At 41.0% G+C, this 83359-nt stretch carries 67 protein-coding genes and 5 pseudogenes (1 of these 72 running past the window's edge); 34 read left to right on the forward strand and 38 right to left on the reverse strand.

Annotated elements, in window-relative coordinates; all coding sequences use genetic code 11:
• Nucleotides 1-1318: the 3' portion of a right-handed parallel beta-helix repeat-containing protein gene (locus H6G26_RS12070; protein WP_242053682.1), read on the forward strand. The gene continues 56 nt to the left of window position 1, outside the view; the window shows 1318 of its 1374 coding nt (coding positions 57-1374); its start codon lies beyond the left edge, outside the window; its stop codon occupies nt 1316-1318.
• A 329-nt stretch (nt 1319-1647) separates the two neighbouring features.
• Here H6G26_RS12070 and H6G26_RS12075 read toward each other — a convergent pair whose 3' ends face one another.
• From H6G26_RS12075 to H6G26_RS12095, 5 genes are all read right to left on the reverse strand, one after another.
• Nucleotides 1648-3861 carry a polysaccharide biosynthesis tyrosine autokinase gene (locus H6G26_RS12075; RefSeq protein ID WP_190729487.1) on the reverse strand — a complete coding sequence of 738 codons (2214 nt, stop codon included), beginning with the start codon at nt 3859-3861 and terminating at the stop codon, nt 1648-1650.
• 736 nt (nt 3862-4597) lie between these two features.
• Nucleotides 4598-5824: an O-antigen ligase gene (locus H6G26_RS12080; RefSeq protein ID WP_190729488.1), complete on the reverse strand. Its 1227-nt coding sequence runs from the start codon at nt 5822-5824 to the stop codon at nt 4598-4600.
• 336 nt (nt 5825-6160) lie between these two features.
• Nucleotides 6161-7159, reverse strand: coding sequence for a glycosyltransferase family 2 protein (locus tag H6G26_RS12085; RefSeq protein WP_242053683.1), 999 nt, complete (start codon nt 7157-7159; stop codon nt 6161-6163).
• A gap of 63 nt (nt 7160-7222) precedes the next feature.
• Nucleotides 7223-8665 carry an oligosaccharide flippase family protein gene (locus H6G26_RS12090; RefSeq protein ID WP_190729489.1) on the reverse strand — a complete coding sequence of 481 codons (1443 nt, stop codon included), beginning with the start codon at nt 8663-8665 and terminating at the stop codon, nt 7223-7225.
• 67 nt (nt 8666-8732) lie between these two features.
• On the reverse strand, nt 8733-10175 hold the full coding sequence (locus tag H6G26_RS12095) for a sugar transferase (RefSeq protein ID WP_190729490.1): 1443 nt from the start codon (nt 10173-10175) through the stop codon (nt 8733-8735).
• 1247 nt (nt 10176-11422) lie between these two features.
• Between H6G26_RS12095 and H6G26_RS12100 the strand changes: the two genes are divergently transcribed.
• Together H6G26_RS12100 and H6G26_RS12105 are read left to right on the forward strand one after the other, a co-directional pair.
• A complete protein-coding gene (locus H6G26_RS12100; protein WP_190729491.1) occupies nt 11423-17368 on the forward strand; it encodes a non-ribosomal peptide synthetase in 5946 nt (1981 codons plus the stop codon).
• Nucleotides 17369-17649: 281 nt separating this feature from the next.
• Nucleotides 17650-18831, forward strand: a complete 1182-nt coding sequence (locus H6G26_RS12105; protein WP_190729492.1) for an aldo/keto reductase — start codon at nt 17650-17652, stop codon at nt 18829-18831.
• A 95-nt stretch (nt 18832-18926) separates the two neighbouring features.
• Here H6G26_RS12105 and H6G26_RS12110 read toward each other — a convergent pair whose 3' ends face one another.
• Nucleotides 18927-20255: a hemolysin family protein gene (locus tag H6G26_RS12110; RefSeq protein ID WP_190729493.1), complete on the reverse strand. Its 1329-nt coding sequence runs from the start codon at nt 20253-20255 to the stop codon at nt 18927-18929.
• A 222-nt stretch (nt 20256-20477) separates the two neighbouring features.
• Here H6G26_RS12110 and mfd point away from each other — a divergent pair, with 222 nt between their 5' ends.
• Nucleotides 20478-24110: a transcription-repair coupling factor gene (gene mfd / locus H6G26_RS12115; RefSeq protein ID WP_190729494.1), complete on the forward strand. Its 3633-nt coding sequence runs from the start codon at nt 20478-20480 to the stop codon at nt 24108-24110.
• Nucleotides 24111-24206: 96 nt separating this feature from the next.
• On the opposite strand, the gene H6G26_RS12120 is transcribed toward mfd, so the two are convergent.
• From H6G26_RS12120 to H6G26_RS12135, 4 genes are all read right to left on the reverse strand, one after another.
• The gene (locus H6G26_RS12120; protein WP_190729495.1) at nt 24207-26015 is read right to left on the reverse strand and encodes a right-handed parallel beta-helix repeat-containing protein; all 1809 of its coding nucleotides are present in this window, start codon (nt 26013-26015) and stop codon (nt 24207-24209) included.
• A gap of 1175 nt (nt 26016-27190) precedes the next feature.
• Nucleotides 27191-27622: an NUDIX hydrolase gene (locus tag H6G26_RS12125; protein WP_190729496.1), complete on the reverse strand. Its 432-nt coding sequence runs from the start codon at nt 27620-27622 to the stop codon at nt 27191-27193.
• 8 nt (nt 27623-27630) lie between these two features.
• Nucleotides 27631-28083: a DUF3531 family protein gene (locus H6G26_RS12130; protein ID WP_190729497.1), complete on the reverse strand. Its 453-nt coding sequence runs from the start codon at nt 28081-28083 to the stop codon at nt 27631-27633.
• Between the two features lie 74 nt (nt 28084-28157).
• Nucleotides 28158-29114 (reverse strand): Sll0314/Alr1548 family TPR repeat-containing protein, encoded by a 957-nt coding sequence (locus H6G26_RS12135; protein ID WP_190729498.1) that lies wholly within the window; start codon nt 29112-29114, stop codon nt 28158-28160.
• A 387-nt stretch (nt 29115-29501) separates the two neighbouring features.
• Here H6G26_RS12135 and H6G26_RS12140 point away from each other — a divergent pair, with 387 nt between their 5' ends.
• Together H6G26_RS12140 and rsmG are read left to right on the forward strand one after the other, a co-directional pair.
• Nucleotides 29502-30176 carry an energy-coupling factor ABC transporter ATP-binding protein gene (locus H6G26_RS12140; RefSeq protein WP_190729499.1) on the forward strand — a complete coding sequence of 225 codons (675 nt, stop codon included), beginning with the start codon at nt 29502-29504 and terminating at the stop codon, nt 30174-30176.
• Between the two features lie 73 nt (nt 30177-30249).
• On the forward strand, nt 30250-30984 hold the full coding sequence (gene rsmG / locus H6G26_RS12145) for a 16S rRNA (guanine(527)-N(7))-methyltransferase RsmG (protein ID WP_190729500.1): 735 nt from the start codon (nt 30250-30252) through the stop codon (nt 30982-30984).
• A 124-nt stretch (nt 30985-31108) separates the two neighbouring features.
• Here the strand turns inward: rsmG and H6G26_RS12150 are convergent, their stop codons facing one another.
• The 5 genes from H6G26_RS12150 to H6G26_RS12170 all read right to left on the reverse strand — a co-directional run bounded on the left by H6G26_RS12150 (nt 31109) and on the right by H6G26_RS12170 (nt 34493).
• Nucleotides 31109-31888 (reverse strand): superoxide dismutase, encoded by a 780-nt coding sequence (locus tag H6G26_RS12150; protein WP_199326808.1) that lies wholly within the window; start codon nt 31886-31888, stop codon nt 31109-31111.
• Between the two features lie 122 nt (nt 31889-32010).
• Nucleotides 32011-33177, reverse strand: coding sequence for an ABC transporter ATP-binding protein (locus H6G26_RS12155; protein WP_190729501.1), 1167 nt, complete (start codon nt 33175-33177; stop codon nt 32011-32013).
• 51 nt (nt 33178-33228) lie between these two features.
• Nucleotides 33229-33474 (reverse strand): hypothetical protein, encoded by a 246-nt coding sequence (locus tag H6G26_RS12160; RefSeq protein ID WP_190729502.1) that lies wholly within the window; start codon nt 33472-33474, stop codon nt 33229-33231.
• 7 nt (nt 33475-33481) lie between these two features.
• Complete coding sequence (locus tag H6G26_RS12165) at nt 33482-33754, reverse strand: BrnT family toxin (RefSeq protein WP_190729546.1); 273 nt, start codon at nt 33752-33754, stop codon at nt 33482-33484.
• 10 nt (nt 33755-33764) lie between these two features.
• Complete coding sequence (locus tag H6G26_RS12170; RefSeq protein WP_190729503.1) at nt 33765-34493, reverse strand: GUN4 domain-containing protein; 729 nt, start codon at nt 34491-34493, stop codon at nt 33765-33767.
• A gap of 273 nt (nt 34494-34766) precedes the next feature.
• On the opposite strand from H6G26_RS12170, the gene H6G26_RS12175 reads away from it, so the two are divergent.
• The gene (locus H6G26_RS12175; protein WP_190729504.1) at nt 34767-36188 is read left to right on the forward strand and encodes an NADP-dependent isocitrate dehydrogenase; all 1422 of its coding nucleotides are present in this window, start codon (nt 34767-34769) and stop codon (nt 36186-36188) included.
• 105 nt (nt 36189-36293) lie between these two features.
• Here H6G26_RS12175 and H6G26_RS12180 read toward each other — a convergent pair whose 3' ends face one another.
• From H6G26_RS12180 to H6G26_RS12190, 3 genes are all read right to left on the reverse strand, one after another.
• A complete protein-coding gene (locus tag H6G26_RS12180; RefSeq protein WP_242053686.1) occupies nt 36294-36776 on the reverse strand; it encodes a GNAT family N-acetyltransferase in 483 nt (160 codons plus the stop codon).
• Nucleotides 36777-36900: 124 nt separating this feature from the next.
• Nucleotides 36901-37962: an S-methyl-5-thioribose-1-phosphate isomerase gene (gene mtnA / locus H6G26_RS12185; protein ID WP_190729505.1), complete on the reverse strand. Its 1062-nt coding sequence runs from the start codon at nt 37960-37962 to the stop codon at nt 36901-36903.
• A 115-nt stretch (nt 37963-38077) separates the two neighbouring features.
• The gene (locus tag H6G26_RS12190) at nt 38078-40123 is read right to left on the reverse strand and encodes a cation:proton antiporter (protein ID WP_242053687.1); all 2046 of its coding nucleotides are present in this window, start codon (nt 40121-40123) and stop codon (nt 38078-38080) included.
• A 1400-nt stretch (nt 40124-41523) separates the two neighbouring features.
• Here H6G26_RS12190 and H6G26_RS12195 point away from each other — a divergent pair.
• The 3 genes from H6G26_RS12195 (at nt 41524) to H6G26_RS12205 (ending at nt 45840) form a co-directional block, all read left to right on the forward strand.
• The gene (locus H6G26_RS12195; RefSeq protein ID WP_190729507.1) at nt 41524-42327 is read left to right on the forward strand and encodes a hypothetical protein; all 804 of its coding nucleotides are present in this window, start codon (nt 41524-41526) and stop codon (nt 42325-42327) included.
• 398 nt (nt 42328-42725) lie between these two features.
• Complete coding sequence (locus H6G26_RS12200) at nt 42726-44141, forward strand: folate/biopterin family MFS transporter (protein ID WP_190729508.1); 1416 nt, start codon at nt 42726-42728, stop codon at nt 44139-44141.
• 199 nt (nt 44142-44340) lie between these two features.
• Nucleotides 44341-45840: a carotenoid oxygenase family protein gene (locus H6G26_RS12205; RefSeq protein WP_190729509.1), complete on the forward strand. Its 1500-nt coding sequence runs from the start codon at nt 44341-44343 to the stop codon at nt 45838-45840.
• Between the two features lie 114 nt (nt 45841-45954).
• Here H6G26_RS12205 and kdpC read toward each other — a convergent pair whose 3' ends face one another.
• The 5 genes from kdpC to H6G26_RS12230 all read right to left on the reverse strand — a co-directional run bounded on the left by kdpC (nt 45955) and on the right by H6G26_RS12230 (nt 52030).
• A complete protein-coding gene (gene kdpC / locus H6G26_RS12210; protein ID WP_190729510.1) occupies nt 45955-46557 on the reverse strand; it encodes a K(+)-transporting ATPase subunit C in 603 nt (200 codons plus the stop codon).
• Nucleotides 46558-46605: 48 nt separating this feature from the next.
• Complete coding sequence (locus H6G26_RS12215) at nt 46606-46800, reverse strand: hypothetical protein (RefSeq protein ID WP_190729511.1); 195 nt, start codon at nt 46798-46800, stop codon at nt 46606-46608.
• Between the two features lie 98 nt (nt 46801-46898).
• Nucleotides 46899-49001, reverse strand: coding sequence for a potassium-transporting ATPase subunit KdpB (gene kdpB, locus H6G26_RS12220; protein ID WP_190729512.1), 2103 nt, complete (start codon nt 48999-49001; stop codon nt 46899-46901).
• Nucleotides 49002-49366: 365 nt separating this feature from the next.
• Nucleotides 49367-51052: a potassium-transporting ATPase subunit KdpA gene (gene kdpA / locus H6G26_RS12225; RefSeq protein WP_190729513.1), complete on the reverse strand. Its 1686-nt coding sequence runs from the start codon at nt 51050-51052 to the stop codon at nt 49367-49369.
• 184 nt (nt 51053-51236) lie between these two features.
• Nucleotides 51237-52030 (reverse strand): IS5 family transposase gene (locus H6G26_RS12230; RefSeq protein WP_190729514.1). Its coding sequence is split into 2 segments (ribosomal slippage): nt 51237-51697 and nt 51697-52030, totalling 795 coding nucleotides; the frame shifts between segments, so codons are not numbered across the junction.
• A 197-nt stretch (nt 52031-52227) separates the two neighbouring features.
• On the opposite strand from H6G26_RS12230, the gene H6G26_RS12235 reads away from it, so the two are divergent.
• Nucleotides 52228-52428 (forward strand): hypothetical protein, encoded by a 201-nt coding sequence (locus H6G26_RS12235; RefSeq protein WP_190729515.1) that lies wholly within the window; start codon nt 52228-52230, stop codon nt 52426-52428.
• Nucleotides 52429-52445: 17 nt separating this feature from the next.
• Here the strand turns inward: H6G26_RS12235 and H6G26_RS12240 are convergent.
• A pseudogene (locus H6G26_RS12240) lies at nt 52446-52546 on the reverse strand (HU family DNA-binding protein); the annotation flags it as partial.
• A gap of 20 nt (nt 52547-52566) precedes the next feature.
• Here H6G26_RS12240 and H6G26_RS12245 point away from each other — a divergent pair.
• Nucleotides 52567-52755: a hypothetical protein gene (locus H6G26_RS12245; protein WP_190729516.1), complete on the forward strand. Its 189-nt coding sequence runs from the start codon at nt 52567-52569 to the stop codon at nt 52753-52755.
• 7 nt (nt 52756-52762) lie between these two features.
• Here the strand turns inward: H6G26_RS12245 and H6G26_RS12250 are convergent, their stop codons facing one another.
• Both H6G26_RS12250 and H6G26_RS12255 read right to left on the reverse strand, forming a co-directional pair.
• Nucleotides 52763-53221, reverse strand: a complete 459-nt coding sequence (locus H6G26_RS12250) for an HNH endonuclease (protein ID WP_190729517.1) — start codon at nt 53219-53221, stop codon at nt 52763-52765.
• Entirely contained in the window at nt 53218-53457 is a 240-nt protein-coding gene (locus tag H6G26_RS12255; RefSeq protein WP_190729518.1) for a hypothetical protein, read from the reverse strand. The genes H6G26_RS12250 and H6G26_RS12255 overlap by 4 nt, the downstream gene beginning before the upstream one ends.
• Before the next feature lie 232 nt (nt 53458-53689).
• Here H6G26_RS12255 and H6G26_RS12260 point away from each other — a divergent pair, with 232 nt between their 5' ends.
• Complete coding sequence (locus tag H6G26_RS12260; RefSeq protein ID WP_190729519.1) at nt 53690-54709, forward strand: aldo/keto reductase; 1020 nt, start codon at nt 53690-53692, stop codon at nt 54707-54709.
• A gap of 168 nt (nt 54710-54877) precedes the next feature.
• Here the strand turns inward: H6G26_RS12260 and H6G26_RS12265 are convergent.
• Nucleotides 54878-55134, reverse strand: a pseudogene (locus H6G26_RS12265) (HU family DNA-binding protein).
• Nucleotides 55058-55321, reverse strand: coding sequence for an SDR family NAD(P)-dependent oxidoreductase (locus tag H6G26_RS12270; RefSeq protein ID WP_229563140.1), 264 nt, complete (start codon nt 55319-55321; stop codon nt 55058-55060). Before H6G26_RS12270 ends, H6G26_RS12265 begins: the two are co-directional and overlap by 77 nt.
• Between H6G26_RS12270 and H6G26_RS12275 the strand changes: the two genes are divergently transcribed.
• A complete protein-coding gene (locus tag H6G26_RS12275; RefSeq protein ID WP_190729520.1) occupies nt 55250-55432 on the forward strand; it encodes a hypothetical protein in 183 nt (60 codons plus the stop codon). The two genes, H6G26_RS12270 and H6G26_RS12275, sit on opposite strands and share 72 nt — an antisense overlap.
• Nucleotides 55433-55501: 69 nt before the next feature.
• On the opposite strand, the gene H6G26_RS12280 is transcribed toward H6G26_RS12275, so the two are convergent.
• Both H6G26_RS12280 and H6G26_RS12285 read right to left on the reverse strand, forming a co-directional pair.
• Nucleotides 55502-56131 (reverse strand): pyridoxamine 5'-phosphate oxidase family protein, encoded by a 630-nt coding sequence (locus H6G26_RS12280; protein WP_190729521.1) that lies wholly within the window; start codon nt 56129-56131, stop codon nt 55502-55504.
• Between the two features lie 9 nt (nt 56132-56140).
• On the reverse strand, nt 56141-56758 hold the full coding sequence (locus tag H6G26_RS12285) for a glutathione S-transferase (protein WP_190729522.1): 618 nt from the start codon (nt 56756-56758) through the stop codon (nt 56141-56143).
• A gap of 153 nt (nt 56759-56911) precedes the next feature.
• Between H6G26_RS12285 and H6G26_RS12290 the strand changes: the two genes are divergently transcribed.
• The gene (locus H6G26_RS12290) at nt 56912-57481 is read left to right on the forward strand and encodes a TetR/AcrR family transcriptional regulator (protein ID WP_190729523.1); all 570 of its coding nucleotides are present in this window, start codon (nt 56912-56914) and stop codon (nt 57479-57481) included.
• Nucleotides 57482-57944: 463 nt separating this feature from the next.
• Nucleotides 57945-58133, forward strand: coding sequence for a hypothetical protein (locus tag H6G26_RS12295; protein WP_190729524.1), 189 nt, complete (start codon nt 57945-57947; stop codon nt 58131-58133).
• Nucleotides 58134-58157: 24 nt separating this feature from the next.
• On the opposite strand, the gene H6G26_RS12300 is transcribed toward H6G26_RS12295, so the two are convergent.
• Nucleotides 58158-58664, reverse strand: coding sequence for a hypothetical protein (locus H6G26_RS12300; RefSeq protein ID WP_190729525.1), 507 nt, complete (start codon nt 58662-58664; stop codon nt 58158-58160).
• Nucleotides 58665-59007: 343 nt separating this feature from the next.
• Between H6G26_RS12300 and H6G26_RS12305 the strand changes: the two genes are divergently transcribed.
• Entirely contained in the window at nt 59008-59385 is a 378-nt protein-coding gene (locus H6G26_RS12305; RefSeq protein WP_190729526.1) for a VOC family protein, read from the forward strand.
• A gap of 144 nt (nt 59386-59529) precedes the next feature.
• Here H6G26_RS12305 and H6G26_RS12310 read toward each other — a convergent pair whose 3' ends face one another.
• Nucleotides 59530-60432, reverse strand: coding sequence for a 1-acyl-sn-glycerol-3-phosphate acyltransferase (locus tag H6G26_RS12310; RefSeq protein WP_199326816.1), 903 nt, complete (start codon nt 60430-60432; stop codon nt 59530-59532).
• Between the two features lie 138 nt (nt 60433-60570).
• Nucleotides 60571-60879 (reverse strand): HNH endonuclease, encoded by a 309-nt coding sequence (locus H6G26_RS12315; protein ID WP_190729527.1) that lies wholly within the window; start codon nt 60877-60879, stop codon nt 60571-60573.
• Nucleotides 60880-61005: 126 nt separating this feature from the next.
• Here H6G26_RS12315 and H6G26_RS12320 point away from each other — a divergent pair, with 126 nt between their 5' ends.
• The gene (locus H6G26_RS12320; RefSeq protein WP_190729528.1) at nt 61006-62724 is read left to right on the forward strand and encodes an ankyrin repeat domain-containing protein; all 1719 of its coding nucleotides are present in this window, start codon (nt 61006-61008) and stop codon (nt 62722-62724) included.
• 154 nt (nt 62725-62878) lie between these two features.
• Here the strand turns inward: H6G26_RS12320 and H6G26_RS12325 are convergent.
• The 3 genes and pseudogenes from H6G26_RS12325 to H6G26_RS44250 all read right to left on the reverse strand — a co-directional run.
• Nucleotides 62879-63136, reverse strand: a pseudogene (locus H6G26_RS12325) (transposase); the annotation flags it as partial.
• Between the two features lie 150 nt (nt 63137-63286).
• Complete coding sequence (locus tag H6G26_RS44245; protein WP_347242457.1) at nt 63287-63538, reverse strand: transposase; 252 nt, start codon at nt 63536-63538, stop codon at nt 63287-63289.
• 91 nt (nt 63539-63629) lie between these two features.
• Nucleotides 63630-63878 carry a transposase gene (locus H6G26_RS44250; protein WP_347242458.1) on the reverse strand — a complete coding sequence of 83 codons (249 nt, stop codon included), beginning with the start codon at nt 63876-63878 and terminating at the stop codon, nt 63630-63632.
• A gap of 1679 nt (nt 63879-65557) precedes the next feature.
• Between H6G26_RS44250 and H6G26_RS12335 the strand changes: the two genes are divergently transcribed.
• The 10 genes and pseudogenes from H6G26_RS12335 to cobA all read left to right on the forward strand — a co-directional run bounded on the left by H6G26_RS12335 (nt 65558) and on the right by cobA (nt 75207).
• Complete coding sequence (locus tag H6G26_RS12335) at nt 65558-66022, forward strand: universal stress protein (protein ID WP_190729529.1); 465 nt, start codon at nt 65558-65560, stop codon at nt 66020-66022.
• A gap of 348 nt (nt 66023-66370) precedes the next feature.
• Entirely contained in the window at nt 66371-67543 is a 1173-nt protein-coding gene (gene sat, locus H6G26_RS12340) for a sulfate adenylyltransferase (RefSeq protein ID WP_347242459.1), read from the forward strand.
• A 176-nt stretch (nt 67544-67719) separates the two neighbouring features.
• On the forward strand, nt 67720-69501 hold the full coding sequence (gene sir / locus H6G26_RS12345) for a sulfite reductase, ferredoxin dependent (RefSeq protein ID WP_190729530.1): 1782 nt from the start codon (nt 67720-67722) through the stop codon (nt 69499-69501).
• Between the two features lie 524 nt (nt 69502-70025).
• Nucleotides 70026-70784 (forward strand): phosphoadenylyl-sulfate reductase, encoded by a 759-nt coding sequence (locus H6G26_RS12350; protein ID WP_190729531.1) that lies wholly within the window; start codon nt 70026-70028, stop codon nt 70782-70784.
• A 20-nt stretch (nt 70785-70804) separates the two neighbouring features.
• Nucleotides 70805-71140, forward strand: coding sequence for a hypothetical protein (locus tag H6G26_RS12355; RefSeq protein ID WP_190729532.1), 336 nt, complete (start codon nt 70805-70807; stop codon nt 71138-71140).
• 12 nt (nt 71141-71152) lie between these two features.
• Nucleotides 71153-71355: pseudogene (locus H6G26_RS42525) on the forward strand (hypothetical protein); the annotation flags it as partial.
• A 57-nt stretch (nt 71356-71412) separates the two neighbouring features.
• Nucleotides 71413-72354, forward strand: a complete 942-nt coding sequence (gene pstC, locus H6G26_RS12360) for a phosphate ABC transporter permease subunit PstC (RefSeq protein ID WP_190729533.1) — start codon at nt 71413-71415, stop codon at nt 72352-72354.
• Between the two features lie 5 nt (nt 72355-72359).
• Nucleotides 72360-73259: a phosphate ABC transporter permease PstA gene (pstA, locus tag H6G26_RS12365; protein ID WP_190729534.1), complete on the forward strand. Its 900-nt coding sequence runs from the start codon at nt 72360-72362 to the stop codon at nt 73257-73259.
• Nucleotides 73260-73311: 52 nt separating this feature from the next.
• Nucleotides 73312-74139 (forward strand): phosphate ABC transporter ATP-binding protein PstB, encoded by an 828-nt coding sequence (pstB, locus tag H6G26_RS12370; RefSeq protein WP_190729535.1) that lies wholly within the window; start codon nt 73312-73314, stop codon nt 74137-74139.
• Between the two features lie 222 nt (nt 74140-74361).
• A complete protein-coding gene (gene cobA, locus H6G26_RS12375) occupies nt 74362-75207 on the forward strand; it encodes a uroporphyrinogen-III C-methyltransferase (RefSeq protein ID WP_190729536.1) in 846 nt (281 codons plus the stop codon).
• 65 nt (nt 75208-75272) lie between these two features.
• Here the strand turns inward: cobA and H6G26_RS12380 are convergent, their stop codons facing one another.
• Nucleotides 75273-75662 carry a metalloregulator ArsR/SmtB family transcription factor gene (locus H6G26_RS12380; RefSeq protein ID WP_190729537.1) on the reverse strand — a complete coding sequence of 130 codons (390 nt, stop codon included), beginning with the start codon at nt 75660-75662 and terminating at the stop codon, nt 75273-75275.
• Between the two features lie 206 nt (nt 75663-75868).
• Between H6G26_RS12380 and H6G26_RS12385 the strand changes: the two genes are divergently transcribed.
• From H6G26_RS12385 to H6G26_RS12405, 5 genes are all read left to right on the forward strand, one after another.
• Entirely contained in the window at nt 75869-77194 is a 1326-nt protein-coding gene (locus H6G26_RS12385; protein WP_190729538.1) for an FAD/NAD(P)-binding oxidoreductase, read from the forward strand.
• Nucleotides 77195-77236: 42 nt separating this feature from the next.
• A complete protein-coding gene (locus H6G26_RS12390) occupies nt 77237-77632 on the forward strand; it encodes an SCP-2 sterol transfer family protein (RefSeq protein ID WP_190729539.1) in 396 nt (131 codons plus the stop codon).
• Between the two features lie 40 nt (nt 77633-77672).
• Nucleotides 77673-78014 carry a rhodanese-like domain-containing protein gene (locus H6G26_RS12395; protein WP_190729540.1) on the forward strand — a complete coding sequence of 114 codons (342 nt, stop codon included), beginning with the start codon at nt 77673-77675 and terminating at the stop codon, nt 78012-78014.
• Nucleotides 78015-78029: 15 nt separating this feature from the next.
• Nucleotides 78030-78926, forward strand: a complete 897-nt coding sequence (locus H6G26_RS12400; RefSeq protein ID WP_242053688.1) for a DsbA family protein — start codon at nt 78030-78032, stop codon at nt 78924-78926.
• A 234-nt stretch (nt 78927-79160) separates the two neighbouring features.
• A complete protein-coding gene (locus tag H6G26_RS12405; protein WP_190729541.1) occupies nt 79161-81293 on the forward strand; it encodes a pentapeptide repeat-containing protein in 2133 nt (710 codons plus the stop codon).
• A gap of 39 nt (nt 81294-81332) precedes the next feature.
• Here H6G26_RS12405 and H6G26_RS12410 read toward each other — a convergent pair whose 3' ends face one another.
• Nucleotides 81333-81635 (reverse strand): hypothetical protein, encoded by a 303-nt coding sequence (locus H6G26_RS12410; RefSeq protein ID WP_206757539.1) that lies wholly within the window; start codon nt 81633-81635, stop codon nt 81333-81335.
• Nucleotides 81636-81922: 287 nt separating this feature from the next.
• On the opposite strand from H6G26_RS12410, the pseudogene H6G26_RS12415 reads away from it, so the two are divergent.
• Nucleotides 81923-83260: pseudogene (locus tag H6G26_RS12415) on the forward strand (IS66 family transposase); the annotation flags it as partial.
• Between the last annotated feature and the right edge of the window lie 99 nt (nt 83261-83359).

Genomic DNA, 83359 nt, shown 5'->3' on the forward strand with positions numbered 1-83359 from the left:
AATAACAGAGTCTTTAGTTCAAGATGTACGTCAGTCATCCACTGAACAGCAAATCCCATTACCTAGCCGCAAGCTGATCAGTGCTGTTTCAACTGGGACAACGTACTATGTTAGTGGTACCGGAAGCGATAAAAAAAGCGGACTCACTACCTCATCCGCTTTTAGGACAATTCAAAGGGCGGCAGACCTAACTAACCCTGGGGACACGGTACTCATCATGGACGGGGTATACAAGAATGCACACCCAACTGGAACGGTAGTTGATATTAGACGCTCTGGAAAGTCAAATGCATGGATTAAATATAAAGCATATCCTGGGCATAAGCCGAAACTTAAGCACAATGGATGGCATGGAATTTGGATTCACAATGGAGCATCATATATTGAAGTGAACGGGCTGGAGGTAGTAGGGAACAATGGCAATATTACCCGTAGTTATGCGTTGAGTCAGAAGTATAACAGATCAAACCCGAAAACCAGTGGAAATTGCATCACCATAGAAGGAGGACAAAATCGTCGCTCCCACCATATACGTGTTCTCAACAATAAAGTACATAATTGTGGAGGTGCAGGCATTGTAGGTATTGAATCAGATTATCTAACAATAGATAATAACGAGGTGTTCAATAATGCCTGGTACTCAGTTTACGGCTGTAGTGGTATTTCACTGCTCAACAATTGGAATTCTGACAACAAGCAAAACTACAAGATGTTTGTGACCAGAAACAGGGTCTACAACAATCGAATGTTCATTCCCTGGATTACTACTGGCAAGATCCAAGACGGTAATGGCATTATTGTTGATCGTGGAATGAATAAGCAAAAGGGATCAAAACTGAGTGCGTATCGAGGACGCACTTTGATTGCCAACAACGTCACATATAAAAATGGTGGTGGCGGTATTCACACATTTCAAAGTGAGAATATCGATATTGTCCACAACACTAGTTATATGAATAGCCAGAGTCCAGGAATTTCATACGGACAAATCTCGGTTAATGCTTCAAATGATATCAACGTTCTAAATAACATCCTTTATTCTGAGCGTGGGAAACCGATAAACGTAAGATACGGTGGTAACAATGTTAATTTTGACTACAACCTCAACGCCAATGGTGCCTCGATAGATGGTTCCGGTTCTAATGATATGACTGCAAATCCCCAGTTTATGAATGCCTCAGATGCTGATTTTAGACTGAAATCGACAAGTCCGGCAATTAATAGTGGTATGAAATTCAATAGTGTGAAAACCGATTTTACAGGCGACTCTCGCGTGAAGGGTTCACGACCCGATCGAGGGGCACACGAAATTCGGTAGTAGAGTTATTTACTGAATCCCCCGAATTAAATTCGGGGGATTCAGTAAATAATCAAGATTTCAGCGTTTGCGAAGATAGTTAATAGCTACATTAGGCTACGCTAATGCATAGGTATTTTCGTCCTAAACTTAGCTGTTGCTTAGACGGCAATGCATTTTGTCAATTCAATCCCTAATCAAAACTAGATTCCTGATTTTTCCTAACGCTAATAAAAATTAAGATGGGCGAACTGTAATTTTTAACCTACATTCCCCATCTCAAAGTCTCACATGAATCAGAATATTGGTTCATTAGTATGTATTGGATTAGCCCCTAACCTTTGAAGGTTTTATTTTTTTGCAAGCCTCTGAAACTCTTTTGTCAATTTTGTTGGTTTAAAGTATTCATGATCGTGATATAAATAACTACTGGATTCATTTTTATCAATGAGTCCATTCACGACCAAGCCTAGTACGTTGTAATTGGATCTTTCTAACATCTCTTGAGCAGCGTTAGCACTGTTAGAATCGATTACTCCAGGTCGAGCTACTAACAAAATCCCATCAGTCATTTGGCTTAAAGTCAAAGCATCAGCTGCCAAAAGCAGGGGAGGAGCATCAATAATTACAAAATCATAGTTATCTTGAGATGCAAAATTTTCAATTAATGATGCCATCCGTTTTGAGTCAAGCAAAGCAAGCGGGTTCGGAGGTCTAACCCCAGCAGTTAAGACATCAAGATTATCCATTACCTTAGATACAGTAACGTCAAATTCAGCCTGACCTACAAGAACCTCACTCAAACCAACTGCATTGGTTAGCTGCCAAAGATGATGCTGAGAAGGAACTCGCATATCTGCATCAATTAATAAAACTTTACGCCCTAGTTGAGCGATCGCTGCTGCCAAATTAGCTGAAACTGTAGACTTGCCTTCTTTAGGAACTGCGCTAGTTACCACGATAGTTTTGAGCACTTTATCTGAACTTAGGAATTTCAGATTCGCTTGAATCATTCGGTACATTTCGCTAGTTAAAGAGTAAGGCGTATCTCTGACAGCAACCTTTGGATTTATCGATTCTACATTTGAATAACGGGAGCGAACCTTTTTAACAGACAAAGGAACAATTCCCAGCAACGTATATCTAAATACATCTCTGACTTCCTTAAGTGTTTTCAAAGATCTATCCCTCATGCTTAGGAGGAGAACACTTGTAGCAGCCAAAAATAAACCGAACATCACTCCTAGCAATAAAATGATAAATTTTTTGCCTGCTACTGGCTTATTTGGCACTGAAGCCAAAGCAATAATTCGTGAACTAGCTGTATTTGTATTCTCAACTAACTGTAATTCTTGAACCTTTTTCAAAAGAGTTTGATATGTGGATTCTGCAACTTCAACTTTCCGTTCTAACTCCCGCTGATTTTGTGCTAACTGGGGTATGATTTTGACTCGCTGCTCGTAGGTAGAACGGGAGTTATATAGAGAGGAGAGTCTTTTAGCTAAACCAAACCGCTGTACTTCTGATTGTAGAAAATTTTGGATCAGGTTTTGTCTGAGTTCTCCAATCTGCAATAAGCTTTGCGGAATTTGTGTTTGATTACCAACAGTCTGACCAACTTGCTGTTGCAGGAGGGACTTTAAGCTAGCTTTCTTTGCTTCTAAGTTAATAATTACAGGATTATCATCTAAGAAACGGCTACGCTCAATTGCTAGCTGTCGATCGGTTTCTTGAAGTTGTGTAAGAACTCCTTGTACTGCTGGTGACTGACTGAGGGCACTCACAGCGATCGCTTCTTGAGAATTTAGCTCTACTTTCTGACGCAGTTGATTGGTTTGGGCGTTTACCTCATCAAGTTGAGCCTTAACAGTATTCATCTCATTGTCTAGATTTCCAATAGTTGCAACGGCTGATCTTGTCTCCTCTGATAGGTCTGCTATCTGATTTTTCTGTTTAAATATACGTAGCGCTACTTCTGCATTATTAACAGCCTCTTGAGTTTTAGGAAGCTGCTTGGCAATAAATTGACGAGTTGCTGCTGCCTCAGAGCGATTTGTCAAAATATCATTTTCTAAATAAAGACTCATAATTGTGTTGACCACTGCCGCTGATAGTTCGGGGTCACGGCTGGTATAGCTAATTCGCAATACATCTGTGCCGCCAACAATTTTCAGTACTAAAGAACTTCGTAATTTCTCTACTTCTAAAGCTTTACCTTCTTCATCTTGAAGCCCTAGTTTCTCTATTGTTTTCTGCAATATACTAGGTGAGGAAATAACTTCTATTTGAGTGTTTATAGGGTTTTGAGTTGCTATCAGGGATTTTAAATCTCCTGTACCTCCTCCTTCGGCGTTAGTTGGTAAAAGATTGGAGCCTACTACTTTAAAAGAAGGAACTCTAAATAATAATTTTCCTTCGGCTTCATAGGATGACTTCATAAATTGTGTAGCTATGGCACTGACCATAACTGTAGCTGCAAATATTGCAGTTGCAGGTAGCCACCATCGCTTTAATATCAATAAGTAACGACTAAGGTCTAAATCGATAGATTCTCTAGATTCCATAGATTTTTCTGACATAAATCTTTAAAAGTACAGGTTTTAAGCAGGAAACTAAAAATTGACTTAGAGAATGCACAAACCACTGCGATTGACAAGACTGATGCGATTTGACAATATGACAATAGTATAGACTATCTAAGTTACAAATTTAATTTCCATCTTAAATTTAAAGTAGTTACCAGCTTTGCAAAATTTTATCATAAGCCTCTAACAGTTTCGGAACTTGATATTAACACCTAAGGATCTTCTCCATTCTTCGTCGCCCCTTGGCTTCTAGATTCAGAAAGTAATCAATTCTCTGTAGTTCACCCATGACACTCATTTACCCTATCAAGTAGTTCTTCACTCTACGGTAATTTGGATTTTAGGAGCATTCGGCAAAACCGGGAAGTCTGGTGCATTACGAACTAAACTGGTGCATTACGAAACTAAAGAGGAAAAACACTTATTCTCACCTTACTTAAATCCTAGAGAAAGGTTCAAAGCCTCATTTTCAATTAAAGACTTCAAAACAAAGCTTCTCTTAACCGTAAATACCATCCTGTCGTGGTCTAGCTATAACTTAATAGTATGATAATCTTAAAACTATTTAGTTAGACACATTAACTGTAAATTTTCAATACTTGCTCTATTTTTGATTAATGTATCAATTAAATAATTACTAGTTCCAGTTTGATTACTTTTTGCCGATTCAACAAGCTACCTAATATTCTCCTGATATTGAGTAAACCTCTTGATTTTATTTTGGCAAATTTGCGCGTGTAGAAAGCTTGCTTGATAATATTGCTGATACATAAAGTATCCATTCAAGACTATTTTGCTCTAACAATGTAGTTTCAGTTAGATTTGAAAGAATCATATAAGTAAAATAAACTAAAAGCCATAAATGTTCAGATGTTTGATTCCATCGGATTAAATATATAGCTCTTAATAAATTAATAACGAACCCAATTAGAAAAACCAAAACTCCTACTAAACCCAATGCTAGCCAGAGATCCAAAAAACCATTGTGAGCATTAGGAGCGTCCCATTGTACCATTTGTATAACAATAGAAGACTCACTATTATCCCAGAATGCTCCATAGCCATATCCTAGCCACGGTTTTTTTGCAATCATCTCAAGCACAGCAGGCCATAATTCTGAACGTCCAGTAAGTGTTGTGTCCTTACCTACTGATCCCAGAATTGTATCAGCTTGTGAGACAAACCAAGTATAAAAAATTATGCTAACTGTTGACACCAAGGTTACAACAGGTATCATTACTTTATACTTTAAATTTAAAATTCGATTATATACAATAAAAGCAGCTGTAATGAATATAAAATTACCTAGAGATGTTGTTGATTTTGATAATAATACAATTATTCCAGAAGCACCATAACCAAGCCATGAAACCCAGCGATTCTCTCGATTAGTCATGGCAAGGAAGAAAAATATTGCTCCACTAAGTACAAATCTCTTGCCAAGAACATTCTTTTGTGGATATATTCCTCGCCAAGCTGTTGGGTCCCCAGCGCTTCCAACCCCGTACTGTGGAATTAGTACAGCAAATAAGATACACATAAATCCTGAGATCGCAAGCATATATGCACATAACTTCAGTTGTTCTTTTAAGGTGTAGCGTGAAGCTAAATAAAGCGCAAAGAGCATTGTTCCTGTCAGACCTATAGCACGACGTATAGTAATATCTGAATCTAAAGACCAAAAACTCGAAAATGCACAAACTCCGAGCAATACCCAAATAAATTTATCTCTACTAAAGACGTAAGTAACCTTCTTCCAACGTAGAGTAATTAAGGAAATACTAACTATATAAGTCAAAGTGAAAAGCAATCGAGCTATGAATCTATCACTCTCTTTGATGGTAAAACCATTGGTCATCAAAGGATCTAATGGAGTTCCTGAATAGATCATTAAAAAAGCGATTGTAACTAATTGTTCAGCAAAAATTAGAAATTTTCTCATTTTTTATCATGTGTAAATATTATTTTATATATTAAGCAAATCACAAAGTTGTGATTACTAGTTTCCATGATTTAGAAAAATGCTTTACTATCTCTATTCACTCAGTTTTGATTTTGATGAGATGGCGGTATTTTTGGGATTGACATTTTTTATTAAACCTAAAGACAGAAGTAACCTAGGTTTAAAAGTATATTAAGCATATTGTTTAACCACAAACGTTTTATATCTTGTGCTATGGTTATGATCAAAACTCCCTTCTTTATTGGTCTTTAAATTCACGCTTCAAAGTTTTTGTCATTATTTGCTTCTTTGTGTCTTTTTTTTGAGAAGAACATTTTATCTTTTAAACTTCTTGGCCAAAATAGAGCTAACTTGCTGTCTGAACTGCTGAGGGAACAGCCACATAATTAAGTACAAGCATATATCAATCGGGCGGGGCTTTCCCCAGCGTATGGCTTCCCACAACAAAGGAAAGAAGGCTTTCCAATCACCTACTGAGGACGCAGAAGGAGCGGTCATTGTTGCAATAAAACCCGAATAAGCCTTTGGTGTTACTAAATTGCGGGTGGAACGAATCCAATCCAAGGAATATTGCCAGTCATTGACGTTACTTAAGCGCTTAATTCCCACTTCTGAATGCCAGATTGCCATAGGCTCAGGTACAAACTCTACTCCTACACCCTCCATAGCACTAACTCGCAGCAACCACTCCCAATCCTCATGTCTGTAAAATTTTTCTTCCAAAGGCATTTTTTGTACTAACTCTTTTTTCACGAAAATAGTTGAGGTTTGTATGAACCCCTCTTCTTTAAATAAGGAGTTACGTGCAAAAAGATATTCGCTTAGAGGTTCAGAGAGGTTAGGTAGCCTTTTGGGAAGAATAGACTCACCTTTTTGAGTCTGGGAAATGAAACGACTGGCGACAACTGGAAAATTATAATGGGAATTATTTGCTACTTCAAGCTGACGCTCCAATTTCTGTGGAAGCCATTCATCATCATCATCTAAAAAGGCTATCCAAATACCTTTTGCTTCCCTTACACCAGTATTTCTTGCCCCTGATGGCCCAACATTTTTTGATAGTTCTATCACTCTCAATCTTGGATCGGCTATCTGAGATAGTACATTGACTGTTTCCTGATCGGGACCGTCTATTATAACAATCACTTCAATTGATTGCAGCGTTTGAGTTAACGCAGTTCTGACACCCCTCGTAACAATTTGTGGTCTATTGCGTGTAGGAATGACAACGGTGACTATTATTTCGTTACTTTCATTTACCATTGCTAATTTTTGGTTTGTTGCTTTTTCTGCTTGGAGAGATTCAATATTCATGGCTTTGGTTATCTGATAATTATGCAAAGTTTATATTTACTGTTTTATAAGCAAACTCGACCATTAAAACTTCATTTTTATTTTTACTATTTTTTCCTTTACAATATGAATTCCGCCTAAAGTATGAATAGTCAGAAAAATCACAAATAAAATATAGAATGAAGTCGCAATAATTAGAGTAAATAAAAAGTCTAAAGTTATTTTTTTTAAAATTAAGAATACAAGCACCATCAAAGTGCTGATTATAATAGGACGGCGAATAACTCGCCATAAATTTAATGGAAATAATAGAGTATAAGTGAAGTAAACATACTGACTAAAGGCAAGAATAGTCATTAGCAATGCCATTATAGCCGCACCTACTAACTCATGTTGTGAAACTAATGCTACACCCCCCAAGCTTCCTAATATAGTTGTAATAACCACTTCACGTAGGTTCACTATCTCAAAATGATTGGCTACAAGTAGAGAGCACAGTGTGCGTGTAAAGGGCAATAAAATTAGTGATATAGCGCTGATACTAAGAGCTAAACTTCCTTGAGCAAAGCTAGAACCATAAATAAAAGTCAGCAAATCTTTGCCAAAAAATAATAATCCAAGGAATAAGGGTAATCCCATAGTTAGTAGAACTTCAATAAAGCTTTCAGTCATCTGCTGCTGCTTTTCCCGTCCTTGATCTACTAATTTTGATAGTCTCGGAAACATTGCTATAGTTATGCTATTAGCAATAATAGAGAATGGTTGTAGCAATTGTATTATTGCACCAAACAGACCTACTAAAAACTCATTTCCTAACAATGAAAGAATCAATATTTCAATTCTGTTACTGACTACAGCTATTGCTTCAATAGCAAAAAATGTCCGTGCAGCTTTAATTGTATTCCATACAAAATCTTTATCAATCTGCCATTCTATTTTGACGAACTGCCTGATCAAAATCCATTCGATTACTAGAATCAATGTTTCTGAACAAAATAGTATTACTCCCAGATATTCAATTCCGTACTTCAGTTGCATCGCCCAGATCATTATTATTAGGCGTAGTACATACACTGGGACTGTAGCAATGGCAATCAAATGCATCTTTTCCTTTGCTTGGAAAATTGCCTCTGTTACGTTAGAAAGGGCGAAGGGAATGATCGTTAGGCCCATTATGTAGCAAAGAGTCGAGGTTTTGGAACTATAGGGAAGTAAAAATACTACAATTACCAATCCTCCATAACTGACCAAACTAAATATTAACTGTAGCCAGGTACCACTCATCAAATAAACTGATGTTTTTTGTGGTTCACGTGCTAGTTCTCTTGTAAACAATATCTTTAGTCCCTGTGAAGCAATGCCCACAAATATAAAGTAGTAGCTATAGGCTAGTAGATACTGACCTATAGCTTCAGCTCCTAAATTACGAGCAATAGCAGCGGTTAATACAAAAGTTGCAATACTTTGCACTAACCGATTGACTATCATTGAGAGAGAATTACTTATGAATTTATACTTTTCTACCATTCTTACAATTATTAATTCACCTCAATTCGCTCACTATGAATCGCCAGTTACTGCTGTCCTTCTGAATTTAGTAGGCACCTTCTTTTTTCAAAACTACCATAACTGTCTTGAGGAGAATTTCAAAATCTAACCTAAGTGACCAATTTTCGATGTAGTTAAGATCAAGATTTATCACTTGTTCAAAGTCTAAAATATCTGAGCGACCTGAAACTTGCCAAAGACCTGTAATACCAGGTAAGACTTCATGCCTAATAAAATGATGTTCAGAAAACTTATCGACATCTCTAGTAGGTAAAGGACGAGGCCCTACTATACTCATTTGTCCAAGAATAACGTTAAAAAGTTGAGGTAATTCGTCTAAGCTGTAACGTCGAAGGAATTTTCCAACACGGGTAATGCGAGGATCGTCTTTAATTTTAAAGATAATCCCATCTTTAGTTTCATTTAAAGCTTCTAATTCTTTTTGGAATTTTTCCGCATCAGACCTCATAGTTCTGAATTTCCATACTTTAAACTGTTGCCCATGCAAACCTATACGGGTTTGCCTGTAAAATACTGTGCCGGGAGAGTCCAGTTTGATAGCTATAGCTATAGCTATATAAATAGGAAATGATAACATTACAAATAAAGTCGCGAAGCAAAAATCACAACTGCGCTTTATCCAAAAATCTTTACCTGTAATTATCGGACAATCCAAACTCAGACAAGGCATTCCCCCTATTTTGTTAAATTCAACGTTTTTATAAATTGGTTTTAATTCCATCGGTAAAATATGTACTTGGATGCCAGATGCTTGAAATAACCAGCATAAAAACATTCTGTTCTTTAGAGCATCCCAAGATATAAAAACTTCTGTGACACCTAATTCATTAAGTTTATCTAATGTTTGTTGACGTTTATATCTATCTAATGAACTGGCATTACCTGTTCCAGATACAATATAATGTTTTTCTTTTTTTATAAAGCTAGCTATCTGATCATGGTCTTGAGGATCACAAATGATGAAGACAGAAGAACGAACTATTTTTTTTTGCTTACGCAAATATTCAAGAGTAATATTTATAGCATATCTGCCAGTAGAAATAAATAGTATACTTAGCAGCCAAGATATTAATATTAATCTTGGGCGTGTAATATCAATAACTGGCTTATATAAAGAACAAACTAGGAGTATTAATCCATGAGCAAAAGTTAGCGATTTTACAATATTGAGATAGTCATAGCGTTTTTGTCCCTCTCGATAAAGACCCTCGACAGCTAATGATCCTATTTGAATTCCAATAGTTATTAAAATTGGTAAATAATGACTAGGCATATACGAAGTAAAATGCCCATAAGAAGATTGATCTCCAGCTAAAATCCAACTTAAGGATAAAAGAGTATAGTCTACTAAAAACAGGGTTGTTAATCTTAACCACCACGAACCCTTGCGTACGCTGACAGATGTAGATGCACGTAAATCTGAAGGCACTTCACTGAATTTATTTGTTGTAATGCTTTGATTACTCATAGTTAGGAACACTTGGTGTAGTTAAAACTTGATAGAAACTTACTATTAGAGCAAGTGGCGTATTTTACATCTTTCTCTCAAATAAGCCTGGAATTTATAGTCTCCTACGAACCATTTTCTTCGCACTAACTTTAAATGTTTACTCAAAAGCATTTTCCAAGGTCGGTTTGAGTACCATTACTGCCCAAAGGCCTAGCTTTTATTGCAGGCTAGAATCTATTTAACCTGTAAATTTTAAGCTTTGTTGAAAAAAAGGATTTGTTGGTGAGTTAACTTAATAGTTGAATAAAATCCTGACGTGAATAACCAAGTAGGTCAGGTAAAAAATTAAAATTTTTAAGGTGCGTAAGAGTTCAACTGAGTTACTACAGTTTCATTGCAGAGTTCCACCTAATATGTAGACAATGAGATCCTTTCGGAAATTACTGTAGCATATTTAGCTAGACTAATTCAGTTTTGCTTAGAACTTCTCTGTTTCTTTACGCATAATTACTGATTAACAAAACTTACACACATAAGATATAACAAAAAGCATCAAAAGTTTGATTATTGTTACAAAAGTTTACATAAATCAATATTTTGCTTGAGCTTGAGTAGTTTTATGGGCATCTCTAGAGAATTGGTCACAAGTAATATTAACAATATTTGATATCTGTGAGTCTTGTAATGTCTGCATTATAAACACTTTTACCTCCTGAGAGAGAGTCAATTTTTGGCTTTACACTATTTTTACATCTGAGTAAAAACAATGAAGATTCAGTAATAATTATTTTTTCCTTCAGAAAATTTTCGTAAAAACAGATATTGTATTTTAACCATATAGCTATACAAAATAAAAAAACTTATTTGTTAACTAAAGATAAAGCTGGAAATTCAATGCTTGTCCCTGACCATATCTCAACAATGCAATCATGCAGTTTTTTAAATTCAAAAGCATTTTAAAATTTTAGCTAAAACTGAAATTTTTAGTAAAATATGGGGATTATTATGCTAAATAAAAATCAATTAACTAGAGCTTAAAGTATCAATTATCTTTGAAGATGCATATCATTAATCTAGATACTGCAAACTAAAACCTGTTCGCGCACCGTTTTGCTTTTAAGTCTAACTAGACTTTATTTATGTAGCTCCAGGCTTTTATCCAAGACTATTAATGTGCAGCCTCACATATAATTTCGTATAAAAAGATTTACAATAAATAATAAATTAAAACAATGGCATTTGTTGATGGAGTTGATACATAGAAAATGCAAATAAATAGCCAGACTCCAGAGTATAAGCAAAATATTCCATTAAATACCTTAACTCCCCTCATCGGCACTCAAGTTCTACAGGAATGGAATGATACCGAAGAAGTTGATCTTAATCTGTGCATCCATCAGATGTTTGAGATGCAAGTAGAGCGATCGCCCCAAGCTATTGCTGTAGTATATGAAGATATACAGGTTACTTATCAGCAGTTAAATAAGCAGGCGAATCAGCTAGCGCACCACCTACGTAGTTTGGGAGTTGGCCCTGAAATACTTGTGGGAATCTGCCTGGAGCGCTCTTTGGAAATGATCGTAGGAATACTAGGTATTCTCAAAGCTGGAGGCACTTATGTGCCTTTAGATCCGGCATATCCCTCGGAGCGTTTAGCCTTCATCTTGTCAGATACCCAGACACCAGTATTGTTAACCCAAGAGAAATTGGTCAAGAACCTACCACCCCATCAGGCGCAAGTGGTTTGTCTCGACTCAAACTGGCAAGGTAATACCCAATACAGTCAAGAAAATCCTGTAAATCAAACGACGGCTGATAACCTCATTTACGTAATCTACACATCTGGTTCTACAGGACAGCCCAAGGGTGTAATGATTCCTCATCGTGGTATCTGCAATCAACTATACTGGCGGCAAACAACCTTTAAATTAACTCCAACAGATAAAGTTTTACTGACTATTTCTTTTAGCTTCGACCCTTCAGTGTGGCAGATATTCTGGCCATTATGCTTTGGGGGGCAATTGATTATTGCTCGCCCTGGTGGACATCAAGATACTGCCTATCTTGTGAAGGTGATTATTGAGCAGCAAATCACTGTCTTGACTTTAGTACCTTCTATACTACGTGTCTTACTGGAAGAGAAGGGAATTGAGAATTGCCGATTTCTCAGGCATATTACCTGCGGTGGTGAAGCTTTACCTAGCGAACTTATAGAACGCTTCTTTGCCCAACTGAATTTAGACAATGTTCTCCATAATTGCTATGGGCCGACAGAAGCTTCCATTGATGCCACTTTCTGGACTTGTCAGCGCGGCACTAATTACTCCATTGCTCCCATTGGTTGCCCGATTACTAATGCAGAGATTTACATCCTTGATGAAGATTTACAGCCAGTGCCTGTTGGTGAATCAGGTGAACTCTATATCGGCGGTATTGGTCTAGCGCGGGGCTATCTTAACCGTCCTGAATTAACTACAGAGAAGTTCATTCTCGACCATTTTAGCTCTGAAGTTGGGGCACGTCTTTACAAGACTGGGGACTTGGCACGTTTTCTACCAGACGGTAATATCGAATTCCTTGGTCGTGTTGACTACCAGGTGAAAATTCGTGGTTTCCGAATTGAATTGGGAGAAATTGAAGCAATATTAGGTCAACATCCAGCGCTGACACAGACTTTAGTTATAGCTAGAGAGGATGTTCCTGGTGACAAGCAACTCGTAGCATATATCGTTGTCAACTCAGAGCAAATCCCTAGCCAGGTTGAATTGCGTCGCTTTTTGCAAGGTCGGTTGCCTGAATATATGGTGCCTGCCTCCTTTGTATTTTTGGACACTCTGCCATTAAACCCTAACGGCAAAATAGACCGCCGGGCTTTACCTGCACCGCATATATCTGACCTTGCCCTGTCAACTAACTTTGTCCCACCCCAGAATGCTACAGAAGAGGTTTTAGCTAGCATTTGGGTAAAAGTTTTGCGTCTGGAACAAGTAGGGATTCACGACAATTTTTTTGAATTGGGAGGTCATTCACTGTTGGCAACTCAAGTCATGTCTAGAGTTCGCCAAGCTTTTCAGATAGAAATGCCGTTGCAACTTTTATTTGAGAATCCAACGATCGCTAGTTTAGCTCAAACGCTCGCTCAAACCCAGACTCAAGAAAATGATTCCCAAAACCAAACTATTCCTCTAATAGCCAACCGCGAGTCAATCCCTTTATCCTTTGCCCAGCAGCGAGTGTGGTTTTTGGAGCAGTTGGAACCTAACAGTCCAGCTTATATTATCTCCAATGCACTGCGCTTAACAGGCGAGTTCAGCGCGAGTATATTGCAACAGGCACTAAATGCGATCGTTATTCATCACGAAGCACTGCGAACAAACTTTATTACATCACCGGATGGTAGCCCCATACAAATTATTGGCAAGCCTCGCCCAGTTGAACTCAAGATAATTCAAGTAGCACAAGAGCAAGTGCAATCTCTGCTAAGTCAAGAAGCGCGACGCCCCTTCAACTTAGAATCTGACTTGATGCTACGAGCTACCTTGTTCCAGATAGACGAACAGGAGCAGATACTTTTGTTAGTGATGCACCACATCGCTTCCGATGGCTGGTCAATGGGTATTCTCTGGCAGCAGTTAGCGTCTCTTTATGAAGCCTTGTTGAGCGGTAAGCCTTCTCCCCTGGCAAAATTACCCATTCAGTATGCCGATTTTGCTGTTTGGCAACACCAATGGCTATCAGGTGAAGTCCTCTCTAGTCAAATAAACTACTGGAAAACCCAGTTAACAGGTGCTAATACTGTACTGGAACTGCCTACCGACCGACCACGGCCACCAGTCCAAACTTACCAAGGGGCGGCCGAATCGTTAATGTTACCACAAACCCTGAGTGCATCACTCATAGAACTCTCGCGTCAGGAAGGTGTCACCCTATTCATGACCTTGCTCGCAGCCTTTGGGACAATCTTGCACCGCTACACTGGGCAAGAAGATATACTTATCGGTTCTCCTATTGCTGGACGTAACCGTTCTGAAATTGAAGGGTTGATTGGATTTTTTATTAATACAGTCGTTTTACGGACTGATTTTTCTGGCAATCCTAGTTTTCGTTCAATGCTAAGTCGAGTTCGCCAGATGGCATTAGGTGCTTATGCCCATCAAGATATGCCTTTCGAGAAACTGGTAGAAGAACTGCAACCAGAGCGAGATACCAGTCGTAACCCACTGTTTCAAGTGTGGTTTAATATGCTCAACTTAAAGGACATCCAACTGGAACTACCTGGGGTGGCTATAGAACCAGTTTCGATGTTAGAAACAGCTTCTAAGTTCGACTTAACTTTGTATGTGACAGAAAAAAATCAGGGAATTCAACTTGATTTAGTTTACAACACTGATCTGTTTGCTTCAGAGCGAATGATGGAAATGCTGGATCAATTCCATCATTTGTTGAATCAAATTGTTGCTGCTGCGGATAGCCAGATTAGTTTGTATTCTCTTGTCACACCAAAAGCTAGAACTTTGCTACCAGAACCAAGGGCGGTTTTGCCAGAACCGAGTTACGAATTGGTAACAACAATGTTTACCTCTTGGGTAAATCGCACCCCAGAACATTCAGCACTCTGTCAAGGGCCTCGCACTTGGAACTATGGTAAATTGGGCAAAAGCGCTCAAGCTTTAGCACGAGTGATGTTGTCTCACGGAGTCGAACGGGGAGATGTTGTAGCCGTATTCGGCACACGAAGCTTTGGATTGATTTCGAGTATGGCGGCTGTACTCTTGAGTGGCGGTGTCTTACTTACCCTCGATCCGAAACTTCCCAGCCATCGCCACTTGCTCATGCTAAAGGAAGCTAAAGCTAAATACATATTATATATTCATAGTCAGTGTCCAACAGACAAAGAAATATACAAATCTTTAACGATCATCTGTATAAACCCAGACACAGGAGAAGCGATAAATTCAGCCCAAGACAACGGTAAAACAATCAACTTGCCTGAAATCGCTGCCGATGATGCAGCTTATATTTTCTTTACTTCTGGCACCACTGGTGTACCCAAAGGGGTGCTGGGATGTCACAAAGGGATGGCGCATTTTCTCAATTGGCAGAGGCAGACATTTGAAATTGGTCAGCAAGACCGGGTTGCCCAATTGACTGGTCTTTCCTTTGATGTAGTCCTCAGAGATATATTCTTACCTTTGACTAGTGGTGCAACCTTGTGTTTGCCAGAGGAAGGGGATAACCTAGAACCAATTAAAATTTTGACTTACTTGGAACATGAGCAAATTTCTGTGCTCCACACAGTTCCTTCGCTGGCGCAATTATGGTTAGCCAATGTGCCGTCAGGAGTCTATCTACGTAACTTACGCTGGTTGTTCTTTGCTGGAGAACCTCTCAAGGAGACACTTGTATCTCAGTGGCGGGATGCTTTTCTAGAATCAGGTGAAATTGTCAATCTCTATGGGCCGACAGAGACAACCTTGGCGAAGTGTTATTACAAAATACCTGTTGAGTGTAAACCAGGGGTACAACCAGTAGGATTGCCGCTCCCTGAAACCCAAGCACTAGTTTTAACACCAAATCAACAGCTGTGTGGGATTGGTGAACCAGGCGAGATCGTTATACGAACACCATTTTGCACTTTGGGTTATATAAATGCTCAAGATGAAAACCGTTCTCGGTTTGTCAAAAACTTCTTTCGGAATGACGAACGAGATTGGCTTTATTATACAGGCGATCGCGGTTGCTATCGTCCAGATGGCTCTCTACAAATTCTCGGTCGCCGAGATCATCAAGTCAAAATCCGTGGGATACGCATTGAGCTAGGGGAAATTGAAGCGGTGTTAGCCCAACACCCAGATGTACTGCAAACTGTAGTAATTGCCCGTGAAGATGTTCCTGGGGATAAACGTTTAGTGGCTTACATTATCCCGAATCAGGACTGGGCATCCACAATTGGTGATATACGGAGCTTCCTCTTGACAAAGCTCCCACAGTATATGCTACCTTCGGCTTTCGTTTTGCTAGACACCATACCCTTAACCCCCAACGGCAAGATAAACCGCCGTGCCTTACCAGCACCCGACTTATCAAGGCAAGAGTCGGAGGCTACCTTTGTTGCTCCCCGTAATGAAGTAGAACGCCAGCTAACAGAGATTTGGGAACAAACTTTACGTGTCCAGCCCATTGGTGTCAAGGATAACTTCTTTGACCTAGGAGGACACTCCATCTTAGCAGCAAAACTGTTTTGGCAAATTGAGAAAACATTTAATAAAAATCTGCCTCTTGCTATTCTCTTTCAATCAGGGACTGTAGAGGCTCTAGCCAAAATAATTTGCCAAGAAGAAGATTTAGCAAGAAACTTGGCTTTAGTGAATACCTTAGATAAATCAAGAACTAATTGGTCGTCTTTGGTAGAAATTCAACCCAATGGTTCCAAGCCACCTTTCTACTGTATTCACGGACTGGGTGGAGAAGTCTTGTGTTTTCGGGAATTGGCACTGCATTTGGGGCCAGATCAACCATTTTACGGACTACAACCACAAGGGCTAGATGGAAAACATCCTTTCCATACACAGATTGAAGACATGGCAACTCACTACATTCAAGAAATCCAGACTCTTCAGCCCAATGGCCCTTATTTTCTAGGAGGTTATTCTTTTGGGGGTGTAGTTGCTTTCGAGATGGCTCGGCAGCTCCAAGATCAAGGCGAGCAAGTTGGTATTATAGTTATGCTTGATAGTTGTCGTCCAGGTTATAGCTGGCGGGCACCACTTATCAAGCGAGTTTTCTTGCATTTAAATAAGATTGTTCAACAAGGGCCAGCCTACCTTTGGCAAAGGGCTGTGAGATGGAGTTATTGGCGTAAATCTAATCTCCAAAATGCATATAACCGTTACTTGGAAGGGGCACTAGATTTACCTGCAACTGACAAGCACTTAAAGATTATAGATATTAACACTCAAGCGGTCAGTGAATATATCTTTTCACCTTACCTTGGTCGAGCTATCCTCTTGCGAACAGAGGATGAAAATCGGGACGAAGCTATAGGTACAGAATATGATCCTCAATTCGGCTGGGGAGAAATAGTTGCTGGAGGGCTAGATATCCATTACATTCCCGGTTCTCACCTTGACCTACTTAATGAACCTTATGTACAGGTGGTAGCTGAAAAATTGAAAAATTTCTTAATCCAAGCGCAGTCTCCAAAGAATTAATCTGACAACCCCCCAAGCAAGGCGGAAGTCAAAGTCAAAAAGCTTATTCTATAGGCTTTTTAGCAATTTAAAATGGTGTGTTTATTTACGCCAACCTGTACTTGCTTCGCAAAAGAAGTCAATCAATTTTAGTAGTCCGTAGGGTGTGTTAGCGCGACAACATAAGGCACCTACTGGATAATTTATTTTTTGGGAGTCTTTAATTATTGTGGCACTGTAGGCTTGAATGGCTGTTATTTTAAATTTTAAGTTGGTAATGGTAAGTAATCCCCAATCTACTGATGCTATATAGACGATTTGGACGCACAGAATTACAGATGCCAGTGTTTTCCTGCGGTGGCATGAGATATCAGTTCAAATGGGAAGATGTTCCCAACAATGAAATTCCTGCTGATAACCAGGCGAATCTCGAAGCAACTATTAAAAGGGCAGTTGAGGTTGGGATTAATCATATTGAAACTGCTCGTGGTTATGGCACTTCGGAAATGCAATTGGGGAGAATATTGCCCAAATTTCCCCGGGAAAAGTTGATTGTTCAGACCAAAGTCAGTCCAAAGGCAGATGCGAAAGAATTCCGCAAGACATTTGAACAATCATTGCAAAACCTCCAGTTAGATTATGTTGACCTTTTAGGGTTGCATGGCATCAATCATGCTGAATCGTTTGATGACAGCATCCGTCCCGGTGGCTGTTTGGAAGTAGCGCAGCAGTTGCAAGCAGAGGGAAAAGTTAGATTTATTGGCTTTTCCACACACGGATCAACAGATATAATTGTGCAGACAATTAATACCAATCTATTTGATTACGTGAATCTGCACTGGTACTACATTAATCAATGGAATTGGGCAGCAATTGAAGCAGCTAAACGCCACGATATGGGGGTGTTTATTATTAGCCCATCTAATAAAGGAGGTTTGTTGTATGAACCTCCACAAAAATTAGTAAATCTTTGCGCCCCTTTGAGTCCAATGGTGTTTAATGATTTGTTTTGTTTGAGTAATCAAGAGGTGCATACTCTGAGTGTGGGAGCAGCAAAACCACAAGATTTTGATGAACACCTGAAGACTTTAGAATTAGTAGATCAAGCATCAGAAATTTTGCCACCTATTTTAGCAAGGTTGGAAGAAGAAGCGATCGCTACTTTGGGAGAAGATTGGGTAAAATCCTGGGAGACAAATCTACCAACCTTTGACCAAACCCCTGGTGAGGTAAATATTCGGGTGATTTTGTGGCTGCGAAATTTAGCGATCGCCTACGATATGGTAGACTATGCGAAAATGCGCTATAACCTCCTCGGCAATGGTGGTCACTGGTTTCCTGGCAACAAAGCTGATAAACTAGACAAATTAGACTTGCGGCAATGTCTCGCCCGCAATCCCCACGTCGATAAAATCCCTCAAGTTTTGGAACAAACACATCAGATGTTGGCAGGTGAGGCTGTCCAACGTCTATCGAAGACTTGACAAATTGTAGGAATGGGGCATGGGGAATCAATCGTGCATGGGAAATAGTAAACAATAATTGTCAATGCCCAATGCCCTATTCCCGATGCCCAATACTAATCAGATTTTTCCGTATCCGGTGATTTATTTCCTTTAGGTACAACTAGCACCTTATCAACGCGGTTTCCATCCATATCCATCACTTCAATTCGCATATTTTGCCATTCAAAATGATCTGCTGCGGCAGGAATACGCCCTAAATGAGTGATCACAAAACCACCTAATGTTTGATAACTGCCGGGTTCCTCAGATTCCCACTCTTCCATACCAAAAAGTTCCAAAAACTCTTCTACAGGCAACATCCCATCTAAAAGCCAGGAACCATCCTCGCGTTGCACAGCTTGTGGATGATCCTGTCCATCTGTTGAAGGAACATCACCCACAATTTCGCTCATGATGTCGTTGAGAGTGACTAATCCTTGAATCACGCCGTATTCATCGACTACCAACGCCATGTGAGTGATGGTTTGTTTGAACAATTCCAAAACTTTCAAGCCACGGGTGCTTTCTGGGACAAATATGGGCTGTCGCAATCCCACTGTCAAGTCTAGCGGTTCTCCTCGGAAACTCCTGGCTAATAAGTCGGTAACAGGGATAACACCCAGCACATTGTCAAGTCCCCCCTGACAAACTGGATACCGAGAATAAGCACTATCAACCATTTTGTGACGATTTTCTTCGGCAGAGTCGTCTAAGTCTAGCCAGACAATATCGGGACGGGGTGTCATTAAGTAGCTGACAGGGCGATCGCCTAAACGAAAGACTCGCTCCACCATATCCTGTTCAGCTTCCTCAAAGGTTCCCGCCTCGGTGCCTTGCTCAATTAAGATTTTAATTTCTTCTTCAGTAACTTGCGGCTCAGTAGAAGCTGTAATTCCCAGTAATCGCAGGATCAAATCTGTAGAAGCGCTTAAGAGATACACCATTGGGGAAGCGATCGCCGATAAGGCTTGCATAGGAATCGCTACAATCGATGCAATCCTTTCTGGGTTGTTTAATGCCAGACGCTTCGGTACCAATTCGCCAACAATGAGTGACAAATAGGTAATGAGCAAAACCACTATTCCGAAAGATAGCGGTTCACTATAAGGTGCTAATAAAGGCACAACTTTTACATAGACTGCCAATCGGTTGGCAATTGTTGCTCCTCCAAAAGCACCAGTCAAGATACCAATCAGGGAAATACCCACTTGAACGGTTGACAGGAAGTGATTTGGAGATTCAGCTAGTTTCAATGCTGCCTTTGCCTTGGTATCTCCTTGATTGGCAAGCTGCTGTAGCCTAACTTTCCGAGCTGAGACAACCGCCATCTCAGACATAGAAAACACGCCGTTGGCAATAATTAGCACCAAAATGATTGAAATTTCAAAAGTGATGGAGGACATGTTTAAAATTGCCGCTTATCAGAGCGAACGTAGCTCAATACCTAGTATCTAGTATTAAAGGTGCTTCTATAAATGCTTTGACTGTACACAAAGTAATAGTTATTTTCACGTTGACTGTTGACAGTTGACTGTTAACCGTCAACTGTTAACCTTTTAAAATAGTTAACATAAACTGCCTCAAGATTTTCTGACCTACAAAGACTCCCACCGCTAGTAGTACTTATGTCATTTTCTTCTATTGTGCGTGCTTTAGCGCGATCGCCACTCACCACTGAATTTATTTCTAAGCTAAACCGACAACAAGAATTGCGGTTAAATGGCATTGCTCGACTACCCAAGGGTTTGGTGGCTTCGGCATTGGCGCAGTCTCAAGGCAAGGATTTATTTGTGGTTTGCGCCACTCTTGAAGAAGCTGGACGTGTTTACGCACAATTGGAGGCAATGGGATGGCAAACAGTACATTTTTATCCCACCTCCGAGGCTTCTCCTTACGAACCTTTTGACCCGGAAACTGAGATGAGTTGGGGGCAAATGCAGGTATTGGCAGATTTGGTGACAGAAGACAGGGGACTGGGGACTGGGGACTGGGGACTTGGTAATGGAGAGAAGGGGATAAGTGGACAAGGGGATCAAATAAGCAAAGGAATAACTAATACCACTACCCCAATACCTAATTCCCAATCCCCAATTCCCAGTAGCGGAGCGAAGCGATCTTTGGCAATTGTGGCTACTCAAGGGGCGCTGCAACCACATTTACCACCACCAGAAGCTTTTGAGCAATTCTGTCTTACCTTGAAGCGGGGGATGGAATTAGACTTAAATGCCTTTAGTGAGAAAATAACTATTCTGGGATACGAACGGGTTCCTCTGGTGGAAACAGAAGGACAGTGGAGCCGACGGGGTGATATTGTTGATGTGTACCCAGTTTCATCTGAGTTTCCAGTCCGGCTGGAATGGTTTGGCGATGAAATCGAGCAAATGCGGGAATTTGACCCAGCAACACAACGTTCCGCCCTCGATAAAGTTGGCCAGTTAATTCTTACCCCCACTAGCTTTGCTCCCATCGTGATGGCAGCACTGAAGAATAGTTCCGAGTTAGGAGTTAGGAGTTATGAGTTAAATTCTGATTCAGAACTTAGCACTGAGAACTCATCACTCTTAGAAGGGAGTCGTCGCTTTTTGGGATTGGCTTTCGAGCAACCAGCATCTTTGCTAAATTACTTATCAGAAAATACCCTGATTGCCATTGATGAGCCAGAACAGTGCTATGCTCATAGCGATCGCTGGGTAGAAAATGCTGAAGAACAATGGAGAATGGGGCATGGGGAGGAATCTACTTCCACTCCCCTAATATTGCCGAAAATTCATCGGTCGTTTGATGAATGTTTGGTTGATGTTGCCAGGTTTAAAACATTATATTTATCGGAACTGTCCGAGGAAAATAGTGGCATCAATCTTGCCAGCCGATCTGTTCCAGTCACGCCGCACCAGTTTGCTAAATTAGCTGAAACTATCCGCAAAGAACGCGATCGCAATTTCTCGATTTGGCTGCTTTCTGCCCAGCCTTCGCGTTCTGTCTCGCTCTTGCAAGAACATGATTGTCCGGCTCAGTTTATCCCCAATCCCCGCGACTACCAAGCAATAGATAAGCTACAAATAAACCATATTCCTATAGCTCTAAAATATTCTGGTCTTGCGGAACTCGAAGGCTTTATCCTGCCGACATACCGAATAGTAATTGTTACAGATCGGGAATTTTTTGGGCAGCATTCTTTGGCGACTCCCGGCTATATTCGCAAGCGTCACAAAGCTACTTCTAAGCAAGTCGATCCCAATAAGCTGCGTCCCGGCGATTATGTGGTTCACAGAAATCATGGGGTTGGCAAATTTGTCAAGCTGGAAAGTTTGACGATTAATAACGAAACCCGTGATTATTTAGTAGTACAGTATGCTGACGGGTTACTCAGAGTCGCCGCCGATCAAGTAGGTGCTTTATCTCGGTTCCGCGCCGGAGGTGACAAAGCACCGGAACTCAACAGGATGACGGGTAAAGCTTGGGAAAATACCAAGAATAAAGTCCGTAAAGCCATCAAAAAATTGGCGGTGGACTTGTTGAAACTGTATGCAGCGAGATCAAAACAACAAGGTTTTAGCTTTCCAAATGATATGCCTTGGCAGGAAGAATTGGAAGATTCTTTCCCTTACCAACCCACGACGGATCAACTCAAAGCTGTGCAAGATGTGAAACGCGACATGGAAAGCGATCGTCCAATGGATCGCTTAGTTTGTGGCGATGTCGGTTTCGGGAAGACGGAAGTGGCGATTCGTGCTATTTTCAAAGCAGTCACCGTCGGTAAACAAGTGGCACTCCTTGCGCCAACGACAATTTTAACACAGCAGCACTACCATACACTCAAAGAACGTTTTGCACCTTACCCGGTAAATGTCGGTTTGCTCAACCGTTTTCGTTCTGCTGAAGAACGCCGCGATATTCAAAAGCGATTAGCAACAGGTGAACTAGATGTAGTTGTTGGTACACAGCAACTTTTGGGTAAAGGTGTGGCATTCAAAGATTTAGGACTGTTAGTGGTGGATGAAGAACAAAGGTTTGGGGTAAACCAGAAGGAGAAAATTAAAAGCTTAAAAACTCAGGTGGACGTGCTTACCCTTTCCGCTACTCCCATTCCCCGGACTTTGTATATGTCTTTGTCGGGAATTCGAGAAATGAGTTTAATTACTACACCACCCCCAACCAGACGACCAATAAAAACCCATCTATCACCGATCAATTCCGAAAGTATCCGCAGTGCAATTCGTCAAGAATTAGACAGAGGTGGACAAGTATTTTATGTAGTTCCACGAGTAGATGGAATTGAAGAGACAACAGCCAATTTACGAGAAGTGATACCGGGAGCTAGATTTGCGATCGCTCACGGTCAAATGGATGAAAGCGAGTTAGAATCAACCATGCTAACCTTCAGTAATGGTGACGCAGATATCCTTGTTTGTACGACAATTATTGAATCTGGCTTAGATATTCCGCGAGTCAACACCATTTTAATTGAAGATGCTCACCGCTTTGGATTGGCTCAACTGTATCAATTACGTGGTCGTGTAGGACGTGCAGGTATCCAAGCTCATGCTTGGTTATTTTATCCGAAGCAACGGCAATTATCTGACGCAGCCCGGCAACGATTACGAGCGATTCAAGAATTTACTCAGCTAGGTTCTGGGTATCAGCTAGCGATGCGCGACATGGAAATCAGAGGTGTGGGTAACTTGCTAGGTGCAGAACAATCCGGTCAAATGGATGCCATAGGTTTTGATTTATACATGGAAATGCTAGAAGAAGCAATTCGGGAAATCCGAGGACAAGAAATTCCGAAAGTGGAGGATACTCAGATTGACCTTAACCTCACAGCATTTATTCCAGCAGATTACATTACCGATTTGGATCAAAAGATGAGTGCATATCGGGCGGTGGCCACAGCTAAATCTAAATCAGAATTAAAGCAGATTGCAGCCGAGTGGAGCGATCGCTATGGTACTTTGCCAGTGTCTGCCAATCAACTGTTGCGAGTCATGGAACTTAAACAGTTAGCGAAAAAACTTGGATTTAGCCGGATTAAACCAGAAAACAAGCAGCACATTGTTTTAGAAACGCCGATGGAGGAACCTGCTTGGAACTTGTTGGCGGCGAATTTACCAGACAATCTCAAGGCGCGCTTTGTGTATTCTCCTGGGAAAGTGACAGTACGCGGGTTAGGAGTTTTTAAAGCAGATCAACAATTACAAAATTTGATTGATGCTTTTGGGAGAATGCAGGGTGCGATTCCAGAGGCAGCTGTTGTTTGATCAGTTTTGCTCAAGTTTCTACCAATTTAGAACCAAACTTACACAGAATAACCAGAATCAAATTCTTTTTTTAGAGAGGAGAGTGAAAAACTACAACTAAATAGTGATAAAAGAGGAAGGTTGAGCCGAAAGTATACTTGCAGTGACATTATCCAACTTCGCTAACACTTGATTGTCAGAACTATCCATAACGAAGGCTTGACTTCCTTGTTGCTGTATCAACAATTGACCAAACTTAAGACCTCCTGACAACGCAAACTTGTCCTTACCCACTTCAAAATTAGTAATAGTGTCCGTGCCCTCACCTAAAGCCAATACAAAGGTGTCGGTGCCAGAACCCCCTGTAAGTATATCTTCGTCATTGCCCCCATCAAGCCAGTCATTGCCTGTGCCCTTTAATAGTTGGTCATCGCCGATACCACCAAACAGCGTATCATTAGCGTTATCACTCAAAAGCTGATCATTGCCGCTATCGCCATAGAGTTGGTCATCACCTTCATTGCCCCAGAGAGTATCGTTTCCGTTGCTTCCCCAAAGTTGGTCATTTCCTAGATTACCTACGATGGTGTCTTGACCCTCAAACTCGTAAATCTTGTTGGCTGGGGCATTCCCTTTTAAGTACTCAGAACTGTCAGTGCTATTGAGAACTTGAATTTCGGGGACAGGAGTCTTATTGGTGGAAACTTCATCTGCATCAATGTCAATCAATACACTGCCGTTGCCATCGCCATCTAGAGGAGTATTGTTAGTGATGCTATTGAAGGCATTGGAACCAGCATCAATCGCTGGACTTCCAGATTTGAGCCTAAAGTCACCATTCGCTGCATCAACAAACAACGGGTCTTTGTCTAAAATATTTTCTGAGCCTGTGCCTTTAAAAACTCCGTTGTAAGCAAAGTTGTTGTCAAATGAAGTATTACTAGAATGAGAAATAGAAGTGGCGGACTTTCCGTCGGTTGCATACATAATATTGTTATCAACCCGAATATTTTTACTACTGTTGAGGAAAATTTCTGCGCTTGAGAGGATTTGTGAATTTTTGTAAGTTGTATTATTAACAATGTCTATAGGATTTTCTCCTTTGTAAATCTGAATACCTGCGCCACCATTTTTGTAAATTAAGTTATTACTGATTAAGGCTTTACCGTGGTATGCAACTTTTTCAATATAAGAAGTGTCAAACATTATTCCATGACCTTCTGTTATTTTTCCTGTTGCAGCCCAAGGAACTAATTCTTTATTATCAAAAGAGGTGTTACCTTGAATAATTACTTTGTAATCTTTGACGTTGTTATCAGAGTTCCAAAGCTTAAGCATTGTAATTCCTTGGGTTCCAAAAGGCGAGTACCAAGCATTCCCAGAAACAACATTGTTTTTTACTGTAATGTAGTCTGCTTCAATTGTTGTAATTCCACCTCCTGGAAACTTAGAAACGTTGTTATTATTAATTGTGATGTGATGTGAACGCTGCTTTTGGTCGCCATTGATGTATGTAACGCTAATACCGTTTCCAGATGTAGCTGGGTTATTCAAATTATTTTTTTCCTGGAGCGCATATTTTAATGTAATTTCATCTCGTACTCCCACCAGGGTTAGTCCTTCAATCACTACGTAAGAAGAACCTTTAACTGAGATAGCATTCCAATTATTTTTCTGTGCTTCTAAAATAGGTTTGTGCCCAGGATAAGCAGTAAATGTTATCGGCTCCTTAGCGCTACCATGCTTATCTGAAATACTCAGGATATTAGCGTAAATATTTGTGTAATTACCATTCATCACATAGACGGTATCACCTGCGGCTATCAAATCGGCGGCTTTTTGGAGGGTGCGAAATGCGGCTTTCTCGTTCAAGCCATCATTTTTATCATCACCTGTTCCAGAAACGTAGTATGTTTTGCCAGCCATTGTTTTACTCCGAATTTATGTTAGAGGATTTGGTAATACGCTCTTAACAACTGAGGAAAGTTGTTAAGTAGTTATTTGGATTGGTCATCTGTCTGGACTTTTCAAGACAGACGCAGTTGTGCGATGGCGTACCCGCCCTTTCCGGTGGCGATCACAGCTTTAAATCGCATCGCTTTTAGAAACTTTGTTATCAAATTGAAATTTTTTTAATCGTTGATGGTTAAACTAGGGATGTTGATACCTTTAATCGTCAGTATTTTTTTGAGGGTGATCAGACGATTTGCACGTACACAAGGCAGCGCAAAGCCGGAGACATTTCCTGTCTTCTCTGCGTTTGTTGTTAGATATTCTATGATTGCCAAAACTAGAGTTGAATACTCGTATCTTCATCTGTAGCAGTCGCGTAGGCGTAGCCCATCGTAGACATCGCTGTTCTTGAGAAACCAGCTTTACTATCTGCTATATTCGATACGATAAGCAATAAATTAGTATAGTAATTCCTTTAAACTTTTTCCATTGTCTTAGATCAGAAGGTTGCCAAATCGGTATAGTAAAATCTATTCTTCACTGAGAACTGAGAACTTAAAGTTAGAGTGTTCAAAATTGAATTAGTTGAAACTTTAGTAGGTTTACCCTTTAATTTAAGGGAGCTAATGTAACAACTTAGTCGAACCTCTTGTAATCGATGTAACTGAGCTTTGTGAACTTAGTTAAAAGTAACCTTTACAAATAGTGATCGATATCAGTAAATACCCAGAAATTATTATTTTTTTTACAAAAAAATCAAAAACTACGGAAGTATGATCATGGAATTCTGTTAATTTCCAGAGTGATATGGGAATGAAACCGCTTTGTGCAAGGATTTGATGAAGTTTCTGTAAATATTTTTTGTCAGCAATGCCTTCTTTACGAGATCAAAGTGGAGCTTGCTTCCTCGTAAGGGTAATTATCTTCATCATTTTTTTCGTGAAATGGTATTAGCGATCGCTTAACTTGCTTGGTTCATCAGGGTAAAAATCATAGTCCACAATCTCTGGCAAACTTTAGGGACACTCTACCGCTGTTATCTATGTAATTCCAACGGTGAGTTAGTTTTGTTAAAGAGACAATTGTCTCTTTGCTGAGTGCGATGACATAATTAACGGCAAAGCAATCTTAGTAAATTTCCAGATGATTTATAAATATTCAAAAAATACTTCAGGTACTAATTTGAATTTCCCAGATTTAAAGCTAGAGATATCCATCCATAACGCTTTATGCTTATGAGTTTGTGATTCGGAAAAAATTAAACTTTCCAGTTGATAAAATTTAGAATCAACAAAGTCACATTGATAAAGTTGAATAATTTCATGACCTTGCCTACCATTAAATGTAAACAGGTTCTCTATACAACCTAGATATTTAATATTCGTTAAGTCTGCCTGAATTTCCTCTTGAAACTCTCGTTCTAAGGCGGCGTGGCTGGTTTCGCCAAAATCAACACCACCGCCTAAAGCACGATAAAATGTTTCTTGCTTTACGGGATCATAGCCTTCAGAAACAAATATGCGTTCGCCATCCCGAATTAGCCCCAAGGCTATTACCCGAATTTCGCCTGCTTTATTCATTTTTGTAACTAATTATCGTAAATAGACTGAGGACGACTTTCGCTATCCTCAATAGGCCAATCTGGATTTTCGCCACCGATGTATAATTCTTCAATGGTGACATATTCCTGACTTAACTGGCTGAGGGCGTTGATTAAAATATCCAATGCGATCGCATCACTGGTTCCTAAGTCAAACCAACAACGCCCCCATTGGCCCTCATATTCAAACTCGCCGATGTTGTGCATCAGTGCTAGCAAGCTTTTGTCATACCCTTGCTCATCATAATTCATGTAGCTGATATCGAGTCCAGTGTCCTGCACCTGGAGATTCTCTGCATTAAATCCACCCAATTTACCCAGATAAAACCAGGAATTGAAAACTTCTTCTACATACTGCTTTTCACGCGCAGAAGGATTTGTGCTGAATTTCAGCCAAATCCACATATCAAAAGGATTAATTTCGCGGAACTGAATCTCCATTTTGGTCTAATATCTCAATTACTGTTCTGCAAATAAGCATATCAAAGTAGGGAGTAGGGAGTAGGGAATGGGGACTAAGGATTCTTCAGGGTAGCAGCATTGCTGCGTTCACGTTCAATTTGTTTGACTAAATCGCCTGGGAGTTGAGATTTTTTAGTCAGTGCTTTGTCAAAATTAGCGATCGCTTCCCGAATCATCTGCTGGCTTTTTTCTTTTTGCCCCAGGTTTTTCAGGATTTGGGCTTTGAGATAATAAATTTCTGGATTATCTGATGTGGTTTTAAGCGCCCGGTTGACATATTCTAGTGCCTGTGGATACCTTTTTAAATCCCGGTAAGCAAGAGCAATACCGCGATCCACGAGATACCCAGGAGCAGCATTTTTTTCTAAGCGTCCAATTGCCTGATCTGGACTAGCAAAAGGTAAATTAACCGCCAATAATAAATCCATATAACCCTTGATTAAATTCAGTTCTGGATCGTTGGCAGAAATTGCTTCGGCTTTATCTAAATACTCATAAACTTGCCGTAACCGACCAAAAGCTTGCGGCACACCGTTGACTGTACCCTCACGAGTGAGAATTACTGCACCTTCTAAAAAATGACCAACGGCAGTGTATAAATTACCACGTAATGGATCGCTAGAAATCAGCTTTTGTCCGGTTTCTAGAGTTTTCTGACTGTAGGTGTCTAGTTTAGCCCAATCCTTATTTCCGTATGCCAAAGATGCTTTCATGGCATAAGCTAGAGGTTCATTTGGCTCTTTGGATATCGCTTGTTCCAGATAACGCTCTGCTGCCGGATAGTTGCCCTGTTGGAAAATCGCTTTAAAAGCGGCTTCTGTTTGGTCGCCAATTTGATGAGGTTCGCTATTACGAAATGGATCGCCAGCTAAGGAGGGGCTTATCCACAGATTAAGTGCGATTGCCCAAGGGGCAACGCCAAAGGCGAACGCAGCAGCAAAAGTAGTCTGAGTAAGGGTAGTGAGTTTAGTAGACGCTACTAATCGAAGCAAAGAAAACCTTTTAGTCATTTTAACCCTCAGAATATTTGCGGTTGAAATAGTTGTATGTGTTACTTAGAATGCAACAAATGGTTAATTTTTACACTGAGCGTATCGCTAAAGCGAAAGCTCCGCTAACGCGCAGCGTCTCGTAGAGAAGTCGAAGTGTTAACTTGCCTCTGCTTCAACCAGAATTTTTTTATATAACGTTTGACTTCGGTAAGTTTTCCATGTTCCCAGGCTGGTCATAGCCATTGTTTAAGGGTGAGTCTGCCACAATGGAGAAAAACATGGATGATTCTTGCTGCTAAATTAAGGTGTTAAGGCAGGTAATGCACTAGAAATTTTTCCAGAACTTTTTAGATGCTCTCAGTGTAGCTAATCAGTAATTTGCTGACTTTTTGGTAATTTTAACAAATGCTCTATCTCCGAGATATAATTTATCACCCCACAGCTTGTCCAACAGCAATTCTCAAATCGATCAACTTGGAATTAGCACCCCAGCAGCTAGGTCTGATTATTGGCCCAAGCGGTTCAGGAAAAAGTACCTTACTAGAAATTTTGTCGGGACTAGCCGAACCCACTACCGGCGCACTCTTTTGGCGGGAACAAGAACTCATTGCCGAACAGTTACAGCAATTAGCTGGATTGGTATTTCAGTTTCCAGAACGGCACTTTTGTGGTGGTTCGATTTTAGAAGAATTACGTTTAGGACATCCTGAGTTAGGGTCAGAACGAGTCAGACAAGCCCTGAGTGAGGTGGGATTAGAGCATTTATCGCTCTCCGCCGCTCCCCATGCTTTGAGTGGTGGTCAACAACGGCGTTTAGCTTTAGCAGTGCAATTGATTCGCCAACCAAATTTACTGTTATTGGATGAACCGACAGCTGGTTTGGATTGGTCAATGCGTCGGCAACTGGTAAATTTATTAGCGAAACTGAAACAAGATTGGACACTGTTAGTAGTGACACACGATGCTGGGGATATGTTAGCGATCGCAGATCGTTGCTGGACACTCAACCACGGTGAACTACAATCAGTAGATCCAAAAACACTAGAAGCCAAAGTTAAAGAACCTCTACCGACGGTGTGAGAACAGAGCAGGGGGGCAAGGGGACAAGGAGAATAACCATGCCCCATGACAAATGACAAATGACAAATGACAAATGACAAACTTATTGCCTGAGATGGCAGAAATATGGCAGCAAACTCTGAATTGGCAACCAACTGTCCAACAGCAAGCACAATTTCAAAAGCTTTATGAGTTAATCCTAGAAGGTAACCGCCAACTAAATTTAACTCGCATCACTGATCCCCAAGAGTTTTGGGAAAAACATCTCTGGGATTCTCTGCGAGGAATTGCACCCCTGTTATCAACAAGTTTGTCCCCTACTTCCCCTGCTCTGATCGATATTGGTACAGGTGCAGGTTTTCCAGGTGTTCCAGTGACAATTACTGTACCTAATTGCACAATTACTCTTCTCGATTCCACTCGGAAAAAAATCGCTTTTCTCGACAATATACTAGCTGAACTTGCTCTTACTAATGCCAAAACTCTTGTTGGTAGGGCTGAAGAAATCGGTCAGCACCCCCAGCATCGACTAGCTTACGATATTGCATTGATCCGCGCTGTAGGTGCAGCCTCTGTATGTGCAGAATATACCCTACCACTGCTCAAGCAGGGAGGTTTAGCCATAATTTATCGCGGTAATTGGGCTGAGGATGAAACAACAGCTTTGCAGAATGCTGTGAAGCAGTTGGGTGGTGTCATTGAATCAATCGAACAATTTACTACACCCCTAAGTCACAGCATCCGGCACTGTGTGTATTTGCGTAAGGTAGCCATCACACCAGTTCAGTTTCCTCGTGCTATTGGTGTACCTACTCAAAAGCCTCTTTAACTAATTCGTAATTCGTAATTCGTAATTATAAAGAGTATAAACCTTCACAGTAGTAATTACGAGTTACTTTGACAGGAGTGGAGATAAATTTTTTATTTTTCTATCTCTCCTCTTATCCTAATGCTTAAGCTAATTTACTTGCTGCTGCAAATCGCTTATTAATCTCATCCCAATTAATCACGTTCCACCAAGCATCTAAATAATCTGCGCGGCGATTTTGGTAATTGAGATAATATGCGTGTTCCCATACGTCATTACCCATAATGGGATATTTGCCTTCACTTAAGGGATTATCTTGGTTAGCTGTGGTTGTCACTTCCAACTTGCCACCTTTGTTACGCACTAGCCAAACCCAACCACTACCAAAACGACCAGCACCAGCTTCGTTAAACTGCTTTTTGAACGCTGCAAAACTGCCAAAATTTTGATTAATTGCGGAGGCTATATTTCCTGTTGGTTCTCCCCCACCTTTCGGCTTCATAATAGTCCAGAACATTGAGTGGTTCACATGACCACCGCCATTATTAACTACTGTTCTGCGAATATCTTGTGGTACACTGTCAAGTTTCTGTAACAGTTCTTCAATAGTTTTGCCTTTGAGTTCTGGGTGTTTGTCTAAGGCTGCATTTAGATTTTTCACATAAGTTGCATGGTGTTTATCGTGGTGAAATTGCATCGTTTTGGCATCAATGTGCGGTTCTAGTGCTTCATAGGCATAAGGTAAAGGCGGTAGTTGGATCGCACCTGTTTTATTTGCTGTTGTATTTGCTGTTGTATTTGGTGTTGTTTCAGGAATTGCAGTGTTTACCTGAGGAGATTTTTCTGCCAATGCACAAGCATCTAATACAAAAGCACCCGCACCTGCTGTGAGTAAAAACAAGAAATGGCGTCGATTAATAGTCATATAATTTTTTGCAGCGAATCCATTAAATCTCTATTGCAGTTTTTATTTTCTTAGATTTTGGCTACAAAAAATTGTGAATTGCGATTATTTTGGCAGTTTATTCTGGCAGTTTAAAAAACTATTTATAAAATTCTATCCCCAGTTTTAGGATCAAATACAAACAAGTGATTTAAATCAAGTTGTAGAGAAAGGCGATCGCCTGGACGCGGATGCACATTCGCACCCACCTGAATATTCAATACCACCGCCGAACCAGGTAAGCCAGCACGAATCAAAGTTTCCCTTCCTAAAGGTTCCACCACCTTGACTTCTACAATCAAATGACTCTCATTTCCTTCTTGGCGTTCTTCTCTTCGATACGCTTCTCCTGTCGGAGACGCTTCTCCTGTCGGAGACGCTTCGCGAACGCCAAGTTGCATTGGCGGTTCGTTGATAAAAATATGCTCTGGACGAATCCCCAAATCATAACTGTGTCCATGACGCAACTGTAATTTTTTCACAACTGCCGGAATCGTTAATAATTGCCCACTTACATCAAAACCGTTATTTTCATAGATTGCAGGCAAAATATTCATTGGCGGACTACCTAAAAAAGTTGCCACCATCTGATTATTAGGACTTGCATAAATGGTTTGGGGATCGCCAATTTGCTGAATCCGTCCGCGATTTAACACAACAATTTTATCAGCCAAAGTCATTGCTTCAACTTGATCGTGGGTGACGTAAATTGTGGTAATGCCTAATTCTTGATGTAACTGTTTCAACTCCGCCCTTGTATCATCGCGCAATTGGGCATCTAAATTAGATAAAGGTTCATCAAGTAAAAACACTTGGGGTTCACGAGCGATCGCTCTTCCTAATGCTACCCGTTGTTGCTGTCCCCCAGAGAGTTGTTTGGGTTTACGATCCAGTAGGTGATCCAGAGAAAGCGATCGCGCCACATTCATCACCCGTTCTTGAATAATTTTGCGGTCAACCTTCCGCATTTGCAACCCAAAGCCGATGTTTTCCGCCACACTCATGTGAGGATAGAGAGCGTAGTTCTGGAACACCATCGCCACATCTCGCTGTCTGGCTGGGATATTATTCACCAAGCGATCGCCAATAAAAAGTTTGCCTGATGTGGCAGTTTCTAAACCAGCGATCGTTCGCAAAATTGTAGACTTACCACAACCTGATGGCCCAACTAAAACCCAAAATTCGCCATCTGGAATTTCAAAAGTAATGTCCTCAATAGCAGTGACATTATTAAATCTACGCTTAATATCTTCTAGACGAACGTTTGCCATTATCAAATTTGGTATTTTCAGTTTGGGATCTGCGGCACTTCCAACTTACTACTAAGAGGTTTTATCCGCCCCCTCTGAGGAACTGTGAGGCTGCTTTGCAAGTGCAGAAACTTGGTTGTCCTGCACAACTCTAATCAGAAATCTTAGAGCCTCATTCACAGCATCGGCATTGGGAAAAACCTCTGCAACATCAGGTTCTAAACGAATTGTTGTCTTCCCAAAGCTTTTTCGTTCAGGGCCAAACTTTCTGACCCTTAGACTTTTTAAGTCATACTCTGATCGCAGATCGTCTTCCATTTCTGGCTTACCCTTCTTTGTATGCTTCTCGCTCGGATCGTGTTACTTCTCTCGCGCTAATGAGACGAATTGAATTTCCTCTCTCTGTATACAACATAATTAGTAAGCGTCCCCGATTTGACTCTCCAATAATAAGGTAACGTTCCTCATCATCAGAGTGGTCTGGATCATACAAGTCAACATAGAGCGGGTCATCGAAAACAGTTTTGGCTTCTTCAAAGGAAACCTGATGTTTTAAAAGATTTATTGCTGCTTTGTTTTCGTCCCACTCGAACTTGATGAAATTATAATCATTTTTCTGGATTCTTCGACCAAGCAGGGTGAGAGAGTAAAGAAGCAAAGACTCTTACTCCGCGAAGTTGATTAGAAAGGGGTAAGTGACCTCTAGGCGCACTCAAATCCCAAGTAAAGCTGTTAGGATATCGCGTCCAGTTATTACCTTCTTTCCAGCCAATTTTCGGCCAGAAATTTTCCCAATTTTTACCCAAACTTAACCAGATTTCTCGCTGCACTGAAAAGCCAAATTTACCTTCAGAGTGGACTAACCAGAGGTTGTTAATGGTTTGCAAGTCAACAACCGAGATATTTTCTACTTCAGTAAAGTACAACCATTTTCGTTGTACAGCTGTTGGCCCTGACAGTTCACACATTTTTTCTATGGTGACGCGATCGGCTGCTTGGAAGTCTTGAGCAGCAAGTAGCTGTTGCAAAGAATTGTAGTTAATCTCGCATTCTGATTTTAAAGGTACAATTCCTTCAGGAAAATAGGAGCGCAAAAACTCTTTGGCTTGAGGTGCATCAGAGTTATAGAGGACTTGGTAAGCTTTGCCATCAATCCAAGTTGCTGGGTTCTCACGTCGTTTCAGTAAAAATTCCATCAACACGTCTAATCCCTCATTACCCAAATCAGCTAACTGTGGGATTATCTGTTGTTGGACTTTTTCAGACCCAGCGATTAATGGTCGTCGGAGGGAGTCGATGTCATTAGCAGGGCCTGATAAAATCATTGGGTCTGTCATGCCATTCTCGTTTTAGCGGTCAGTGAAAGAGTGGTAAGCTATCTTGCTCCTCCAAGGTGAAGCATTGATAGCGAAAAGTAGTTTACTATTTTTGATCGTACAAAATTGCGATCGCTTCACTGAATCCCACACTTAATCCCCAAATAATGTACAAGGAGAATAGGGGGAAAATCTTTGCCTTATGGCTTGGGAACAAAGGACATAGCAAAATATACAAGCCTGCCACATAAGGTTTTTTTGACTAGCAGCGTATCGATTAGGAGTGTGTAAACGATGTACGAAAAGATTACCCCCCCGGCAGCCGGAGCAAAAATCACCTTCAAAAATGGTGAACCAATTGTACCGGACAATCCAATTATCCCCTTTATTCGTGGCGATGGTACAGGTATCGACATTTGGCCCCCTACCCAAAAAGTTCTCGATGCTGCGGTAGCCAAAGCATATAAGGGTCAACGTCAAATTAGCTGGTTCAAGGTTTACGCTGGAGATGAAGCTTGCGATTTATATGGAACTTACCAGTATTTACCACAGGACACTCTTACGGCTATTGAAGAGTATGGTGTAGCCATTAAAGGGCCTTTAACTACTCCTGTTGGGGGAGGGATTCGTTCTTTAAATGTGGCGCTAAGGCAAATTTTTGACCTCTATGCCTGCGTGCGTCCTTGCCGTTACTATGCAGGTACACCCTCACCCCACAAAAATCCCGAAAAGCTGGATGTAATTGTTTATCGAGAAAATACGGAAGATATTTATTTAGGCATTGAGTGGCGACAAGGTAGCGAAATCGGCGATCGCTTAATTAAAATTCTCAATGAAGAACTAATCCCCGCCACCCCAGAACATGGGAAAAAACGTATTCCTCTTGATTCTGGTATTGGCATCAAACCCATCAGTAAAACTGGTTCCCAGCGTTTAATCAGACGTGCTATCAAACACGCTTTGTTATTGCCTAAAAACAAGCAACAGGTGACTTTGGTGCATAAAGGCAACATCATGAAGTACACCGAAGGCGCTTTCCGTGATTGGGGTTATGAACTAGCAACCAGGGAATTCCGCCAAGAAACTGTCACTGAACGAGAATCTTGGATTTTGAGTAACAAGGAAAAAAATCCGAATATTTCCTTGGAAGAAAACGCCCGCGAGATTGATCCTGGGTTTGATAGTCTCACCGAAGAGAAAAAAGCGCAAATTGTCAAGGAAGTTGAAACTGTTCTTAACTCAATTTGGGCAACCCACGGCGATGGCAAATGGAAAGAGAAAGTTTTGGTGAATGACCGGATTGCTGACAGTATTTTTCAACAAATCCAAACCAGACCGGATGAGTATTCGATTTTGGCGACGATGAACTTGAACGGCGATTACTTATCTGATGCTGCTGCTGCCATTGTTGGTGGTTTAGGAATGGGGCCAGGGGCAAATATTGGTGATTCTAGCGCCATATTTGAGGCTACCCACGGCACTGCACCCAAACACGCCGGATTGGATCGGATTAATCCTGGTTCAGTGATTTTGTCTGGTGTGATGATGCTGGAATTTATGGGTTGGCAAGAAGCCGCAGACCTAATTAAGAAAGGTTTAAGCGATGCGATCGCGAGTAGTCAAGTCACCTACGATTTAGCCCGGTTGCTAGAACCGCCAGTTGAACCCTTAAAATGTTCTGAATTTGCCGACGCAATTATTCAGCATTTTGGTTAAGTTCATTAGGGCTAATTAGTCGAATAAAAAGACCTCTCCCTGGTTTTGCTACGTAAAACCTGTCCCTCTCCGACTCGGAGAGGGAAAGATTTGATCCCTGCGTATTTAGAGCTTTTTGAAGTATCTGGCGATCGGTAACAGCCCGAAGCCCAGCTTTTCATAGGTGCGACGTGCTGGGGCATGACCTGGATCACCTCCAGTTTCGACCATAGCAACAGACATTCCAGCATCTTTCATCCAATCAAGGGCGAATTGTGTCAGAGCACTGCCAATGCCCTGACCTTGAAAGTCTGGATCGACAGCGACCATGTAGATTTCACCCATGCTGGTTTCTGAGTGTAGTTTCACGCCTACAAAGCCCACGGTTGAATCAGCATCGATAGCAACCCATACATTTGTGTCCTCTGGACCGCAGACACTCTCTACAGCCTTTTGTTGGCTCACACGCCAATCGGGATAGAATTCGTGGTAAATGTCAAAGTCCATTACTTTCTGAATCGAATCAAAGACCGGAGTCCATGCTCGAAGCGAAAGACGAATGACTGCATCAAGTTGATGAGCGTCGTAAGGTTCAATCCGCATTTCCATCTGAACTCCAGTTAACTCCGAAGGTTCCCAAGTAATGAAGCCACCGAACTATTATTTAAATCACTCCCTTCCAAACCCCGTGGAAAGTAAGGGTTAAAGACAGAGAGAGGTTCATCGAACTCACTTACACTAATTGCTTTACCTGTGATTTTGCTAATTGATGAGGTGCGATCGCTCCATTCTCTGTAATGATCGCTGTAATCAACTCAGCCGGAGTCACATCAAAAGCTGGGTTATAAAAATCTACACCTTCAGGAGTCAGAATGGTATCACCAACTTGATAGATTTCTGTTGGATCGCGTTCTTCAATGGGAATTTGGCTACCATCAGATAATTCAAAATCAACGGTGGAAAGGGGTGCAGCCACAAAGAAGGGGATATTATGTGCTCTAGCTGCGATCGCAACACTATATGTACCAATTTTATTGGCAGTGTCGCCATTAGCAGCAATGCGATCGGCACCCACAACCACAGCATGAATCAAACCCTGTTTCATGCAATGGGCTGCCATATTATCAGTAATTAATGTAACTGGAATACCTTCTTGCACACATTCCCAAGTGGTGAGTTTTGCGCCTTGCAAGCGGGGGCGGGTTTCGTCAGCAAATAAACGTTCTAAACGTCCTTCCCTCCAAGCGGAACGCACAACACCCAAAGCTGTGCCATAACCAGCCGTAGCTAATGCTCCAGCATTACAGTGAGTAAGCAGCGTCAGCTTTTCTGGAGTATTGGGTAAAACTGCCAAACCATTGTCACCGATCGCTTGACAAGTTTGCAAATCTTCAACATTGATTGCTTGGGCTGTTTGGAAAAGGGTTTCCTTGATTTCTTCTACAGTTCCCAGTGTTTCGTAGGCGGCTTTCATCATCCGGCTAATTGCCCAAAATAAATTTACTGCCGTCGGACGAGTAGAACGTAACAACTGGGCTACTTTATCTAAGCTATCTAAAAACTCATGGCGATCACTAGTCTTAATTTCCCTTGCACCAAGATACATTCCATAGGCCGCAGCTACACCAATTGCTGGCGCACCTCGAACAATCATCGTTTTAATTGCCCGCGCCATATCTTCACTGCGGTGAATTTCTACGAATGTATATTCATTGGGTAAGCGGGTTTGGTCAATTAGTGACACTGAGTCGTTGTGCCAAATAACGGGATAAACCTGGTTTATAGAAGGTGTCACGTCGCTTTGCTCCGAATTCAAAATTAAAAATTCAAAATTTAAAAGTCATAGGAAGATATTGGGTATGAGGATTGGACATTCTCACCTCTTCCCCTACTTCTTCCTAATCTTGGGACTATTTGGGAAAGTAGGCAATAATCATGGCAACTTCAGGATGATTGCGAGCGATCGCTTCTGGTATCCGGCCTAAAAGTGAAGCTAGTTGAGTTTTCTGCTCAACAGACCCGTTTAAGACTACCAGATCGTTAGTTGTTAGTAAACGAGAAACTTGCTGCACAAAATTGCCTCGCACATTTTGAATAGGTGTATCTTCTGCCAATCCGGCATTACTCAAATCGATAGGTACTCCCCGTGTTGTTACAACCTGTAAAAGTTGTAGAGATGCTTTAAGTTCTGTTGCCAGACTTTTAGCTAATTGGATACTCTCTTTAAAAGAACTAGCATAAGTTTGTTGGCTGGTGAAAGCCAGAAAAACTCGTGTTGTATGCTCAATTGGCAATGGGAATCGAGTTAGCAAAACAGGCACTGCACTGCGATTTACAATCTTGTCAATGACACCGCCAAAGAGATTTTCTTGATAAGTCGAGTAACCTTTCCAGCCGCAGACAATCACACTGGCCTGCTTTTCTTCTGCTACACGAGCAATTCCCTTATCAATTGATTCATCAATTCGACCAATGGGAATAACATTGACGACCGCAGCATGGGCAATCATTTCTGCGGTTGAAAGCAATTGGTTTTGTCTGGCTTTGTCTTCTGGAGGAATAGGGGAATTTTGTTCAATTAAAATGTGCAGTGGCAATAAAGTACCGGTCGCTGATTTTGCTAAGAGTATTGCCAAATTGAGCAGGTTATCTTCAGTGCTGGGATTGGCAACTGGTACTAAAACGCGATCGCCCAGATTTGCTACCTGATGACTTTGAATACTTACCTCTCCTGGTTTGATTTTTTTCCCCCACCGATCTGTTACCCAAGGAGAAGCAATGCAGGTAACTAAAATCATAGCGATCGTTCCATTCACCGTTAACTGATCGACCAACTCGATTTTGTAAGCAACGGTGATTGCAGCCAAAGTAGAAGCTGCCTGAGCTACTGATAGCCCAAACATCAACATAATATTGTCAAAGTTGAATCCGAATAACTTGCCCGAACCCCATGCAGGAATGAACTTAGCAATAATGGCAACAGTTACCATGACAGCTGATACTAGGAGCGATCGCGGTTCTTGAATCAGAATCAGGGGATTAACCAACATTCCTACAGAAATCAAGAAAAAGGGTATAAACAACGTATTCCCAATAAATTGAATCCGATTCATCAGAGGACTAAGTTGCGGAATTAGTTGGGTAATAGCAACTCCAGCTAAAAAAGCGCCAATAATTGGCTCAATTTGGATTAATTGTGCCCCATAGGAAACTATAAACAGGCTAGCTAGGACAAAGGTAAACTCTGCCCCTTCATCATGTCCAAATCGCTGAAAGAACCAGCGACCGATACGAGGTAAACCCCACAGCGTCAGAAATGTGTAGATAATCAGTGAAGGAATCAAGAATAACCAAAACTGTAGGCTTAAACTGCCTTGATGCGCTCTCACTACCACCGCTAACACCAAAAGTGCCAAAACATTGGTGATTAATGTGCCTCCGAGTGTGGTAGTCAATGTCTGAGAGCGCATAATTCCCAATTTACTGACAATTGGTAGTGCTAGTAGCGTATGGGAGGCAAAACAAGAAGCGACTAGAATCGCAGGTAATACACCATAGCCGATGGCCATCATAGCTACAGTACCTAATGCCATCGGCACGCCAAAGGTAGATATTCCAAATATGGCTGCCTTATCAGCATTAGATTTCAGGTCATCTAAGCTAGTTTCCAGTCCTGCCATGAACATGAGAAACAGCAAACCGACCGTGCCCAAAAGCACAATCGTGTTATCTCGTGCCAATAATCCCAGTCCATTAGGGCCAACTATGACCCCCGCCAGAATTAATCCCACAATACCTGGTAGTCGGATTCTCTCAAATAGCAGGGGTGCAATTAGCATAATCCCCAAAATCATCAGGAAAACTGCTACGGGGTCTTTAATCGGTGTAGATAATATGGAAGCTAGCAAAAGATTAGTCATACTCTGCCCTAGAGTTGCGTTAACATCTAATTTCATCTGTTAGCTTTAGTAGGGCAAAGCCCAGCATAGGCGCTTTCAGATTTTTACTTAAAGATTTAATGGACTATTGTTTTATATAGCCATGTTGCATAATCAGCATAAACATCTCTAACTCAACAGTGGAAAATACTGGCGACTTAACTCTATACCGCTTCTCGGTTGTGTGCAATCCACTCTGTAGAGGAAATTAGCTAGTATGCTGTGTCAGAAGTTTGCCTACTTTTTTCACGTAAATAGACCACGCAGTAAGGGCATAGTAATGCTCATGCCTGTCAACTGGAGGTGAGAGCCATTCTAGACAAATAACAGTGCGATCGCTCTCTCAAAATCTTTTCAAGAAGCTTGCCAACGCAGGCTTTTTTTATGCAGTGTGAGGCTTACAGGCGCTCTGAAATAATAGCGACTAATGACTTTGGAAAAATCACGTACCCCACCAAAGTTATCTCCATTTCTTGTGCTGTGCGGATAAAGTCAGAAAAGCAAGCTACGCACAGTCTCTCGTAGAGAGGAACGAGCGTCTAGGGATTTAAACCCCAAGACTCTCACAAGCTTATGTCTTGGGGATGAGGTGTTAAACCCTTTGATTTACAATAACCTTTTTTAAATTTATTAAGAGAATAATAAAATTTACAGTTGTAAATATAGGTACAGTTCAAGTTTCCAAGTTCTTTGGATTGTGGACTGCTCAAGTTGGTACCTCACAGCTTGGTGGTGCTGCGGCTTGGAGTGGAGCCATAACTTGGTTAGGTGGTGGTACTAGACCGTAGCCTAAAAGAAGAGAGAAATAGAAGTGAGGTTTTTCAGATGCCGTGAAAAGTCAGGGATAAAGACGAGTAGGCAGAGCAAGGGAAGAATAGCAAAACTAATACAATGACTACTAATTTATTTCTATTTCTCAGTAAATAGGGTCATCCAAAACTATCCCTTATCTTTATTACTCTTTAATAAAAACAACATTTAAATATAAAAAACATTAATATAAATAGTTTAACTTTATAGCTTATTTTTCTTCAAATAAAGAACAAATGTTCTATCGAATTTTTTGGAAATATCCAAAGGATAAGCACAGTCTTTAAAAGGATTGGGCATAACACAATGTCTCTTATTTTTTAATAACCTAAAAAAAATAACAGCCTGCAAATGATAAAATAGCACCTTTTATCAATAAAGCTTGTTTACAATTTAGTACTGATAACTTTGTGGTTTCTACATAAAGCTATGGACATCAACGAACATAATATCAGTGATTTTCCTCTGAACAAAATTCAATAACTTACATTTTTGTCTGGGTGGAATCAAATTGAAAAAGTAGTAATCCTTCTGATGTTGGAATCTAGAAGTACATATCACAATGAGGCTATGAACACGAAAGATTAAAAAACGAAAAGAATTGCAAGATGAAAAGTATTTTAATTAAATCCGCGATCGCTTCTAGTGTTGTTTTATCTTTAGCTACTGTTACCCGCCCTGTAATGGCTGCATCTTTTACGGTATCAATAGAAAACCCAGGCGTACAAAATGCACAATTATCAAATCTTGTTAATGCTCATGTACAAAATTTTGATGCACAAACAAAAGGCTATAGTGCAACAGGCTTTCAATGGAATGAGGGAACAACAAATATTGGTAGCTATAAGAATACTCTGATCATGAATCCAGACCAATATGGTGCTGCTGGTGGAACAGGTAAGTATTTTGATGTAGACACAAATAGATCGGGTAATGGTCAAAAGGTTTCCACACTCAATTTGACATCTCCACAAAGCTACTTTGGACTTTGGTGGTCTGCGGGAGATAGTAGCAACGTACTCACATTTCTTTCACAAGGCAAGGTTGTAGAAACTATGACCACTGCTGAGGTGGTTAGTTATATCGCAAAACAACCAAATAAAGCCAGCTACTACGGTAATCCTAATTCGGCATTCAAAGGTCAGAACTCTTCAGAACCTTATGCGTTCATCAACTTTTACAGTGTTGGCGGAACTTTTGATCAGGTTCAATTCACCAATATTGGCGGAACTGGTTTTGAATCAGATAATCACACGATCGCCACTAGCTACAAGAGTATCACTGGTAATATCGTTACAGTAGCAGTTCCTGAATCTTCTTCTGTACTAGGAGTTTTTGTGATTGGTTTTGTGGGTGCTACTTCAGTTCTAACTCGTCGAGTCAAGAAAAAGTCAGTTTTGCAATTGTCATAAGTGTTGCGGCTTGCAAGAAGAACAATTTCTGGCTTACATTAAGAGTTTTCTAAACTTCTGATGTCACCTCAGTAAGATTTGTCTGATTTTCTCTATATCTTACTCCTAGGCTGCACTCGTGTAGTGTGCCGTAAGTAGGATTTCAAAAATTCTAATGATAAGTCAACATTAAATACAAGTTAGGGCGAGTTTTTAGATAAACTCGCCCTAATTGTTTTGCCATTTATTTTATGAGCAGCCACTCTACAACACTTAGACAATGCCCGGATTGCTTCAGCTTGGAGATATCGATATTAGTCAGCCTACAGGCTTAACTTGGGATAGAGCTGATATTCAAGCCCACATCTTAAGAATCGATATGATAGAAAAGTAGATAAAACTTAAAAAATATTTATCGAATGGTGCTTCAATCATCTGGCTTGTCCAAGGTCAAAGACTCGTTAACACAAAAAATCTTCTTGGGTAACGAACCCAATGCTGAGTTAATTGCAATTCTCACCGTTTATTTTGTCCAAGGAATTTTAGGGTTATCGCGTCTAGCCGTTAGCTTTTTCCTCAAAGATGAACTGCTGCTGAGTCCAGTCGAGGTGTCGGCGCTATTGGGAATCGTCTTCCTACCTTGGATGATCAAGCCAGTGTTTGGTTTTATCTCTGATGGCTTGCCTATATTTGGCTATCGTCGGCGTCCTTACTTGATTTTATCTGGGATATTAGGAACTGCTTCCTGGGTGAGTCTGGCCACAATAGTTCATAGTAGCTGGGCAGCTACGTTAGCGATCGCTCTTGGTTCTCTTAGTGTCGCCATGAGTGATGTGATAGTTGACTCGTTGGTTGTAGAACGAGTTAGAGGCGAATCGCAAGCGAAAGCCGGTTCATTACAATCTTTGTGCTGGGGTGCTTCTGCGATCGGAGGTTTAATAACAGCATACTTTAGCGGTCTGCTGCTTCAATACTTTACTACTCGTACTGTCTTTGGAATTACCGCCTTATTCCCTCTCATCGTCTCAGGGGTAGCTTGGTTAATTGCTGAGTCCCCTGTTAGCAAAGATACTCAAGATACTAACCACACCAACTCTTTATCAATCAAACATCAACTGGGGCAGCTACGCCAAGCCATTACCCAAAAAAGAATTTGGCTACCAACAGCGTTTATCTTCATCTGGCAAGCTACCCCAAATGCTGAATCAGCCTTTTTCTACTTCTCTACCAACGAACTTCACTTTGAACCAGAATTTTTAGGGCGGGTAAACTTGGTTACAAGTTTCGCTTCTTTAGCAGGTGTTTGGATTTTTCAACGTTTCCTCAAAAGCATCCCTTTTCGCGTAATTTTTGCTTGGAGTACTGTCCTTTCGTCACTTTTAGGGATGACAATGCTGTTGTTAGTGACTCACACAAACAGACTCTTAGGTATAGATGACCACTGGTTTAGTTTGGGTGATAGCCTAATTCTCTCGGTGATGGGAAAAATTGCCTTTATGCAAGTAATGGTTTTAGCAGCAAGGCTTTGTCCCTCTGGAGTGGAAGCAACGTTATTTGCCTTGTTGATGTCGATATTTAATTCAGCAGGAACGGTTTCTCAAGCATTGGGGGCATTAATTACCTATTGGTTGGGGATTACTGCAACTAACTTTGAGTCACTTTGGCTATTGGTGCTAATTACTAACCTCAGCACACTGCTACCCCTACCATTTATCAACTGGCTACCTGCTGCTGAAGAACAAGCTGAGACATCAAAGGATAAAGAACAAACGTTTTCGCCTGATTTCATGTCTGAGTTAGTGCTGAGAGAATCAGAGTCGAAAGTAGTTGATTAACAAAGAAATGATTTTGTATACAGATGCAAAGCTCCCAAGATATTGGAATCTAGCAAAAGTCGTGGTTTCTTCTGATAAACCATAAATCAACATTGTCTTATAAAGCTATGAACGATTAAAACTTTATAAGAACTAGGCTTTTTCAAAAAATCTAATTTCTGAACATCTTTACCATAGTTGAGAAGCAGATATCAAGTATATGCAAAATTCAAAAGTTCAAGAAACCCCAGTTGCAGAAAAATCCTACACTCGTGCAGACTGGCAAGGAGGATATCAATCTCTCACCCAAGAGTTTGATTATTGGATTGATGATATAGAAGGGCAAATTCCCACAGAATTACAAGGTACGCTGTTTAGAAATGGCCCCGGTTTGCTCGATGTAAATGGGCAACTTCTTCATCACCCGTTTGATGGAGATGGGATGATTAGTAAAATTACCTTTACGAACGGTCGTGCCCATTTTCGCAATCGCTTTGTCCGTACAACTGGCTATTTAGCAGAGCAAAAGGCGGGAAAAATTCTTTATCGCGGTACTTTTGGCACTCAAAAACCCGGCGGTTGGCTAGCTAATATTTTTGACTTCAAGCTCAAAAATATCGCTAATACAAATGTTATCTATTGGGGTGGTAAACTGCTAGCGCTGTGGGAAGCTTCTGAAGCATATCGCCTCGATCCCTACACTCTTGAAACCTTGGGGAATGAATATTTTAATGGTGCTTTGTCAGCAGGTGAAGCTTTCGCTGCACATCCCCGCGTTGAAAATAGTTTCGACCAAGATGGGGACGCACCTTGTCTGGTAAACTTCTCGATTAAGCCGGGATTATCTACCACCATTACTATTTTTGAGCTAAACTCAGCAGGTGAAATTGTCAAGAAACACGCTCATCAGGTTCCAGGTTTCTGTTTCATTCACGATTTTATTATTACTCCCAATTACTGCATCTTCTTTCAAAATCCTGTCAGCTTTAATCCCATACCTTTCGCCTTGGGAATACGTGCGGCGGGAGAATGTATAAAATTTCAACGAAATCAGCCAACTCAAATTATAATTATTCCCCGCACCCCCAAAGAAGGACAAGAAGAGATAAAATTTCTGGAAACTCACTCTGGTTTCGTCTTCCACCACGTTAATGCTTTTGAAGTAGGAGGCGAAGTTTTAATTGACTCCATTTGCTACGAATCTTTACCAGAAGTTGAACCCGAAAGCGATTTTCGGCAAGTTGATTTTGAGGCGCTTTCACCTGGGCAACTTTGGCGATTTTGTCTGAATCTAAAGGATGGGACAGTCCGGCGGGAATTGATTGATGACCGTTGTTGTGAATTTCCCAGCATACATCCGGCAAATGTAGCACACCCTTATCGATATCTATATATAGGTGCGGCTCATGCAGAGACTGGTAATGCTCCCTTACAAGCATTGTTGAAAATTGATTTAGAGTCTGGAGAAAGACAATTTTGGAGTGCTGCACCCCGTGGTTTTGTAGGTGAACCAATTTTTGTCCCACGCCCAGGTTCCGAAAAGGAAGATGATGGTTGGGTATTAGCTTTGGTTTATGATGCTGCTTATCACCGCTCAGATGTGATAATTCTGGATGCTAGTGATTTCTCTAAAGGAACAATCGCGCGGCTACATCTCAAACATCATATCCCCTATGGTCTGCATGGAAGCTTTACTTCTGAGGTTTTTGAGGAAGTTTGATCGCCTATTTGGATGAAGTAATTTTTTCTCCCCCTGCTCCCTGCCCCCTGCCTCTATAGCGATGGTATATTTTTTTATTAGGAAGTCCCTAACTTCCTAATCCCCACTCCCCATTTATGGATTTTCCTGACGATTAATATCCTGCAAGTCAAGATCATAATTCAATCTGAGAACGTTGACTCCCGGTTCGCCAAAAATCCATAAAAATCTGCCATCAGTATACTTATTAATTAAACGTAGGATCTCATCTTCTCTTACTCCCCGCGCACCAGCAACCCGCGTCAATTGCTGCCGTGCTGCTCTCAAGGAAATATGCGGGTCTAAACCAGAACCAGAAGTATAAATTATATCAGCGATCGGTTGAAGATTTTCGTCTCGCAATTGATTTCCCTGTTCTAGAATCCGGTTAAGTAGCTCTGGATTGCTTGCAGCGAGATTACTGGCTCCAGATATACCAGTTGGTTTGGCTCTTTTGCCTTGGCTATATCTAACAGTACTGGGACGAGGATGGAAATATCGCTCAGATGTAAAAACTTGACCAATCAAAGCCGAACCAATTGGTTCGCCTTTTAGATTCGCCATGATGCTGCCATTCGCTTGGTAGGGCAAAAAAACTTGACCCACTACAAGAATTATCAGAGGATAGATAATTGCAGTCAACAACCAAAGCATTAGAGTTATAAAAATTGCTCTGATAGTTTCTCGAATAATTGCCATAAAAATTTTCCAATTACTATTAAAATTTAATTTTTAATTTTAATTCTTTTACCCAAGTATAAGGACATTCAAAGATGCTGTCAGCAACAACATAAAAGCTGGGGCAATTACCACATTCAAGCACAGCAAGATCAAAATGGCGAGTGGTAGATATTGTTTACGCCATTGCGACCAAACAAAGTACATTGCCTCTTTTACATCTATCGGCAGAAACTTTTCCCAAACATCGACCTGTTTATTCATATTCTTCTTCCCTCTCTCAACAGGTAAAAGTAAAAATGTTTATTATTTTACTTTGGTTAGGATGCTTTTGTTTCGTAGCGTCTGTACTTTTGTTGTTCTTAAGACAACCCCACAATTGTAATCACTATATCTATCAACTTAATGGCGATAAACGGCGCAATGACCCCACCTAAGCCATAAATTAAGATATTACGTTGAAGTAGCTGATTAGCTGTCAGTGGTCTAAACCGCACCCCCTTCAATGCCAAAGGAATCAAGGCGGGAATAATCAAAGCATTATAAATCAGCGCTGATAGGACAGCAGAATTAGGGCTAGTCAAATTCATAATATTCAAGCTTTGCAAATTAGCAGCCACAAAGACCACTGGGATAATCGCGAAGTATTTAGCAATATCATTAGCGATGGAAAACATTGTCAATGCTCCGCGAGTAATCAACAATTGTTTGCCAATACTAATGATATCGATCAGCTTTGTGGGATCGGAGTCTAAATCGACCATGTTGGCAGCTTCTTTTGCAGCTTGCGTTCCTGTATTCATCGCAACGCCAACGTTAGCTTGGGCTAATGCCGGGGCATCGTTAGTCCCATCTCCTGTCATCGCAACCAGTTTACCTGCTGCTTGTTCTTTTTTAATGACACTGATTTTGTCTTCTGGTGTGGCTTCGGCGATGAAGTCATCAACTCCTGCTTGTCTGGCAATGACAGAAGCTGTAATCCGGTTGTCTCCAGTTAGCATGATGGTACGTACCCCCATCCGTCGCAGTTGTTCAAAGCGATCGCGGATACCAGGTTTAACTATATCTTTGAGATAAACAATCCCATAGATTTCGTTATCTAGGCTGACTGCCAGAGGTGTACCTCCCAGGCGAGAAACTCGTTCGTAGGCAGCATCCAATTCTGGTGTATCGCGTCCGTTGCGGAAACGGACAAATTCTTTAATAGCTTCTACTGCTCCCTTCCTAGCCTCGTACCCACCAGGCAAGTTAGTGCCACTTATCCGTGTTTTCGCGGAAAAATCAACTGCTTCTGCCTGACTATAGTCGAAATCAAACCGTTCTACTAACCTTTCTGCCAGTCGCAGAATGGATTTACCTTCTGGTGTATTGTCAAAGACACTAGCAGCCCAGGCAACATTAGCAATTTCCAATATTGAATGACCGTTGATGGGAATAAACTCTTCCGCTAAACGGTTGCCGATGGTAATTGTACCTGTTTTATCGAGAAATAAAGTGTTGACCTCACCACAAGCTTCGACTGCTCGCCCTGAAGTGGCAATGACATTAAGTTGGGCAACTCGATCCATACCAGCAATACCGATGTTACTCAATAAGCCGCCAATGGTCGTAGGAATTAATGCTACTAATAGGGCAATTAAAATTGGCACGCTAACTGGACTGTTGACATAGTAAGCAAGTGCAGGCAAAGTAACCACAACTAACAAAAATACTAAGCTAAGAACTGCCAGCAATACTGTCAGAGCAATTTCATTGGGTGTTTTACTGCGTGCCCCTTCTAACAAGGCAATCATCCGGTCAATGAAACCTTTACCTGGATCAGTAGTAATGCGGATAATTAGCTCATCTGAGATAATCCGCGTCCCACCAGTGACGGAACTGGAAACGTCGGAGCCTGGTTCTTTTAATACTGGTGCGGATTCCCTAGTAATTGCCGATTCATCGACTGAGGCAACACCCATGATTACCTCGCCATCGGCGGGAATGATATCGCCAGCAACAACGTAGATGTTATCGCCCTGTTTAAGGCTGGTGGATGAAACTTCACTAATTGTTCCATCGGGAGCAAGTTTTTTCGCGATCGCCTCTGATTTCGTTAATCGCAAGGCATCAGCTTGGGCTTTACCCCGCCCTTCTGCGACTGCTTCGGCAAAATTGGCAAACCAAACTGTAAAGAATAAAATTCCCGACAACAAGCCGTTAAAAACTTGCGGGTTCTTTTGCATGGCTGGGCCAAATAGGTTGGGATCAATCGTTAATAATAGGATGATGATTGTCCCCACCCAAACTACAAACATCACTGGGTTTTTGATTGCATACTTAGGGTTAAGCTTGACAAAAGCATCTCTGATTGCCCTTAAGTACAGCCACTTATTACTTGTCCTGGCCTTTTTACGTGCTTGGCGGCGATCGCCAGAACGAGGACTTGGCCGTCTAGCTTTGAAGTTAGTTGCCACTTGATTCATGAATAAAGTTAGGAGTTAGGAGTTAAAAGTTAATAGTTAGGAGTTAAGAGTTAAAAGTTAGGAGTTTCCAATAAAAATAGATCCAACCTTGTAGAATGCGTTATGCGATCGCTAACACAACGTTAGTTGCTACAACTTATAGCGAGTCAGACGCTCATTCGCGTTGTCGCAGACAAGACTCGCTAACGCTAACGAGCGTCGGAAACCTTCGTTTGGGTAACGTTCCTACGGTGCTATCGCTACGCTAACACCGAGCGCCTAGGCGCTGGATTCACCGCAACGCACTGGTTCCCCTACGAAACAAGATAATTTATTATTTATTTTTTGGTATTCTCTTAATTCCAGACTTATAACTCATAAATTTTCTAACTGCCAGATGCTAATTTCAAACCCTCAGCAATGGGGCCTAAAGCTAGAACGGGAAAGAAAGTCAAGACTCCCAAAACCAGTGTTACTCCAGCAGTAATACTAGTAAATATTAGAGAATCAGTTTTCAGGGTACCAGGGGTTTCTTGTACTTGTTGTTTGCGAGACATACCGTCAGCTAACAGCAGGAGGGCAATTATCGGAATGTAGCGTCCTCCGATTAAGCTAACTAAAGTACTCAAGTTCCACCACAAGGTGTTATCCCTCAACCCTTCTAAGCCGGAGCCATTATTTGCTGCTGCTGAGGCGTATTCATAAACTACTTGAGAAATACCGTGATAACCAGTGTTGCTAATTCCAGATAGAGAAATAGGATAAGCCAAGGCGATCGCACTGGGAATCAAAATTAAAATTGGGTGAATCAACAACACCACGCTGGCGAGGACAATTTCGCGCTTTTCAATTTTGCGTCCTAAAAACTCTGGGGTACGTCCTGCCATTAGTCCAGTTAGGAACACTGTGAGAATCAAGTAAATGAATAGGTAAGCTGTTCCAGTTCCTTGGCCGCCCCAGATAACCTGGATAAACAAGTTGAAGAGTGTCGAAAATATTCCTTGCGGCATCAAAGAATCGTGCGTCCCATTCACAGCACCAGACATAGTAGCGGTAGTCATAACTGCCCAAAATGCCGTTTGTACCCAGCCAAATCGAACTTCTTTACCCTCTAAATTAGGCTGTTCTAATCCAAAAGCGTTATTAACAAGGGGATTACCTTGCAGTTCTCCCACGGCTGTCACTCCCACCAGAATTACGAAAATCACAAACACCATCCAAAAAAGTAGCCAAGCTTGTTTGATATTGTTGGCAAATATACCGTAAGTGTAAATCAAGGCTGCTGGTATAGAAATCATGGCGATCATTTCTATCAAGTTAGAAGCGCCATTGGGATTTTCAAAGGGATGAGCTGAGTTTACGCCAAAAAAACCACCGCCATTTTGTCCCAAAAGTTTGATCATTTCAAAGGATGCCACTGGGCCTCTGGCAAGATATTGCGTCCCGCCTTCTAAGGTTCTCACATCCAGAGTGCTATATAATGTTTGTGGTACACCTGTTACAAGCAAAGCGATCGCTCCAATAATCGAAATCGGTAGCAATATTCGCGTAATTCCACGGACGAGATCGACGTAAAAGTTTCCCAACTTTCTACCCGTCAACCCGCGAATAAAGGCAATTCCCACAGATAAGCCAGTGGCGGCGGAGGTGAACATCAAAAAGCCTAAAGCCGCTACCTGGCTAAAATAACTTAAGGTTGTCTCACCAGCATAATGTTGCTGGTCGGTATTCGTTACAAATGAAATGGTTGTATGCAGTAATACATCCCAGTTGGGCGCACCGAAACTGTTAGGATTCCAAGGCAAGAGTCTCTGAAAATATATCAGTAAATACACTGTAATACCCATGAGCAAGTTGCTGTATAGTACAGCCCGGATATACTGCGAACCCGTCATATCATCTTTTCTACGGACACCCGCGAGTACGAACATACTTCGCTCTATCGGGTTCATTAAAAAATCAAGTAGTGTTTTTTCTCCCAAGAAGACACGGGCTATGTATTTACCCAGTAACGGAGTGATTGCTATGACAATACACAGCGTTAAGCCAATTTGCAAAAAACCTTGTCCCATATATTTCGCGCTCAATTAAATTTAAGTGCTAGCAAGCCAATTCTTAGAAATAATAGATTAACTGTTGGGGTATTTGATTTGATAAAAGGCAGGGAACAGGGAAAAAGGTAGAAACCGAAACCTTGCCCCTTGTGGCCGAAAGCATGCTGCTCCTTTTCTTAGAGACCATTTATAAAGTAAATCTTTAGACAACAAGACGACGCAACATAACACGAGTCATAACAGCGTATATCGCAGCTTCACTCATTTCTGGAAGACGTTCATAATCCTTACTAAGACGATGATATTGGTTAAACCATCCAAATGTTCTTTCCACTACCCAGCGTTTGGGTAAAATCTCAAATTCTTTTCCTGTACGCTGCATTACCTCAACATGAGCTTGAATCATCAACCACACCGCGAGGGCAAACTTATCACCGTTATAGCCGGAATCAACCCACATTACCTCGACTTTTTCCAAGACTTCAGGATGTTCTTCTAGCAGTTCCATCAAAGCATAGGCTCCAAGCACTCTTTCTGGAGCGTTTCCTTCACTTACAATAACTTTGAGCAATAGCCCAAGACTATCAACTATCGTTTGGCGTTTCCTCCCCTTAACTAATTTGCCACCATCAAAGCCGTACACATCCCCCTTTTTTCCGTCGTTTTGACCGACTGGCTATCTGCTGCGATCGCTGTAGGTTGAGTTGACTTGCCCATTTTTTGACGAACTTGATCGCGCAAAGTATGATTCATTTGCTCCCAAATACCTCGTTTTTGCCATTTGCGATAGTAACTGTAAACAGTTGCACTGGGAGGAAAGTCCCCTGGAAGCATATCCCATTGGCAACCCGTCTTCAGATGGTAGTAGATAGCATTGCATACTTCTCGCATATCCGTTGTTCGCGGATGCCCACCATGTTTAGCTGGTGGAATCAAAGGCGCTAAGATTGCCCATTCTGAGTCGCTAAGGTCTGTAGAATAAAGCTTTCGCTTCATTGCTTTCTATGTAGATATACTGCATAAACAGTATCCTATCGTTGCCTTTCTACTTGATAACTCTTCTTTAGATTTACTTTATAAATAGTCTCTAAGGGATTCCTGCGGTGGTAAACTACGCCACAGCAGACGGCATTGTTTGACCTTGCACTTATATGTTGGTGAAACAAGACGATCTAAACGCTGGAAAGGTGAGCATGGATGCAAGCAATATGATTGATAGTTACTATTCACTGCATCATCATTATGGACTCCAACGAGAAGTTAGCATCGCTTCTTGGTGGGATGCACCCACAGACCGACGCGCACGGCAAGAATTGGAGTTGAACCTTATTTTGAAGTGGCGTAGTCCATTTAATAAGGAGAACTGGGAGCGCTGGGGGCAGCCTTTTGGGTAGGGTGGCTTACTTATGCTTTATGGCGCTACTTTTTCTTTAAACTGTAACAAGCAGAAAACGCAGGCACAATGGTAGCTGGAATAGTCATTGGCTCATTGGTTTTCGGATTACGCCCTTCGCAATATCTAATAATTAGTTATGAAAGCCATTAACGCAATCCTATTATTTCTGCGACTTCGCGCCAGATTTCCCGCTAATAAGCCACTCATCACTCCAATAGCCTATACATCAGCAGGGCTTTCGGTAATAAAAGAGAGAATCGATTGGGAAGGTGATGGACTACCCTTTGCCCAAGAGAGCGATGCACTTCTACAATTAAAGAAATAATTGCAAATCAAAACTCTTTTATTTGTCGTGGGTCTTCATCCGGTGGATGCCAACCACCTTTAATCCAAAGACGACGAGCTTTGACAATAGAGCCTTCATTATGACGTTCATCATTGAGGTCTAAACGATTACTTGTAGCTCGTCCTACAGAACTAATTCCAATAATTTTTAGACCATCTGCTGACCAAATAAAGTGGTCTGACCACTTTTCCTGACGTGGATTAAACAGAGGTAGCATCTGGCCTGTATCTGGATCAATTCCAGTGGTGAAATTGTAGCGGTATCCATTACAACGCTGACAGGCCAACGCTAGGTTATCAGGGTCATCCGAACCCTTAAGAGACTGGGGTACAATATGGTCAATAGAAAATAGAGCAGCACTTGCTTCTTCTGAAGAATGACAGTATTCACAAAGAAATTTTGCTCTTTGTCTGACTAATTTTTTGGTTGCATCATTAACTGTCATGATTCAGAAATGATTTTGGCATTAAGCAAGGTAAAAATTCTATCCAGTTCCAATATGCCTGCCAATTCAGCATCTTCTTCTGTTGTTAGCAATCCAGCTTTCTTTTTCTCAGACAATTCTTCGAGTCGAGACTGTAATTCTTCAGTAAACTTAAACAAATGTATGTCTCTTACTTTACTGAGTTCGATTCCAGAATCTACCCAGAATGAGGGTTGAACCATCATTTGAGTAATCATAAGCTGTATGTCTCGTTTAATTTAGCCAACTGGTGGTATTTTAACAGTGAATCTTCCTTAACTGCTTTAGTTTGAATGTCAGTTGATAAAAGGTAGTAATATCGGAAAAAACCAAATTCAGATGAGTAATCAGATTCTTGAGAAGATATTATAAGCTGTTCCACAGAAACTATCCATTGTGAGAAAATGTTCACTTGACTTCAAATAGGCACGGCTTCAAGGAGTAACAGCGATGGAAACGCGATTTTTAGGAAAGTCCGGTCTTAAGATTTCGGTTCTCAGTTTCGGTACAATGACATTCGGTGGTAGCGACTTTTTCCAAGAAATTGGGGCGACTCAGGTAGACGAGGCGCAGCATCTGATTGATATTTGCCTTGATGCAGGTGTCAACATCTTTGACACAGCAGATGTTTACTCGAATGGACTTTCTGAGGAGATTCTTGGTAAAGCTCTCGGAAAGCGTCGTTCTGATGTAATTATTGCAACTAAGGCTTATGGTCGTATGGGAAAAGGAGCAAATGATACTGGATTGTCACGTTATCATCTGATTCGAGCCTGTGAGGACAGCCTACGTCGATTAAACACAGATTACATCGATCTCTATCAAGTTCATGGTTTCGATGCTCTAACTCCACTAGAAGAAACACTTCGCGCCTTAGATTCACTTGTACGTAGTGGCAAAGTTCGCTACATTGGCTGCTCTAATTATTCAGCTTGGCATTTAATGAAGGCGCTGTCTGTATCAGAGCGTTTGAACTTGGAGCGCTATGTGTCACAACAGGTTTATTACTCACTTGTGGCGCGAGAGTTGGAATTTGAACTAATTCCTCTAGGTTTAGATCAAGGTGTGGGTATCTTAGTGTGGAGTCCGCTTGCTTTTGGTTTCCTCTCAGGTAAGTATCGTCGTGGTCAGCCCCCTCCGGTTGGGACGCGACGAGCAAAAATCGATGATATTGGCACTGTCAGTGACGTGGAAAAGGGATACGACATTGTGGAAGTTCTGCATGAAGTGGCTAATAATCGTGGTGTCAGTGTTGCTCAAGTTGCGCTCAACTGGCTGTTACGTCAGTCTGGTATTACATCCGTTATTATCGGAGCGCGGAATGAACAACAACTTCGAGACAACCTTGGCGCTGCTCAGTGGGAGCTAACACCAGAGGAAGTAAACCGACTCAATCAGGTTAGCGCGATCGCGCCAATCTATCCTTACTGGCATCAGCGTAAGTTCGGGGCTGAACGCATTCCACAATAAAAATATCCCAGTTGCGATCGCATGAAGGCAGTGAGCTTGATGCGATCACTTTCTGTAACATCTGCGATTCAACACTCACATTTCCCGTAACATTGCCATATCCTGTCTTGAGAACAGCGAACACTACAGCTTTGCAGTGATTGGATTGCTAGTGATAAAGCAATTAATCTATGGCGCTACTTTTTCTTTAAACTGTAACAAGCAGAGAATGCAGGCACAATGGTAGCTGGAATTGTCATTGGCTCACTGGTTTTCGGATTACGCCCTTCGCGTTCTGAGCGATGCCTACGGCGGCAAGCTACGCGTCGCTCGAATGACCCAAACCCTATGAGCGTTACCTTTTCACCATTAGCTACAGCCTCGCGCCAGCGCAAAGTGTCCAAGGTGATTGGTAGCAAACTGCATCTCCCAGCCTTGGGATGTATACTGTTCGGGCAATGCCATCACACCAGCATTATTGACGAGTATGTTCAGCAAACCATTCCATCTGGTAATGAACGCGGCGATCGATGCTCGGTCGGCCAGTTCAAGTGAGGCGACATGAATATTTTGGTTCCCCGTGGTCGTAGTAATGTCAGCCGCAGTCTGTGTTCCAGCATCGGTGTTCCGCACAGCCAATGGTATACTCTTCGTCTCACAGTAGAATTAAACTCATTCACTCTTACGACTATCGCCCAGCACCCTCAGCAGGGGAGCGTTCGTATCGCTCAAATGACCCAATGAGCGCTACCTTATCAGTAGTTTTTTCTCTTATAGCAGCTTTGTAGTGAGAGGATATCAAGCTGGTCTCAATTAGACGCTGTTGCGATCGCCCAATGTGTGCGGAGTAAATTCATCCAATTTCTGTTCTAACTCTTCAATTCGAGCCACAAGGGGAGCCATCATAGCTTCAACTTCGGTAGCAGAATAGCGGATAGGAATGTGTTGAGAACAATTCTCACTCAAAGCTTCGACATGAAATAGAATAGCTCGCTCAACTTTTGCTGGATAGCCAGGGATGCGAAGTCGCTCAATTAAAGCACTATCCCCTTCAACATATTCTGCCTTCCCCCAAACTTTGATACGTCTGCGTTGGCGGTAATCCATCAGGAACAGAAATGCTTTTGCTTCCCCTTCAAGGTTGCCTACGGTAATGTACTGCACATTCCCAGAAAAATCGGCGAACCCCAGGGTTTTCTCATTCAAGACTTTCAGGAAACCGGGCGCTCCTCCACGAAACTGGATATAGGGATAGCCATTGGAACTGACTGTTCCCAAATAAAACCCATCCAAATGAGCAATAAATTCGGCAATTTCTAGTGTAATTGAATCATTGGCAGGACCATTCGCAATATAGCGTTCATAGGTTTGCCGTGATCCCCGTTGTGACTGGGCGGCTTCAACTTCAGGAGTAAAAGCAATTTCTCCAAATTTGCGTGGCATAGTGCGCTCCTAAACTCCAGCAGGTTCTTCAATACCAATCATTCCAATAAAACCGGGGAGATGCTTGAGCCGTTCAATCCACGCTTGAACATGAGCATAGGGTTCGAGAGAAATCTTACCATCGTTCGCAAGGGCGATGTATGGAAAAACAGCAACATCGGCAATCGTAGGATGTCCCAACTCTAGCCATTCACCTTCTGCTAAATGATTATTAAGTTGTGTGAGTATAAACTCTGATTTTTGATTTACTCGTTCTAGATTGATGTCAGTAGCTTTGAACAGGTGATATAAACGTGCCGATTCAGGGCCAAGCCGAACTTCTCCCGCAGTTGTAGATAACCAGCGAATTACACGACTCATCGGCTCTGGCTCCAGAGGCAACCACCCTTCCGTGCCATACTGTCGAGCTAAATAAACTAGAATTGCTTGAGCATCTGCCAATATAGTATTTCCATCAACCAAAACTGGCACTTGACCAAAAGAATTTAGTGCTAAAAATTCTGGCTGTTTGTGCGCTCCTCTAGGCAAATCGACTTTTACCCATTCGTAATCTAAGCCTAATAGCGACAACATTAGTTTTACTTTATAGCTGTTGCCAGAGAGTTCGTGACCGTAAAGCTGAATCATAGATTAATCCTTCATATGAGGTAAGAACGAACAAGCCTAATCACAGAAATTGAGTGGCACTTCCTGTTTCTTTTTTGTACCGTTCGTTCGGTATATGCTCACTGTACCGAACGAACGGTATAATGTCAATATCTACTTTTCTCAACTCTTACAATGCCTAAAGAAACATATATTCCATATCTCATACGGCTGTTTCGCCAATTCGGTTATGATGGGGCAACTCTATCTAAAATTTCTGAAGCTACTAGGCTTGGGAAAGCCAGCCTTTATCATCACTTTCCTGGCGGTAAGGATGAAATGGTTGAGACAGTGCTAGATTTTCTCCAAGAGTGGTTAGCCCAAAACATTTTGACAGCACTTACCTCCCAAGGTGATGCGCTAACACGATTACAGAGGATGTGCGAGCGCCTGAGCGAACTTTATGAAGGAGGACATCAACCCTGTATGTCTGCCATTTTATTAATGGGTTCAGCCCGTGATATCTTTCACACTAGAGTTAATGCTTTATTCTGTGTTTGGATTAATGCGATTGCCAATGTTTTAATCGAAGGTGGTATGGATGAAGAACTCGCCAAATATCGAGGGGAAGATGCAGTGATTGCTATTCAAGGTTCCCTAATTTTGTCACAAGGGTTGAATGATCCATCTCCTTTTATGCGTGTTATTAAACAACTACCTAGACAACTTTGTACTCCAAAGCCAGAGTTACAAAAAGACGATTAATACTGACACGTTGGATGCTAGGCATATTGGCAGCAACGTCTACAATATTCACCTTGGGCAGCAGACAGCAGCATCGAATAATTCAATTCCATCGCTTTCACTAAACAGAGCGATGTCTACTTTAAGGGGCTGCGCCTACGCACCCTTACTCTATCCCCAGGTTTCCCTCAAGCAGCATACGAAAGTTAACAATGCACACCTACTGCTGTGGTGACTTTGAATTAAGGGGTACAGCCAGTTGAGTTTCAGGAGAGCATCTACTGTAGTCGGACGGTTAATCTACAGTCTGCGCTTTTTTCATGCGATTTCTACGGCTTTACCCAAGGTTTTCTAACATAGCGACCAGCAATCGAATAGGCTTCTATAATCAATCACCTTTTAAGAGGAACTTGTGTGAAGCTGTAAGAGAGTGAAGAATTAAACTTTCTTCTACTAATCAGTTCTAACTTACATAATTGTAAATATGCCTTCAATTTCCTACAACCGCACCGATAGCCAGCAACCACAAAGCATTACCATTGAAGGTTATGTTGTTCGCCCCGGATTACACATTCTCACTTACCAGCAACTCAAGTTGCTACGGGAGCAAACACAGCATCATTCTCAGCTTGAACATTTAATTAGCCAAGGTGTGATTAAGTTGACTGGTTAATGGTTGGTCGCCAGCACAAAAATCCTAACTCGCTACATCTAATTCCACTATTGCTGGCTGTTGTTCCTTCTTGACAGCACCTAGTGACTCAATAAAAGCGTCGATTGCCTTGGCTGCTGACTGCTTACCTGTTTTAAATTGGGAAAGGATATTTTCGCGTATTGCTGAATAATCTGGTATGACTTGCTGCTCAACAGAGATAGTCTCTTGCTTTGGTAGGGCAACTCCACCATTACGCTCATCTATTAAACCCTTTATCTGAGCGATCGCTTCGGCTAATTCCTGCCTAATCACCTGTTTTATCTCTTCCCCATCAGGTGTAGACGCAGCTAAAGCATTTACTTCCTGTTTAACTATTTGCTTAATTTCATCACCATTAGATAATGCCAGCCCAGCTTTTGTCTGACCCAAGATTCCCTGGAGCAATCTTGTTGCTGTATGATTTAATGACTCATTCTCGGAAATCTGCATTGCCGATAAAGCTTTGATTTCTGCATCAGTTAACCCAATGGAAATTGTTACCTTAGCCATACTTTTAACACCTGTAAATACTAAACTCTACATCGCTATTTTGGGGTTACATTGTTTGCATACAGTGCTTTTATCGCCTGATCACAAATGCTGTATAAACAACTTATCAATGACCCAATTATTAAACTTTGCCCTGTGAGCAACTTTTACCCTCGATTCTTTAATCTAGCTTCAAATCAATCAAGTTGCCATTACTTCAATTCTAACCCGCGCTTCACCTGCTTTTATATGAACAGCAGAGCTACAACTGGCAAACTCCGACATTTAAGAAGCTGTATGAAGTTATACGCTAAAAAGCTTATAATAGCTATATTACGAAACTTCTGGATTAGCATAGTAGAATATGACATTGAAAAACACTTTTGGTGAATATAGTTTCGTCACTAAACTAGACGTTACTAATCTTGAAGCTAGTGCCGAGTGGTACAAGTCTAAGCTTGGGTTAGTTCCTCAAGAAAAATATGACACACCTAACTGGAGACAGTTTAGTTTTCCTGATATTCCACGCTTTGCAATCGGATTGAATTTGAGTAACTCAGTTGAACCAGGTAATACCGTTAATACCTTTGTTGTCAACGATATAGTTACTGCTCGTCAAAGCTTGACTGAAAAAGGAGTCTCAGTTGGGCCAATTACAGATGTCGGTCACGGAGTTAAATTATCTACCTTCAAGGATATTGACGGAAATTTGTTAGGGCTTCGGCAAAATCCGCAGTCTTAACCTGGATTTGCAGCTAAATCGGGGAATTAGCCAGCGATAGAATTGCTATATCACTGATGTAACTGTTGTTAAAGCTTGTTTTTATGCAGTTTCTATCAATAAATTTTTCCCAAATTGGTTACATATTTTTCTTCGAGTTTTTTTTCAAATGTTTTGATTCTCTGGGAATTTTTGAGTATCTATAACCAATTGATTTAGCTCTTCTTGCATTTGGTTATGAACTAATTCATAACAATCATTCACATAATTACGATCCTTAGCTGCATCTTGACCATATCTTTCAAAAGTAATTGGACGACATACACGAGTATGAATCTGCACAGGTAGAGGAATATTAGGTAGAGGTCCAATAGACAAGCCCCAAGGTAAACCTAAATAAATTGGGAAAATTCCTGGGTCTATTTGATAAAGCCACGGCAATCCTAACTCATGTAGTTGTTTGACTAAATCATAGCAATCACATAAAACAATCAACGTATCATGAGCGCCTACAGAAATCACTGGAATAATTGGAACTTCTTGTTTTAAAGCCAGCTTGACAAAGACCTTATTACCAGCAAAATTAATTTTATAGCGTTGGCTGTGAGTCCGAAACATATCATATTGTCCTCCCGGATACACCAGAACGCTAGCCCCCATCTCAAAAGCTGCACTAGCCATCTTTGGATGTGCAACAATGGCTCCAACTTTCTGAGCTAATCGGGCTATCTCTGGACTCACTTTACAAGCATAAGGGTGCATTAGACCATACACCAAACGCTCTGTTCCAAATCTAGAAAACCAATCATACATCATCATTACTAAATCTGGAGAAGCCATTCCGCCATTATGGGAACCAACCAGTAGTACTTTTCCTTCTGTTGGTATGTGATGCCATCCATCAGTTTTTACTTGAAAATAGTAACGGTAAAACCATGACCATATAGGCATCAGTAATTCAATCAAATTAACATCTCGCTCTGTTAAAGACCATTGAATTTTATCGGCTTGCTTTTTTGTGACGTTGGGCTTCGCTGCTACAGCATCCACTAGTTCGCCTTTGTTCATAAGTCACCTTGCAAATAAAGGAAATCTAGCATCACTACCTTTTATTAAGAAAGGGAAAAAGGAATAAATTTCTAGCAACACATGAAAATTAACAATGCTCAGAAAGCGTGAGCGCTCACATCTGCAATCAGTCAAATTCTAGCTAACTTTCTTTTGAGCAAATAGTGACAACTGTCCAGGAGAAATATTTCCGCGTCCAAATCGATGGTAGTAAAGGTGACAGCCACTGCACAGGCAAGCCAGGTTCTCCAGCCGATTGTCACTAGGGTCACAATTCCAGTGATGTACCTGAAGTGTATGAGCTTTGCGCTGAGATTTTGTCCAATCAAGAGGTTTTTCCCCAGGACGTAAGCAGACCTTACCACATTTAGTACAACGCCAATCACAGTCAGCTTTTAGCGCTGTTGCAATTTCTTTCCAATTATCTGGATATACACCCTGACTCATGACGATGTATTTTTGCAATCTATAATGACTTATCAATCAATAAAGCTTATCTTAAAATCGACTAAGTTAAAAGCAGGTGTTGCCACAATAATTTTTCGCAAATTCAGAAGTTAGCTGATAAAAATTATGCAAAAAATTCATATTTATGCACAGCAGGGAGATATTGCAGGAGTCGCACGTAAAATAGCCAATGGGGTTGATATTGAGCGCGTAGACGAGTATTCTCAGCAAACACCATTAATGTGTGCGGTTAGTAGCCCCAATGCAGGTGTTGATATGATTCGCTTCCTCTTGGAACATGGCGCTAATGTGAATGCTGTTCAACAACAATCTCAAAATACCGTACTTGGGTTGGCTGTGCAGTCAGGAAATCTAGATAAAATCCAACTGATTCTGGATGCTGGAGCGGATATTAACTATCAAAGCCTAGACGGATATGATGTCTTAATCAATGCCATGCATGGTCGAGATATTTTGCAAGATCAAAACTTAATATCAACTTTGAATTTACTCATCTCTAGAGGTACTGCTGTCAATGGCATGAGTAGCTATGGTGAGTCTGCAATCAAAGTAGCTGCTCATCTTGGGAGATTTGATGCTGTCAAATTATTATTGAATGCGGGTGCTAACCCAGAGCAACTGGGATGGACAGAATTAATGCACGCTATAGTTTTTGGGAGCTTAGAGCAAGTATTGTTATTGCTAGAGCAAGGAGCAGATCAAGATGTGCGTGATTGTTGGCATAGAACCCCTTGGTTATTGAGTATTCAGGTGGGTGAACTACCTAAAGCCAAATTACTCCTAGCTGCAAGAGTAAATCACAACGATGTTGGAAACTGCGGAAAAACACCGTTAATGTATGCGATAGAAAATAATAGGCTCGAAGTCCTACAGTGGCTAATTACAGAGGGATTTGATATTGAAGCCACTGATGACTTTAGTAACACTGCGTTAATAATCGCAGCAGAGCATGGTGCTACTGATTGCGTCAAAATTTTACTAGAAGCTGGCGCAAACCCTAGCAGAATCAATAATTGCGATGACAAAGCCATCAAGATAGCTACAAACAAGGAAATTGTTAGAATGTTAATTGCAGTTGGCGAAGATGTGAGCGATATTAACGATGATATGCGGCGATCGCTGACCGGCATTGCCAACAGCGAATTCTCATTATCACAATTATCGCCAAAACAATATTTTGCTGGCAAACATCCGCGCTTTGGTAAAGCTAATCCAGAATTGATGAAAATCCCCTTTTGGCAGGCGATGGTTTGTGAGGGTTGTTCTGCTTATACAGCCAAAAATCTTTTTAATGATAAAGAGAATTGGCAAGATAAAGCATGGTGCTATGATCGATTTGGTAGAACAATTACAGAATTACCAGATGGCAGAATTGTCGAAATTGCTGGTGAGCATGAAGACTACTACGATCCTGATTTTTGTATATATAACGATGTTGTAGTTTATCAAGGTGATGGTAATTTTCAGATTTTCGGTTATCCCAAAGATATTTTCCCGCCAACTGATTTTCATTCAGCTACATTAGTTGGAAAATACATATATATTATTGGTAATTTAGGATATGCCGATGCAAGAATCTATAATGAAACTTCAGTTTATAGATTAGATTGGCATACCTTTAAAATAGAAAGATTAGAAACAACTGGTAATAAACCAGGATGGATTAGTCATCACAAAGCTTACTACAAAGAACAAGATAAAATTTATATTACTGGCGGTAAATTGTGTGTAATGGGTAATGAAAAATCAGAAGATTATATAGAGAACTCGGATGATTACGTCTTAGATTTAGTTAACTTAACTTGGAGTCGCGCTACTATTTAAATATAAATTCTATCTCTGACTACTGGAGTTCATTTAATTTGGTGATATAAAGGTCTTCAGAGAAGGAATTATTATTGCCTCAAACCTTCCAGATGTGGGGTAGGTGCTTGCTATCATCTAAGAGGGTGTTTGAAAAGTGAAAAGGGGTAAAAATTTATGCCAAACGCCGCACCATAATCCGAATCATGGCAAGGTAAATAAAATTCTCCGCAGTTTCCGGTAAAAGCTCATAGTCTTTATTCAACCGCCGACATCCAGTTAGCCAACCGAAAGTACGTTCGACAACCCAACGTTTAGGCAACAAAACAAAGCCTTTGCGTTCACGAGGTCGCAGCACGACTTGTACAACCCATCGGTAAAAATCCATCACCCATTGCATAAAAGGGTTGCCATCGTAACCACCATCAACCCAGGGCGAACGCATCTAAAGTATACGTAGTGACTACTGAAATTGAGAATCAACGAAAAAATCAGTATTTCTGGCTTGATTTATTTTCCAAGGCTCAAAGTGATCGCTAAAATCTTTGTCAATAAGCAGGGTTTAACGAGATTATTTTTACGTCTATTGAGAATAGTCTAGTCTTATTGACATGATGCGGCCGCCCTGACCATCAACCCAGATAAGATTGAGACGTGATACCTTGTCTCCCATCTGTTTAACCTTCTGGAGTACAAGTTTCCCACCAGAGCGTTCATCGACACTAGCCGCACTCACCAACACCCGCAGTATTAGACCCAAAGTATCAACTGTCAAAAATCGCTTGCGTCCTTTGATCTTTTTGCCTGCATCGTATCCAACTTGCTGAGTGACCATGGCCGCAGTTTTCACACTTTGACTATCAATAATTGCTTCTGTTGGGCTGACTGCTCGCTCATTGTTTACTCTCTCCCAGTCTCTAAGTTGATCATGGATACTTACCCATGTTCCATCTTTTCGCCAATTTCTGAAGTATGTGTATACCGTTTGCCAATTTGGCAAGTCTCCCGGTAAGTTTCGCCAAGTACATCAAGAGTGTCAATACATAGAAAATAGCGTTGATTACTCGCCACATCTCTACCACTCTTGGACGACCACCTGTTTTGCCTACTGGAATTAACGGTTCTAATAATTCCCATTGGTCTTGGGTCAGGTTACTGGAGTATGCTTTACTCATTGCTCTCAATGGTGCTGTATCTACTTATTTACAGCTTATGCCCTGATAGCTTTTTTTACTCAACTCCCAACTTTTCAAACATCCTCTTAACGGGAAAAGTCAGTTTGCAAAACCCACTGCAGTTGTTGACTTACGAAGCCAACTGTTGAGTACATCTTGTTGTTCGCTACTCATTTCTACTTGGATACTTGAGCTACGTCCCTGCATCTCTAATTTTTATGCCACCCGACAAAAATATCTTCCTCTATTTCCGACCCTTTTTTATGGCGACCTGTACTTAGGATGAGTTTTTATATGAGGTTTATCTAAAAAAATATTAGTTATATAGGATTGCTATATACATAAAATTCAAACTATTCTTCTTTATAGAAAAGCAAAAAGCCAAAAAAACAAGAAGCTTTAGATTCAATATTTTTTTTTGGTTTATCCTTAAATGGGAGTATAATCAAGACGAACATATTATGTCAAGAAGACTCCTCTATACTTGATAGAGTTACAGCTAATCTCATTAAAACTTATCTATTGACAAAGACTTAAGCGTAGACGTAACTCGTCATTGACATCGCTTTGAATCTTGGAAACTAAACCAAACGAGAAATGCTTATTTTTTCGTTGGTTCTTAATCAATGACACTAAAGAAAATGAAATCCTTGCTAGGTCTGGGTGTAAGGGCGTGGGGGTGTAAAGGAAAACCATAATGCGGATCGACAAGTTTGGCTCTTGATTCAAATCTAATTTTTAACCGTGCAACCCCTACACCCTTCCCCCAAAATCTTGTGAATTATATATTTGCCGAAATCTTAGTGCCATTCGGTTCTTAATCTTGGTTGTGATCGCTTCTCCTGATAGTACCCTTTAGGGTACTATTAATACGAGATTGATAACACTACACTTGATTCATAGGTTTAAAAAAGCATGACTTAGTGGCCATACGGACGCAATGCGCTCGCAAGCTCGGAGTGATTACATGATTCATATTCTAGTTCAGCAACGCCGAATTTAGTATGTATTATCATTTGTCAGTTCTTGTTAAGAATGTGTGATCTATCAGGGCAAACATATCTAAAGGTATAACAATCTTTTAATAGCAAGGGTTTTGGCGTTTTTTAATTGAGCCTATTTTTTCGTCAAGCTCCTTATCCAGCAGAGGTTTTAGAAATCCCGTGCGTCCGCCCTGTGTGATCTATCTTTTTGACCTTGAAACTAGCATATTTCAATTGTTTCAGACCCTTTGTCACCCATTCAGATCAGATCGTTAACTCTTGTAATTTTTTTTAATTACATAAATCCCGAAATAAGCTCTAATAATTTTGTAGTATGAAATAGTAGTATATAAATAAAACAAGTGTGTTATATAATTATAAGTATTATATTACAAGATAGTAATATAATGATTTAATTCTAAAACAGTATATGAATACTAAGCTGAGTCTGAGGATATTGCAACATGGCAAGAATGATTGTGGTTACCGAAGTTTCCAACGTTTTTAAGTTTGCTTTTACTCCAAATAATAATTCAGCTATAGAAACATCCTGGGTGCATTTGGCAACAAACCAGAAATATGGGTCATCCAATATATCTGCAATACCTTCTGTAAGCACACTGGGTTTATGAGTAGCTAAAGTTACATTATTTATTAATCACTGTTTAAAGCGCAAAAGTTAAGGAGATATCGTCAATGAAGATATGCATTGCAGCAGAAACTAGTTTTATGGCACAGACAAGCGTAAACTTTCTTTTAAGATGGCTTGAGGAGGGGCAGAAGAATGCCAGAGAAATAGTCGTTATGTGCTACATAAATCAGCCAGACATTAACTCTGATGAAAAAGAAGTATCCGATGCTAAAACTCCCATTCCTTTTACAAGTGAAGCTGAATTCAGGAAAATTTTTCATCCCCTCGAACAGTTTGGTACTCTTAGCTATGTCAATACTATAAATAGTATACATGAGTATATTCAAGACTCTGATTTACTGGTAGTGAGTGATCATTATCAGAATCTATTAAAGAAAGTTTTTTTAGAGAGCATGAGTGACTATATTCTACAAGAAACTTTCTGTCCTGTAATGGTGATTCCTGGCTCAACTCGTCTAACAATGCAGAAAGCTAAAACAGTTATTAGGGAATTGGACTATCAGATATAGAATCGAATGGCACTAAATTAAAATATAGCCCTTGCCCTGGCTGCTTCCTAGTCTCCAGACTAAGAGTTGGTGACGAAACAACCTTCCTTCTTTTTAATTAGAAATGCTTTCTCAATAAGCTTTTTAGGCGGCAAGTTGTAAAAGTTGTTTCTTGACAGGCTCTAAGAACACATTTTAGGAGGCTCAAACTTCTCTTTATTGACGAGAATTTCTGCCTCTGGGAGTACATAGTCTTAAAACTGAGAACAAGACTACACAAGCTTTTGGGCTTTTCTTAGCGCCATTCGATATACAGTTATCAGTCAATTTTTTCCTTCAAAATTCGTGATAAATCCGAGTTTAACTAATATGATGAACAAAACTTTGATTGAGCCTCACGGAGGCAAGCTTGTTGATTGCTACTTATATGGCAAAGAGGGTGAAATCGCCCTAGAAAATGCTCATAGTTTGCCACGTTTGATTCTTAGCGAGCGTAATCTTGCAGACCTTGAGTGTATTGTTACAGGAGTGTACAGCCCCCTTGATGGTTTTGTTGGCGAACGGGAATATCACACGATAGTCAAGGATATGCGATTAAGTAGTGGTCTTGCTTGGAGCATTCCTGTAACTCTGCAAATTCCTGAGTCAATTGCTGACAACTACAAGCTAGATAATGAAATTGCCTTATCTCATTCCAATGGTGAGATTCTGGCAGTAATGATCATAACTAGCAAGTTTAAACCCGATCAGGATCTTGAGGCTGAGAAAATCTATCTTACTAGTGAAGATTCACATCCTGGAGTACAAGCTTTACGTGCAGAAGGAAAAGTTTATCTAGGTGGTTCAATCAAATTAGTCAACTCAATCCCTCACAAGGAATTTTTAGACTACCGTCTTACTCCAAAGACTACTAGATATCAATTTCAACAACGCCAGTGGAATACTATTGCAGCTTTCCAAACTCGTAACCCTATCCACCGTGCCCATGAGTACATTACTAAAATTGCTTTGGAAGTTATAGATGGTTTGTTCATTAACCCGCTAGTGGGTACGACAAAGTCTGATGACATTCCAGCAAGTGTACGGATGCAGTGCTACGAAGTTTTGATGAGCAAATATTATCCTCAAAACCGTGTGCTCTTAGGTGTATTTCCAGCAGCAATGCGTTATGCAGGTCCTAGAGAAGCGATTATGCACGCAATCGCTCGTCAGAATTACGGCTGCACCCACTTTATTGTCGGGCGAGATCATGCAGGAGTGGGATCTTACTATGGCACTTACGATGCACAGTACATCTTTAGTGAGTTTACATCAGAGGAGTTAAGAATTACCCCTTTGAACTTTGAACATGCTTTTTACTGCACTCGTACCCAATCAATGGCAACTGCTAAAACCAGCCCTAGCAATTCTGAAGAACGAATACACCTATCAGGTACTAAAGTACGTGAGATGCTCAAGAATGGGAAAACCCCACCTCCAGAGTTTTCCCGACCGGAGGTTGCTGAGATTTTGGTTAAACATATGAGTGAAGCTAAAGCCTAGTTGTTCTGAAAGACTTGAGTGAATTTTACCAGCCCCAGGAATTAACTTGCCCACAGCAAATGATCAATATTAGAAAAATCTCAAGTTCTAGCTCACAGATTGGGTAGCCAATATCCTATTGCATCTTGGTTAGGAAGTACAAATAAATTTCACAATCAACTGACAAGAAGAGTTTTATGAGCGACATCAAAACAACGGATCAATCTGCTCCATCCCGAAACAAAAACCGTAAGCCTTCCAAAGTTGAAGGTCTTAAAGAACGTAGTAATTTTTTACGTGAACCTGTTGCTAGTGAACTACTTCAGGAGACAACTCACTTTAGCGAAGATGCGGTACAAATTCTTAAGTTTCACGGTTCTTATCAGCAGGACAACCGAGACAACCGCGTAAAGGGACAGGAAAAAGATTACCAGTTCATGCTGCGAACTACCAGTCCAGGTGGCTTTATTCCGCCACAATTGTATCTAACTATAGACAAGCTAGCTGATGAATATGGCAACCATACAATGCGTGTAACTACCCGTCAAGGGTTTCAGTTACACGGGATTTTAAAGAAGAATCTCAAAGCCGCGATCGCTGGTATGGTCAAAAGTATGGGTTCGACGTTATCGGCTTGCGGTGATGTCAATCGTAACGTCATGGCTCCCCCAGCCCCCTTTAAGAACCGTCCAGAGTATCAGTATGCGATTGAATATGCCAAAAATATCTCTGACTTGCTCAAACCCCAAACCGGCGCATATTACGATATTTGGCTGGATGGAGAAAAAATAATTAGTGCCGAAGAAAAGCCAGAAGTTAAGGCAGCACGGCAAACCAATGGTAAGGGATCGATTGTTCATGATAACCCAGAGCCAATTTATGGCACTCACTACATGCCGCGCAAATTCAAAGTTTGCGTGACGGTTCCCGGTGATAATTCCATTGATTTGTATACCCAAGACCTCACCTTGGTGGTAATGACCGATAATGAAAGCAAACTAGAAGGATTTAACGTCTTTGCGGGTGGGGGTTTAGGAAAAACACATAACAAAGAAGAAACCTTTGCTCGGATGGCTGATCCGATTTGCTATGTAACGAAAGATGACGTTTACGAGATAGTTAAAGCAGTTGTCGCGACTCAAAGAGATTATGGCGATCGCATTGACCGTCGTCACGCAAGATTAAAATATTTAATCCATGATTGGGGCGTTGATAAGTTCCGCTCAAAAGTTGAAGAATACTTTGGCAAATCACTCACACCCTTTAAAGAGCTACCAGAGTGGAAATATCAAGACTTCCTTGGATGGCACGAACAAGGCGATGGTAAGCTGTTTTTAGGCGTTTCCATCGAAAATGGTCGCATTAAAGATGAAGGGCCGTTGCAACTCAAAACTGCACTACGGAAAATTGTCCAGCAATTAAACTTGCCCATCCGTCTGACACCACATCACAATGCAATTCTCTTCGATATTGAATTAAAGGAAAAACAAGTTGTTCAAGAGATTCTTGAGCGTCACGGTGTCGTCACAGAGCCTAGTAAAATAGACTCCTTGGTGCGTTATGCGATGGCTTGCCCTGCGATGCCGACTTGCGGTTTGGCAGTCACAGAATCAGAAAGGGCAATACCAGGCATTTTAGAAAGAATTCGCTCGTTGTTAGATAATATAGGTTTAGAAAACGAGCATTTTGTGGTGAGGATGACAGGTTGCCCTAACGGTTGCGCTCGTCCTTACATGGCAGAATTGGGTTTTGTAGGTAGTGCTCCAGAAAGTTACCAAGTATGGCTGGGGGGTTCGCCACATCAAACTAGATTAGCGTTACCTTACATGGAAAGGCTGCACCACAACGACATAGAAACACAGCTAGAGCCGATTTTTGTATTCTTCAAGCAATCGCGGCAAACTGAGGAAAGCTTTGGTGATTTTTGCGCTCGTGTTGGTTTTAATGCCATTAGTGAATTTGTCTCTAGATGGAGGTAAGTTAAATGAAATTAGAAGGCCGCATCTGACATATTTAATAACTGTTTTGAATTAATATCTAAGCTCGACTTTATTCAAAGATGTCTTGTAAATGAGGTTCTTTCAATATTTAGTCAAGATACATGGGACTTTTTGATATAGGCAATATTAAAAAGCCTCAACCGCTAATATTAAAGGATTTCAGAATATACGATGGCACTCTTGACCTACCTCAAATGTAAATAAAGTCGAGTTCCTTACTTAGTACAGTGTGGCAGAAATAACCTTCCAATAGATAAAAAAAGCTGAAAAACCTACTGTAAAGGCTTTTCTTCCTCCTGCCTTCTTGCACTAGTTCATAGCTATCGCGGGTTTAACGTTCTGACTATGCTACTGTCATTTTTTTACATTTTGCCCAGATTTGCACGTATTAATTCAAAATACCCAACTGTATTCAACGTTTGTGAGGCTCCAAACTGCTGTTTTAGAAACTACATTTGAGAGCCTGAACAGTCTGTAAAATTATCAATCAATAGGGAGATTTTATGACAAAGCTTGAGGCATCTTGCATAACAGAACTCGATATTGCCAAACTAGAATTAGAGTACCAAACCAAAAATCCTCAAGATATTCTGAAATTTGCTTTGGAACAGTTTGACAATATTGCTATCTCTTTTAGTGGTGCAGAGGATATTGTTCTCATCGACATGGCATATAGGATAGGGAAGAAGTTTCAAGTTTTCTCTATCGATACAGGTCGTCTTCACCCTGAGACTTACCAATTTTTAGATAGAGTGAGAAAACAATACGGCATGAAGCTAGATGTGGTATTCCCAGAACCCACAGAAGTTGAGTTATTAGTCAGAGAAAAGGGGCTTTTTAGTTTTTATGAGGATGGTCATAAAGAGTGCTGTGCTATTCGTAAAGTAAGCCCGCTACGCCGTAAACTTAGTACTCTCAATGCCTGGATTACAGGGCAACGCCATGATCAAAATCCTGCTACTCGTATTAATGTACCGCTTATCCAAATAGATACAGCTTTCTCAACTAACGATCGTACTTTGATCAAGTTTAACCCTCTAGCTAACTGGAGTTCTGCCCAAGTTTGGCATTATATCGAAGCTAATGATATACCGTATAACCAGTTACATACCAAAGGTTTCATGAGCATTGGCTGTGAACCTTGCACTAGAGCAATTTTACCAAACCAGCATGAGCGTCAAGGACGTTGGTGGTGGGAAGAAGCAGTTGATAAAGAATGCGGCTTTCACAAGATCAACTTATCTCAAAATAGCTCCAATTAATCATTAGCAGGTGAAAAACAGTGAACATAACACTAGTTAAGAAGATTAAGCTAGATGGTACTCCATGCCCAAAATCTGCAAATGTACTTGAAGATCTTGAAAAATTGGGATTATTAGATCGCATAGACGAAATTGTTGCTGTTGATGAACGTGAACAACTTAGTAAAGGATTCATCTTAGCGTTAAAGTACAAAGTAGAGGCGGCACCATTTTTTATTGTCAATAATGATGACGGTTCTAGCCATGTTTATAAAGCTTACTATCGCTTTTTGAAAGAAGTCTTTCATCAAGAAGTCTCGGCAAGCAAAGAGATTTTAGAGATGATAGATCAAAATTTAGACCTAGACTTTATCTAGGTACAAAATACTATCAAAAGCATTGAACCAAAATTTGTTGTGTTACCGAAACTTTGGGTTGTAGAACGAACTTTCGGATGCTGGAATGGCTATCGTCACTAAAGTAAAGATTATGAGCTATTTCCCAACCCGAAGTTAGTGAAGCGATGATCTATACGATAATGATTCGCTCGATGCTACGACGACTAGCGCAGTCAAAATCAGCATCTTCATAATCTTTTAAATAAATACCAATCTGTGCACTATGAATTTAGTAAAAGCTTAACTAATTTATGCAAAATCGCAATTCTCAAGACGATTTTTCTTTCCAGTTCAGACAGTCATTGGAGAAAAATGCATTTGAAGATATCTCAGAAAAGATTGTTGCGGTAATTTTATTTAGTTGTGCTTTAGTTTCGGTTCTAACAACCTTTGGTATTGTCCTAATAATCTTTCAGGAGGCATTTAGTTTTTTCCAAGAAGTTTCTTTTGCCGAATTCTTTCTTGATACTAAATGGACACCTCTATTTGCCGAGAGACATTTTGGCGTTTGGCCCTTGATAGCTGGTACTTTCTTAACTACAGCTATTGCTATGGCGGTTGCTATTCCTTTAGGTTTATCTTCTGCAATTTACTTGAGTGAATATGCTCAACTAAAAGTAACAGCAATTTTACGTCCCGCAGTAGAACTTTTGGCGGGAATACCTACAGTAGTATATGGTTACTTTGCACTGTTATTTCTTACACCATTACTACGGAATATTATTCCTCTAGAAATATTTAATGCCTTGAGCGCAGGGTTAATGATGGGGGTAATGATTACTCCTACTGTTGGTTCTATTAGCTTAGATGCGATTCAAGCTGTTCCACGTTCTTTGCGGGAAGGAGCTTATGCTTTAGGTATTACTAAACTAGAAAGTATTTTTAAAATAGTTCTCCCAGCAGCACTTTCTGGAATTATCGCCTCAATTATTTTGGGTATTTCTCGTGCTGTGGGTGAAACGATGACTGTCCTTATCGCCGCAGGTCAACAACCAAAACTGACACTTAACTTTGCGGAATCAGTAGAAACAATGACAGCTTACATGGCGCAAATTTCTGGTGGGGATAGTCCGCGTGGCAGTCTCAATTTCCAGACTTTATATGCTGTGGGCGCTCTTTTATTTCTAATGACCCTAGCTTTAAATATTGTTAGTTACTGGATTGCTAATTGCTTTAAAGAAAAGTATGAGTAATAGGCATGACGACAAGTTATCAACGAGATGATTCTTTGGATTCAGCGGCAGAATTTACTGAGAATGTTGAGAGTAGGGAGACATTAGGAAAAGTATTTGAAATACTTTTTTTATTAGGGTTGCTGATTGGTATATTTATTTTGGCTTTGCTACTTTTTGATATTTTTCGAGATGGATTAGCTAGATTTTTAACACCCGGCTTTCTAACAGAAACTCCTTCTCGTTTTCCTGACCAAGGTGGCATCCGTCCCGCTATTATCAGTAGTATTCTTTTAGGAATTATTGTAATTTTAGTCACTGTACCAGTTGGTGTTGGAGCAGCTTTATATCTAGAAGAGTATGCACCTAAAGCTTGGTGGACAGCGGTTATTGAGATTAATATCAGCAATCTAGCAGGTGTACCTTCGATTGTCTACGGATTGCTAGGTTTAGGAGTTTTCAATTATTTGCTTGGGTTCGGCCCCGCTTTGGTTTCTGGTGCGTTTACTTTATCTTTGTTGTCCTTACCAGTAATTATTGTGACAGCTAGAGAAGCAATTCGTGCCGTCCCGGATTCCCTGAGAAATGCTTCTTATGGATTAGGTGTCGCTAAATGGCGAACTATCAGCAGTCACGTTTTACCTTATGCTGTTCCTAGTATTTTGACAGGGGTAATTATCTCTGTATCCCGTGCTATTGGTGATGCAGCGTCTCTAATTGTTGTAGGTGCTGTGGGTTTTCTCACCTTTAATCCTGGTTTGTTCCAGAGATTTATGGCATTACCCATTCAAATTTATAGTTACATTACTCGTCCTGAACCAGGTTTTGCTAATGCAGCAGCAGCAACAATTATCGCGTTGTTACTCTTAATTTTAGCTTTAAATGGTGTAGCAATTTATATCCGCCAACGCTTCTCAATACATTAGGTAATTAAATATCTAATTGGATATATTCACGGTTATTAGGAGATACGCTTTCATGACTTATAGTAACAGTAGAAGTAAATTAGATAGTGCTACAATCGACCACGATAATAACGTCTTCAATGTTGAAGGTGTAAAGGTTTATTATGGGGGACTTTTGGCACTTTTAGATGTCTACCTAAAGATTCCTGCAAAACAAATTATTGCTTTTATTGGCCCTTCAGGATGTGGTAAAAGTACCTTACTGCGTTGTTTCAACCGGATGAATGATTTAATCCCTGGAGCTAAAGTTGAGGGTAGACTGAATTACCGCGATCACAATATTTACGATCCTAAGGTAAATTCTGTAAAATTACGCCGCCAAATCGGAATGGTTTTTCAAAGACCGAATCCTTTCCCCAAATCAATATACGAAAATATTTCCTTTGGTCCGCGTGCTAACGGTTATAAAGGTAACATCGATGAATTGGTGGAAGATTCCCTCAGACGCGCTGCTATCTGGGATGAAGTCAAAGACAAACTCAAAGAGAAGGGTACTGCATTATCTGGCGGACAACAGCAACGACTTTGTATTGCTCGTGCAATCGCTATGAAGCCAGATGTATTATTAATGGATGAACCATGTTCTGCTCTTGACCCAATTTCTAGCCGCCAAGTAGAAGAACTCTGCTTAGAACTTAAGCAGCAATACACTATCATTATGGTGACTCACAATATGCAGCAAGCTTTTAGAATCGCAGATTTTACGGCTTTCTTTAATACAGAAATTGACGAGCATGGTAAACGTTGCGGAAAATTAGTTGAGTTTAATTCAACAGTTCAAATGTTCAATTTTCCTCAAACTAAAGAAGCTGAGGATTATATCAGTGGACGGTTTGGCTAAAATAATTCGTAATTCGTAATGAGGGTGGGGAATGCGTTACAGTTCTGTAGGGAAATCTGGGCATCAAAAAGCTCGTCGCACCGATGGTTAAAGCAATGACGTAATCTGATTACGAAAAACATCTTTAGAATTTTGGATAAGCTTAAAATAATTACATTTGCAAGAATATAATTATTTTAGGCACGTCAACTAATTGTAATTTATTTGGAGTTTAATAAGGAAATGAGCTACAGGAATATAGAAAAAAATTTGAGTTCTGCCTTCTGTCCATTAAAAGTTGAATCAAACACAGAAAAAAATAAAAATAAATATTTTGGAAAAGTATACTTAGTCGGTGCAGGTCCCGGAGATCCAGGTTTGTTCACCCTTAAAGGAAAGGTGTTGTTAGAGTGTGCAAATGTAGTAATTTACGATGCTTTGGTCAGCCCAGCAATTTTGATGATGATTAACTCGCAGGCGGAAAAAATTTATGCTGGGAAGCGCAGGGGATACCATTCCTTAAACCAGGATGAGATTACCCAGATGTTGATTGAAAAGGCACTGACTAATGCCGTAGTGGTACGGTTAAAGGGAGGCGACCCGTTCATGTTTGGTCGCGGTGGTGAGGAGATGGAAGAGTTAGTAAAAGCTGGAGTGTCAGTGGAAGTAATTTCTGGCGTGACTTCTGGAATTGCAGCTCCTGCCTATGTAGGGATTCCCTTGACTCATCGGCTTTATAGCTCTTCGGTTACATTTGTCACAGGTCACGAAACATGTGGCAAGTATCGACCATTTGTCAAATGGCGGGCGATCGCTCAAGGCTCAGAAACGATTGTGATTTATATGGGAATTCATAATTTACCTTACATTATTGAACAGATGCACAATGCTGGGCTGAGTTTAGATACTTCCATCGCTTTAGTCCGTTGGGGAACGCGACCAGAGCAGGAAGAATTAATTGGGACTTTAGGAACAATTGTGTCGCAAGTTAAGACAACCGGGTTTGAAGGACCTGCAATTGCTATTATTGGTGCAGTAGTTAATATGCATGCTACCTTATCTAGCTGTCGTCCAGTGGTATTGTCTTAGCTATCCGACGTGCTTTGTATACCAAGTAGACAGCCAAGGCGACAGAGAATTAGACATAAGAGCGCTTATTTTTTCGCTTTTACTTTGGCAGATCCGCTAGTGGTATCTACCAATTTAGTCCGCCGCAAACCTTTCAATTGCTTCAACTGTTGAGACTGTTCTTCCAATCTAATGAAAAGGCGATCACTCACCAGTTCGCACAGATCAAAGATCAACGGTTCTATAATCTCGTAATACACACTGACTCCTTGAGGAGTCCGGGATATAATTCCTACCTGAGTTAGAATTTTCAAATGCTTCGAGACATTTGCTTGTCCCAGCCCTGTGTCTTCTATAATTTCGGTAACATTCTTTGGCCCTGACTGTAGGGAACACAGCACCTGCAAACGGCTGAGTTCTGATAACACTTTGAAATAATCCGCAACTTGAGTTAAGGCAGAGGGAGGTAGAATCATAACTTCAGGAGATTAATTTTAACTCTTCTACTTAAATTTCTTCTATACTATTATATAGTAATATAATGAAGTTATTAAAAATTTAACTTTAGGGCAAGATGTAAAAATTAAACAAGGGTAGGGTTATGACAATTTTACATATTAGCTGACCACCACACTTGGACTTAAAAATTCTCATTAAATAGTTACGTTTAGGAGTTGCAATCATGGCTCGCGTTGTGGTTATTGGTGCTGGATTGGGAGGGCTTCCCTCTGCCTACGAACTGAGACATATATTACCTCGTGAACATCAGGTAACGCTAATTTCTAATCAACCGAAGTTTACCTTTATCCCATCACTACCTTGGGTGGGGTTGGGTTTACGATCACTTGATCACATCCAGTTAGAGTTAGCCAATATCGTTCCTCAGCATGGAATTGAATTCATTCATGATTCAGTCATTGCTATTGATCCGACGTCTCATCAAATTAGGCTAAAGGATCGGACGTTGGACTACGACTATGCAGTTATTGCAACAGGACCGGAACTGGCACTAGATGCTCTGCCAGGATTGGGACCTGAAGGGGGATATACCCAGTCCATTTGCAACCCTCACCATGCCTTATTGGCTCATGAAGCTTGGGAGAAATTCTTACAACAGCCAGGACCGATTGTAGTAGGTGCTGCACCGGGAGCTAGTTGTTTTGGTCCCGCTTATGAGTTTGCATTATTGGCACACCAGGTTTTGAAACGGAAGGGTCTGCGCGATAGTAGTAAGTACCGTTCCCACAATTACGTCCCTATAACCTTTGTCACATCGGAACCCTATGCTGGACATTTAGGGATTAGCGGTATGGGAAATTCTCGCTGGCTCATCCGCAAATTCCTGGCGGATCGGGAAATTGATCTAATGGAAAATACAGCAATTTCTCAGTTTGAACCAGAAGCCGTCCACTTAGTAGATGGACGCATAATTCCTTCTAGGTACACGATGGTCTTGCCTCCCTTCCGGGGACCGCGCTTCTTGCGGGAAGTACCAGGATTGACGGATGCGAAGGGATTTGTGCCTGTATTACCCAGCTATCGTCACCCCAAATTTGACTCTATTTATGCTGTAGGTGTGGTCACTCAACTTAAACCAATAGAACAAACACCAATTCCGATTGGCGTTCCCAAAGTCGGACTAATGACAGAAGAGATGACGCTTTCAGTCGCACATAACATCGCACTGGAGTTAGGTGTAATTTCAGGGTATCAAATCAAGCCAACATTACAAGCAGTTTGCTTTGCTGATTTCGGAAATACTGGGGCGCTTTTCCTTGCAGATCCTCTGTTACCTGACACTGAAGGTAATCGGCACCGCGCCATTATCTATAAAGGAGCTTGGGTGTCATGGATAAAGTCAGCTTTTGAGAAATATTTTTTAACCAAAATGCGATTGGGTTGGACTATTTCCTGGTTTGAGCGATGGGCTTTTCGGGCAATCGGACTGCCGTTGGTGGAGCCTATCCAAACTGATACTAGCCTTGAGGTGATTCACCCAATTCCCTAAGAGAGCAGTCTCACAAGTTCCTTTTAATCTGGAGAGTGTCTAATGGCAGAGTTATTTTCAGCTGAATGGATGAAGGCTTTTGGTGAGAAATGGAATCTAGAACCGGAATTAGCCGATGCTCTTGCCAAAATCCATTTCAATTCCGTGATCGGTTATGGCTTCGAGGGTGAAGCAAATCCGATGGGAGTTATCACAGTTAAAGATGGACGGGTGGTTTCTGCGAATACATATGAGGGGCAAAAGCTGAATTGGGACTTACGTGCAGGTCGACAAGACTGGCATCAGTGGATATCAAGAGGGTTAAACATGATGGGGTTGAGTATGGCGTATATGACCCGCAGACTGCAATTTCAGGTTGGAGACTATACTGCCATGATCAAAGATCCTCGTATGGCAAGACCTTTTGTTAAGTCATTTTCTGTCATGAGCAAAGTTTAAGCATACTTGCAATGCCTAGTTTATCTTGAGAGAATACTTTATGAAATCAAGATCAATTGCTAAAGGAGTTTCAAATCCAACTCTACTAACACCTGCTCAACTGGAATCGTCCCAGAATCAACTATTGGTGATTGATGTGCGGGGTTGGCTGGAATATTGGATGGGACACGTGCCAAAATCGCGACGTTTGAGTCGTGATAGCATTCTTAAAAACATTTCTAAGGATCAGGCGATCGCTATCATATGCCTGTCAGGACACCGGAGCGAAATGGCAGCTCAGTGGCTCGTGACTCAGGGCTACCGTCAGGTCTATAACCTGCAAGGTGGGCTACTAGCATGGCAGAATACAGGGTATCCCGTACAGCGCGGCAACCGTCCCTAATGAAACCTCAGTATTATGAGCATAAAGCTGTTCCTTAAACTGCTCTCACTTAGTGGTCAACAAGACACTGAAGGGATAGAGCAACTATTGCAACTGACGAATTACCGTCTTCTCTACAACACGCTGTCAGTGTTCTCAGCTTCAATTCTTGGAGAGGCTACGCCAACGAGTCCGCGAGCGTCATTATCAATTACGAATTATTTTGATATCTCACCCTTTCACCCTCAAAATCCAATGGAACCTATTCGGATCTTTTGCTTTTCTGATGTTCTCTGTATTTGGGCTTATATTGCTCAGATCCGTCTGGATGAATTGAGAACTACCTTTCAAGACAAGATTGCGATCGAACATCACTTTGTCCCCATCTTTGGTATTGCTCGTGAAAGGTTAAATAGCCGATGGCGAGATCGGGGGGGATTGCAAGGATACAGCGATCATATTCAGGAGGTTGCGAAAAAGTTTGATCACATCTCCGTTCATCCTGATATTTGGATTAAAGTTACACCACCTTCATCCACATCCTGTCATTTATTTCTCCATGCAATTCAACTACTAGAAGCAAAGGGTTTGGTAGAGGAAGCTCAACAGGTATTTGAAAAAATAACCTGGGCATTTCGGAAGGCGTTTTTTACTCAACTGGCAAACGTTTCTGACCGCAAGGTACAATTTGAAATTGCGGAGGAGTTAAGGCTCCCGATCGCCGCTATCCAAGCTCAGATCGATAGTGGTGAAGCATACGCTCAACTATTCAAAGATTTTGAACTGGTCAAAGACTATACGGTTACGGTCAGCCCCACCCTAATTTTCAATGAAGGACGACAAAGACTCAACGGCAATGTAGGTTACCGAGTCATCGAAGCCAATATTCGTGAGTTACTGCATAATCCTTTGGAAGAACAATCTTGGTGTTAGAAATAAGGTGATTTCTGAGAAAGAATTTACCAATGAATCTATAATCACAAACGAACGAGTCAATGATATACCTATGTCTAGTAGTTCGCCAAGTGAACTTTGCAGGGTAAAGGGGAAGGGGGAAGGGGGAAAGGTTTTAAATCACTTACCCTTTACCCTTTACCCAGCCCTTACCCAGCATTTTTGGGTTGGCAGACTACTAGTGGAGCTTGAGTCTTACCATCTTTCCCAACTATGCAAGCAGATTATTCCAAGCAGAATTTTCGAGGACGTTCCTTCAAAAGTCAAAACCTTGAGGGAGCGAACTTTAGCTATGCAGATATCCGAAGCGCTGATTTTAGCGATGCCATCCTTGTAGGTGCAAATTTTAGTCATGCTGAAGCTGGATTGGAAAGGCGGTGGGCTATTTTCTTAGTGCTTATTTCGTGGGTGCTAATGGGTCTATCAGGATTTATCTCATCTATTGCTGGTTTTTTAGTAGCGTCTCTACTATTTTTCACACATAAATCTTATCCATTGATATATCATATCAGTGGCAGAACTGCTATAGTCATATTAGTTATCTTCTTTTCCGTTACAATCTTCCAAGGAATACAACGGGGCTTAATAGTTGGAGTTTTAGCTTTGGCCTTAACAGGAGCCTTTGCGTTAGCCGTAGCCGTAACCGGAGCCTTCGCGGAAATCTTTGTCCTAAACGGAGATTTTGCTATAGCCTCCGGCTTCGCCTTTGCTGGAGCCTTTGCCTTTGCTGGAGCGGTAGTCGTGGCCTTAGCCTTAGCCGTAGCCGGAACCTTAGCCTTAGCCGTAGCCGGAGCCTTAGCCTTAGCCTTAGCCTTCCCCTTAGCCGGAGCCGGAGCCGTAGCCGGAGCCTTTGTTGGCACTTTCCCGGTAACCGGAGCCTTCGCGGAAATCTTCGCCAGCGTCATAGCCGTAGTTATAGTATTATTTGGCATATATATAAGTTGGCGTGCATTGAAGGAAGACCCAAAGCAGGCACTAATTCGCAACATTGCTATTGCTTTTGCAGCTTTTAAAGGGACAAGCTTCCGCAACACAAATTTAACTGATGCTAATTTTACAGAAGCCACCCTCAAAAGTACAGATTTTAGAAAGGCTATTCTAACTCGTACTTACTTCCATAAAACCAATAAACTTGACCGTGTTCGCGCTGGCACAACTTACCTTCAAAATACAAAACTTCGCCAAGTATTAGTTACACAACTAGGGCAAAACAAAAATTTTGACCGTTTAGACCTCCGAGGGATAAATTTTAAAGGAGCTAACCTAACAGATGCCAGCTTTCTTAGCGCAGATTTAAGTAAAGCCAACTTGCAAGACGCAGATTTATCTAGAGCAAAACTAGTACAAACGCAACTTGACGGAACCGACTTTACAGGCGCTACTCTTACTGGGGCATATATTGAAGACTGGGGCATTACCAGTGACACTAAATTTGACGGGGTACGGTGCGAGTACGTTTATATGCGCCTGCCTACGAAAGAAAACCCTGACCCCTATCGCAAGCCTGACAACAGACAGGAGGTGTTCGCTGATGGGGAATTTGGAGATTTTATCAAACCAATCTTCGATACACTTGACCTTTATCATAGCCAAGGAGTTGACCCACGTGCGATCGCCATTTCGTTTAAGCAGTTAGCAGAGAATCACCCTGATGCTGAACTTGAGATTGTGGCAATGGAGAAACGAGGGGAGGATAAATTTCTGCTTCGTGCCAAAACCGCAGTAACTGCTGATAAATCTGAACTGAGTACAGAATATTTTGATACTTACAATGAGATAAAAGCTTTCTCAGAGCAAGAAATTAAATTGCTGTTAACAGAAAAGGATAATAGAATTCATAGTTTAGAAACTATGATAACAACAGCATTAAAGCGTCCTAACTTTTATTCAAATGTAAAACAGGTAGGTTTTATGACTAATAATCTAGGTGGGATTTCTCAAAATATTAGTGGTGGTCAAGTCTATGGTGGAATGCAAGCTGCACAAGGTAACCAAAACCAGCAAACGCAGGAAATTAATGTAGTTGCGCCTGGTGAAAAACAGCTAGCCCAGCAAGATGTAATTCGACTACTAACGCAGATTGAGCAATTGGTTGGAACAAGTCCAGAATTACCAGAAGTAGCCAAGGAAAAGTCACTCAAATATTTAGGAGCTGCTAAGGAAGAAGCTCAAAATCTTGAACCTGATAAACAGCTAGCTGCTGGAAATCTCAAACGGATGGCTGAAACACTTAAAACTACAAGCGAAACTGTAGCATCAACGAAAAGCCTTTGGGAAAATGCCAAACCGTTTTTACAGGAATTACCCGGTTGGTTAGGTGTGGCTAAAGGCTTCTTTGGATTCTAATAAGATAATCCCTCTTTTTAAAAATACTTGACGTAAAGCTTATGTAGAAAGGGTTTGATAAAATGAAGCTTCCTCCTTATCTTGAGATTTGGGGATAAGTTGAAGACCAAAAGCTTGGGCTTTCTTCTGGAGATTTTTGAGGATCAGATCCTGGTATTTTTGCTCATAGTAGTCCATACCAGGGTCAGTACATCGTCCAGCAGTTGTCCAAATTTGATAGAACAAACGAGCCAGGTTGTGTACAGTAGCAGTTATTGCTTTGGGCGCACCCAAGCGAGAACGTAAGCAGCGATAAAATGCACCTAGAGCAGAACGACTGTGAGTCAGAAAAAAAGCCGCCATAGGGACTTCCAAAGAATAAATCATATCATGTCCGGTAAATTACCCATAATTAAGCCGCAACTGTCGGCCACCAGTGAAAATTGGTTAAACCATGTATAAAATTAAGATGTTCCTGAATATTTCTTTATCAACAATGGATTTAACAGCATCCATTGTTCAATACCTCTGCCAAATTAAGAGGGTTCAACGCCTGTAGAAACGTTATGAATACGTCCTAAAGAAGTAAGGTAAGGATTCAGGTGGCAGAGTATTGACAAAGGGAACACTTGAGGGAGAATATCACAAATATGAACCAAAACCTGCCTCAAGAATTAGATCGAGAAAGCTTGAACCAGCTATCGAAAGAAGAACTGGTGGATATCGTCGTTGAGCAGAGTAAGGTAATACGTGACTTACAGAAAATAATCTTAGAACTACAGCAAGAAATAGAACTTTTAAAAGTCAGTAGAGATTTAGACAGTAAAAATTTATCGAAACCACCGTCTGGAGACATCCTGAAAAAAAGCGAAAGCAAAAAAGCACCCCTAGAAGAAGCAAACCACCCGAAAAGAAAAGCAGGGGGGCAACCAGGGCATCAGGGAAAAACGCGTAAAGGTCTTGGCAGAGTAGATCGTTATGAAATCCTACGTCCAAGTGATTGTATTTATTGCGGTCAAAAAGCATTTGCAGCTGTGGCAGTAAAAGTAGAAAGACACTCGGTAGCGCAACTAGTGGAGTGTCCCATCGAAATAGTGGAGTATCAACGCCATACCTGTGTGTGTGAATGCTGTGGAAATATACAAGCAGCCCAGTGGTCACCAGAGATTATCCCAGGGCAAGATTTAGGAATCTCTTTACAGGCGTTTTTAGGATGGGTAAATAATTATGCACATATGCCCTATGAAAAACAGCAAGAAATGTTATGGGAACTAGGGCAAATTGAAATTGGGTTAGGAACGTTAGTGACAACCAATGAACGAATCCAAAAAGCAATTGAACCGAGTGTTAGTGAATTAAGTAGTTGGCTAAAACAGACACAACCTAACATTCATGTGGATGAAACACCTTGGCCTGTCAAAGGAATCAAAGAATGGCTGTGGGTAGTTGCCAATTCTGATTTCTGCCTGTTTACTGCTGCTGACACTCGTTCCAGAGCCGAATTATCAGCCATTTTAGGGACTGAGTATACAGGGGTACTCAGCAGCGATGATTTTAGCGTTTACAATGGCTATCAAGCTGTTGCCCAGCAAAAATGTTTAGCTCATCTACGCCGTCACTTCAAAAAACTAATTATACTTCCAGGTCTTCATAACCAAGCTATTGGTGAAGCGTTTGTTAATTTAATTGATGAAGCTTTTAAGAGCTATGCTCAATGGTTTGAGACTTTTGACTCCTTAACTTACAACGATTGGGTCAATCAATTTAAGTCTAAATTGCACTCCTCACTCAATCAGTGGATTGACAAAGCAGGAGCAAAAGCCGGTCAGCTTTTACGTTCTTTGCGTGATAAAGCAAGTCAATGGTGGTATTTCCTTGACTTCCCCGAAGTTCCTCCTGATAACAATCAGGCCGAACGATCACTTCGTTTGGCTGTGACAAAACGTAAGGTTAGCGGTGGTTCCCGTTCAATGGAGCGGTTTCAGCATAAGCTAATCGGCATTTAAGCTGCAATATAACTTACATTACCTTTGTTTTTGATTTTCCGATGCCACTTAATGACTAACTCGCCTTGATTCAACAAATTA

This window comes from Nostoc sp. FACHB-888 (assembly GCF_014696655.1).
GTDB lineage: Bacteria > Cyanobacteriota > Cyanobacteriia > Cyanobacteriales > Nostocaceae > Nostoc.

Coding starts and splice junctions, on each gene's coding strand:
- H6G26_RS12075 (WP_190729487.1), bottom strand. CDS start 3,861: ATGGAATCTAGAGAATCTATCGATTTAGACCTTAGTCGTTACTTATTG.
- H6G26_RS12080 (WP_190729488.1), bottom strand. CDS start 5,824: ATGAGAAAATTTCTAATTTTTGCTGAACAATTAGTTACAATCGCTTTT.
- H6G26_RS12085 (WP_242053683.1), bottom strand. CDS start 7,159: ATGAATATTGAATCTCTCCAAGCAGAAAAAGCAACAAACCAAAAATTA.
- H6G26_RS12090 (WP_190729489.1), bottom strand. CDS start 8,665: ATGGTAGAAAAGTATAAATTCATAAGTAATTCTCTCTCAATGATAGTC.
- H6G26_RS12095 (WP_190729490.1), bottom strand. CDS start 10,175: ATGAGTAATCAAAGCATTACAACAAATAAATTCAGTGAAGTGCCTTCA.
- H6G26_RS12100 (WP_190729491.1), top strand. CDS start 11,423: ATGCAAATAAATAGCCAGACTCCAGAGTATAAGCAAAATATTCCATTA.
- H6G26_RS12105 (WP_190729492.1), top strand. CDS start 17,650: ATGCTATATAGACGATTTGGACGCACAGAATTACAGATGCCAGTGTTT.
- H6G26_RS12110 (WP_190729493.1), bottom strand. CDS start 20,255: ATGTCCTCCATCACTTTTGAAATTTCAATCATTTTGGTGCTAATTATT.
- mfd (WP_190729494.1), top strand. CDS start 20,478: ATGTCATTTTCTTCTATTGTGCGTGCTTTAGCGCGATCGCCACTCACC.
- H6G26_RS12120 (WP_190729495.1), bottom strand. CDS start 26,015: ATGGCTGGCAAAACATACTACGTTTCTGGAACAGGTGATGATAAAAAT.
- H6G26_RS12125 (WP_190729496.1), bottom strand. CDS start 27,622: ATGAATAAAGCAGGCGAAATTCGGGTAATAGCCTTGGGGCTAATTCGG.
- H6G26_RS12130 (WP_190729497.1), bottom strand. CDS start 28,083: ATGGAGATTCAGTTCCGCGAAATTAATCCTTTTGATATGTGGATTTGG.
- H6G26_RS12135 (WP_190729498.1), bottom strand. CDS start 29,114: ATGACTAAAAGGTTTTCTTTGCTTCGATTAGTAGCGTCTACTAAACTC.
- H6G26_RS12140 (WP_190729499.1), top strand. CDS start 29,502: ATGCTCTATCTCCGAGATATAATTTATCACCCCACAGCTTGTCCAACA.
- rsmG (WP_190729500.1), top strand. CDS start 30,250: ATGACAAACTTATTGCCTGAGATGGCAGAAATATGGCAGCAAACTCTG.
- H6G26_RS12150 (WP_199326808.1), bottom strand. CDS start 31,888: ATGACTATTAATCGACGCCATTTCTTGTTTTTACTCACAGCAGGTGCG.
- H6G26_RS12155 (WP_190729501.1), bottom strand. CDS start 33,177: ATGGCAAACGTTCGTCTAGAAGATATTAAGCGTAGATTTAATAATGTC.
- H6G26_RS12160 (WP_190729502.1), bottom strand. CDS start 33,474: ATGGAAGACGATCTGCGATCAGAGTATGACTTAAAAAGTCTAAGGGTC.
- H6G26_RS12170 (WP_190729503.1), bottom strand. CDS start 34,493: ATGACAGACCCAATGATTTTATCAGGCCCTGCTAATGACATCGACTCC.
- H6G26_RS12175 (WP_190729504.1), top strand. CDS start 34,767: ATGTACGAAAAGATTACCCCCCCGGCAGCCGGAGCAAAAATCACCTTC.
- H6G26_RS12180 (WP_242053686.1), bottom strand. CDS start 36,776: ATGGAAATGCGGATTGAACCTTACGACGCTCATCAACTTGATGCAGTC.
- H6G26_RS12190 (WP_242053687.1), bottom strand. CDS start 40,123: ATGAAATTAGATGTTAACGCAACTCTAGGGCAGAGTATGACTAATCTT.
- H6G26_RS12195 (WP_190729507.1), top strand. CDS start 41,524: ATGAAAAGTATTTTAATTAAATCCGCGATCGCTTCTAGTGTTGTTTTA.
- H6G26_RS12200 (WP_190729508.1), top strand. CDS start 42,726: ATGGTGCTTCAATCATCTGGCTTGTCCAAGGTCAAAGACTCGTTAACA.
- H6G26_RS12205 (WP_190729509.1), top strand. CDS start 44,341: ATGCAAAATTCAAAAGTTCAAGAAACCCCAGTTGCAGAAAAATCCTAC.
- kdpC (WP_190729510.1), bottom strand. CDS start 46,557: ATGGCAATTATTCGAGAAACTATCAGAGCAATTTTTATAACTCTAATG.
- H6G26_RS12215 (WP_190729511.1), bottom strand. CDS start 46,800: ATGAATAAACAGGTCGATGTTTGGGAAAAGTTTCTGCCGATAGATGTA.
- kdpB (WP_190729512.1), bottom strand. CDS start 49,001: ATGAATCAAGTGGCAACTAACTTCAAAGCTAGACGGCCAAGTCCTCGT.
- kdpA (WP_190729513.1), bottom strand. CDS start 51,052: ATGGGACAAGGTTTTTTGCAAATTGGCTTAACGCTGTGTATTGTCATA.
- H6G26_RS12235 (WP_190729515.1), top strand. CDS start 52,228: ATGGATGCAAGCAATATGATTGATAGTTACTATTCACTGCATCATCAT.
- H6G26_RS12245 (WP_190729516.1), top strand. CDS start 52,567: ATGAAAGCCATTAACGCAATCCTATTATTTCTGCGACTTCGCGCCAGA.
- H6G26_RS12250 (WP_190729517.1), bottom strand. CDS start 53,221: ATGACAGTTAATGATGCAACCAAAAAATTAGTCAGACAAAGAGCAAAA.
- H6G26_RS12255 (WP_190729518.1), bottom strand. CDS start 53,457: ATGATTACTCAAATGATGGTTCAACCCTCATTCTGGGTAGATTCTGGA.
- H6G26_RS12260 (WP_190729519.1), top strand. CDS start 53,690: ATGGAAACGCGATTTTTAGGAAAGTCCGGTCTTAAGATTTCGGTTCTC.
- H6G26_RS12275 (WP_190729520.1), top strand. CDS start 55,250: ATGAATATTTTGGTTCCCCGTGGTCGTAGTAATGTCAGCCGCAGTCTG.
- H6G26_RS12280 (WP_190729521.1), bottom strand. CDS start 56,131: ATGCCACGCAAATTTGGAGAAATTGCTTTTACTCCTGAAGTTGAAGCC.
- H6G26_RS12285 (WP_190729522.1), bottom strand. CDS start 56,758: ATGATTCAGCTTTACGGTCACGAACTCTCTGGCAACAGCTATAAAGTA.
- H6G26_RS12290 (WP_190729523.1), top strand. CDS start 56,912: ATGCCTAAAGAAACATATATTCCATATCTCATACGGCTGTTTCGCCAA.
- H6G26_RS12295 (WP_190729524.1), top strand. CDS start 57,945: ATGCCTTCAATTTCCTACAACCGCACCGATAGCCAGCAACCACAAAGC.
- H6G26_RS12300 (WP_190729525.1), bottom strand. CDS start 58,664: ATGGCTAAGGTAACAATTTCCATTGGGTTAACTGATGCAGAAATCAAA.
- H6G26_RS12305 (WP_190729526.1), top strand. CDS start 59,008: ATGACATTGAAAAACACTTTTGGTGAATATAGTTTCGTCACTAAACTA.
- H6G26_RS12310 (WP_199326816.1), bottom strand. CDS start 60,432: ATGAACAAAGGCGAACTAGTGGATGCTGTAGCAGCGAAGCCCAACGTC.
- H6G26_RS12315 (WP_190729527.1), bottom strand. CDS start 60,879: ATGAGTCAGGGTGTATATCCAGATAATTGGAAAGAAATTGCAACAGCG.
- H6G26_RS12320 (WP_190729528.1), top strand. CDS start 61,006: ATGCAAAAAATTCATATTTATGCACAGCAGGGAGATATTGCAGGAGTC.
- H6G26_RS44245 (WP_347242457.1), bottom strand. CDS start 63,538: ATGGTCACTCAGCAAGTTGGATACGATGCAGGCAAAAAGATCAAAGGA.
- H6G26_RS44250 (WP_347242458.1), bottom strand. CDS start 63,878: ATGAGTAAAGCATACTCCAGTAACCTGACCCAAGACCAATGGGAATTA.
- H6G26_RS12335 (WP_190729529.1), top strand. CDS start 65,558: ATGAAGATATGCATTGCAGCAGAAACTAGTTTTATGGCACAGACAAGC.
- sat (WP_347242459.1), top strand. CDS start 66,371: ATGATGAACAAAACTTTGATTGAGCCTCACGGAGGCAAGCTTGTTGAT.
- sir (WP_190729530.1), top strand. CDS start 67,720: ATGAGCGACATCAAAACAACGGATCAATCTGCTCCATCCCGAAACAAA.
- H6G26_RS12350 (WP_190729531.1), top strand. CDS start 70,026: ATGACAAAGCTTGAGGCATCTTGCATAACAGAACTCGATATTGCCAAA.
- pstC (WP_190729533.1), top strand. CDS start 71,413: ATGCAAAATCGCAATTCTCAAGACGATTTTTCTTTCCAGTTCAGACAG.
- pstA (WP_190729534.1), top strand. CDS start 72,360: ATGACGACAAGTTATCAACGAGATGATTCTTTGGATTCAGCGGCAGAA.
- pstB (WP_190729535.1), top strand. CDS start 73,312: ATGACTTATAGTAACAGTAGAAGTAAATTAGATAGTGCTACAATCGAC.
- cobA (WP_190729536.1), top strand. CDS start 74,362: ATGAGCTACAGGAATATAGAAAAAAATTTGAGTTCTGCCTTCTGTCCA.
- H6G26_RS12380 (WP_190729537.1), bottom strand. CDS start 75,662: ATGATTCTACCTCCCTCTGCCTTAACTCAAGTTGCGGATTATTTCAAA.
- H6G26_RS12385 (WP_190729538.1), top strand. CDS start 75,869: ATGGCTCGCGTTGTGGTTATTGGTGCTGGATTGGGAGGGCTTCCCTCT.
- H6G26_RS12390 (WP_190729539.1), top strand. CDS start 77,237: ATGGCAGAGTTATTTTCAGCTGAATGGATGAAGGCTTTTGGTGAGAAA.
- H6G26_RS12395 (WP_190729540.1), top strand. CDS start 77,673: ATGAAATCAAGATCAATTGCTAAAGGAGTTTCAAATCCAACTCTACTA.
- H6G26_RS12400 (WP_242053688.1), top strand. CDS start 78,030: ATGAGCATAAAGCTGTTCCTTAAACTGCTCTCACTTAGTGGTCAACAA.
- H6G26_RS12405 (WP_190729541.1), top strand. CDS start 79,161: ATGCAAGCAGATTATTCCAAGCAGAATTTTCGAGGACGTTCCTTCAAA.
- H6G26_RS12410 (WP_206757539.1), bottom strand. CDS start 81,635: ATGGCGGCTTTTTTTCTGACTCACAGTCGTTCTGCTCTAGGTGCATTT.